59 protein-coding genes are annotated in these 82,159 nt (G+C 40.2%); 27 read left to right on the forward strand and 32 right to left on the reverse strand.

The genetic code is table 11. The features are described 5' to 3' along the window. Nucleotides 1–183 precede the first annotated feature (183 nt). Both IQ264_RS06385 and IQ264_RS06390 read right to left on the reverse strand, forming a co-directional pair. On the reverse strand, nt 184–585 hold the full coding sequence (locus IQ264_RS06385) for an ExbD/TolR family protein (RefSeq protein ID WP_193979712.1): 402 nt from the start codon (nt 583–585) through the stop codon (nt 184–186). Next, entirely contained in the window at nt 572–1,222 is a 651-nt protein-coding gene (locus tag IQ264_RS06390; RefSeq protein ID WP_193979714.1) for a MotA/TolQ/ExbB proton channel family protein, read from the reverse strand. Before IQ264_RS06390 ends, IQ264_RS06385 begins: the two co-directional genes overlap by 14 nt. Nucleotides 1,223–1,574: 352 nt before the next feature. On the opposite strand from IQ264_RS06390, the gene IQ264_RS06395 reads away from it, so the two are divergent. From IQ264_RS06395 to IQ264_RS06410, 4 genes are all read left to right on the forward strand, one after another. Beyond that, on the forward strand, nt 1,575–3,236 hold the full coding sequence (locus IQ264_RS06395) for an energy transducer TonB (protein ID WP_193979716.1): 1,662 nt from the start codon (nt 1,575–1,577) through the stop codon (nt 3,234–3,236). 7 nt (nt 3,237–3,243) lie between these two features. Further along, a complete protein-coding gene (locus tag IQ264_RS06400; protein ID WP_193979718.1) occupies nt 3,244–4,290 on the forward strand; it encodes an MORN repeat-containing protein in 1,047 nt (348 codons plus the stop codon). A gap of 221 nt (nt 4,291–4,511) precedes the next feature. Further along, on the forward strand, nt 4,512–6,275 hold the full coding sequence (locus IQ264_RS06405) for a Rieske (2Fe-2S) protein (protein WP_193979720.1): 1,764 nt from the start codon (nt 4,512–4,514) through the stop codon (nt 6,273–6,275). Next, nucleotides 6,268–6,801, forward strand: a complete 534-nt coding sequence (locus IQ264_RS06410) for a protein-tyrosine phosphatase family protein (RefSeq protein WP_193979722.1) — start codon at nt 6,268–6,270, stop codon at nt 6,799–6,801. The genes IQ264_RS06405 and IQ264_RS06410 overlap by 8 nt, the downstream gene beginning before the upstream one ends. 148 nt (nt 6,802–6,949) lie before the next feature. Here IQ264_RS06410 and IQ264_RS06415 read toward each other — a convergent pair whose 3' ends face one another. Then, nucleotides 6,950–7,609: a helix-turn-helix transcriptional regulator gene (locus tag IQ264_RS06415; protein ID WP_193979723.1), complete on the reverse strand. Its 660-nt coding sequence runs from the start codon at nt 7,607–7,609 to the stop codon at nt 6,950–6,952. A gap of 75 nt (nt 7,610–7,684) precedes the next feature. Here IQ264_RS06415 and IQ264_RS06420 point away from each other — a divergent pair, with 75 nt between their 5' ends. Beyond that, nucleotides 7,685–8,149: a cupin domain-containing protein gene (locus IQ264_RS06420; protein ID WP_193979725.1), complete on the forward strand. Its 465-nt coding sequence runs from the start codon at nt 7,685–7,687 to the stop codon at nt 8,147–8,149. A gap of 241 nt (nt 8,150–8,390) precedes the next feature. Beyond that, the gene (topA, locus tag IQ264_RS06425) at nt 8,391–10,658 is read left to right on the forward strand and encodes a type I DNA topoisomerase (protein WP_193979726.1); all 2,268 of its coding nucleotides are present in this window, start codon (nt 8,391–8,393) and stop codon (nt 10,656–10,658) included. Nucleotides 10,659–10,703: 45 nt separating this feature from the next. On the opposite strand, the gene IQ264_RS06430 is transcribed toward topA, so the two are convergent. The 6 genes from IQ264_RS06430 to IQ264_RS06455 form a co-directional block, all read right to left on the reverse strand. Then, a complete protein-coding gene (locus tag IQ264_RS06430; RefSeq protein ID WP_193979728.1) occupies nt 10,704–15,074 on the reverse strand; it encodes an eIF2A-related protein in 4,371 nt (1,456 codons plus the stop codon). 19 nt (nt 15,075–15,093) lie between these two features. Further along, nucleotides 15,094–18,678 carry a caspase family protein gene (locus IQ264_RS06435; RefSeq protein WP_193979729.1) on the reverse strand — a complete coding sequence of 1,195 codons (3,585 nt, stop codon included), beginning with the start codon at nt 18,676–18,678 and terminating at the stop codon, nt 15,094–15,096. 616 nt (nt 18,679–19,294) lie between these two features. Beyond that, nucleotides 19,295–20,209, reverse strand: coding sequence for a hypothetical protein (locus IQ264_RS06440; protein WP_193979731.1), 915 nt, complete (start codon nt 20,207–20,209; stop codon nt 19,295–19,297). A gap of 80 nt (nt 20,210–20,289) precedes the next feature. Next, nucleotides 20,290–20,892 carry a DUF1517 domain-containing protein gene (locus IQ264_RS06445; protein WP_193979733.1) on the reverse strand — a complete coding sequence of 201 codons (603 nt, stop codon included), beginning with the start codon at nt 20,890–20,892 and terminating at the stop codon, nt 20,290–20,292. A 68-nt stretch (nt 20,893–20,960) separates the two neighbouring features. Continuing rightward, the gene (locus IQ264_RS06450) at nt 20,961–22,517 is read right to left on the reverse strand and encodes a pentapeptide repeat-containing protein (RefSeq protein ID WP_193979735.1); all 1,557 of its coding nucleotides are present in this window, start codon (nt 22,515–22,517) and stop codon (nt 20,961–20,963) included. A gap of 117 nt (nt 22,518–22,634) precedes the next feature. Next, on the reverse strand, nt 22,635–24,185 hold the full coding sequence (locus IQ264_RS06455) for a pentapeptide repeat-containing protein (RefSeq protein ID WP_193979741.1): 1,551 nt from the start codon (nt 24,183–24,185) through the stop codon (nt 22,635–22,637). Between the two features lie 341 nt (nt 24,186–24,526). Here IQ264_RS06455 and IQ264_RS06460 point away from each other — a divergent pair, with 341 nt between their 5' ends. From IQ264_RS06460 to IQ264_RS06475, 4 genes are all read left to right on the forward strand, one after another. Further along, a complete protein-coding gene (locus tag IQ264_RS06460; protein WP_193979743.1) occupies nt 24,527–26,368 on the forward strand; it encodes an APC family permease in 1,842 nt (613 codons plus the stop codon). Nucleotides 26,369–26,378: 10 nt separating this feature from the next. Next, a complete protein-coding gene (locus IQ264_RS06465) occupies nt 26,379–27,230 on the forward strand; it encodes a prephenate/arogenate dehydrogenase (RefSeq protein ID WP_193979745.1) in 852 nt (283 codons plus the stop codon). Between the two features lie 276 nt (nt 27,231–27,506). Continuing rightward, nucleotides 27,507–28,748, forward strand: a complete 1,242-nt coding sequence (locus IQ264_RS06470; RefSeq protein ID WP_193979747.1) for an HhoA/HhoB/HtrA family serine endopeptidase — start codon at nt 27,507–27,509, stop codon at nt 28,746–28,748. A gap of 128 nt (nt 28,749–28,876) precedes the next feature. Next, entirely contained in the window at nt 28,877–29,716 is an 840-nt protein-coding gene (locus tag IQ264_RS06475) for a GGDEF domain-containing protein (RefSeq protein ID WP_193979749.1), read from the forward strand. A gap of 277 nt (nt 29,717–29,993) precedes the next feature. Here the strand turns inward: IQ264_RS06475 and IQ264_RS06480 are convergent, their stop codons facing one another. Together IQ264_RS06480 and IQ264_RS06485 are read right to left on the reverse strand one after the other, a co-directional pair. Continuing rightward, a complete protein-coding gene (locus tag IQ264_RS06480; protein WP_193979751.1) occupies nt 29,994–31,085 on the reverse strand; it encodes a sensor histidine kinase in 1,092 nt (363 codons plus the stop codon). Between the two features lie 46 nt (nt 31,086–31,131). Continuing rightward, complete coding sequence (locus IQ264_RS06485) at nt 31,132–31,836, reverse strand: response regulator transcription factor (RefSeq protein WP_193979753.1); 705 nt, start codon at nt 31,834–31,836, stop codon at nt 31,132–31,134. A gap of 121 nt (nt 31,837–31,957) precedes the next feature. On the opposite strand from IQ264_RS06485, the gene IQ264_RS06490 reads away from it, so the two are divergent. Together IQ264_RS06490 and IQ264_RS06495 are read left to right on the forward strand one after the other, a co-directional pair. Then, complete coding sequence (locus tag IQ264_RS06490) at nt 31,958–32,863, forward strand: alpha/beta hydrolase (RefSeq protein WP_193979755.1); 906 nt, start codon at nt 31,958–31,960, stop codon at nt 32,861–32,863. A 67-nt stretch (nt 32,864–32,930) separates the two neighbouring features. After that, nucleotides 32,931–34,637 (forward strand): phosphatidylglycerol lysyltransferase domain-containing protein, encoded by a 1,707-nt coding sequence (locus IQ264_RS06495; RefSeq protein ID WP_228061327.1) that lies wholly within the window; start codon nt 32,931–32,933, stop codon nt 34,635–34,637. 109 nt (nt 34,638–34,746) lie between these two features. On the opposite strand, the gene IQ264_RS06500 is transcribed toward IQ264_RS06495, so the two are convergent. The 3 genes from IQ264_RS06500 to IQ264_RS06510 all read right to left on the reverse strand — a co-directional run bounded on the left by IQ264_RS06500 (nt 34,747) and on the right by IQ264_RS06510 (nt 37,279). Further along, a complete protein-coding gene (locus tag IQ264_RS06500) occupies nt 34,747–35,304 on the reverse strand; it encodes a peroxiredoxin (RefSeq protein ID WP_193979756.1) in 558 nt (185 codons plus the stop codon). Between the two features lie 153 nt (nt 35,305–35,457). Continuing rightward, the gene (locus IQ264_RS06505) at nt 35,458–36,756 is read right to left on the reverse strand and encodes a recombinase family protein (protein ID WP_193979816.1); all 1,299 of its coding nucleotides are present in this window, start codon (nt 36,754–36,756) and stop codon (nt 35,458–35,460) included. Between the two features lie 160 nt (nt 36,757–36,916). Further along, nucleotides 36,917–37,279, reverse strand: a complete 363-nt coding sequence (locus IQ264_RS06510) for a VOC family protein (protein WP_193979758.1) — start codon at nt 37,277–37,279, stop codon at nt 36,917–36,919. 383 nt (nt 37,280–37,662) lie between these two features. Between IQ264_RS06510 and IQ264_RS06515 the strand changes: the two genes are divergently transcribed. The 5 genes from IQ264_RS06515 to IQ264_RS06535 all read left to right on the forward strand — a co-directional run bounded on the left by IQ264_RS06515 (nt 37,663) and on the right by IQ264_RS06535 (nt 43,611). Further along, the gene (locus IQ264_RS06515; RefSeq protein ID WP_193979760.1) at nt 37,663–38,280 is read left to right on the forward strand and encodes a hypothetical protein; all 618 of its coding nucleotides are present in this window, start codon (nt 37,663–37,665) and stop codon (nt 38,278–38,280) included. Nucleotides 38,281–38,368: 88 nt separating this feature from the next. Beyond that, a complete protein-coding gene (locus IQ264_RS06520) occupies nt 38,369–40,837 on the forward strand; it encodes an OmpA family protein (protein WP_193979762.1) in 2,469 nt (822 codons plus the stop codon). A gap of 2 nt (nt 40,838–40,839) precedes the next feature. After that, nucleotides 40,840–41,373 carry a Rab family GTPase gene (locus tag IQ264_RS06525; RefSeq protein ID WP_193979764.1) on the forward strand — a complete coding sequence of 178 codons (534 nt, stop codon included), beginning with the start codon at nt 40,840–40,842 and terminating at the stop codon, nt 41,371–41,373. A 74-nt stretch (nt 41,374–41,447) separates the two neighbouring features. Further along, nucleotides 41,448–43,412, forward strand: coding sequence for an adenylate/guanylate cyclase domain-containing protein (locus tag IQ264_RS06530; protein WP_193979766.1), 1,965 nt, complete (start codon nt 41,448–41,450; stop codon nt 43,410–43,412). Nucleotide 43,413: 1 nt separating this feature from the next. Then, entirely contained in the window at nt 43,414–43,611 is a 198-nt protein-coding gene (locus tag IQ264_RS06535; RefSeq protein WP_193979768.1) for a hypothetical protein, read from the forward strand. Between the two features lie 221 nt (nt 43,612–43,832). Here IQ264_RS06535 and IQ264_RS06540 read toward each other — a convergent pair whose 3' ends face one another. Together IQ264_RS06540 and IQ264_RS06545 are read right to left on the reverse strand one after the other, a co-directional pair. Continuing rightward, complete coding sequence (locus IQ264_RS06540) at nt 43,833–45,560, reverse strand: succinate dehydrogenase/fumarate reductase flavoprotein subunit (RefSeq protein WP_193979770.1); 1,728 nt, start codon at nt 45,558–45,560, stop codon at nt 43,833–43,835. Between the two features lie 208 nt (nt 45,561–45,768). Next, nucleotides 45,769–46,080 (reverse strand): hypothetical protein, encoded by a 312-nt coding sequence (locus IQ264_RS06545; RefSeq protein WP_193979772.1) that lies wholly within the window; start codon nt 46,078–46,080, stop codon nt 45,769–45,771. Nucleotides 46,081–46,273: 193 nt separating this feature from the next. On the opposite strand from IQ264_RS06545, the gene IQ264_RS06550 reads away from it, so the two are divergent. Then, nucleotides 46,274–46,993, forward strand: coding sequence for a hypothetical protein (locus IQ264_RS06550; RefSeq protein ID WP_193979774.1), 720 nt, complete (start codon nt 46,274–46,276; stop codon nt 46,991–46,993). 135 nt (nt 46,994–47,128) lie between these two features. Next, nucleotides 47,129–47,287, forward strand: coding sequence for a type II toxin-antitoxin system RelE family toxin (locus IQ264_RS06555; RefSeq protein ID WP_228061328.1), 159 nt, complete (start codon nt 47,129–47,131; stop codon nt 47,285–47,287). A gap of 155 nt (nt 47,288–47,442) precedes the next feature. On the opposite strand, the gene IQ264_RS06560 is transcribed toward IQ264_RS06555, so the two are convergent. From IQ264_RS06560 to IQ264_RS32760, 5 genes are all read right to left on the reverse strand, one after another. Beyond that, nucleotides 47,443–48,948 (reverse strand): ATP-binding protein, encoded by a 1,506-nt coding sequence (locus IQ264_RS06560; RefSeq protein WP_193979776.1) that lies wholly within the window; start codon nt 48,946–48,948, stop codon nt 47,443–47,445. 55 nt (nt 48,949–49,003) lie between these two features. Continuing rightward, complete coding sequence (locus tag IQ264_RS06565) at nt 49,004–54,310, reverse strand: trifunctional serine/threonine-protein kinase/ATP-binding protein/sensor histidine kinase (protein WP_193979778.1); 5,307 nt, start codon at nt 54,308–54,310, stop codon at nt 49,004–49,006. 302 nt (nt 54,311–54,612) lie between these two features. Continuing rightward, nucleotides 54,613–56,283, reverse strand: coding sequence for a metallophosphoesterase family protein (locus tag IQ264_RS06570; RefSeq protein ID WP_193979818.1), 1,671 nt, complete (start codon nt 56,281–56,283; stop codon nt 54,613–54,615). 115 nt (nt 56,284–56,398) lie between these two features. Beyond that, a complete protein-coding gene (locus IQ264_RS06575; protein WP_193979780.1) occupies nt 56,399–56,911 on the reverse strand; it encodes a helix-turn-helix domain-containing protein in 513 nt (170 codons plus the stop codon). A gap of 221 nt (nt 56,912–57,132) precedes the next feature. Beyond that, nucleotides 57,133–57,360 carry a DUF6932 family protein gene (locus tag IQ264_RS32760; protein WP_228061329.1) on the reverse strand — a complete coding sequence of 76 codons (228 nt, stop codon included), beginning with the start codon at nt 57,358–57,360 and terminating at the stop codon, nt 57,133–57,135. Nucleotides 57,361–57,448: 88 nt separating this feature from the next. Between IQ264_RS32760 and IQ264_RS06585 the strand changes: the two genes are divergently transcribed. Beyond that, nucleotides 57,449–58,942, forward strand: coding sequence for a CIA30 family protein (locus IQ264_RS06585; protein WP_193979782.1), 1,494 nt, complete (start codon nt 57,449–57,451; stop codon nt 58,940–58,942). A gap of 249 nt (nt 58,943–59,191) precedes the next feature. After that, the gene (locus IQ264_RS06590) at nt 59,192–60,604 is read left to right on the forward strand and encodes an LCP family protein (RefSeq protein WP_193979784.1); all 1,413 of its coding nucleotides are present in this window, start codon (nt 59,192–59,194) and stop codon (nt 60,602–60,604) included. Between the two features lie 233 nt (nt 60,605–60,837). On the opposite strand, the gene IQ264_RS06595 is transcribed toward IQ264_RS06590, so the two are convergent. Then, entirely contained in the window at nt 60,838–61,917 is a 1,080-nt protein-coding gene (locus IQ264_RS06595; RefSeq protein WP_193979786.1) for a peptidoglycan-binding domain-containing protein, read from the reverse strand. Between the two features lie 102 nt (nt 61,918–62,019). Beyond that, a complete protein-coding gene (locus IQ264_RS06600) occupies nt 62,020–63,006 on the reverse strand; it encodes a peptidoglycan-binding domain-containing protein (protein ID WP_193979788.1) in 987 nt (328 codons plus the stop codon). A gap of 574 nt (nt 63,007–63,580) precedes the next feature. Here IQ264_RS06600 and IQ264_RS06605 point away from each other — a divergent pair. Continuing rightward, complete coding sequence (locus tag IQ264_RS06605; protein WP_193979790.1) at nt 63,581–64,465, forward strand: YihY/virulence factor BrkB family protein; 885 nt, start codon at nt 63,581–63,583, stop codon at nt 64,463–64,465. Between the two features lie 191 nt (nt 64,466–64,656). Here the strand turns inward: IQ264_RS06605 and cphA are convergent, their stop codons facing one another. Then, nucleotides 64,657–67,281 carry a cyanophycin synthetase gene (cphA, locus tag IQ264_RS06610; protein WP_193979792.1) on the reverse strand — a complete coding sequence of 875 codons (2,625 nt, stop codon included), beginning with the start codon at nt 67,279–67,281 and terminating at the stop codon, nt 64,657–64,659. 17 nt (nt 67,282–67,298) lie between these two features. Between cphA and IQ264_RS06615 the strand changes: the two genes are divergently transcribed. From IQ264_RS06615 to IQ264_RS06625, 3 genes are all read left to right on the forward strand, one after another. Then, a complete protein-coding gene (locus IQ264_RS06615; protein WP_193979794.1) occupies nt 67,299–67,460 on the forward strand; it encodes a hypothetical protein in 162 nt (53 codons plus the stop codon). 6 nt (nt 67,461–67,466) lie between these two features. Further along, a complete protein-coding gene (locus IQ264_RS06620; RefSeq protein WP_193979796.1) occupies nt 67,467–67,673 on the forward strand; it encodes a hypothetical protein in 207 nt (68 codons plus the stop codon). A 380-nt stretch (nt 67,674–68,053) separates the two neighbouring features. Then, nucleotides 68,054–68,671 (forward strand): TMEM165/GDT1 family protein, encoded by a 618-nt coding sequence (locus IQ264_RS06625; protein ID WP_193979798.1) that lies wholly within the window; start codon nt 68,054–68,056, stop codon nt 68,669–68,671. Nucleotides 68,672–69,014: 343 nt separating this feature from the next. On the opposite strand, the gene IQ264_RS06630 is transcribed toward IQ264_RS06625, so the two are convergent. After that, complete coding sequence (locus IQ264_RS06630; RefSeq protein ID WP_322744617.1) at nt 69,015–69,893, reverse strand: tetratricopeptide repeat protein; 879 nt, start codon at nt 69,891–69,893, stop codon at nt 69,015–69,017. A 467-nt stretch (nt 69,894–70,360) separates the two neighbouring features. Here IQ264_RS06630 and IQ264_RS06635 point away from each other — a divergent pair, with 467 nt between their 5' ends. After that, nucleotides 70,361–71,596 (forward strand): hypothetical protein, encoded by a 1,236-nt coding sequence (locus IQ264_RS06635; protein WP_193979800.1) that lies wholly within the window; start codon nt 70,361–70,363, stop codon nt 71,594–71,596. A gap of 177 nt (nt 71,597–71,773) precedes the next feature. Here IQ264_RS06635 and IQ264_RS06640 read toward each other — a convergent pair whose 3' ends face one another. Beyond that, nucleotides 71,774–72,967, reverse strand: coding sequence for a homocysteine biosynthesis protein (locus IQ264_RS06640; protein ID WP_193979802.1), 1,194 nt, complete (start codon nt 72,965–72,967; stop codon nt 71,774–71,776). A gap of 123 nt (nt 72,968–73,090) precedes the next feature. After that, entirely contained in the window at nt 73,091–73,291 is a 201-nt protein-coding gene (locus IQ264_RS06645; protein WP_193979804.1) for a hypothetical protein, read from the reverse strand. Nucleotides 73,292–73,500: 209 nt separating this feature from the next. Here IQ264_RS06645 and IQ264_RS06650 point away from each other — a divergent pair, with 209 nt between their 5' ends. Then, a complete protein-coding gene (locus tag IQ264_RS06650) occupies nt 73,501–74,898 on the forward strand; it encodes a TldD/PmbA family protein (RefSeq protein WP_193979806.1) in 1,398 nt (465 codons plus the stop codon). Between the two features lie 415 nt (nt 74,899–75,313). Here the strand turns inward: IQ264_RS06650 and coaE are convergent, their stop codons facing one another. From coaE to IQ264_RS06680, 5 genes are all read right to left on the reverse strand, one after another. Continuing rightward, nucleotides 75,314–75,904, reverse strand: a complete 591-nt coding sequence (gene coaE, locus IQ264_RS06660) for a dephospho-CoA kinase (protein ID WP_228061331.1) — start codon at nt 75,902–75,904, stop codon at nt 75,314–75,316. A 182-nt stretch (nt 75,905–76,086) separates the two neighbouring features. Further along, complete coding sequence (locus tag IQ264_RS06665; RefSeq protein ID WP_193979808.1) at nt 76,087–78,897, reverse strand: EAL and GGDEF domain-containing protein; 2,811 nt, start codon at nt 78,895–78,897, stop codon at nt 76,087–76,089. Further along, nucleotides 78,887–79,759, reverse strand: coding sequence for a uroporphyrinogen-III synthase (locus IQ264_RS33825; protein WP_413470335.1), 873 nt, complete (start codon nt 79,757–79,759; stop codon nt 78,887–78,889). Before IQ264_RS33825 ends, IQ264_RS06665 begins: the two co-directional genes overlap by 11 nt. Nucleotides 79,760–79,770: 11 nt before the next feature. Further along, a complete protein-coding gene (gene cobA / locus IQ264_RS33830; RefSeq protein WP_193979810.1) occupies nt 79,771–80,496 on the reverse strand; it encodes a uroporphyrinogen-III C-methyltransferase in 726 nt (241 codons plus the stop codon). Between the two features lie 9 nt (nt 80,497–80,505). Then, nucleotides 80,506–81,969, reverse strand: a complete 1,464-nt coding sequence (locus IQ264_RS06680) for a tetratricopeptide repeat protein (RefSeq protein WP_193979812.1) — start codon at nt 81,967–81,969, stop codon at nt 80,506–80,508. Nucleotides 81,970–82,159 lie beyond the last annotated feature (190 nt).

Genomic DNA, 82,159 nt, shown 5'->3' on the forward strand with positions numbered 1-82,159 from the left:
GAGATGGGGAGATGGGGAGATGGGGACAAGGACACAAGGGGACAAGGACACAAGGGTAATAACCTTTCACTTTTCCCCTTTCTTTGCTTGGAGCCTTTCTTGCCTTTCTTGCCTTTTTTCCTTCTGCCTTTCTTGCCTTTCTTCCCTTGGAGCCTCTCAGGAGTTTCAATTATTTATTTGTAATCATTGTTTTTGAGTAGCGATCGCTAATTTAGCACCTTTAACTCGACGTAATTTATCCATTACTTCTACTACACGACCGTGCTGCACTACTTTATCTGCATTTAAAATTACCAAGGATTCCGTGTTGGGAGGAATTTTGGCTGTTACTTCAGCTTCTAGCTTTTCTAATTGAATTGGTTGGCGATCGAGAGCGATCGCACCATCAGGTAAAATCGATACATTAATTTGTTCTGTCTTTTGTGGTTGTGCTGTGGAAGCTTGGGGTAAATTTACAGGCAAACCTTCAGAACGAATTAAAGACAAAGAAGAAACAACAAAATAAGCCAAAACACAAAATATTACATCAATCATCGACGTAACATTAATTACCACATTTTTTTCCGATTCATCAGGTAGACGCATAAGATTTTTTTCCTTGTTCGTACTGACGACGATATAACAATTCCAATTGACCACCGTATTCTTGAATCATTGCCAATTGTTTTATGTAAAAACTGCGAAATGTATTAGCAAACATTAGTGTAGCAATTGCCACCACTAATCCCATAACAGTAGAAATCAAAGCTTCACTAATACCACCAGTTACACCTTTAGCTTGAGTTCCCCCTACATCACCAAGTCTTAAAGAAGAAAAAGCAGTCATTAAGCCTAAGACAGTTCCCAATAAACCTAATAAAGGAGATAAGGCAATAATGGTTTCAAAACCATTATTAAATCGCTTTAAAGTCGGAATTTCTGCCTGTGCCGCACTTTCTAAAGCTAAGCGAAATTCTTCTGGATTAGGAGAATCTAATTCTAAGGCTTCGAGAAATATTCGCGCCAACGGTAAATCGGCGTTTTGCTTGAGTAAATTGATTGATGTACTCGGCTTTAGTGGATAAAGTTTCAAAAACTCTCGTATTACTCGACTCTGACGACGACGCACCTGGTACCAAAACAAACAGCGTTCTATAACCATTGCGATCCCGAATATCGAAAATGCTAATAATGGCCAAGAGACAATACCGCCAGCCAAGAAATACTCAACTGCTACTTTCATACTCTTTTTTCAACCTTTGCTCAGAAGTATTGTAGCGGAATAAATTAAAAATATTCGCAATAAAGATAATAGCTTAAAACAAAAAAATTGCAATAGGGAACTTCTAACTAAAAATTTTCCAGGGTTTTTTCGGGAAATAATCAGGGTTAAATGCTTCTATTGCGCGAACAGAGGCAGTTTCAAGTTCATTTTTACTGGGATTGACATTTGTACGCGATCGTTCTAAGTTATCCAAATAAGTGAAAATAATTTTCAACTAAGAGCAACAAAGCCGGGACTGCCGAAAGCGATCGCACAAAGCGCCTGTTTGTTGCCAATAACTAATGTGCATTTTGGGGAAGAAGTTTAGGGCATGAGCATTTCCAGCTTTTGTTTAGAACAGCGAGAGAAAGAGAAAGCAGCATTTAAAAGCATTTTGGCTTACAGCATAGCAGGCTCAACAGTATTGCATATTGTTTTAGCTTTCGGCTTTGCCCTATTGTTGCCAAAAGAACCCTCATTGGCAGAAGATCCAATAGAAGTAGTAGTTTTGGATACACCAGAACCCGAAGTTCAAAAGCTGGAAGTAAAAATCCCAAAACCCACCCCGCAACCAGTAGTTACGCCGACACCAGAAAAAATCATTCCCACTCCAACTCCAGAACCAATTCCTACACCAACTCCAGAACCAATTCCCACCCCAAAAGTGGAACTACCAAAACCTTTAGAAAAACCTGTTGAACCAGAGGAAGTAAAGGAAGCAGAACCAATAAAAACTCCCGATATAGCAGAACCAGAAAAAGTTGCAGAAACATTACCACCGCCAAAAATTTCCGAAACAGTGAGAGAAGATTTGCAAAAACCAGATCCACCTCTGACAAAACCGAAAACAGAAACAGCTAATACTCCCCAACCTTTGCAAACCCCTTTAGCAAGGGCGAGGGATTTTAAAGATCGGTTGGCCCAAACGCAACAACCTGTTGAGAAGGAAAGCAGAACTGAGGAAACGCCTCAATTACCAAGAGGATTGAATGCAAATCAACAACCGCTTGTGGATAATTCCAGAGTTACGAGTCAACCACTAGAATCATCGGTAGCAGGGAATCGGGAATTCCGTGATAGGGCTAACGCCACGCTGCGCGATCGCATTGCTGCTAATAACAACTCGACATCTGGAACAACTCCTGGTGATGATAATTCCCTAATGAATCCGGGAATCCCAGGAGAAGTAAGCACAAATCGAGAAAATATTACTAATAAACCAACAGCAACCAGTCAACCTTTACTAACTTCTACAAATGGCGATCGGAAATTTAGAGACAGTATTGCTAATAGTAATAATTCTCCACCAACTACTAATCCGGGGAGTGATATTTCAAATGGAACTCCTGGAATTCCGGGACAAGTAACAGCAAATAATCAACGCCCAAACAATCGACCTGTAGGTGGAAATCAACCACTGCAAACTGCTACTAATAACCGAGGATTTAGAAACAGTTTTAGTAATAACGATTCTAGTAATAACTTTGGATCTCCTTCCGGTACAAGTAATCCTCAAACTTCTCCGACAACACCTGGAACTTCAACAGGGGTAGCAGTCAATCAGCCACCTGCTAGAAGTAATAGACAAGAAGGGGATAATTCAGGCGGAAATCGTAGAACAGCGAGAAGAAGTGGAAGAGGTGGAGGATTGCGCTGTGTTAGTCAATGCAATCCTGATTATCCGCCAGATGTGGAAAATTTGGAAGGTAGACCAGTAGTTCAATTTGTAGTTGAAGCAGATGGTAGCACAGCCGATCCACAAGTTGCTGAATCTAGCGGTAATAGCAGATTAGATCGAGCAGCTGTGGAAGCAGTACAAAAAATGCGATTTGCCCCTCCAGATGAAGGACGGAGAACTGTAAAATTAGCAATTAATTTTGCTACAAGTGGTTCTGATTTTGAACGCCAAGCGCGTCAACGTCGAGAACAAAATGAGCGTCAGCGGCGAGAAAGAGAAAGCCAACGCCAGGAAAATTTAGGTCTAGAAAATTAGTGTTTTTATGCTGAAATTAACATCACAATTTGGAATTGGATTCCTCACAATTTGCGCTGTAATTACTTCTCCTTTTCTTGTAGAAGCTGCTGTCATTAATTTACCTGATGGTGGTCGTTGTGAAGGAGAAGTTAGCAATGGTCAACTGAATGGGAAGAGTGTTTGTCAGTATGCGAATGGCGATCGCTACGAAGGCAATTACACTAACGGTAAAAAAGAAGGCACAGGAGTTTATACTTTTGCGGATAAAAGCCGTTATACCGGGGAATTTAAAGACAATCAAATTAATGGGAAAGGAGTTTGGGAATATCCAGATGGCGATCGCTACGAAGGCCAATTTAGCAATGGACAACCAAATGGTACTGGAGTTTATATTACCGCTAGTGGCGGTCGTTACGAAGGAGAATTTAAAGATGGCACACCTAATGGTAAAGGGACTTACACTTTTGCCAATGGCAATAAATGTTCGGGAAATGTTACTAACGGTCAAATTAGCGGTACTGGTAACTGTGTTTATGCCAATGGCAACCGTTACGAAGGTGAGTTAAGTAATAATCAACCCAGTGGTAAAGGTGTTTATACTTTTGCCGATAGTGGTAGTTATAAAGGCGAATTTAGTAATGGTCAATTTAACGGGGTTGGAGTAAGAGAATATCCGAATGGGAATCGTTACGAAGGCAGTTTTCGCAATGGTAAACCCGAAGGGCAGGGAAGTTTGACTATAGCCAAAGAAGGAACTTATAAAGGAGAATTTAAAGACGGGCAATTTAATGGAAAAGGAGTGTTTACCTTTGCGAATAATAACCGTTATGAAGGTGATTTTCAACAAGGGAAGTTTCAAGGTAGGGGAGTTTATGTGTTTGCGAATGGCGATCGATGTGAGGGAGAATTTAGTGCTGGGAATTTGAATGGTAAAGCTGTTTGTAAATACGCTAATGGCGACAGTTACGATGGAGAATTTCGTAATGGAGATAAGCACGGCAAAGGGATTTATACTTATGCTGATGGTACTAAGTTACAAGGTAGTTGGCAGGAAGGGAAGTTTCAGAATTAAAAGGTTTTTTTGAACCGGAAAAAATCAGCGATTATCCAAATTCTCTATAAAGATGCGCTGTACGGAACCCCACCCCAAACCCCTCCCCGTAGACGGGGAGGGGCAATGACTAAACGCAATTTTACAGAGAATTGGTATTAGCTAATAAACTGGAAAAAGTTTCCTTTACAAACTGGGTCAACTTGCTTAGGATAGTTTCTAAAGGAAGTTCTTTAAAAACTATGACTAACATTTCAGTGCAACCAAAATCCCTGGTGCGTGCTGCTTATGTGGCAGAACTCCAGGAGAAAGGGCAATTACTCGTTCGCTTGAACCAACAGACTATTGCGCTGTTTTACAGTAACGATCGCGTTTATGCGATCGACAACCGTTGTCCGCACATGGGTTTTCCTCTGCATGGCAGCGTGTGTAAAGATGGCATTGTCACCTGTCCTTGGCATTACGCTCGTTTCGACTTGGCAAGCGGGGGTACTTTTGATTCTTGGGCTGATGATGTGCGATCGTTCCCAGTACAAATCGAAAACGGGGAAATTTGGATTGATGTCGCACCGCAAGTCGATCCAGAAATTCATCAGCAACAGCGATTACTTGATGGATTGGAGCAAGGAATCTCGCTGGTGATTGCGAAGTCAGCGATCGCTCTTTTAGACTTGGGTGTAGAACCAACCCAACCGTTTCAGGTCGGTTTAGCCTTTGGTACTCGTTATCACAAAGCTGGATGGGATACCGGATTGACTATGCTTACCTGCATGATGAATATCATGCCCTATTTGGAAGAGAGCGATCGCCCCCGTGCTTTGTATCAAGGATTGTCTGCTGTGGCACGAGACTCTGCCGAAGCACCACCTCATTTTCGCGTACATCCTTTACCTACGGCTAATCTTGACTTTCCTACCTTAAAAGCTTGGTTTCGTCAGTTTATTGAACAACGCGACAATGAAGCCGCAGAACGTTGTTTAATGACAGCTGTGCGATCGGGAATCAGCCGAACTCAGATTGCCTCCATGTTATTTGCGGCTGCAACTGACCATCGTTATCTTGATGTTGGTCACGTTCTCGATTTTATTAATAAGGCTTTGGAAGCATTGGATGCGATCGATTGGCAAGAAGCTGAACCTGTACTAGCAAGCTTGGTGGTTCCTTTGGCAAGTGCTACACGCATGGAAGAATCAAGTTCTTGGCGTTATCCAGTGGATTTGGTTGCCATTCTTTTAGCTGCATTTGAACAATTACCTGCGGCGCTAGAATCTGGGCAATCGCAACGAGGACAATGGGTTCAACCTCCAGAGTTGCTAACCGTTTTGTTGGGTGATGATGCACAAGCGATCGCAGATAGTTTGTTGAATGCGTTGCAGTCAGGTTGCACTGAAGTACAATTAGCCCAAATCGTTGCTTATGCTGCGGCGCTGAGAGTGGCACGATTCAATACCAATAACGATCATGGTGATTGGAACAGCGCCCATCATCCTTTTACATTTGCTAATGCTGTGCAGCAAGGGATTCGACGAGTACCAACTCTTGAGCTTTTGCGGGGTGTATTCGATGCAGCAATGAGCGTATATCTGAATCGTTTTCTCAATGTACCACCTGCTCGATTACCGGAACCGAAGGATAATGTTACCGAAAAAGAATCATTACTCGATCGCTTACCAGAACTGCTCGATCGCCAACAGCAAGTTAACGAAACGGGGCGGTTGGTGGCACAATATCTTTACAGTGGTGGTAATCCAGAACGCTTGATGGCGATGCTGGCAAAACTGATGTTGCGGGAGAATCGAGATTTTCATGTGATTCAATCGATCGAAGCAGCATTTCGTTTGTATAATCAGTTGTCTGAGACATTGGAAGGAGTGCCTGTGTTGGTAGCAACCGCGCGATATTTGGCGGCTCATGCTCCGACGATGCGTTCGCAAGAACAAACCTATCAGATGGCGTATCGACTGCATCGAGGCGATCGATTGTTTGAAGAATCAGAAGATGTATAAATTTGCAGCAGCCTGTAAAAATGAATCAATTGTTTTTGGGGCTTCCAGACCTGGATATTCTGAAAAGCAAATCAAAGCCTGGATTGAGTTTATGAAAAGCCAGGATATTCAACGAGTTTGTTGCTTATTAGCAGAAGAACAATTGATTCGTTATCCCAATTTATTAGATTCTTACAAGTTGGAGTTTGGTACTGAAAATGTTTGTTGGGCAGCGATCGTGGATTTTGAGATTTGCGATCTTGCTACCCTTCACAACCAGATTTTACCGTTTCTGTTCACGTCCGATCGATACCAACAAAAAACCGTTGTTCACTGTTCGGGCGGTATTGGAAGAACGGGACAGATTCTTGCTGCTTGGCTGATCGCTGGGCGGAGTTTATCCCAGAAGGAAGCGATCGCGGCAGTGAGGCGAACGGGCAGAAATCCCTTTGAAGCCGTGATTGTTGCGCCCTTGCGCGGTAAAAATCCTCTTCGTGCATTAGCAAAACTAAATTACCTCTTGAATACTTGCCGCACTCATGAATGAGGTTAGGCAGAAGGCAGAAGGCAGAAGGCAGAAGGGAAAAACCGTAAAAACAAGGTTTCTGGCTTTTCATTTTGCCTTAACCGCCTTGGTGGTTAGCTTAAGATATTGGCTAAACTCGCCCCTAAAAACTCAAAACTTTTCCCAATCCCTAGTCCCCAAAAGAGCGAATTTGATAAGCACAGCGTCGTTCTCCAGCAATGATATGCTCAACACGCTCAATGTTGACTTCATCCCCTAGCACTGATTGAAAGGTTTCTAGTTCTTTGGCACACAGTCCCGTACAAGCGGTTGCAGCGGCGCAAATGGGACAGTGATTTTCTACTAACAAAAACGATCCATCTGGATTACTTTGTAATTGAGCCATGTAGCCTTCATTGCTGCGAATCTGGGCTAAGTTGTTCAATCGTTGCAATAACTTTCGCTTCCCTTTGAGTTGCTGAGTGTAACTTTCAATCTGTTGTCGAGTGCGAATTTCTAGCAAACGGTCTAATCCTGCTTCCCCAAAGGCTTCTTTCACTGAATTAAGTAGACTTAAGGTGAGTTCTGCGTATCCTTCTGGGAAAAAGCGTGAGGCTGATGCTGTCAACTGCCATAATTTCGCAGGCCGCCCCATTTGGCGGGGTTGTTCCTGATAGGTGACTAACTGTTCTTCCTGCAAGGCATAGAGATGCTGTCGCACTGCCATTGCCGTAATACCCAAGCGAGAAGCGAGGGTTTCGGCATCTAGGCTACCCTCTTGCTTTAACAACTGTACGATCGTCCGCCTTGTCCGAACTGCGGTTTCTTGAGGAAGTGTTTTCTTTGTCATATTTACAAACTAAAGAACTCTCTTTACAAAGTCAATGTCATACTTGCCAAACCCTTAAATTATCAGGAGATTTCTATGTCATTACCTTTGATCTTGCAACCTGGAGAAGGGCGCTCGGTGCAAATTCGCACTAGTACCTGCACGTTTAAAGCCACAGGCAAAGATACTCACGGACATTTTGGATTATTTGAGTTTGTCATGGAACCGGGAGCTAATGGAGCCAGTCCTCACATTCACAAAGAACTTACGGAAATGTTTTATGTAGTCGAAGGTGAGATTGAACTAGTTCTGGGCGAACGCCGCGTCGTTGCTCAACCAAAAGCCTTCATGCTGGTACCAGAGAATACGCCTCACGGGTTTTCTAATGTCGGACAAACCCAGGCTACCTTGTTGATTATGTTTTGTCCGGCGGATTCTCGCGAGCAGTATTTTGAGGGGTTGGCACAATTGACGAAAGATGGGCGACAACCTTCTCAGGAGGAACTACTCGATTTGATGCAACGCTTCGATCAATATCCGGTTCCTGAAACGAGTTCTTAGATTTTCCCTAACGTCATGAATTGAGATTGACTCGTTCCCAGGTTCAACCTGGAAACGAAAAACAGAGGCTCTGCCTCTACTTTTGTTAGCGTAGCGGAATGCGATCGCGTTCCTTAAATACAGATAAATTTCAATGTTTTTGTTGATAATTAGAGTATCAATCTGTTAAAATAAATATTGTTAAAATTTTCAAAAGATTACATAAATATTTAAAATTATTTAATAACAAATAGGTGCGGATATGACCAAACTGTTACTCATAGAATCACCAGGAAAAATCAAAAAATTAAGCCAAATTTTAGGTAATGGTTGGCTAGTTAAAGCTAGCATGGGTCATATCCGCGAATTAGCCTTAGATGGAGAAGACGCTTTAGGATTTGATTTAGAAGGCTCCCAAGTTCGTTGTCGCTATGAACCAAAAGCAGGTCGCGGTAGAAAAGTATTGAGCGAACTTCGTCAAGCAATCAAAGAAACCACAGATGTTTATATTGCCACAGATCCCGATCGCGAAGGCGAAACAATTGGCTGGCATTTAGCCCAAGAACTGCGATTAAAACAACCCAAAAGAGTTACTTATACCGAGATTACTAAAGCGGCGGTAATGAGTGCGATCGCCAATCCCAAAACCCTCGACCAAAACCTAATCGCCGCAGGTCGTGCTAGAGATTGTCTCGATAAATTAGTCGGTTACAAAGGTAGCAAACATTTAGTTTGGGCACTCAACAACGGTGCAAAATCAATGGGTCGAGTCCAAAGCGCCACCTTGCATCTTCTCTGTCAACGAGAAAAAGAAATTATCGCCTTTGTTCCTGAAGATTACTGGTCTGTTTGGGTAGAATACAAAGAAGGATTTAAAGCATTTTATCGAGCTAATCCGAACAAAACTAAACAAGAAAACCCTTCCGAAATAGATGATGCAGCAGCTAAAAGCGATTCTAAACCTGAATCCGATCGAGTAAAAACTCAAGCCGAAGCTGACAGATTAGTAGCCATTGCCAAAGCTAATCCCCATCAAGTAATTAATATTGAAAATAAAACCGTAAATCAATCACCTCCAGCTGCTTTTATTACCTCCACACTTCAACAAGCTGCTGGTGCCAAACTGCGGAAAAGTCCAGAGCAAACAATGAAAATTGCCCAGTCGCTTTATGAAGCAGGTTACATAACTTATATGCGAACTGACTCAGTAGCATTGTCCGACCAATTTTGTGCTGCTGTCCGGCAATATTTACAAGAAAATGACCCAGAAAATGTACCAGCATTTACTACAAAACATCGTTCTAAACAAAGCGCACAAGAAGCACATGAAGCCATTCGACCTACAGATGTTAACCGATTACCCGAACAATTACAAACTCAAATAGGTGCTGACGAAGCTGACCTTTACGAGTTAATTTGGAATCGTGCTGTTGCTTCCCAATGTCGTCCCGCACAAATAGCTAAAACGCGAATTATTACCCAGTCTGCTGAGATATTTTGGGAAGCAAGAGGACAAGTATTATTATTTGCTGGTTACACCAGATATTGGAATAATATTAGCGAGGATGTGCAACTACCAAATGTTGTCCAAGGACAAGCAGTTATACTGAAAAAAGCTGATTCAGAAAAGAAACAAACACAGCCACCACCTCGTTTTACCGAACCAAAATTAGTGCAATTAATGGAGCGAAAAGGTATCGGTAGACCTAGCACTTATTCTCCCACAATCAAAACCTTAAAAGAACGTGGATATGTACAATTATCTAAAAGTAAGGTGCAACCGACTCAATTAGGTATGGAGTTGGATGCTTTTTTAGAAACAGTTTTGCCAGATTTGATTACATCTGAATTTACAGCACAGATGGAAAAGCAACTAGATACGATCGCAGAAGGCAAACAAAACTGGGAACAATGGTTAACTACTTGGAATCGAGAATATTTTGAACCTGCATTAAAAAAAGCGATTCAAGCAGTAAAAGCAAATCCTAATAAATCGAATTCGACAGTATCTAAAAAGTCTAATCTTGAAACTGTAGACATTTTATGTCCCAAGTGTAGCAAACAGATGGTAAAAGTTCCATCCAAATCAGCGAAAGTAAAAGCAGGTCATTTTCTCAGTTGCGATAAACGTCAGGATGGATGTGGTGCAGTGATGTTTATGAATGAACGTAGCGGAAAATATGAATTACCTTATTCAGAACGTTCAACTAACACTGAGCCAGCAGAAAATTTAACCCAATTCTTTTGTCCAGTTTGTAATTCACCGTTGGAGAAGTACAACTATTCTGACAAAAAAACTGGTGAATCTAAAACAATGTTGAGATGTTCTAATGTGAAAAATAGGCAAAGTAGCTGTAAAGAAGTTGCTTTTTGGTGGACTTCTCAACAGCATTGGTGGTCAAAAGTACATGGTGAACTTGGAAAACAGAAATCTACAACACCTAGCACTAAAAAGAGTTCTAAAAAGCCTTTTAAACTTGCTGAAAAAGGGCGGAAAAGCCGGAACAGTAGGGACGATCGAGACAGATAAATACGACTTACGGATTGACAAAATAACTATATTGTGAATATATACTTATGGAAGAGCTACGCGATCGCACAGATGACGATCTTCTTCTGTATTCTTCAGATAACCGCGTACCCATTCGCACCCACGCTTCAATGCTATATCTTGATTCAATAACTCTAAGTTCCACAACAACACAGTTTTGTCATTACTAGCCGAAGCCAGCCACTTACCGTCGTGGCTCCAAGCTACACTCCTAACCGCACTGCTATGCCCCGTAAGTCTCATCACTTCCTCACCCTCAAGGTTCCAAACTTTAACAGTGCCACTATCACTACCCGAAGCCAACAGCTTACCGTCTGGCCTCCACGCAACGCTATAAACCCAGCCACCACCTTCATTGTGGAACGAGCTTTCCTCACGGTTCTCCAAATTCCAGAGTTTGATAGTGGTATTATCGTCGTCGTCGGTACTCCCCGAAACCAGGAACTTGCCATTGGGACTCCAAGCCACACTCCTCACCCGCTCTCTATGGTTTCCTAGCGGCTGTACCTTGCCGTTCGTTAAATTCCAGAGTTCGATCTGGTTCCTATTTCCCGACGAAGCCAACATCTTGCTGTCAGGACTGAAGCTGACGCTCCAAATTGGACTGTTGTGGCCTTCGAGTGGCCTGGGTTTGTTACTATCTTTGCTCCAAAGTTTGATGATACCGTCATCACTAGCTGAAGCTAGCAGTTTACCATCAGGGCTAAAGCTGACGCTTCTGACCGAATTACGCTCTGAGTACTTCCTGAGTTCCTTGCCGTTTACTGGATTCCAAAGTTTGACAGTTGTGTACTCCGTGTCCTCACTCCCTGTAGCCAGCATCTTGCCGTCGGGACTCCAAGCTATGCTATAAACCTTACCCGTATACTCTTCAATCGTCCTTAATTCCTTGCCCCCAAGATTCCAAAGTTTAACACTCTTGTCATCACTCCCCGAAGCCAGCATCTTGCTATTAGGGCTGAAGCTGACGCTCCTGACCACATCGCTATGCCCTGTAAGTATCTTGAGTTCCTCGCCTTCAAGCATCCAAAATTTGATCGTACCGTAAAGATTTCCCCAAGCTAGCATCTTGCCGTCGGGACTCCAAGCTATGCTTTCGACCCAGCTACTATTTTTAATCGTCCTGATTCGCGTGCCCTTAAGACTCCAGAGTATGACGGTTTTGTCAATACTCGCTGAAGCCATCATCTTGCCGTCGGGACTCCAAGCTACACCCCTGACCGAATCGCTATGCTGTTTGCGCGTCCAGAGTTCCTTACCATCCACCATACTCCAGAGTATGACGCTCTTGTCATCACTCCCCGAAATCAGCAACTTGCTATCAGGGCTGAAGCTGATGCTCGCGACTGCCTTGTTATGCCCTGTAAGCGTCTTAAGTTCCTTGCCATCTTGGTTCCAGAGTTCGATCGTCCCGTCATCACTTCCCGAAGCTAGCATCTTGCCATCGGGACTCCAAGCGACGCTATAAACGGCAGACCTATGTTCGAGCTTCTTGAGTTCCTTGCCATCTTGGTTCCAGAGTGTGATGGTGCCGTCATCACTTCCCGAAGCTAGCATCTTGCCATCGGGACTCCAAGCGACGCTATAAACGGCAGAGCTATGTTTAAGTGGCTTCTTCAATACCTCACTGCCGTCTTGGTTCCAAAGTTCGATCGTCCCGTCATCACTTCCCGAAGCTAGCATCTTGCCATCGGGACTCCAAGCGACGCTATAAACGGCAGAGCTATGTTTAAGTGGCTTCTTCAATACCTCACTGCCATCTTGGTTCCAAAGTTCGATCGTCCCGTCATAACTTCCCGAAGCCAGCATCTTGCCATCGGGACTCCAAGCGACGCTCCCGACTTTTTGATTATGCCCTTGCCATTGGTTGCGCTCTCTCACCCAGTAAACTGCCTGTTGTAGTGCAGTCAAAGCCTCAAACCTAGTTTTACTGTCTACCCCAATTACCCATTTCAGTTTTATTTCTGCTTTTAAAGCTTCTATCAAGGCATCCAACTTTTGGTCTGAGGCAAAGAGTTCTTTTGAAGTTGCAGTCAGGGTTTTAATTCGATCGACTTGGCTTCGATACCACTGATATCCTGCGAACATCAGGACGAGGGCGAACCCTGCCGTCACCAATCCAATTGTCCAGCGGCGGTTGTTACGTTGGCGCTGGAGGCTGCGCCGGACAAATTCAGTCTCTAATTTGTTGAACCAGTTATCGGTTGAATCTAGTATCTGCTGCAAGAAAGAAAGACGTGGATCGCCATCCCAAAGAAATTTTGCCTTTTGCTGTCTGTCCCAAAACTGCTTCCACCAATCGCGCGGATTTGCACTCCAATGAAACGTTGGCAATTGATGGCTGTTCCATTCCATAGCCGCAGGTGTTAGCCGTCGTTGCAGGATTAAATCTTCATGTTCCTGTTGTTTCCAAACCAGCAGCTTGTGCCATCCCCGTACTAAGGCATCATGGGCAGGCTCAACATAAAGGTTTCCCTCGCTATCTTGACCTTGGACTAGCAGGCGTGCGTCGGTAAATTGCTGAATTACTTTCTGTGCCCGCTGATTTTTGTCTGGAGGATACTTCAGTTCAGACAAAAGTACCTTTCTGCGAGCTAACTCACTGCCATCTACTGTTACCATCCGCAGCATTACATTCTTAACGGTAAGTTCATAAGCTCGATCGCGCTTTTTTAACTTCTCATATTCCAAGTCGGCTCTTTGCGTGAGGCTGCGCGTAACGCCACCCAATTCTTCGTAATCTGTTTTAGTAATGGCGCGATCGCTTCTTGTCCCCTGCTTAACACTGTCAATATACTTGAAGTAAAGTTCGCTCAGGGTGAACGATAGCAGAGGTAACGCCCCCGGCATCTGCATCACCTCATCAATTAACTTGTCTACCAGAGTAGGTGGCTCAAAATACATCACCTTGGCGGCGGCGGGTTCCACAATCACTTCCCGTAATTCTTCCCGCGTCATCGGCTTTACCATAAACCGAGCTGATGTCCAATACGGCTTCAAAGCCGTATCGCTCAATTGCGCTTCAAAGTCATTTCTTAGCGTCAGCACCAGACGAAACTGCTTTGGGCAAGCCGCGATTGCTTCTGCCAATCCACGCAAAAACTCCTCCCGCTCGGTTTGATTTCGGCATAACGTGATTAATTCTTCAAACTGGTCGATAAATAGCAGTAGTTTTGAGTTAGGGTTATTCTGACTCCACTGTGCCAATCTTGCTAGTAAGGTGTTTACTCCAGGTTCGGGAGCTTGGACATTGACAACTGGCAAGTTTTCCTTAACCAGCGTGTTGTTCAAAGCCCTGAAGGGTGATTCTTCAAGCCGGACGGGAGTTAGGATACGCCACTCTTGCGGATTTTTTTTCAATTGAGGAATCAATCCCGCTTTGACCAAACTCGACTTACCGGAACCGGAAGCACCTAGTACCACCGTTAATTGATTTTTCGTGACACATTTTTGCAGCTCGTCGGTCAAAGCTTTTCTGCCAAAAAACTTGTCTTTATCGTCTTCTTCAAATGAAGCTAATCCCTTGTACGGGTTGGTTTTTTCATCTAGCGCGGGGGCTTGTTCTAATTGACTGCGATCGAAACCGGGAAGGAGAAAAATGTACTCCCCTTTGTTATGCCGCTTGAGTTGACAAATTTCGGGGGTTTGTTTAGCGGTTATGTTCTTTCTTATATAGATATAGAGTTCAGTCGCAACGATCGCCCCATCTTTGGTAAAGTCGGGTTCTCCATTTAGTGCCTGAAACAGCAGGGAGGCAAAGGGAGAGTGTCCTTCACAATCTCCTCGCTGTCCAAAAGGATAGATGGAATCTGCGGCTTTCTCATCATAGGCGGCTGAGGTAATCACTTGCTGAGCGCAACCAGAGATGAAGCGATCGTAGCGTTCCCGATAGACTTTTTGCGATCGCACCATCTCTCTGTCTTGTCCTGCCCAACGGAATGTACCAGCAAAGCAGCAGTCAAGGATAATCAACAAATGACGGCACGGCAATTTAACTAGCGCATCGTGCAGTCGCTGCATGGAGAGCCAAGAGTCCCGATCCTGTCGAGCATCTTGGGGGACTATGAAGCCTACTGGTCCATCAGCATTGTCCAGTCCATCTGCGATGCCGTGTCCGGCAAAGTAGAACAACAGTCGCTCATCCGATTCTAAGTTGATTTTACTGCCATCAAGGAAAGCAAGTGTTTGCTCCTCAAAAGCTGCCAACAGAGCACTGAGTTTGTCCTTAGTTGCATCTTCATCTAACAGCCGTAGGACTTGGTATTGATAGTTCTTCTCTAAGATGTCGGCAAGTTTGTTGGCATCATTGACAGCGGTTTCCAGTTTCGGAATATTATTGTCGATATAGCGATCGATACCAATAACCACCGCAAGAGAGCGTTTAAACTCAGGCATAGATACAACTCCCTTCCCATCAACGGTTGGATGCAGGTGAGTTGGACGAGAGTGCTAGAGCCAGGGCTTCCAACCCTGCTTTACTTGTAAAGTAAGTGAGATGGTCGCAGGCCGTATCGGGTACTAAAATTTTGGGTGGAGGTATGCGGTTGTCACTGACCTTTTTGATGCTCTTTAGACTCACCGCAATGTCGTTAGGCTGCTGGAAGAAGGCTAAATCTACCACTTTATCCACTGCTTTATTAAAAAGCTTCTGCATCAGTCGCTGTAGTGGACTAGACTGCAACTGTGACTCGACCTGCATAGCGGCTGGAAGGATTGAGCGATCGCCTGCAATAATCGTATAGAAAACTTGAGGGTCTGGATTTTCGGCAATAGCTCTCAAGAAAGGAGAATTTGGCTGCATTTGTTCGAGCGAATAATCGTTCGCTTCCAGAAATCCCAATAAAAGGGCTACAACTTTCGTAGGCCAAACAGTGAACGAGAGTTGATTGAGTCCGATACCCAAAGCCATAAAAATCCAGTCTTGTACGGTGGGCCAAGGAGAACCCCCATTGGGCGTACCCAACATGACTAAATGTTGAACAACTCGATTTCCGCCTTCTTGTTCAATAAACCAGCGGGAAACCAACCCGCCCATTGAATGAGCGACAACGTGCAACTCTTTGCCGTGATTTGCTCCCAAACCGACTTCAGCGAGTCGTTTCCCCAAAAGTCGAGCATTTTCCTCAATGGTGGTTTTGATATTCTCGTAGTCGAAAGTTAGAACTACGTCATAGAGTTCCTCGATCGAATGCTGTTGCCCATCCACCTCAATTCTTGCTTGTCGGATACTAGGCACCATGCTTTCAGTATCGCCAATAATGCCATGAATGTAGAGGACAATTCGTTGGGATCGAGCAACCAATTCTTTTACCTTCTCCGGATCTTTTTCATAGATAACCGTCCCATCGTCTCTGACCTTGGCGGAGGCTAAAATCGGGTACTCGAACGAACCTCCTAGCGTTTCTTTCACTACTTTTTCCAAGAAAATTCGGATTGAACCTTGCAAGCTGCGGCTGCTAACAGTGGGTCTGGGCAACCGTTCCAGCTTTATCTCGGTTTTGCCGTTCTCTGTCTTTAGCCCTCTACCTAATGGCAAGAAAAACTCACCATCATAACCCAACGGTAAAAGGTACTCATTCTCCTCCAAAGCTGTATCAAATAGCACAGTTAGAGGCGTTTCTGGTGTCACAACCGTATAATCTTCTACATCGAATAACTCCAAGGCACTCAATCCAGGATCGCTGCCTCGACTAGTTGTGAATTGGAACGCTTGGGTTATATGAGGTTCTTGCCGCAGGATCGGAGGCAAAATTAGATTGCCTAAATCTCGACTTGCCTGTGGCTCGGTAGTTAGGCTCACTTTCGCTTGTAAACTTGGATGAGGTTGCACCTCGACTGCACCACCCAATAAACGAGTGCTATCATGCTGCCCAATTGTCCCAGCTGCCTGCGGTCTTAGGGTTTCAATGGTGACTATCTTAGTCATCCAATCATCCGTATTGCCTTTAGAGCTAGCTACCATTTCTCGGCTTTGTACCCGACTCATCAAGCTGTTGAGCGTACCTTGATACTGTAACTCATCAACTTCTAGGGATCGCTGCGGTTGAGTGGATCTAGGCAAGTCTAGTGCATCTTGTTCTAACAAACTGGCATTAAACTCGGTCGTGCTAACAATCAGCTTCAGCCTATCCTTACGCTCAGTGATGCCCTGTTCCCATAACTCATCAGGCACCACTGAATCGATGTAGGCTCCTTCAATAGTTTCTCCCGGTTGCAGCCGCACGCTAGTCGTATCTGGAAAGAAAGGAACAAACACAGCAAAACTCTCGGTTAGGTCTAATATATTGCAATAGAGAGTTTTCTTGCTATTGTTAGTTAGCCTGACATAGAAAGTAGGTGGAGTCCACGTACCATCATGATACTCGTACTCTAGGCGCATATCAGAGGCTTGTGTAGCAGTTGTCTTGGAGTTGTCGCCACTTGATGAAGAGGCAACACTTGTGTAATGGACAATCTCCATTTTGAGATCCTCTGGCTTAATCCGCGTCGTGGCTGGGCTTTCCAATTCCAGGGTGTTAGTCCAACGAGCGATATGTTCCAATCTTTGAATAATCTGCAAAGCGCGTTCTGGTGTGTAGCTGGCTCGATCGGGTTTTTCTGGAAGTGGTGCAACCAAAGGACGATTATCTGTAGGTAATGTGAGCCAGTATTGTCCATCGCGGGCTAGTAATTTGTAATCTGCATCGGCAGATTCATCGACTCGACGCACGTACAACGAAGGTTTTTCATTTTCTTGGGCTGTTAAAAGTGCTTGGTGCGCTAGCTCTACGCCTGTTTGTTCGCCCTGAAAATAAACTTTCAAAGGCTCTATTGGCAAGCTGGTTACAACTGCCCAGTAACTTTCATTTTCAGATAATTTGCGATCGCTACCCTCGATAATTTCCACTTTGCTGCGTTGTGGCAGCACTTGGGTAACTCGCGCTGGCAATACAGCTTCTCCTGGTTCGCGTAACTGTTCTGCGGTACTTTCAAGAGGATAGATTGCCAACAAGATATCTCCACTCGATTTAGGAATACCATGCAACGCCCCGCCATCGATCGCCCAACTCTTGTCTTTGCTGCTATAAGTTAAGGTGAAGTAGAAAGGACGTTCAGTAATTGCACCACCTAAAAAGGGTTGGTTTAATTCCTCCGAGTCAGTTGCTTCAACTTGAGGGGATTGGTCTTGGACTTTACCGCTTACCAACGCATTAATAGTTCTGGCTAAATCTTGATACGTTAAGCTACCATTGGTTCGCTGTAATGTTTCTAGAAGGAAGTAGGAAAAAGCACCTCGCGGTTGACCATCTTGTGCTTTATATTCCTTTGCTAGCTCGTAGTCTCGACAGGCAGAAAGCATAACGTGCCTTCCTTGAGGCAACACTATACCCGTAGTTTTCTTTTCCAGGTTAGAGGAAGACGTTAATAGTTTATCTAATGCTATTTTGTCTTGGGCAAAAATATAGCTGCTCAAAGGTCGTTCTCGCGAGTCTACAGGTGCACGACGTACTGTGACTTCGGTAGACAAATCTCTGGTTCCAGAACCGGAGTGGCAACAGTCCAAAATGATGACGACATGGGGATTGTTCTGTGCCACTTGAGAAATCAGGTAGGCTAATTCCTTATCTGCTAAATCTCGGCCATCTTCTACACGGCTGTCATAACAAACCAATGTTTCATTTAAGCGGTCTGGCTCTAAATGCCAAAATTCTTCTACTGCCTTCTCTTGAGCACCATGACCGGAGTAGTAGAAGAATATGACATCATCGCTATTAGCATTGCACAAATGCTGCTGAAAGCTGTTGATAATAGCTTGACGAGTTGCCTGTTCATTTTTAAGTATCCAGGGTACATTATTAGATTCTGCGAGTTTCCATTCACCCCCTTTAGTCCGCTCTTGGAGATATGCCTCTACCGCTTCAATGTCATTAACGCAACCTTTTAAAGGAGGAATGATGGGAACTGATGCTGGGTGATAGCTATCTATTGCTACCAGGAGTGCGTAGATGTTTTTAGTCATAGGATGTATCCTCAGTTCTTGTAGGAGTATCACCAACAGCGAACAGTGCGATCGCTCTGTGTCATTTAATCGCTATAACAACCTCATTAAGCAAGTCTATTCTTCCAAATGGAGACTGGATGACTCGGCTTAGATTCAAGGCAGAGAAATACTCAGTAGATGGCTTGTAGTTAAACAGCCACTCGTCAAACTCATAATCTCTAAAGTGATATCGCTTAAACTCTCCCGTAATTGTGCTGATAACGCCAGCTTATAATCTGATTACATCAAGCTTTTCTACCTTGTGGTTATATTTACAAATCTTCCCAAGGTTAGATGATTTTTGACTAACTACCGAAGTAAAGGTGAGCCTAGCTCCCTAAAGAGCTAGGCTCACAATAGCGTTTAATCTTTGAATTAGAGCAAGTTTTCTTTTTTCACAATGAAGTAGCTTTGGGGGGAGCAGGGGAGATAATGAAAATTCTACCCTTTAACCTTTCTTTCCTTGTGCCTTCTTATACCAATTCTCTATGAAGATGCGCTGCACGGAACCCCATCCCAAACCCCTCCCCGTAGACGGGAGGGGCAATGATTAAGCGCAATTTTACGGAGAATTGGTATTACTTCAAAAAGCCTTCTATCTTCTTCGGAAACCACCGCTGCGGCTACCGAAGCCGGAGGTACTGCGACTGCGCCCACCGCTGCCGAAGCTGGAGGTGCGATCGGAACTTGGCGCAGATCTACCTGATTGTCTCAGGGTACTCGAACCAAAACCGGAACCTGTGGCTCTTTGTCCGGGTGTGGTGCGGGTGGGGCTGTTGTATCTACTGCTACTCGAACCAGGATAATTTCTCAGGGCACCTGTGGTACGGATATAAGCTGGGCGATTTCTTACCGCCGCAGGTGGTTGGTTATACCGTTGTTGGTAGCTAGTGGCGGCTTGGCTGTAGGTATTACCATATCCACCGTAACCATTCATTACAGATATTCCGGGTTGATAAACTGGCGGTACATAGTATCTTGGCGCAAACAACATATTGCCGACTAAGTTCCCTGCTACTGCACCTGCAAAGGGTGCCCAGAAACCACCGCTTTCTTGACGAACGATTACAGTTTGGGGTTGTCCGGTTTGCGGATCGTTGCGGGTTTCGGTGACTGCGCGGATGTACTCTATTTTGAAGTCTTCTGGGATATGTAAGGATGTTTGACCGTTGTTTTCTACCTTGAGGTAACTCTTTTTGCCTGCGGAAACTTCCTCTGGTGTGAGTTGGGCCATTTGTAAGTCTGTGGTGCGGAAGTTGGCGGGTGTTCCCGGTGGTGTGTTGAGCAACATCAGGCTATATTCGCCGTTGGCATCGTTGTATCTTGCCTGTTGTACGGGGTATTCTCCAGCACTGATTTTAGAGGAAACGGTTCTGGTGGGGGCGCTCTGATTTCCTGTTGGTGTGTTGGAAACTGTGTTTCCACTGCCGCAAGCGACGGTTGTCCAACACAAGGTTAATGAGAGAAAGAGGACAGTGATTTTACGGAGTGTCGATCGATTGATATTCATGCTATTTTCAGGAACTTTGATTTGTGGTTAATCTCTCTCTAGAGCGTGGTAAAAATTTCTTCCGACTTTCAAATATATAACTATAGGGGGATGAGTTCTGGATAATATTCCAGTATTTGATCGTCGGTTAGTTCATCACCTAATTTTGCTGGCGACCAATGAACTTGGATGGCTCTGAGAGTTCTTTGATAATGTAAATTAATCAAGGCTTTTAAACCAGCTTTGAGAGCGTTAATATCGGCAAGATCTGTTTCTAATTGAGGCACTTCGCCTTCAAATGCTACTGTGATCATAACAATTAAGTTATGAGTGATTGGAATTGACAATGGTTCGGTTTCTCCTACCTCTTGACTAGTGTATGATTCACTTTTGTAACGTTGAGCCGAGTCGGTGAATAAAAAATTTACTTCATCGCCTGCTTCACCTTCGTCCCAAAATACGTTTCCTTCATTGGCTGCCGATCGCCAATATACGTCATTTCGTAATAGGCCAAGACAAATTTGTTCTAATCCTTCTCCCAATAGGTCGATCTCACCTTCTGCATCAATGGCTTCTCTACCAACTTGATTGAGTAGGCCAATTAATGGGGCAACTTCGTCTCCTGCTAAATGAATGAAAATTCTACAGACAACAAAGCGGGTGCGCCCTGTCATTTTGCTAAAGCGATCGCGCCAATTGCTCATCACTTCACCTCATCACTCCAGTGTCTTCCCGCTTATTTTAAATTATTTCCTCTCCTATTACTTCACTATTAGTTATGAGGAAAGTTTTTCACAAAATTCGATATTATACTAATTTCTGGTAAAGTGTATGTCACAGATTCGATCGCAGTAATTTCATCTGGATCGACAAAATTAGATGATTTTACCCAATGTTTGCCAAAGTGAGGATGATTATATAGTGGCAAAGTTTGATCGCTAGAATTAGATAAAACTGTTTGGGTAGGAGCTTGAAAAAATTTCAATTTTTTGGGAATATTTAAAGTTGGTTTCATTAATTTAATTTGGAATGTCTGGCTGACTTCTGCTGTCAAAAATTCAGCAATTTTTTGAATTTTTACTTTCTCTTTTGGTTTTAAAATATTAGAGTTGTCAGCTTGTAGTGTTTGCAAAAAGCGCACAATATTTTTCTGAGTTTCTTCACTATCTGCCAAAGGTAATATGGCTGCGAATGCAGCTGAAAATAATTGACTGTCGCTTTGCATTGCAAAGGTCAACATGGTGCGACGATGACTAACTTTAATGGTTGGTGGTTGGGATAATGGTGGATATTTTTGAGCTATTTTATAATAGGCGGTGGCTAAAAGTATGTGAGATTCATGGTCTAGGGGAGCGTCGATGATAATTTGAATTGTGGGTAATGTTTGATGAAAAAACTTTCTCACTTCATCGGGACTGAAGCGACAAATTTGTGTGCGATCGCCATCAGGACTCAAATCTAGCCACTCGCAAATTATCCCCTCAGTTTTTAACCCAAATCGAGAAACTGAATGCAGTTTTGCTCCCGTTAAATTGGCACCTGATAGATTAGCATCAGTCCAATCAGCGTACATTAATTTTGCTTCTCTTAAATCAGCATGAACAAAACTAGCATTATGTAAGTTAGCATTACTTAAATCTGCTCCAGTTAAGTTAGCACCACTTAATTTAGCATCACTTAAATCAGCCCAACGCAAATTTGCTCCGCGCAAATCCACCCAGCGCAAATTTGTGCCACTTAAATTCGCTCCACTCAGGTTACAAAAACTCAAATTTGCTTGTTTAAATTCCGCGTTTGTAGCATTAGCACTACTCAAATCGGCTCTACTTAAATCTGTACCTTGCAGATTTGCTCCTTCTAAATTGGCGGCGATTAAAGAAGCACCCCTCAAGTCAGCAGAACTGAAATTAGCCCGACTCAGGTTAGATTGCCTCAGTTTTGCTTCTCTGAGATTAGCATTGTTCAGGTTAGCGCCTGTCAGATTCGCTCTACTAAGTTCAGCCCGAATTAATTCGGCTCTAATTAAGGCAGCTTCTACTAATTCTGCATCGCCTAAATTAGCCAGAATTAGATTGGTAACGTTGAGAATAGCATGACTCAATTTAGCTTGAGATAAGTCTGCTCCACTGAGTCTGGCGACATTAAGTTTGGCATAGCTCAGGTCTGTTTTACTCAAATTTGCCCGACTGAGATTGGCTAAGCTTAAGTTTGCTCTAGTTAAATTTGCACCACTTAAGTTGACTCCGCTGAGTTGCGCTTCACTTATATTGATAGCCGCAAAGTTACGTTCTCCATTTGCATAGCTGCTAAGTAATTCTTCTATTTCCATCTGGCTACCTTGCCATCACACAGGGGACAACTGAATTAACTGAATCATGGGAGTTATATACTCCTAACTCTCTATTTTAAGTGTGGATTGCAGAAAATTCATAACTTGATTATGAATTTAGAGATAAGAATTTCTGAGGAAATCAAAAATTAAATTCAGCGGTGGCAGCACTAATTTTGTATTCAGTATTTTATCTTGTAAGTTTTCCCACACATGAGTCATAACAAAGCGTTTTCCGAAGTTAAAATCTTGATAAATATTTAAAGCTTGTTCGCTAGAGTTAGTCAGTGTAATTTGTGTGGGAGCTTTAAAAAACGTAATTTTACTGAGATTTTTACTTAAGTATTTTTCAGGCTTGATCTCTTTGATGTTTTTGATCGTTTGATTGATGTGGCGAGTAATTTTTTCTAATTCAGTTTTTTCAGATTCCAGTAACAAATAATTTTCTGCTTGTTCATGAACTAATCGCAAAATTGAAAAAATATTTTCTTGAACATTTTTACCATTTTCAAACGGGTAAATAGCTAAATAAGCACTAATAAATAACTGCCGATCGCTATCAATTCTTAAATTGATTGTAGTTCTGCGTTCCCCAACTTCAATACTAGCTGGACGGTTAAAACTAGCGTAGTCTTGCGAAATTTGATAATAAGTAGCAGCTAAAGCAAAGTTAGCTTCCTGATCTAAAGAAGCATCAACAATAATCCGAATTGTTGGAGATGTTTGATGAAAAAATCTACTGGCTTCTTCAGCAGTTAGACGATAAATTTGCGATCGATCGCCTTCTGGACTTAAATCCACCCACTCACAATTTATCCCTTCGCTTTTAATCCCAAACCGAGACACTGCATATAGTTTAGCCCCAGTTAAATTTGCTCCTGTTAAATCTGCACCAATCCAATCTACCTGAATTAAATTAGCTTGAGATAAATCTGTATGCACCAAACTAGTATTCATTAAATTGGCATTACTTAAATCTGCACCGCTTAAATTTGCACCGCTTAGTTTGGCTTCACTAAGATTCGCCCACCGTAAATTTACCCCACTTAAATCTGCCCATCTTAAATTTGCTCCCCGCAAATCCGCCCCCGTCAAATTTGCCATGCCTAAATTCGCTTGTCTGAGTTCTGCACCACGTAAATCTGTACCGCTTAAATCGGCTCGGCTTAATTCTGCACCATGTAAATTTGCTTGTTGTAAATTAGCTCCTGTTAAACTCGTTCCTCGCAAATTGGCTTCACTTAAATTTGCTCCTCTCAAATTAGCTAATCTTAGCCTAGCTTCTCCTAAATCTGCTCCGGTAAGATTAGCTTCTGTCAAATTAGCACCACTCAGTTCCGCCCGAATTAATTCTGTGCGAATCATTGCAGCTTGAAATAAATCGGCTTCTCGCAAGTCAGCCCTAGCTAAATTAGCTACGTTCAGAATTGCACCAGATAAATTTGCTTGTGTTAGATTCGCGCCACTCAGTCTCGCTACATTAAGTTTTGCTTGGTTAAAGTTAACTTGACTGAGGTTGGCTCCACTGAGATTCGATATACTCAGATTCGCTTCGCTCAAATTTGCTCCACTCAAGTTAATTCCACTTAGGTTCGCTTCCGTTAAGTTAATACCAGTGAAATCCCGGACTCCTTGGGAATATTTATTTAAAAATTCTTCTACTTCCATAAAACTACCTTAGAAACACCCAAAATTAAGCGATAAAAATTTGTGTTGGGTTTTGCCCTTAGCAAAATTACTTGAACTGCTAATGAATATTGGTATTTTAGACCCAGGATTAGACGCTAAACTAATATGTCATTGCATTTTCCACTTATTTCCTGTGATGGGGAATCGATGAAGATCCTTTCTCCTTAAAATATAGAAGTTGTTTATACTTCTAGTTTCCCTACTAAGGGAGAAGCTAGGAAAGCATTTTTTGTGTTTTGATCTCAATTGTTAACCAGGAGTCTATCGTAAGCTAAGATTTGCTGTAAGCTAGAATCATTCATTATATATACGGACTGTATATGTCCTTCTACGCTCAACTAAAAGAAATTGTATTGGGTGAATCTCTACCAACTAGTGCTCACGCGGAAGAACGATTAAGTAAAGCCGCAGCGTTAGCAGTACTTTCCTCGGATGCTCTCTCGTCGGTTGCTTATGCTACTGAGGAGATTTTACTAGTTTTGGTGGCTGCGGGTAGTGGGGCGCTCAGTTGGTCTTTGCCGATCGCCTCGGGAATAGTTATCCTACTGGTGATTGTAGTTATGTCCTATCGCCAGACTATCCGCGCTTACCCTAAAGGTGGTGGCTCTTATATCGTGGCTCGTGAGAATTTGGGCTTGTATCCGGGATTAGTGGCAGCTGCTTCCTTAATGATTGATTATATCCTCACGGTGGCAGTGAGTGTTTCTGCGGGAACGGCGGCTTTAACTTCTGCAATTCCCGCGCTGCAAAATTTCACAGTTGAACTGTGTTTAATTTTTGTATTTTTGATCATGGTAGCGAATTTGCGTGGGGTACGCGAATCAGGTCGCATATTTATGATTCCTACCTATACATTTGTTGTGAGTATTTTTATCCTGTTGCTCATCGGGTTTTATCAAAAGTTGACAGGACATATTCCGCACACTTATCCTCATATTCCCGCAAAAGAATCACTTAGTTTGTTTTTTGTTTTGCGAGCTTTTTCGGCAGGTTGTACAGCTTTAACCGGAGTTGAAGCAATTTCTGATGGGGTTTTAGCTTTTAAACCACCGGAATGGAAAAATGCTCGAACAACATTATTATATATGGGCGAAATCCTGGGAATTATGTTTTTGGGAATTACGCTATTAACTAATACTTATCACATTGCTCCAGAGGAAGGACAAACAATTATCTCTTTATTAGGCAGGGAAATTTTAGGATATCATAATCCATTTTATTACTTTATTCAAATTGCTACTTTATTAATTTTACTTTTAGCGGCTAATACAAGTTTTGCTGATTTTCCTAGACTATGTTACTTTTTGGCAAGGGATGGATTTTTACCTCGTCAGTTGGCTTTGTTGGGCGATCGCTTAGTCTACTCTAACGGGATAATTTTTCTGAGTATCTTTGCAGCAATTGTAATTATTGTTTTTCGGGGACAAGTCAATGCTGTGATTCCTTTATATGCGGTGGGGGTGTTTACTTCTTTTACTCTTTCCCAAGCTGGAATGGTACTCCATTGGTTTAAAGAAAAGACATCGGGATGGAAAGCAAGTGCTTTAATGAATTGTTTAGGAGCATTAGCTACTACATTAGTTTTGGGAGTAATAGTATCAACTAAGTTTTTCCTCGGCGCTTGGTTAGTTGTAGTTGCAATTCCTTTAGTGGTAGCTCTATTTATAAATATTCACACTCACTATCAATTCGTCGCTGAAAGGTTAAGTATTCAAGGATTTGCACCTAGCAATTATTTTATTCGCCGTCCCAAAGGAGAAGCGATCGCTCATCCCACAGTAGTAGTAGTTGGTCAATTGCATCGAGGCACAATAGAGGCGTTAAATTATGCCCGGAGTATAGGAGATGAAATTGTTGCCGTTCATGTGGATATTGGTTCTACCGATCGAGCAAAATTGCAGGAAAGATGGCAAACTTTAGAAGCAGATATTCCCTTGGTAATTCTAAATTCACCTTATCGTTCTGTGATCTCTCCAATTGTTCAGTTTGTCGATGAATTTGAAAACAAACACGAGGGACTTTTATCAACGGTAATTATTCCCGCTTTTGTGACGCGAAATTGGTGGGAAAATTTCTTACATAACCAAACAACTTTATTTTTGAAGTTGGCTTTAAGAGCAAAAAACGGTAGAGTAGTGACTACAGTACGCTATTTCTTGTAATTAGATTGAAATGAATATTGGAATTGTTGGGTTAGGTTTAATAGGTGGTTCTTTGGCGTTAGATTTGCGATCGCTTGGTTATCAAGTTTTGGGTGTCAGTCGGCGCGAATCAACTTGTCAAAGGGCGATCGAACGGCGCATTGTTGATGATGCTAGTGTGAATCTTTCGCTTTTAGCCGCAGCAGATGTAGTATTTATTTGCACACCTTTAGATTTAATTATTCCCACTATTGAACAATTAATTCCCCATCTTTCCCCACAGACAATTATAACTGATGTTGGTTCAGTTAAATCCCCAATTGTGACAGAAGCAGTGAAAATTTGGCCTAATTTTATCGGCGGACATCCAATGGCGGGAACTGCGGAAAGCGGGATAGATGCGGCGCAATCTAATTTGTTTGTGGGTAAACCTTACGTATTAACTCCGGTAGAAAATAGTACACCAGAATTGATAAAAATAGTCGGGGAAATTGTGCGATCGCTCCAAGCTAAATTTTATCTTTGTCGTCCCGAAGAACATGACAAAGCAGTGGCTTGGATTTCCCATTTACCAGTAATGATTAGTGCTAGTTTAATTAGTGCTTGCCTGAGTGAAACTGAGATGAATGTATTAGAATTAGCACAAAACTTAGCTAGTTCGGGATTTCGGGATACCAGTCGGGTAGGTGGTGGAAATCCTGAATTGGGAGTGTTGATGGCAACCTATAATCAAGAACAGTTGTTGCGATCGCTCTTTTCCTATCGCCAAACTCTCGACCAATTAATTACTCACATCCAACAAGAAGATTGGAGTTCTTTAGCAGATATACTCCAAAAAACCCAGCAAGCTAGACCACAATTCTTAGCAGCCAAAGATCTTTGATCTTTATCGCATTTTCTGGCTTTGTCCGAAACTCAAACGGTTATTCCTTCTGCCTTGCAGCCTTCTGAAGAATGCCACTAGATTGACACACAGATGTAATTAAAGTGTCACATATAATATCTACAATCAAAAACGTAAAGCAAACAGTCTACTACTACTAAAGATAAGTCTTATGGAGTGTATCCGGATCGGAAGTCACTACTTACGAGATTAAGAACTATTGGTATCCCACAACAGAAAACACCACAGTTGAAGTTTCAGGAGAATTAGAAAAAAATGGAACTTAAAGATACAAAACCTAACAGTCAAGGAACTAAGAAATTTGCTATGCCCAAGGTATTTACTTATTTGTCACTGCTGTTATTAGGATCGGGAATTAGCTTGGCTGGTAGCAATTTATTATCACAAAGTAATCTGCCTTCCCAAGCAACTGATAAATCAGTTACCTCAAACATCGTAGCCCAATTACCATTTAACTCCGATCAGAATTTTGTCACTAGTGTAGTACAAAACGTCGGGCCAGCAGTAGTGAGAATTGATGCTTCGAGAAGCGTTAGCAGCAGAATGCCAAGAGGTATGGAGGAAGATCCCTTTTTTGGTCAATTTTACGGTGGTCGCGGAATGCCAGAATCCCCACGATCGCGCCAAGTCAGCGAAACTGGTTCCGGGTTTATCATCAACTCTGACGGTCATATTTTGACTAACGCCCACGTTGTTTCCGGTAGTGATACCGTGAGAGTTACCCTGAAAGATGGTCGGGCTTTAACAGGTAAAGTGTTAGGTGCAGACTCTGTGACTGACGTAGCAGTGATTAAAGTTGATACGCAAAATTTGCCGACAGTGAAGCTGGGTAATTCTGATAGTTTAAAACCGGGTGAATGGGCGATCGCGATCGGCAACCCCCTTGGTTTAGATAATACCGTTACCACAGGAATTGTCAGCGCCACAGGTCGCAGCAGTCGTCAAGTTGGCGTTCCCGATCAACGAGTTAAATTTGTGCAAACAGACGCAGCCATTAACCCTGGTAATTCTGGTGGCCCACTGTTAAACGCTTCTGGGGAAGTAATAGGGATCAACACAGCCATTATTCAAGGTGCTCAAGGCATTGGTTTTGCCATCCCAGTCAACACTGCCAAAAACATTGCTGACAAACTGATTTCTCAAGGTAAGGTACAACATCCTTACTTGGGCATTCAGATGGTAGACCTGACTCCTGAGATTAAGCAAAATATCAACAGCGATCCTGAACTAAATTTGAACGTCAATGAAGATGATGGCGTGTTAGTTGTCCGAGTCATGCCAAATTCCCCAGCCGAAAAAGCCGGATTACGTTCTGGTGATATCATCAGCAAAGTCAACAATCAATCAGTAGAAGACTCTAATGCTGTACAACAAGCCGTAGATGCCAGCAGTGTTGGTGCTCGTTTGCCAATGGAAGTGCGTCGCGGTGGTCAGAATGTTGATTTAGTTGTTCAGCCTGGTGCTTTGCCTAACAGACAGCAACAGCAACAAGAATAAGGAAAGCCAAAGAACACAACCGAGTAAACTAAAGTAAATTTGTTTCCTGGGATAGGTGTTTCGCCTATCCCTTTTGTATGATGAAGGAGGAAGCCATACTAACTAATAACGCTTTCAGGGAATTTGTGGTGTACATATACAGATATCTGGAAAATAGATCCAAATCTTTTTTAATCGGGTTAGGTATTTTACTGGTAATTGTAATCGGGTTCATTGATTACCTAATCTCACCTGATATTGCTTCAATATTTTTTCTCCTTCCTGTAGCTTTAGGCAGTTGGTTTGTCAGTGAAAAATTTGGTATATTAATATCTTTAACTTGCGCTATAGCCTGGTTTATAATTTATCAATTAAAAGGTGAAATTCTCTTACCAAATTATCTTCCTTATTGGAATGCTTTCATCCGTTTATCCTTTTATTTGACCGTAAACTATCTGCTTGCAGAATTACATAACGCCCGGAAAAGAGAAAGTAAATTAGCCAGAACTGATGAAATAACTGGTGTGGCTAACCGCAAATTATTTGTTGAGTTTGCTAGTATGGAATTGAAGAAGTCGCGGCGTTATGGTCATCCTTTTACAGTAACTTATATTGATTTAGATAATTTTAAAAATATTAATGATTACGGTGGCTATAAAGTGGGCGATCGGGTTTTACAAGTAGTAGCACAGACTATCAAAAATACAGTCCGAGAGACTGATATTGTGGCTCGAATTGGTGGGGATGAATTTATTATTTTCTTACCTGGATTAGCTTATGAACCTGCTCAAATAGTGATGAATAGAGTCCGTAATATGCTTTTAGAAACTATGGATAAAAATGTTTGGCCTATAACTTTTAGTATTGGCGCTATTACTTATATTAATTGTCCAGAAACAGTTGAAGAAATAATCGAAAAAGCTGATTATTTGATGTATTGTATTAAAAATAAAGGCAAAAATATTATTGAGCATATTACGGAGATTTAAATCAATTATTGCATAAAGAAACGACTGTTAACGCTATTCGTAAATATATATTTAAGGATTGGGAAATAGGAAGGAAATTGCTAACATCCCAAATAAGCTGATAAGAGCAATGGAAATTATTGCTAAAATTGTTGTTAGCATACTGAATACTAAATCAGAATTGGTCGATAAGAAGAAGTAATTAAAACTAAAGCTTCACCTTCTCAAATTATCAAGTAAATATGACAAAGTGATGTTTTTTTTGTGTCAAAGTTATGATATTTATTCAGGGAAATACTTAAGCTAAAGGTAAAAAGAAGCTAAATGTACTACCTTTACTAAGTTGGCTTTCTACTTCAATTCGACCACCTTGTAGTTCTACTAAGCGACGAGAGATAGCTAAACCTATTCCGGTTCCTCCAGAATATCTTGCTCTGGAACGATCGGCCCGCCAAAAACGCTCAAATACATGAGGTAAATCTTCTGGGGAAATTCCTTGTCCGGTGTCAATTACGGCAATCCAAAGTTTACTAGGTTCAGTCCAAACCCGCAAAATAATTGTACCTTGACTAGTGTAGCGAACGGCGTTTCCTAAAAGATTAACTAAAATTTGTTCTATGCGATCGATATCTGCTAATACTAAAGGTAATTGTGCCGGACATTGGAGGCGTAAACTTGGGCCATCTTCTAATAATTGGTCAGCGAATTTTTGCACTAGTGATTCAAATAAAGGTCGCAAATTTACAGGTTGTAAATTAATTGGTAAATATCCAGCTTCAGCTTTGGAAAGTTCCTGCAAATCATTGACTAATCTTTCTAAGCGCCTGGTTTCTCTAGCTAATTGCTGATAAATTTCTGGTGATGGTTCTATTGTGCCATCAGCAAGTTCTTCTAAATAACCGCGAACTACAGTTAATGGTGTGCGTAATTCATGTGATAAATCGCTGACTAATTCTCGACGGCGAACTTCTACACCTTCAAGACTGGAAGCCATGTGATTAAAGCTACTTCCTAGTTGATTAAGTTCAGGAATTTCTAAGGAAGGTACTCGTTCATCTAAGTGTCCAGTGGCAAATTTTTGGGTAATTTCTTCCATTTGATTTAATGGTTGAACTATGCGCCGAGATACCCAATAACTTAATGCTCCAGCAGCGGTTGCGCCAGCTAAAACTGACCAAAAAGTGCTCCGACTCCAAGCAATTTCAAATCCTTGAATTAGCCTAGTTCGCGCATAACGTATTTGGTAGCCATCTCCTTCTAGTTGTTGTAAATGAAGAATAAAGATTCTCGGCGACGAGATTTTGCCAATAATTACTAAGCTGATTACTCCCACCATCATTACGAGGAGGTGGGAGAGGAATAAACGCGATCGCAAACCAACTTTAGTCATTGGATTTTAGATTTTAGATTGATTATCCTGATAAATTTAGCCATATTTAACCTGGGTCTTCAAATTTGTAACCAACACCAATTACAGTTTTGATAAAGGTGGGATTTGCTGGGTCTAGTTCAATTTTTTTTCGCAGTCTGGCAACGTGAGTATCGACTACTCGTTCATCACCAAAAAAGTCATCTCCCCAAAGTTTATCTATTAATTGAGTCCGGTTCCAAGCGCGATTTGGTTGACTAATAAAAGTACTTAATAAGTTAAATTCTAGCGTGGTTAAGTCTAAAGTTTCTGCTTCATGAGGATGAATGTGTCTCTGGGCAGTACGCTGGTCTATATCAACAGTAAAATGAGGTGTACGATATACTAAACTATTGCCTCCTTGTCGTAAACTGCGGCGCAATAATGCTCGAACTCTAGCAACTAATTCTCTGGGGCTAAAAGGTTTAACTAAATAATCATCTGCGCCTGTGGATAAGCCGATTACGCGATCGATCTCTTCTCCTTTAGCAGTTAACATTAAAATATAAGGGTCTTTTGGCCCCGGTTTTTGCCGAATCCGGGCGCAAACTTCCAACCCATCTAAACCAGGTAACATTAAATCTAAAATAATTAAATCTGGTTGCTGTTGTTGAAAAGTTTGCAGGGCACTTAATCCGTCTCGGCTTTGTTGACAGGAAAATCCTTCATTTTCCAAAGTTAGTTGAATTAACTTAGCGATTTCCGGTTCATCTTCGACAATCAAAATTTCCATTGACCAATTTACCTAAATAAATTTGGTGTTTACCTGTAATATAAACGTTATCTTACTGTCATCACAAAGACAAACCTCTATGAAACTATTCAATTAAAGCTATCTTTGGGAGTTTAACCTTATGAAACTAGGGAAAATTTTAACCATATTTTCACTTACTTTAGCTATCTTAGCAGCAAGCGGATACTGGTATGTATTCATTGCTGGTGCGCCGCAGTTAGACCCACCCAAAGCGGAAGCAAATACAGGATTAAAGTTTGAACTAAAGACTTATAAAAGTGCAGCAATGGGTGAAGTGCGAACCTATGGTTTAATACTACCACCAGATTATGCTCAAAATCCTGAAAAACGCTATCCCGTGATTTTTCTCCTACATGGAGGACATGGAGATGCTAGTGCTTGGGAACAGAAGGCGGCTGTTACCACAGTATTGCACGATCTCTATGAAAAACATCAGTTACCACCGTCAATTGTCATTACTCCTGATGGTAACGATCGCCGGGGTACTAGTCCACTATGGGACTCACAATATTACGATGGCCCAAACGGTAAAGTAGGTACAATGATTGGATCGGAATTAGTACAAGTAATTAAGTCACGTTACCGGACTTTGCCAAATCCTCAATATTGGGCAATGGGAGGACAATCTTCTGGTGGTTGGGGGGCATTTAATATTGGTTTACGTCATTTTAATAACTTTAGTATTCTATTTAGTTCCAGTGGTTACTTTACTGATGCTAGTGGTGCCAAAAATAGCCCGCAAAAGTTTATCCAACAGTTACCAGTAAAAGCAAGGCAGAACTTGCGAGTTTATTTGGATGCTGGAGAAGACGATCGCGATTTCTTAGTTGCTACACGCCAGTTTCATCAAACTTTAAATAGTTTAGGTATTGCTAATCAGTTTAATATGTTTCCTGGTGGACATGGTATTGTCGGGCCTGATGCTGGTTGGAACTATTGGCACAAACATTTATATGATGCTTTAATCTACGTAGGGCAGCAGTTCCAAAAGACCAGCAAAGTTTAGGGAAAAAATCACAGTATTTTATCTAAAACATTAATTGCAATCCCAGCCCTAATTTCCTAAACTAAGTTTGACTGGAGAAGAATTTGGGGTTAATACTTTGTTAGCAAAGCAAACGAAAATTGGTTTATGGATAGCGACACTACTTACAGCATTAATGGGAGTAGTTAATTTGTTATCTGCTGTGACACCAAGTTTATCAGACAGAACTCATTGGTTGAGGGAAATTGTTCCCTTTGAAATTCGTGCTAGTGGACATATTTTTGCCGCACTGACTGGCTTTATTTTATTAACATTAGCAGCCAATTTATTGCGGCGCAAACGAGTTGCTTGGTTCCTAACTATTGTAGTATTAGTTATTTCGATTTTCAGTCATTTAATTAAAGGTTGGGATTATGAAGAGTGCATACTAGCTGGAGTATTATTAATTCAATTGCTATTCATGAGGAGAGTTTTTACTGCTCAATCCGATCGCCCTTCTATTGCCCAAGGAATTCTAGTATTAATAGGAGCCTTATTATTTACTACTGCTTATGGAACAGCTGGTTTTTTTATTCTTGATGGTAAATTTGAGGTTGATAAACAGCCAATTAATTTTAATTTGATGCAAGCGTTCTTACAAACATTAGCTGTTTTTTTTACTGAAGATAATGCAGGTTTAGAAGCAAAAACTCGCTTTGGAAGTTTTTTTATAGATTCAATTTATGTGGTAGGAACTGCTACACTTGGCTATGCTTTAATTATGTTATTGCGCCCGGTTTTGTTGAGGAGGTCAGAGACAGAACAAGACCGAGAAAAAGCGGAAACAATAGTGCGAGAATATAGCCTTTCACCGCTTGCTAGATTAAGTTTATTAGATGATAAATTTTATTACTTTAGTCCTTCTGGTAAGACTGTAATTGCTTATGTGCCAAAAGGTAGAGGCGCGATCGCTCTTGGCGATCCCATTGGGCCAAAAGAAGAACTAGCAGAAACAATTTTAGGATTTAATAAGTTTTGCTTTCTTAATGATTGGTATCCAGCATTTTACCAAACTGGCTCAGATAATTTAGAGATTTATCGGCTTTTAGGTTGGCGAATTTTGCAGATTGGTCAAGCTGCTATTGTTGATTTAAAAACTTTTAGTACTAAAGGTAAAGCTAATCAAAATTTAAGGACTGCTGTGAATCGTTTTACTAAATTAGGGTATGAAGTTAAATTTTACGAACCACCAATTAGTAAAGAATTGCTAGATAAATTGAAACCTGTAAGCGATGAATGGTTGCAGATGATGAAAGGTGCAGAGAAGAGATTTTCTGTAGGGTGGTTTAACGATAAGTATTTACGGAATAATGCGATCGCTGTTATCCAGAATTCCTCAAGTGATATTGCAGCTTTTGCTAACTTGATCTCAGCAAATAAATCAACAGAAATTGCGGTTGATTTGATGCGACGACGTGCTGATGTGGAAAATGGAGTGATGGAATTTTTATTTGTCTCCCTACTTCAGCATTATCAACAACTTGGTTATGAAAGATTCGATCTTGGTTTATCGGCTCTTTCAGGTATTGGAGAAAAGCAAGAATCTCCCCGTTTAGAAAAAGCTTTGCGTTACCTTTATCTACATTTGGATCATTTTTATAATTTTCAAGGATTACACAGTTTTAAAGAAAAGTTTCATCCTCATTGGGAACCTCGTTATTTAATATATCCCAGTTTAGCTGCTTTACCAGATGTGATTGTGGGATTGGTGCGGGCGGATTCTGGCGATCGTTTTTTGGATTATCTGCAACCATAAATGTTAGTGCAAGAAGGGAGAATTCAGATTTTACAGTAGGGGAGGTTGAACCTCTCAAATTTCGTTCCCAGATTGAACCTGGGAACGAGACAATGGGAAACAAAACAGTTTAAGAAGATGCTTCTTGCAATTCGGTGAGACGTGCTAAAACTTCTTTGCTATGAACTGATGGGTTGACTCCTGTGAAAATTTCCCGGATTGCTCCATTGGGGTCAATAATAAAAGTGTGACGCATAGAAAGAGCGCCTAACCAAGAACCATAATCTTTACTAACTGTGCCTTTTGTATCGGCAAGTAAGGGAAATTTCAATCCTTCTGAATCACAAAATTCGGCATGGGTATTTACAGAATCAGCACTAACACCAATTATTTGCGTATTTATTTGTTGGTATTTTGGCAAATCTTGTTGAAATCTCCGGGCTTCTAAAGTACAACCAGAAGTAAAGTCTTTGGGATAAAAATAAAGTACTACCCATTTACCACGATAATCAGAGATTGATACTTCACCATCACCTGTGTTTGTGGGTAATGTGAATGTTGGTGCGGGTTGATTTAAAGGAGGAAGTTTACCACCAAGGGCATCTGCACCGGGAATAAAGTTAAACCAAGGAAGTAAGGCTAAACAAAGAACAAGCAAGATGCTAAAAAGGTGACGATGGAGTTTCATTGGCAGAACAAAGGATGCTACTTTACATAATTTTACAATGTGCTAATTTAAATTTGCTATAGCAATCCTATTTAAGTTGTAAACTCCTCCTTTTCTATTCTCTGTGCCCTCTGCGCCTGGAGCGGTTTAAAAATCTAGTGTGGTCAAATAAAGTCATATAAAAAAGATAAATTTGATTTGTAATTGCCAATCTTTGTCTTGTCGCAAAAGTTGAATTTCTCGGATAAATTCTCGGAAATAAAATCTGCGCTCTGATTCAGATAAGTCTTGCCAAAATTGAGGAATAGATACAGCTTGGGCTGTTTCGCGCAAATTTACTGGTGGCAATTCTGCTAATTTTGATTGAAGTTTGGCAATTTCTGTGCGGAGTTTGTAGGCGCGAATTTGGGAGGTTTCTTGGTCTAAAATTCCTTGTTGAATTAAGTTAGGTAGTTGGGTGAGTATTTGCTGCTTTTGCGCGATCGCACCTCCCAAATTTTTCTTCATTTCTCCCATGTCTGGTAGTTGCATTTGAGCCACTGCTTGCGGCAAATTTTGGCAGATAAGTTGAATAGTTTGATCTAATATTTCCTGATACGAAATTGCTCGACATTTAGGGAATTTAGGACAGTTAATTGGGCGTAAATAAAGATATTCTTTGTCTGTTCTGGGTGTGGTAACTCTGGCAATATTCATTGGCGATCGACATTCGCCACAAACAACTAATCCGGCTAAGGAACGAGGTGCACTAGCGGTACGGGGAGACATTCGTTGATTGCGGCGTAAAAGGCGATCAATTTGTGCTGCTTCTTCTCTAGAAATTATCCCAACATGAGTATCAGAAATAATTTGATTATTTTTATAAGCTAAATCGCCCCGATAAACTGGGTTAATTAACCAACGTTTTCCGGTAGATACTGATATTTTTTTCCCATATTTCTTGGCTAAGTAACGAACTGCTCCTCGCAAAGAACCAAAGAGTAAAAATTGGTCAAAAAAGTAGCGAACTACAGGGGAAGAAGCTTTATCTATGATATATTTATCTTTACCTCGGCGATAACCATAAGGTGCTTTTCCGGGGGGAGGTAAGGCTTTTAACCGATTGCGGGCGTGTCCTTGTTTTAAGCGGCGGCTGCGTTGGTTATTTTGAATTTCTTGTAATAGTTTGAGCAAGTCTATTGTGCTGTTTTGCGAAATAGAAGAATCTTTTTCTGCGATAATCAATTTAATGCCTAGAGATTCGATTTCTTGCAGGCGATCGCATACTTCCTGTACAGAATCTCCTAACTCTGCTAAACTGCGAATTAGTAAATTTTCTGGTGGTTCAATTTGGCTGTCGGTTAAAAGTTTTTGGAGTTGTTGTCGTTCTCCTAAATCTTGGTAAATTTGCTCTATTTCCGGGGGAAAAATAGATATTTCCGGTGTTGTTTCCCACAGGGGATCGCTGTAAATGTAAGCAATGCTTTTTACCATTAGCCGATCGGTTTCTAATAGATGAAACAAAGAGTTTATCTGGAAATCAGAATAAAAGTAATCTTTTAAAATGTTAATTTGGCTACCACCACAAGCAAAATTAGGGTAACAAAAATCTTGGTTTTCTGTTCCCTTTCCTCACCGATAGACGTTAATTTATTCAAACCTGACTCAACTCAATAATGTTACCATCAGGGTCTTGAGTAAATAGGGCTGGACGACCGGAAGCACTGACTTGAAAAGGGCAATTATAAGAGATCAATTGCTGTTTAGCAGCGTCTAAGTCAGTAACAGAAAAAGCTAAATGGCGATTGCGTCCCCACTTTTGGGAATCTACCATATCTGGGACTATTTTATCAGTAACAATTAGGTGAATTTGGAAGTTCCCAATTTCATACCATGCACCGGGGAATTTTAGCGATCGCTCTACTTTAGATAATCCCATTATCTTCCCATAGAAATGTTCAGATTGTTCTAGGTTAGCAACGAGAATAGCTGCGTGAAGGCTTTGGGTAATCTGCATGATTGCTCAAATTATACTAAGTAATGGGAAATAATTTATTGTGAAATACAAAATATGGAATAATATTAATTTATCATCATTGGTGCCAGTTGGGGTATCTACAAAAAGAGGTGTTTGAGAACATAGATGATACAAGATAAGCAAGTGTTTGTCGGTTTGAGCCACAGGTGCAGGATATCTGTATTATGAGTATATTCTGAATCAATATATTAAGAAAAATTAGATGCTCCCTTAAAAGGTGAGTTGATGTGAAAGTAATTAGCTACAATATAAAACTGACGATGAATTTATTCTGGAATTGGTGCTACATTACTAAAGAGCGCGTGAACCGATACAATTCTAATGGGTGCGAATGATTAACTTTAATCGAGAAAGGTGTAATTATGTCAGAAATTAGCAAGGAGGAAATGCGGGAAAGACTGGGAAACATTGACCAGATCCGCGACATTATTTTTGGCCCTCAGTTGCGAGAATATGATAATCGCTTTGAGAAGATAGAATCGGACATTTCTCTGTTACAGCAAGAAATGCGCGATCGTATCGATCAGGTAAAGACAGTTGTATCTACAGAACTACGTTCAGCATTTGATTCTTTAGAGAAAAAGCTCAGGTCTATTAGCTTAAGTTATCAAGAGGAAATTAGCGATTTACGACAACAAGTCGATCGGGTAAATAAAAAATTTACTAATGCTGTAGAAGCACTGGATCAAAATGTTGACAACCAGACTAATTCAATTCGCAAAGAACTAACAGAAAGTAGAACGAAACTACAAGAAGATGTTCGGACTTTGAGAATTCAAGTTTTTGAAGAATTAGAGCGGCGTTTATCATCAATGAGAGATACGAAAGTCTCTAAAGATGATGTAGCAGAAATTATGTTTGAATTGGGAATGCGACTGAAAGGAAATGAGTTTGTTCCGCAATTAAAACAAGCTGTAACTGTAGAAGATGATGTTTACACGGATATCCCGATTATAGAAGAAAGCAAAAAATGGGAATAGTCTAAAACTCACGAGTTGAAAGCTTAAAGATAAGTTTTCAACTCCCTACTTCGAGTACTCTAAGAGCTAGAATCAGGGGTTATTACTTATGAGCTTATTTCAAGAAAATCCAGCTGAAATTAATCAGCTGGAATCTTTTAATTCTCAGCCTAATCACCTTAACCAAGAAACAGAAGTTGAGGTAGCAAAGCTAGTCAACTTATTAGTTGACTTACAAATTATTAGACAAGATAAATATAGTAATGAGTTAATTCCTGATAGTAGCGAAACGTTAAATGTAAGCTCAGAAAGTACCCAACAGGATATAGAAGTAGATAATGCAGAGGGAGAAAAAGAAAACCAGGAAGATTTACCAACTGCTACCCCAGCAGCTACCGAAAAACCAACCGAGCAATTAAACTCACCTCCAGAAGTTCAGAATGAATTAGAAGTATCGAAACCTTCTGAATCATTGCTGGAATATTATGATGAAAATGTAGAAGAATTATACGATGCTTATAAACGTTTGCAAGTTCTATTATTAGAACCAGAGTTAGCTGAAATACAAGCTTTAATTAGCAACTTTGCCCAAAAAATTGCTAATTTTGAGCAGCAAATTTATCACCCAGAGCAATTAATTAATTTACTTTTACCGATCGTCGATAAATTAATTCAAGCTAAAACCCAGGAAGATAAAGACAGCATAGCTGCTGCTATTGCAGCAGCAATTCCATCAGCAATCTCTCTCGAAGTTCGCCAAGAACCGCAGAAAATAGCACTAGCAATTGCACCGGAAATAGCAGTAGCGATTAAGGAGCAAATCAAGCTAGATCCAGCAACAATGATTGAGGCTCTTACCCCAATTATCGATCGGGTAATTGAGAATAAAAGAGAAGAAGATAAAGAAGCTTTAATTGCAGCGATCGCACCTTTACTTCCGCCAGCAATTTCGCAACAAATTCGCAAACATCCCCAAGAAATTGCTCAAGCGATCGCACCTGAATTAGCAGAAGCAATTAAAGAACAAAATAAAATAGATGAAAATGCTATTTCCAAAGCATTAGCATCAGAAATGGGAAAAGCGATTAAAGAACAAATAGTAATTGAACGAGATGCGATGGTAGATGCTCTCTACCCTGTGATTGGGAGTACTATTAGCAAATACATGGCGGATGCGATTCGTTCGATTAATGAAAAAATTGAGAACACTTTCAGCTTTGAAGGAATAAATCGCAAAATTCGCGCCAAAATCCAGGGAGTTTCAGAAGCAGAACTAATTCTTAAAGAAGCTATTCCTTTTACGGTTCGTGCCGTATTTTTAATTCACAAAAGTTCAGGTTTGTTAATCGCAGAGGTTCAACCAGAGGACAAAGAAAAACTAGAATCAGATATGGTAGCAGGGATGCTCACAGCTATTCGCAGCTTTGTCAATGATTGTATTGCTCGATCGGGAGATGTTTCCGAAATTGATGCGATCGACTATGGCAATTCTAAAATTGTTTTAGAAGTAGCAGGATATTGTTACTTATCAGTGGTAACTCAAGGGAAAACTCCTCAATGGTACATCCGCCAAATGCAGCAAACTCTCTACAATATTGTGCAAATTGCTGGTAATGAAATCGAAACTTTTGCCGGAGATCCTGATATTATTCCTGAAAAAGTTCACGAGCTTTTAGGAACATTAATTAAAATCGGCAAACCTGCTGCAAAACGTCAAGGTTTTCGACTTCCTGGACTGTTAGTTGTTGCTTCTTTACTGCTGGGTGTAATTATCTTACCTTGGGGATTCTGGCAATATCGTCAAGACATAGATCGCCGTTTAGAAAAAGATGTAACTCAAGCTTTAACATCAACTCCAGAATTAGCTGTTTATCGTTTAGAAGCGCGTGTTAGTGATGGTAAATTGCAGCTTTTGGGAAATTTACCAAATCAATATCTCCGTACAAAAGCTGAAGAAATAGCCAAAAAAATTGCCCCAAATCAGTTGTTAGAAAACAAAATTATAGCAGTGGAAGTACCGCCGAATCCTGTGGATATAGCGTCGGAAATCAAACGAGTAACTTCTACTTTGAATAAAATCAATGGAATTACCGTTTATTCCTTATACTCAAATGGTAAAGTGTTCGTTAAAGGAACGGTATCTCAGATTGAAGATGGGGAAAAAATTACTCAAGCATTTAAGCAAATTCCGGGGGTGAAAACTGTTACTAATACGGTGCAAATTCAACCGCAAGCGATCGCTACCCGGATTTATTTTGACTCAGGCTCAGCAGAGTTAAAAGCAATAAATCAAAACAAAATTTTGCAAATAAAAGCATTTTTAAACGAGTATCCAAACTTGTCTTTGAGAATTATGGGTTATAGCGATCCTATAGGTTCTCTGGATACCAACCTGAAGTTAGCACAATCTCGTGCAGAAACAATTAAAAATGCTTTAATTACTCAAGGAATCGATCCAAAAAGATTGCAAGCTCTAGCAGCACCTACGCCTCCTCTAGGTGTAGATTCTCAAAAACCATTATGGTTAGCTAGATGCGTTGAATTTCAACCTGTGGTGTCGAAGGAAATCAATAAATAAGTATGTCTACAATCTCGAAAAAAATTTGTTTAGTGGGTGATTTTGGGGTAGGGAAAACTAGTCTGATTAGGCGGTTTGTCGAACGTGAATTTAGCGATCAATATCTTTCAACTGTAGGAGTAAAAATTTCGCGAAAAACTATTGAATTACCACAAAAAATAGAGCAGAAATTTGAAAAGTTACAATTGATGATTTGGGATTTAGAAGGTCATACTAAATTTAAGGCGATCGCACCATCCTATCTCCAAGGAGGTAGCGGCGCGATTATAGTTGCAGACGTTACCCGCCAAGAAACGATCGATCGTTTAGAAGAACATTTAAACCTATTTTTATCAATTAATCCTAAAGGATTTATTATCATTGCTTTTAATAAATCAGACTTATTTGATGAGGAAAAAATGGAGAAATTACTTACTACTTATGACTTTAGCCAGCAGGCGCAAGTTTTATCCAGTTATGCCACTTCTGCAAAAACAGGTAAAGATGTCGATATCATCTTTGAACAACTAGCTTACAAAATAGTTTTTCCCGAATAAACTATTTACTAATTTAACAAAGAAAAAATGGTTGCCTTAGCTTTATGAGGGAATAATTATTCAGGAATTTTACTATGAAACGATCAAAAATTGAGCAAATTTTTAAACAAAAGCTGACTTCTATAGAGTATTTAGTGATAAATGATACTTTTAAAGTAGTCGAAATATCATCGGGAGTGCAAAACTTTACTGAATTTTCTTCAGAAGCAATATTGAATAAAGATGTAAATGAAGTTTTTCCCGAATTAGTGGGAGTAGAATACATACTTACGGAAATTTTACAAGGCGATCGCCAATACTTTGATTATAAAGGTATTGCGCGTTTAACTGCTTCTAATTCTACTTTATACCTCGATATTTATATTATTAAAGACGATGAAATTATGAGTAATCAATTACTCATAATCTTAGAAGATGTCACAGAAAAAATGCTCCTAGAGCAAACGTTGATTCAAAGAAACAATGAATTAGAACTGTTATTTAGTAGGCTATCCGCTTCTAATCAATACATCGATAAAATTATCGGTTCAATGGCAGATGCTTTAGTAGTGACTAACCAAGCAGGAAAGATTAAAACTATAAATAAAGCAGCTGAGAAGTTATTTGAATATAGTGAAAACGATTTAATTAACCAACATATATCAACGATAATTAGTGATAATCAAGACCAAGTAAAAATAATTTCCGAAAAACTCATATCTACTGGAGAATCTTTAGCAGATATAGAATTAATTTGTAAAACTAAAACGGGTCAACCAATTAACGTCGCCTTTTCCTGCTCTAATATTCCTACAGAAATCCCTGGAATTAAAGATTATTTATATATTGGTAGAGATATTACCGACAAACAAAAAATTGAACAGGAAAGAAAGCGTGTAGAAAAGCGTTTGTTTGCCCAGTACTTCATCAGTCGTGTTCTGTCAAATTCAGTCACTCTTAAGCAAGCATTACCAAAAATTTTCCTCTCAATATGTGAAAGTTTAAGTTGGGATATAGGCGAATTTTGGATGCCTGAAATAAACAATGAAAATTGTTATTTGAAATGTTTAGATATTTGGTTTAAACCATACTTAAAAATTCCTGAATTTATTGAAGTAAGTAAGCAAACAGTTTTTCAATTAGGTGAGGGTTTACCCGGAAAAGTTTGGCAAACAGGTACTCCTCAATGGAGCAGCGATCTAATTAACGATCGTAACTTTGTGCGATCGCAAGTTGCTGCTAATGCTGGAATAGCCAGTGCTTTTGCATTTCCTATCCAGTATGAAAATGAAATTTTAGGAGTCATGTCTTTTTTTAGCCGCCAGTGGCAAGAATGCGACGAACATTTATTACAAACAATGCTAACTATTGGGAATCAAATAGGACAATTTATCCAACGGGAAAGAGCAGAATTGGCGTTGCGCTTTGAACAGGAACAAACCGAACACTTGTTGCTGAATATCTTACCGTATAAAATTGCTCAAAGATTAAAACGTCACCCCAGCACTATTGCTGATTATTTTAGTCAAGTTAGCGTGATGTTTGCTGATATTGTTGGGTTTACAGAGCTTTCTTCGAGAGTGTCTGCAACGGAACTGGTAGAAATATTAAATGAGATTTTTTCGGAATTCGATCAATTAGCAGAGAAACATAATTTGGAAAAAATTAAAACCATCGGCGATGCTTATATGGTGGTAGCAGGGTTGCCAAAAGCACGACCGGATCACGCGGTCGCGATCGCAGAAATGGCGCTCGATATGCAAGCAACTATTGCACAATATAATGAAGAAACCAACAACTCTTTAAGTATCCGAATTGGCATTAATAGCGGAGATGTAGTTGCTGGTGTAATTGGGACAAAAAAATTCACTTATGATTTGTGGGGTGATACCGTTAATATTGCTAGCCGCATGGAATCTCATGGATTGCCCGGAAAAATTCAAATAACAGAAACAACCTATCAATATTTGCGCGATCGCTACTTATTAGAACCACGCGGCTATATCGAAATCAAAGGTAAAGGAGAAATGCTCACCTATTTCTTAAAAGGGAGAATTTAAAATGCCAGAAAATAATCCCCAATTAACCCCTGATGAACTGCAAGAATGGCAAATGAAAATTACTATTGCCAACCTGCATAATATTCTCTGCCACTGTCGCAATTGTAACCAAGAATGGGTAGCCTCCTCTTACGAAAACTGTAGTTGTGGGAGTACAGATGTTGAACGTATTCTTTGCTGGCAATTTCCTGACGACTAACAATTTAAAATAGTGGCTACCAACTAAGCTTGCATCGCATCTAAATTGTATATTTTTGGTGTTAGGCAAAAATATACAATTTAGATGCGATGCAAGCTTATACACTACCGATGTCACTGGACATAATCTAAGAGTTGAATTGGGGGAACTTAGCAAATTTTTGGTATTTAAAAACCAAATTTATCTCCTAAATTCCCCTGTAAAGAACTGAGGAAAAGAAGTTAATATTTCCTTTCTTGCGGTTCAAACATGGTGATACTTACAGGTTTATATTGGATTTCAACTCCAGCGGGAGAATAGTAAGCTAATGTATGTTTGAGGAAGTTGCTATCATCTCGATCGGGAAAATCCTCTCGGCAATGTGCGCCGCGACTTTCTTGACGGTTTAAGGCAGATGATAAGATTAATTCTCCCACAATCATGAGGCTACGAAGTTCGATCGCTTCAATAATTTCTGTATTCCAAACCGTCCCTTTGTCATCTAGATAAATATTGTCGTATTGTGCTTTTAACTGTTGCAATTGGTTTAAACCTTCTTGCATCAATTCCGAGGTACGAAACACTCCACAATATTGAGTCATGCAATCTTGGAAAGTTTGGCGCAATTTCCCAATTCTGATTTCTCCCTTTTGCTCAAAAAGCGATTGAATTTGGGTTTGTGCTTGGGCTAAATATAGTGTTTCATCAAGTTCGGGAAGTTTCCGATTTTGGACATATTGTGCGATCGCAGCGCCAGTTCTTCTGCCATAAACAACACATTCCAACAACGAGTTGCTTCCTAAACGATTTGCACCGTGAACGGAAACACAAGCAGCTTCCCCCGCAGCAAAGAAACCTTCAATTAAACTATCAGCACTACTTCTAACTTGACCATCAGTATTAACCGGAATTCCGCCCATTGAATAGTGTACAGTGGGACGCACAGGCATGGGTTTTTCTACAGCATCAATTCCTAATAATCGATGTGCTTCTTCCCAAGCAAAGGGAATGCGACTCATGATTTTTTCCCTTCCCATGTGGCGCAAATCTAAGTATACAAAAGGCCCTCCGCAGCTACCATCAGGATGGGCACCTCTAAGGGCGCGGATTTCCAAAGCGATCGCTCTTGAGGTAATATCACGAGGAGCGAGTTCCATTCTGCTGGGGGCGTAAGTTGCCATGAAGCGATCGCCATTACAATTAATTAAATAAGCACCCTCGCCTCTCACTGCTTCCGAAATTAACACACCTACCGGATACAAACCAGTCGGGTGAAACTGGACAAACTCCATATCTTCCAAAGGAACACCCGCCAAAGCGGACATTGCCAAACCATCACCAGTCGAGGCATAGTCATTAGAAGTAGTATTAAAAGCCCGACCATAACCACCAGTAGCAAACATAATAGCTTTAGCCCGGGCAACTTCTATCTCGCCATCGCGAATGTGATACATGACAACGCCTTTCGCTTGTCCTTCCTCCAAAATTAACCGCATCACATACCATTCGTCGTAAATGTGAACGCCGTAGCGACGGAGATTATTAACTAACTCATGTAAAATTGCATGACCTGTTTTATCAGCAGCGTAACAGGTGCGACGATGGGAATGTCCGCCAAAAGCACGTTGGGCGATGCGACCATCAGGCAAACGCGAGAATAACACGCCCATGTGTTCCAAATCAATTAGAACATCTGGCGCTTCACGGGTGAGAAGTTCTACCGCATCTTGGTCTGCTAAATAATCCGAACCTTTGACAGTATCAAAAGCATGAGCTTTCCAAGTATCTTCTAAGTCTACATTATTCAGAGTAGCCGCAATACCTCCTTGAGCAGCGACAGAGTGAGAACGAATTGGGTGAGTTTTAGCAATTACAGCTACATTTAATTTTGGGTCAGTCCGGGCAATTTCCACAGCAGCGCGACACCCAGCTAATCCCCCGCCAATAATAATGACATCGTGTTCTAACATTCTCAGTTTTAGATTCAGATTTCCACTTTATCTATAGTCACTCACAAAAAAAATTCCCTACAAAATGCAGGGAAATTCTTTATATAGGAGAAGGGAACAGGCAACAGGCAACAGGAAAAGGCTGAAGGTAAGATAAGTGTAAAGGTAGAAAATTTCCCTTGTCCCCAGTCGATGGCGGTCCCCAGCCCCTAATCCCCAGTCCCCTCGATCAAGTAGCTTCAGCAGTTTTTGGTTTAGGTACATTTACTGGACTAGTGCGAGTAGTTTCCTTGGCATCAATGGGTTTGAATTCAATGTGGTTTAATAGAGTCGTGACGAAAGCAAAAAGTAAGAAGGGTAGGGAAAGAACTACAATTAATCCAACGGCAGCTAGGGCGTAAATTTGGCGGCTAGTACTCCATAATGCCAAAGCAGAGGCTAAAGAAAGGAAAATTACAATTAACCAAACTACTATTTGACCGTAAATATCGCCAAAGGTAAGAGTGCAGACCATCCGATACTTTTGTATCTCATTAGCCATGATACGATCCTCGTAATATTGCTATAAATTTCTACATTAAAGTTTGAATTAGGGTTTGGTTTAATTTTCAATATTTTTTTAAATATTTGCAATAGAACTTTACAATTTGTTTATGTTTGTCAGGAAATAAAATTAATTTAAGTAAGCAACCGTAGCAATTATTACTGCACATTAGGGAAGTGATTTACTAGACATGATATTATTTCATCCAACTACCATTAAGCACTATAGTAAATTAGGGTTATTAGTGTTAATTGCGATCGACACGCTCCTCGCTCTAATTTATTTTATTAGTGCTTTAACTACAGGCGAACCTTTAACGGCTTTTAATTTCGATCGCAAATGGTCAATCCCTGTAGTATATTCTGCAATTCAACTTCTTGTAATTGGAATTTGCTTAGTAATTGCAGCTTTCCGAAAAAAGCGTTCTGCACCCCTTCCTTCCCGTTGGTTTCTCTTAGCCGTAGGTGTAGGATTTCTCGACTTATTCATCGAAAAACTGTTTAAATTTCACTCCTCAGAATTACCAAAATTCCTCAATTCTTTAGATTGGATGCCTCGATTTCCCGGTGGGGGTGGTTCTTGGATATTTATCTATGTACCAGCAGGAATTATCATCATCTTGCTTGGTTATCGGGACTTAATTGCGCTTTGGAAAGCTTATCCTAAAGGAACATTTATTACAGTATTAGGAGTCGTGCTTTCTTTTGCTGGCGGAGTATTTTTAGATTTTATCTATTACTTGTTTTTGCAAGTTAAATTCGCGCAAATGGCGGAAAGTGGTAACTCGTTAGCGTTGATTTTATCTACTTTAAAAATTACCCTTGAGGAATTCTTGGAAATGTTTGGTGAAAGTATTACCCTCTACGGTTTGAGTTTGTTTTTAGTCAAACGATTGGAACGTAATATTTAACTTAGAAACCCGATTCTGCTATAATAAAAATATTATTTGCTAAAACTCTTGATTTATAATAATAAAATGATTTCACCTAAACTATAGTTGTAGGGACAAAAGGCGCGAATATTAGCCAAGATTTTCTTTACAACTTTGCCAGAAGCAACATCTATTCAAGAGTTACCAAATGTTAAAGCCTTAGCTGGAGCATCGAACCGATATCGTATTCGAGTTGGTGATTATCGGATTGGTTTTGAGGTCAATGAAGACGGGATACAATACTGCTCGGTTAAGCAAATTTTTGGTCTGTAGGGGCACGCTACGCGAACGCCCTTGCCTTTAACCGAGCAGTATTGATCGTGGTTAGTTCATGGTGTGAAGATTTGGCAGAAAATCAGGGTAATTTTCTGCTTAATCGTGATACATATAAGTTGGCTTAGGCAAGAGGCACAAACTTTTAATTTGGATCAAACTTTTTGTGAAATTGGATAACCGATCGGCATCTCAATAATAAATTGCGTTCCTTTTCCTGGTAAAGAAATACATTGCAATTGACCTTTGTGTTTCTCTACCAAAATTTGTTGGCTAATTGATAACCCCATGCCTGTACCTTTTCCGATCGGCTTTGTAGTGAAAAAGGGATGGAAAAGTTTAGAGCGAACTGTCTCTGTCATACCAGAACCATTATCGGTAATTGTAATGCGAATGGCTGAAACAGGGTATTCATCTGGGATGACTTCAGTACGAATTGAAATAATCGGTTTAAAGTCACTATCTTTTTGGCTAACTTGTTCTTCTAAAGCATCGATCGCATTTGCGATCAAGTTCATAAACACCTGATTAAGCTGACCCGCATAACAGTTTACCAGAGGTAGTTCACCATAGTCTTTTATCACTTCAATAGCCGGACGATCTGGTTTAGCTTTTATTCGATGCTGCAATATCATTAAGGTACTATCAATACCTTCATGTATATCTACTGGCTTGAGTTCAGTTTCATCCAAGCGGGAAAAATTTCGCACAGACAGCACAATATTGCGAATACGTTCGACTCCTACTTGCATGGAAAAAAGCAGTTTTGGCAAATCATCTATGATAAATTCTAAGTCAATATCTTCTATTTCATTGACAATTTCCGCTTCTGGTTGCGGGTAATACCTTTGGTATAAATTTAGCAAATTGAGGAGTTTTTTGGTATAGTCATTAGCGTGGGGAAGATTGCCATAAATAAAGTTCACTGGGTTGTTAATTTCATGGGCTACCCCTGCAACTAATTGACCCAAACTAGACATTTTTTCACTTTGGATTAACTGGAGTTGTGTTGCTTGCAACTCTTTTAAAGAATGTTCTAAAGCTAGGGCTTTTTCGCGTTCTTTTTGTTCGCTCAGTCGGAGTGCAATCTCCACTTTCTGGCGCTGCGCTATTTCAGACTGCAATTTATGACTAAGAGAAAAATTTCTCAAAGCTGTTAGTATGGTTGTATATAGCTTTGTTATTGTTAGTTCTGTTTTAGTTTTATAATCATTAATATCATAATTAATAATCACGTTTTTTTCTGGCACTTGTCCAGGTTGACCTGTGCGTAAAATAATTCGCACCAACTGATTGCCAAGCTCTTCCCGAACATATTTAACAAATTCTAGGCCAGCATCATCTGTTTCCATAATTACATCAAGCAGGATGATGGCGACATCAGGATGTTCTTGGATTAATTGTTTAGCTTCTTTGGCGGAGTAAGCACTAATAAAGCTTAAAGCTTTTTCTTCAAAATACAATTTCTTTAAGGCAATATGAGTTGCTGTGTGAACCTGTTCTTCATCATCTACAATTAAAATTTTCCAGCTTTCATTTGGCGGGTCTTCAGATACTTCATCATCAGCAAAAAATAACTCATCATCTGAGTTTAATTTATCAACTAATGCAACTTCTTCAGATGATTCATTTGTTAAAAAAGCATAAGTATCCTCTTTCATAGCCTCTTACCTTCATTATGCAATTTTTGGGTGTTAATTACTGTTTGGCATGAATTCACATGGGTAATTTAATTATAAATTTTGTTCCGGCTCCTGCCTCACTTTGACACAGAATTTCACCTTTAAGCGTTTGCGTCACCAAATTGTAAACAATATGTAATCCTAATCCTGTGCCACCATTACCACGCTTGGTGGTGAAGAATGGCTCAAAAATTTTACTTAAATTTTCTTTAGGAATGCCTTTTCCATCATCGGAGTATTCAAAGATAAAGCGATCGCCTTCTTGCATCCAATCAAACACAATCTCTCCACAAGCGTCCCCATCGTAAGCATGAATTAGAGAGTTCATCAGTAAATTGGTGACAACTTGAGAAAAAGCACCAGGATAAGAATCTATAGTAATGTTGTCGTTTCCTTTAATTTTGATCGAAGGTCGGCAAGTTTTTAATTTAGCTTTCAATTGCAATAAAATTTCATCCAGATAACTTCTGATGCGGAAAGTTCGCCGTTCTTCGCTAGAGCGATCGACTGCTACTTGCTTAAAGCTTTGAATTAATGCTGCTGCCTGATTTAAGTTAATTAAAAGAACGTTGCTGCTTTGAGTTGCTATTTCCAAAAACTCTTCAAAATCGGAGCGTTTCATTTTGCCACTCTTGTAAGTAGTGCCAAATTCTGTAGAATGTTCTGCCAAAGCTGAAGCTACAGTAACACCAACACCGATGGGAGTATTAATTTCATGGGCAACACCCGCAACTAATCCCCCCAGAGATGCCATTTTTTCGGCTTCTACCAACTTACTTTGAGCAGCTTTTAAATGAGCGAGGGCTTCAGATAATTCTTGTGTGCGATCGCTCACTAATTGTTCTAAGTTTTGATTGAACTCCTGCAAATTTTTGTACAGTTGGGCATTTTCAATGGAAATCGCTATTTGAGCAGATAATAATTTTAATAGTTCTAATCTATCTGTAGTAAAAGCTCCTTCTGTTAGGTTATTTTCCAGGTACAGGATGCCTGTTAATTTGCCTTGGTGTAGTAGAGGCGTGCAGAGAACTGATTTAAGTTGAGTAGCAGCAATATAAGGATCGCGGGTAAATTGTCCTTCCTGTGCGGCGTTATTTAAGATGACATTTTCCTGGGTACGGATCGCATAGTTAGCGATCGAACTTGCCAGTTTGGTTGTATCCCCTGAAAGCGGAAGGGATTGCAGCACGCTTACCTCATCTTCCTTAACCGAACCTTCAGCCTCGATGACCCAGTTTCCGGTTTTTTCTAAAATCAAAAAACCTTTTTGGGCACCAGCATTTTCGATCGCAATTTTCATCAACCTTTCCAGTAATTTGCTCAAAACAATTTCTTCCGAAATTGCTTGAGAAGCTTTCATGACGCTCGCTAAATCTAAGGTTTCTCGCAAATTACTGCTGGTGGTAGTAGTACCAATCGTTGTTTGGCGAAGTGTTGTTTGAGTTCCTTTATTTACTGACTTTTTCGCTAGCAATTGCGGGTATTTTTCCTCTAAATCCTTAACTTTAGCCGCTGCTCCCCAAACTTGGTAACTATAATGAGCTTTTTCCATGTATGCTTGGGCGATCGTTTCTTTTCCCCATGATAGATAGAATTTTGCAGCTAATTCGTAAGCGAGTGCTTCTTCATTGATATACTCATTTTCTTGAGCAAGGGTAATGGCTTTATCATACATCTCGATCGCCTCTATTTTTTGGTTCAAAACCCGATGCCGTTCTGCCTCTATTAAATATAATTTGTGCAGGTGATTCATGGGGGCATGATGCGCCCAATTTTGAATTTTTTCCTGATTAGCTTGTACGCGATCGAAAATTTCTTTTTGCTCTGAATGCGGAGTATTGGGATACTCTGCCAGACGCACTAAAGAATCGTAGAAATAGAAGATAGCAACAGTTATCTGCCCTGTTGCTGCATTCAAATAATTTTCTGTTTGAGCGAGATTTTTAAACGCTTCAGGGTAATTTTCAAATAGATAAAAAAGCACAACTTTGTGCAAGTGTAAGTAATGAATCGCCAGGTAGTTATTGTTTTGCTGATACAGTTGCAGCATAGTCTCTTCGTCGTAGACTTCTCCCTTTAACTGGCATGGATTTTGGTTTCTTCCCATCAAGTTTAAGACGGCTTGCCACCAGATATCCTGAAAGTGAAGCGATGTTTCTTGCTTAATTTTAAGAATTGCATCGCGGTAGGTTGCTATCTCTCGTTCAACAAAGGTCAGTGGCTTGCCAAGAAAATACGAGCAATAACTGTACACCATGATGGCATAGCCAGCATATTCTAAATCTCCGGTTTCCAGCCCGCTAGAGAAAGCTGACAGCAATGGTTCTAAAATATTTTTGAGATGTTCTTTCCAATGTTGAACGCCAGCAGGCACCATGTGGAGAGTCTTGGTGGCGATGTCTTGAGCATTCAATTTTGATAGTAGACGTAAAGCTAATTGACCGAACTGATAGCCTGAATCTATATCTCCTATAACCCCACAGAGGAGAAGACTATACACCGCATAAGAAAACGGAGACACAGAAGCATTGCCATATTGAACGGATAAATCGATCTGTTTGCAAACTACTAAAGGCACCAGTGGCGGAACTGCAAAGTAGCAGGGAGAAAATATGCTTGACAGAATTCTGATAGTTGCTAGTTGATGAGGATCGGTCATTTGAGGGAGATTGATTAAGTCCTCTATTCGCGTTCCGCTTAAAATTGATGCGGTTTCTCCCAGAGCCTGCCCAATATCAGATGGGTTTGGCGAGTCGGGAAACTCTACCCCCAACTGCTTTAAGACTTGCAGCCCCGTATTCAGTGCTTCGTGTAACTTGTTCTGCCCCATATAAGCTTGGATCTGGACTTCGTACACCTTCAGTTTGTCCAGTAGGGTTTTGGCGCAGCTTTGCACGATTTGGGCTAATCTCTGCATCCCCTCAAAGTCACCACTCAGATATGCCGACTCTGCTGCTTCCTCATGCAGTGCTAATGTCAGTTCGTACTGACTATCCCAGCTAGAATCTACTAGTAGTCCTAAACCTATTGCCAAGTATTGGCTCGCGGCAGCATAAGCGGTTGCTGTTTTAGCTTTTTGACCTGCAATTAAATTCAGTTTAGCAATTTCAATTCGTTCAAATTCATCGTTAATTAGTTCTATACCCTGATTTAGATGATCGACGATCGCAAAGATTTCTTCTGCTTGTTTCTCTGGCGAGGTATTTTGCCAGAGTAGGCGACCGATTTGTAAGTGAACTGTTTTTTTAGAGCTTTCTTCAATCAGTGCATAAGCGGCTTGTTGCACGCGATCGTGCAAAAATTTGTAATTGGTAATCACTAAATGAGACTTAACAATTTCTGTTTCGGTTACGCCTAGTTCAGAGGTGGCTAAAATTAATCCATCTTGGATGGCTGGCAAGAGTTCTTGGAAGGTTTCTGCGGCTGTTTTTTCGTTGATAATCGCGAGAGTATTTAAGTCAAAACTATTGCCAACGCAGGCAGCTAATTTTAAAACTTTCTGAGTTGAAGTTGGCATTTTTTTCAATTTCCCAACCATCAATTCAACCACGTTATCGGTAATGCCTACTGCTTCTATTTGTGAGATGTTCCACTCCCAGTTTCTTTGCTGGGAATTGAAAGAAAGGAGGTTTTGTTCATAAAGTGTTCTGAGAAACTGGTTGACAAAAAAAGGATTTCCTTGAGTTTTATTGATGATTAAGTCGGCTAATGATATGACTGTGGCTGTATCCTTATAGACAGTATCAGCAATTAACTGAGCGATATGTTTGATATCTAAGGGTGTTAAGGTAATTTGGTTGATTGTCGTGCCCTGGTTTTTCAGCCCATCAAGGGTGATGATTAAGGGATGGGTAGGGTTTATTTCGTTATCTCGATAAGCGCCAATCAGAAATAAATATTTGGTTTCTTTATTGGTCAATATTATTTGCAGTAGTTTCAAAGTAGCTCCGTCCGCCCATTGCAAATCGTCGAGAAAGATGACTAAGGGATGTTCGATCGAGCAAAATACTCTGATGAATTTTTGAAACAGTAAATTAAACCGATTTTGCGCTTCTGTCGCACCTAATTCTTGTACTGGTGGTTGTTTACCAATAATCAGTTCGATTTCAGGAATCACATCTATAATAATCTGACCGTTATCACCAAATGCTTTTAATAGTTTTTCTTTCCAAGCGTTGAGTTGAGTTTCGCTTTCGGTTAAAAGTTGCTTGACTAAAGATTGAAATGCTTTGACGATCGCTGAGTAAGGAATATTGCGTTGAAATTGGTCGAATTTCCCGGCAATAAAATAACCCCTCGCCTTAGTAATCGGTTTATAAACTTCTTGTACTAAGGCAGATTTGCCAATGCCAGAGTAACCTGACACTAACATGATTTCTGTTGTGCCATTGCTAACTCTTTCAAATGCAGCTAATAAAGTTTCAACTTCTCGTTCTCTACCATAAAGTTTTTGCGGAATTTGGAATTTGTCAGTAATATCTTTTTGAGCGATCGCAAAATCTGCAATCTTTCCCTGAGTATTTAATTGGTATAAGCATTCCTCTAAATCAGCGACGATTCCCCAAGCACTTTGATATCTAGCTTCAGCCGTTTTTTCTAACAGCTTCATCACAATGTTAGAAATAGTTTTAGGTATTTTAAGATCGATTTCGCATGGTGGTACTGCTTGTTTAGCAATGTGAGAGTGAACTAATTCGATCGGATCGCTGTAATTGTATGGTAATTGTCCTGTCAGCAGTTCGTAAAAAGTAATTCCTAATGAATAATAGTCAGTACGGTAGTCAACCGAGCGGTTCATTCTGCCTGTTTGTTCTGGTGATATATAAGCTAGAGTACCTTCCAGAACATTAGGATTTTTGATAGTAGGATTTTCGGAAGTTAAGACAGTAGAGATCCCAAAATCTATAATTTGGACTAGTTCATTAGTTGGATTAATAATGATATTACTAGAATTAATATCTTTATGAATAATATTGTATTGATGAATTTCACCTAATGCTTTAGTTATTTTAATCGCTAAAGTCAAAAATTGATTTAAATTCTCTTGCCTAGTAGCTAAAAATGCCTTTAATGATTCTCCACCACAATCCTCAAAAACGATCGCTAAAGTTTTCTGATATTTCTCTAAGCTGTAGGTTTTCGGAACGCATTTTAAATTGAGCTTGCGTGTAATTTCGTACTCTTGCTTGTATCTGACTAATGATACAGATGTAGGACAATTTTCTTTAAGTAACTTAATAATCACAGGTTGTTTATCTTGCTTTCTCAAAGCACGATAAACTATAGAATTGTTACTTTCATAAATTGACTTCAAGAGATTGTAGCCAGCTAAGTTAATCATCGTTAATTCTCTCTTAACTATTAATAAAAATTAAGCTAAAAATAAATTTAAGCTTTTGACTCACTACGGAATATAACTAGCAACTTGAGTTAATCACCAACATTATATTTATAGAGATTACCCTTAAACTTTTATTAAACTTAAGAATTTAATAAGGTTTATTTTTTCTTAACACTACTCATAACTTCCACGGTTTTCAGGAAAATACATAACAACAAATGTTGAGCAACTACCTAAATATATAGATTTTTTGCAATAATGTTTTAGGTAATATTACATATTTTTACTCTTTTTCCCAAGTTTCAACTTTTATTCAAAGAGAATTCATCAAATTGAATAACTGGAGAATTTGGTTCTCGCGTATCAAAGCGGTAACTGCTCACCGTACCAGTTGCAGTATCTAAAATACTAAATACAGTGATATCATTGCTGGCAATATATGGCATTGGTTGATTATTTTCATTAACTAAAGGTACAATTGCTGGGATGATTGGCTCTAATCCGTTGGGATCGCCAGTAGGAGCATAATCTTCTGAGTTACTATCTGGTACAGGTCGTTTGTTATTACCTAAAGCTGCACCGTAAGAGTTACCGACGTTGGAAGTTTCGAGAAAATTAATGCCACTGGAATTCACAAAACGATTCCATAAATGACAATGCCCAAAAAATACCAATTGTACTTTTGCGGCGTTGAGTAATGGTTCAATATCCCGAATCAAGTAATCTTTTTCTTTAGGATATTCATAGCGAACTGATTTAATATTTCCGGTTTCATCTCGATCGATTATTTGTACTGGATCGGTAAATGGAGGAACAATATTATCGCCTAAAGTATGGAGTGGATGATGTAGCATTACTACTTTATATTTAGCTTTTTGAAATTCTGGACTATTTAACTCTTTTTCTAGCCATTGATATTGAATGCTACCTTGGTGTATTGGCTCAAAAATATGTTGTCCGTATCCCCAATTGGCGGGGTTATTTAAATCGCGATCGCTCTCTCGATACTTCCCTCTAATATTACTAGCTAAACTAGGACTGCGCCAGGGACAAGCAGCCAACAGAACTACTAAACGTACATCACCGATCGTAATTGCATAATACTTTTCTCCCCCAGCACTATGATTAGGTAAAGTAAAAATCTCTTCATAAGTATCAGTATTAAACGAATAATCTTTTAACCATAATTCTTCGGGAATACCAGCTTTATTTTGATAAATTTGCTTGGCGCGTTCACGGGGAAAAGAATCATTAAATTGTTCGCTTAAGTTAGTTTCTAAGGAAAATCTACCCATAACTTCGTGATTACCAATAGCGGGAAATAGCGGTGCGTGTTGAATAATTTCTCCGCCTTTGTAAATAGTAGATCTACCATTTTTTTCTAATTTAGAGTGAGCTTTTCCTTGCAAACAAGGGAAGAAAGCATTACCTCGGTTATCATCGAACCATTCGGAAGCGCGATCGGCTACATTCACCAAATCACCTGCAAAGAAAACCGCATCAACTCTGCCAATTATTTCAGTTACTTTTTGTAGATTAGCCGCCGTCATTGGCATTAATTGATGATCGGAAGTCAGCAAGATTTTTAAAGCTGTTCCCGCTAAAGGTTGAGGTGCAAGAGTAAAAATTTTACTACTAACAATTTTCCCATCTTCCCTTTCACTAGTCACTCGATAGGGAACTCGTTTACCTGGAATTAAATTAGTGATTTCTGCTTCATGTCGCCAAATATTCCGCACAACTGGTTGTTGATAAACTTGGTTTTCTTCAGTTTGTTCCCCAAATTTGGACTTTTGATCTTCGCGAGTGCGACTTAGTTTAATTGTGTTGGCGCTAACAATTTTATCTAAGTCATACCCAAAGGTAACGGTGTGGCGAGAACCGGGAAATTCTGTAAACCAAACTACTCGAATCGAGTTTTCTGTGGGAAGTTGCAAAAATGGATCGGTTAAAAGTTGGGGTTGGGAAGACATCATGATAAAGAGTTAGTAAAATTATGTTATTAATTTAGCAGCAAATGGGCGATCGAACATTGTAATAAGGTATGCACCACTTTGATATAAATGTAAATTATCACGTCTAAACATATCAGGTTTTAGTTTTCGTACTTACTTTTTCATTTCGCCATTTTTCTGCACTTTTTTTAACAGCTTCTATTTCCTCAAAGTCTACCTGCACTACAGCTGTTGCAAATTCTATACCCAAAACTGTGCTAACTTCGAGGATTTCCACAAAACTGGCACACTGATAATCTGTGTCTTCGTACTGCTTAACTCGCTGTTCTTCAATTCCTAAGATTTCTGCTAATTCTTGCTGACTCATTTTGGCAGCTATCCTAGCTTTAATTAAAGCATCAGGTAGCTTATTTAGGTTCTCAACTGTAATTTGAATTGGCTGACTTTTGTCACAGTTAATCAATCTTTCATATTCAATAATTTCTGATTTTAATGCGTCAACTTGACTTTGATATGAATCTCGATGAAGTTGCCAACGGGTTTGGTCAGCTTTCAAAGTTTCATTATTATCTAATTCAGCTACAGACTGTTCAAATCGCTGTAACCAATCTAAGGAAATTTTATACTCTTTCTCGTTTTTTATCATGGGTTCCACCTTGGCAAATCTATAGCAATAATTCCTTTGCTCATATTTGTTCTACTATCAAATTGGAAAAAGTCTATTTACGCTGTTCCCGAATCGTTAGCTGGGTAATTAGATGGAAAAATTTCGCCTTTATATTTGCTTTTTTGTTGAGCACGTCGCAGTGCAAAATTAGATAAAGTAGGCGCAATAGATTTTAGGTAAACTATATCAACTCCATTGTCCTACCAACAAGCATCAAAATCACCAGGTTTGTCTTTATTCGTGACAAAACTACCGTCAATATAAATTATTCTACAACCTGCTGCTTTTAATTGGGTCATTGCTAGTTCTAAACCATCTATCATCCGCCGTCTAGTTAAATTAATACCAAATCTCTCTTTAAACTCCTCCCATTCACAAAAATGAATCCCTGGTGGCAAATTACCGTTTTCATCAAATTCTGGAATCACTGCCTCACATCCACGTCATGAATCACTAATTACCTTTTATCATTTTAAAATAAAGTTGGGCAGTTCTACTAAGTAACAAGGACAGACTATGGCGGAGAATAATCGCGCACCTTGGGAATTTGGCAGATTTTTCCAAACTCTGACTTACTTTGAGGTAATTCCCTTTGTCAACTGTATTCAGCGGATATTTTCGGGAAATTTAAATGAAAAACCAACTCAATTTAAGGGAGGAAAAAAAATGGGAGTAGTGCTAGTAGCTGGTGCAACTGGCGGTGTGGGAAAGCGCGTAGTAAAAAGACTTGTAGAACGCGGATATTCAGTACGCGCGTTGGTGCGAAATGTGGAAAAAGCAAAAGAAATGTTGGGTAATAACCTAGAATTAATAGCTGGTGATATTACCAAACCGGAAACTTTAACTGAGGAAGTTTTCCACAATATTACTGCGGTAATTTGTTGTACAGGTGCTCGTGTGCAACCTGTAGAAGGCGACACTCCTAACCGGGAAAAGTACTATCAAGGCGTGAAATTTTATATGCCAGAAGTAGTAGATTCTCCTGAACTTGTAGAATACCAAGGTGTGAGAAATTTGGTGCAAGCAGCAGCGAAGTATTTAGGGAAACCTGACGAAAAAATGATTTTTGATTTTCGTAATGCTAACGATGATATCAAAAATGTTTGGGGTGCGATCGATGATGTGGTTATGGGTGGAGTTAGCGCCAGTAATATCCAATTAGTAGATAACACAGCTTTATTTGCTGGTAATGTTTCTACTGCTAATTCGGGAGGTTTCGCTTCAATTCGCACTCGCAATTTTGATACACCTTTGGATTTATCTGCTTACGAAGGTGTCGAGTTGCGGGTGAAAGGTGATGGCAAACGTTATAAATTTTTCCTGCGTACTGACACCAAATGGGATGGAATTGGTTATAGCTATTCATTCGACACAATAGCAAATACTTGGATGGATATTCGCATTCCTTTTGCTGATTTAATTCCAGTTTTTCGCGCCAAAACTTTACCCGAAACTGAAAAAATCGACCCTAGCAACATTCTTTCTTGCCAATTAATGTTGAGCAAATTTGAATATGATGGCGCACTCAATCCCAACTTTACCCCAGGCGGTTTTGCTTTGCAAATCGAAACAATTAAAGCCTATAATGGTGCGAGTTTACCTCAGTTTATCTTGGTAAGTTCTGCTGGTGTAACTCGTCCAGGTCGTCCAGGAATTAACCTAGAAGAAGAACCCCCAGCAGTGAGGATGAATGATGCGTTAGGGGGAATTTTAACTTGGAAATTGCGGGGAGAAGATAGCGTCAGAGAAAGTGGAATTGCTTACACAATTATTAGACCTACTGCATTAACTGAAGAAGCAGGGGGCAAAACTTTAGTTTTTAAACAAGGCGACAACATTCGAGGTAAAGTCAGTCGGGAAGATATCGCTGAACTTTGCGTACAGGCGTTAGAAGAACCAAAAGCTTGTTACCTCACCTTTGAAGTGAAAGAAACAGAAACCGCCTTTAGTGGAGGAAATTGGCAAAGTTTGTTTAATGGTATACAGCCAGATTTGCGATCGCTCCTCTAAAGTACTCCCAGAAACCGAGTTTTGCCAAATTTGAATTCAAAAACTCGGTTTCTCCCTCTCTTCTCTTCCTCTGCGTCCTCTGTGCCTCTGCGGTTTCATATTATACTCTTACGCAATAGGGTACAATCCCTGTATAATGCTCTGACTTGACAAAAAAGGAAATTAGCCTTTTCATCTGTTCAAGTTAGTAAATTAACTGACTCAATACAAGCAACTCAGATTGCTTTTGGTGTGATAGGAGTGTGAAAAATGTTAGATACCGCAGAACCAATAAAACATGGTTCCGAGTCTCAGTCGGGTAATTTTCCATCAGAAACAGAGAAAACTTCTCCGGTTCAGCAATGGCAAAGTTTAAAAACTAGCGTAGTAAAGCGAATTCAGTCAGCTGCGAAAAACAAAAGTTTATTCTGGGGTTTAGCATTTGGTGTTACAGCTACTGTTGCTACTAGTTTGGGAATCACTTTAGGTATTTTTGCACCTTTACCTTTTGTTGCATCAGAACAACAAACGCAATCTCTAAGTGATATTCTGCAAAAGTTTGCTGTATATAAAATGACGCGACCAGTTAATATTTTAGTCATGGGAGTTGACCGAGTTCCTGATGCACCTAAAGACTCACCTGCTGGTTTAAATGGTCGCAGCGATACATTATTATTATTGCGTTTAGACCCCAGTGATAACTCGGTGAAAATGCTTTCTATTCCCCGCGATACTCATGTAGATAATCCGTTTTTAAGCATTAATAAAATTAACCAAGCAAATGTGGATGGTGGTGCAGCTTTAGCCGCTGATGTTGTTAGCAGCACTTTAGATGGAGTCAAGATCGATCGCTACGTCCGAGTCACAACAGAAGCATTCCGCAAATTAGTTGATTTAGTCGGTGGTGTAGAAGTTTTTGTGCCGAAAAAAATGCACTACAAAGATGAAACTCAACATTTGGAAATTAATTTAGAACCAGGGTTACAAACTCTCAATGGAGAACAAGCAGAACAATTTGCTAGATTCCGTCAAGATGAAAATGGTGATATTGGTAGAGTACAAAGACAACAGTTATTACTACAAGCTGTCAGACAACGTTTAACAAATCCCAATATTTTGCCACGCTTACCCGAAATGATGTCAGTCATGAAAAACTATGTTGATACTAATATAAATTGGGAAGAAATGTTAGCTTTGGCAAATTTTGGGCTGAACTTGCAAAAAACTGATATTAAAATGGTAATGCTACCTGGTCGATTTAGTCACACGGGAGAATTTGATGGGAGGAGTTATTGGGTAGTTGATGAGGAAAAGCGCGATCGCCTTATGCAACAATATTTCGGCGTAGAAGTTAAAGAAATTGCCAAAGAAACTGAAAATGATTCCACAACTTCTGTCCGCATCGCCATTCAAAATGCCTCTGGTCAATCAAACATGAGTAATCGCGCCGCTCAATATTTAAGAAAATTAGGTTTCCGCAATATTTATTTAGTTCGAGATTGGCCTGAAACCCAAACAAAAACCCAAATTATTGTGCAGAAAGGTGATGTTAAAGCCGCAGAAAAATTACAATCAGCTTTAGGAATGGGTACTATTGAACCTGCTTCTGTTGGTGATATTGAATCAGATTTAACATTGCGCGTAGGAGAAGATTGGATACCATCAACAGCAGCAAATTTTTAAGTCCGTTGTGACGACTTCAGTTGTTTCCTTGTCAAATAGGAGGACTAAAGTCCTCACAACGAACCTAGCTTAAATTTTCAGTTTGTTGTAACGACTTCAGTCGTTTCCTTGTCAAATAGGAGGACTAAAGTCCTCACAACGAAACAGCTTAATTTTTAAGTTTGTTGTAACGACTTCAGTCGTTTCCTTGTCAAATAGAAGGACTAAAGTCCTCACAACGAACCTAGCTTAACTCAACCACCATCGATCGACCAATGCGGAGGATCGTAGCGCAAATGAATTACACCATAAGTAGCACCTACTTGCCAAAGAACAGTATTCTGATAACTAGTCCGAGGTGTACCAACACTAACAATTGTCCCTTGAGCATTCTTCACATTTAATGTTCCTTCCCAAGTAATTTCCCAGTCAATTGCATAACCTTGAGTATGGCGAGAAGTTAACGCCACAGGATTAGTACCAATACCATAAGCATTTACCATATCTTGCGCCGCTTGCACAGAAGCAGCATTAGTATAATGCACCCAATCAATAGAAACACCTGAGTAAGATGGCACATTTTGTGGAGCAATTTCTCCACGAGAAATCTGCGCCGAATAGTGCATTAAATAAGCCCTTTGTGGTGGTCGATAAACAGCAGCAATTACCATTTTTGCACCAGCTACCCGTAATGCTTGCTCAAATGCTTCGACTCTTTGGCGAAATGGTGAAGCTAAATCAGCTATGGTATTTCTCCCTGGAAAATAGTTTACCCAATGGGCACCACTTAATTGCTGCCTTAATCTTCTCGCATATTCAGTAATAATATCTAAAGCTGCTGGCAAATCTGTGCCTAATTTCTGTTTAGTTGCTGCAGAAAGAGTTTGTTCTAATCTAGGACGAAAGTTGATATCTATCTTTTTGTAAGTTTCTCCTAATCCTTCTACACTCCTCGCCCCAAAATCACCATCAATTGCTAAAGGTGGAACCAAAGAACCCATCACATTTAAACTGCGCTGCAAATCTCTGATTTCTGTTACCCCAAAATTGAGATAACTTAAAATCATATTCGCAGTACGATTAGGGACAAAAAATAGATATCCCTGTTCTAAAGCTTTCCTATAAGTTGTAGTATCTACCACTCCATTTACAGGTAAACTATTTCTTTGCTGATAATTGCGGGTGGCTGTATCGGTGACAGTACCAAAAACTCCATCAGCTGCCCCAATTGCAAAATTTTTGGACTGCAAAAATTGCTGCCAAGCACTGACATAAAGCCCAGTCGATCCTTTTCTAATTGTTTCTAATTTTAGAACATTAATATTAAAAGCCATAAATCAACCTTACTAGATATTGGGTTTCCTCCCAAATTACCATAAACAGAGGATTTCTTTGCAACTTTCTAACCGAGAAAACTTGGGAGGATAGCTTGATACTTATGCAGGAGGTAAAATCAGTCTCTTGAGGACTAATTCTTGATTATCTAAAAATGGATTCATTTGACTAAAATCATATAATCCATTTTTGATATCTCCGGCATATTGACGCATTAGTACTTTACAAGGAACTGGGGTAGCTACTTTAGCTTTGTCTTTATTCCAAGGTGAAATTAGAGCCTGATTACTTCCATAATTAGCCACCCATAAACCATGACATTGTGCGCCAGATTTCATGGCTGTACTTAAGTTTTTAGTAGTAGTACTATCTGCTGCATTCAGATAAACAGCAGGCAATAATCTTACCTTAGTACTGCTTTTAATTACCGCCGTTGACCATCCTAAATAAAAGCCGACAGATAAAGGATCTGTTGGTTCAACATCTAGGAAAAAATAAAACCCGTCTATTTGTTGGGAAGCTAAATAACTTTCTCCAAAAGTGTTTAAAAAATCTCTAGCATGAAGGGTACCTAATTGTTCTCCTATTTGTTGAGTTTCATCTACTCTGTTAGTTTGGCGAGAGACAGGTAAAACTCTAATTCCAGCATCTCGCAGAGGTTTATTTTCCGTAGCTCGGAAGTATGCCCCAGAATTAAGATTACCTTGGAAATATCTGCCCCAAAAACGCGGAAGAGCACCCATTAATTTTTGCGCTTCTGGAATCATGCTAGCTTGGACTCTTTGCAAGCTATCAGCACCAGCAATTCCTCTTAAAGTTAAGGAACTAGGCCATTCTGGTATCCAACCGACGATCTTTTTGTGTTTATCAAGATTAGTCCAAGTAATTGTGCCAACAATACCATCTACCTTAAGACCGAGATTTTTTTGAAATCGATTAACTTCTGCTAATGTTTGGGGGCCAAAATCTCCATCTAAATTCATTGGCCCATAGCCACATCCGTTTAATTCATCTTGCAGAAATACCACCCAATCTCCTTTCATTCCTTGTTTGAGTACGGGGCGGTTTTTGGGTTCAACTCTCAGCATAAATTTTTACCACTTGAACTAATAACAACGTTTTCACGCTAAGTCCATATATTTTGTTTCTGCACTCATTTGAGTATACAGAAAAATTGCTCGATTTTGTTACAAAATTTAACTGAATAGTTCAGCCAAACTCTTGTTTTGTAAATAATCTAGTCAGGAAGAATTTACAGTTTTTCGGAGTTTTCGGGGTGTGGTATGACACCCTTCACTCTGTTGTATTACGGTAAATTAACGAGATTATTTAGTAAAAATTTTAGCAGGAATCTACTGAAAAACCACAATCAATTGAAGGCAGTTTCTCTTGCTAATGGTCATTGTTAAACGATATATGCCTTAGTATTACTAGTTCTTTTATATCTTAACCTGACTACAAACAGATAATTAAGGCAGGGAAAGTCTCTTCTACAAATGCTTTTATTGAACAGTTTACCTAAATGAGTTAATGTATTTTTAGATACCATATTTTTCTTGATTGGGGAACTGTGGGACTGAGCAAATGTAGTCAGTACAATAAATTAAGCTTTGATTATCTGTCAAGTTCAGTTTAAAGTAAGGTAGAAAATTTGGTAAAAAAATGCTGTTAATTCGATTTTTTCGGTTTTTTAAGTACCTCAATTTTACTATTGTGCAGGAAGTATTAAAGCGTACTTTCAGCCAGAGATTACCAGGTTTAGCGGCTGAAATGACTTATCACCTGATGCTGTCTTTGTTTCCAGCAATTATGGCATTTTTAGCAGCAATTGGTTTATTTAATCCCTTAAAAAGTACTTTTCAAACTCTCTTAACTAGAGTGGCAAAAGTCGTACCAGATGCAGTAGCATCTGTCCTTAATAGCTTTATTCAAGAACTACTGAGAACTGAAAGTCAATCATTATTTTCTCTGAGCTTTTTCTTTTGGATTTGGTCGGCTTCTGCGGGAATGAGTGCGGGAATGTATGCGCTGGATAAAATACAGCAAATTCCTGAAGAAGAGATGCGACCTTTCTGGCAAGCTAGATTAGTTTCTATATTACTAACAATAGGAACTATGTTCTTACTGATTAGTGCTTTAGCGTTAGTATTTATTACTGATGTTTTCGTGAATTATGCTGCTAATCAAAATACCTTGATTAGATTTGATATTTTAAGATTTTGGCAACGCTTAAGTTTACCTCTAGCTTTAGGAATTGCGGCGTTAACGATCGCTTTTATTTACCGTTATGGCCCTAGTCGTTGGATTGCCGGAACTCCGATTTTACCGGGGGCTATTCTCGCCACATTAGCATGGGCAATTTTGTCTCAAGGTTTTAAAGTTTATGTAGCTAGTTTTGGTAATTTTAATCGAGTTTATGGGGCTGTTGGCGGCTTTATTGTTCTGCAATTATGGGTTTATTTAAGTTGTTTAGTGTTGTTAATTGGGAATCAGTTAAATATTGCGGTTGGCGAAGCAATGCAGCGAAGTAAAATGTGGAAAATCTAGATTAGGTTTGTTTTTAGTAACTACTGATTTGTCTGAGCGCAGAATTGATATTAAGCCGCTCGGCTATTAGTAGAGGAAATTCAATAGTCAAATGAAGTTACGCAAAAAGTTAACAATTGGGAAAATGGCAAAAAAATCAAGCTAAAAAATAAACTGTAGAGACGTTTCATGAAACATCTCTACAATTAGTGCTATAGCATAGCGGGTTGTTTGAGTAACTCTAAGGCGCGATCGACTTTATCGGGCAAAATTACTACTAAACTATTTTCGGTAGCTTTGAGTAAAGCAGTTTCGATCGCTGTTTGTTCATCCAAAATAATTTCGTAAGAAAAATCAAGTTTTTCTTGTTTAATTCCTTCAGCAATTAAAGCCGCTACTTCCCCACGTTTACGACCGCGATTATCCTCATCTTCCTTGATAATAACTCGGTCGAAAATTTGGGCAGCTAACATTCCTAGTTTATGCAAATCTTGGTCACGACGATCGCCTGGAGCACCAATTACACCGATGCGTTCTCCTGTTGACCAATTGCTCACAAATTGACCCAAAGCTTGATACCCAGCAGGATTATGAGCATAATCCAATAAAACATGGAAATTTGCCAAGTTTATTAAATTCATGCGTCCAGGAGTTTGTTCCACCGAAGCGCGGAAAGTTCTTAAAGCGGTACTAATATTTTCCAAACTCACACCTTGCACGTAAGCAGCAAGAGAAGCAGCTAAAGCATTCGCAATCATAAAAGGTGCTTTTCCGCCTAAAGTTAAGGGAATATTCACCGCTTGTTCGACTTGAATTACATCCTCGCCGGAAAGGAAACATAAATAACCATTGTCATGAACTGCGGCGACTCCACCATTTTTGATATGTTCCCAAATTATGGGATTCCAACGATCCATTGAAAAGTAAGTTACTTTGGCTTTTACTCGATCGCTTTTTCCCATTGTTGCTACTAATGGATCGTCAGCATTTAATACGACAAAACCATTGGGATTAGTTGCTTCAGCAATCACACTTTTAACCTGAGCCATGTCTTCTAAAGTGTTAATATTGTGCAATCCCAAATGGTCATCAGAAACATTCAAAACTACGCCAACATCGCAGTGAGAAAATGCTAAACCTGACCGGAGAATTCCGCCTCTAGCTGTTTCTAAAACTGCTACTTCTACGGATGGGTCTTGTAATATTAATTGGGCGCTTTGTGGGCCAGTATTATCGCCAGGTTCGGCTAAGAAATCACCGATATAAGTGCCGTCTGTGGTGGTGTAACCTACGGTTTTTTTGGTTTGGCGGAAAATGTGAGCAATTAAGCGAGTTGTGGTGGTTTTGCCGTTAGTTCCTGTGACTGAGACAATGGGAATTTGATGTGGGCGATCGGGCGGATATAACATATCCAAAATCGGTGCAGCAACGTTGCGCGGTGTTCCTTCACTTGGTTGCAAGTGCATTCTTAATCCGGGTGCAGCATTAACTTCCACAATTACCCCATCTACTTCAGTTAAGGGGCGAGAAATTTCCGGGGAGGTAATATCAATTCCGGCAATATCTAAACCAATAATTCTCGCTGCTCTTTGAGCGATCCAAACATTTTGGGGATGAATTTCTTCGGTGCGATCGATCGCAGTTCCCCCAGTACTCAAGTTAGCAGTTGCTTTTAAATAGCAGATTTCTCCCTTGTCCAAAATGCTATTTAAATTTAATCTTTGTTCTGCTAAAAGTTGTTCGCTATGTTCATCAATGGTAATCCGAGTCAGGATATTTTCATGCCCATCACCCCGACGCGGATCTTTGTTTACTTGGGCGATTAATTCCGCAATTGTTGATTTACCATCTCCGATGACATGGGCGGGTACTCTTTCCGCTACAGCGACAACTTTGCCGTTAACTACTAATACGCGGAAATCCCGTCCTTTGTAATATCTTTCTACTAATATTCCGCCGGATTTAGATTCACTTTTTGCCAAATCATAAGCGTCTTCGGCATCACGCCAAGAGTTAATATTTAAAGTGATTCCTCTGCCATGATTCCCATCTAAAGGTTTAATTACAATGGGAAAACCAATTTCTGCAATGGCATTTTCTAATTGGCGAAAACGGTAAATTACTGTGCCTTTGGGAACAGGCAAATTAGCTTCCCGCAACATAGTAATTGTGCCTTCTTTATCGCAAGCAAGTTCAGTTCCTAACAAGCTGGTGTTACTAGTTTGGGCAGCAACAATGCGTCGTTGATGAATGCCGTAGCCTAATTGCACAATACCTCTGGCTGGTAATTCTGTCCAAGTAATTTTCCGGGCTTCGGCTTCTTTGAGAATAGATTCTGTTGTTAAACCAAGGGAAATTTCTGCTTTTAATTTTCTTAAATCTTCTAAATCTAATTTTAGTTCTTTTTCGGGATAGTAACCGCGATCGATAATATTTTCGACTAATCTTAATGCGGCTTTTGCTGCATAACGACCTGCGGCTTCTTGGCGGTATTCAAATATGACGCGATAGATTCCTGGTTTGGATGTAGAACGGGCGCGACCAAATTTAACCCGCATTCCAGCTAAGGTTTGTAATTCTAAGGCAACGTGCTCAATAACGTGCCCCATTAATGTACCTTGTTTAACTCGTTTGAGAAAACCTCCGCGATGTCCCGGTGAGCAAAAGTGATTTTCTAAACTAGGTAAGATTTGAACTAAACCTTCATAAAATTCGGGAATCTCGTTGGAATAAATTTCGTCCATTTCTTCGAGATCTAGCCACATTTCAATTAATTTTTGAAAATGAATGCTCCAGTAATTTGGCCCTCTCAGTGTTTGTAGTTTAATAATTTTCATACTCTGCTCAAACTCGCTTGGTTATTACAAAAAATTTTCGGAGATTTTGTGCCGATCGTCGTCCTACAATAGGATCGCCCGATTGGGTGATTCTAGAACCCCAATTTCTTCAAGAAGTCAGAGATGCTAGAGACTATTTTGGCTACCAACTATCGCCGGGACAGTTGGTGGTAACTTGATTCCAGATGGATGATATCTCTAATAAACTTCCTCAGCTATCTCCAAAAGTTAAAGCGACGCAAGCTCGTGATTTAGCAGCTCGTGCTAAGCGAATTAAAGACGCAATCGCACTGTTACAGTCGGAAATTCAGCAGCTAGAATTACAGGGAAATATTGCCCCGACTGACACTTGGGTAATGCGCTATAAAGCTCGTTTTAAAAAAGGTTATTAATTGAATTATTATCAAGAAAGCTTACAATAATTAAAGCGGTATGCCCAACCCATTCAGAACAAAAAATGAAAGAACAATGATAAAAAAGGGCTTGTGCTACTCTAGAAGATAGATGTATAATTACTTATGTAACGAAGGGGAGTAGCTGCTAGCGAATCTAATCAATAGCAAATGAAGATTTAGCTAGCCCATCTGAATCAACATACTGGCGATGAGCCTGGTTCGGGTGACAAGTTTTCCAAGCTCAAGTAAAGTTTGAGCCTACTAATCTTGCAAGCGAGACCTTCACTAAGTTCACAACTGATGTGAGCTTGGTGAAGTCTATTTGCACTCATCAAGCTCACTCAGGGAAAGCAGAAACAAGAGGAGAGTTTGAGAGAATGCTTACAGCTTTTACTGCTGGATTATTATTAATTACAGTTTCAGAATTAGGCGACAAAACATTTTTCATTGCGGCAATTTTAGCCATGCGTCATTCGCGGAGGCTAATATTTATTGGTGCGCTCGCCGCCTTAGCAGCAATGACAATATTATCAGTTTTAATGGGACAAGTCGTATCACTGTTACCGAAATTATATGTTTATTATGCAGAAATTGTGTTGTTTGTTGCCTTTGGGCTAAAGTTACTTTATGAAGCTAGCCAAATGCCAGCTAAAGGTGAATGTGAGGAAGCAGAAGAAGCCTTAGAAGCGGTGCAGAAAGCCGAAGCAAAAATTCGGCATAAGGAGAGTAATTTAGCAGTGGTAATAAAAGCATTTGTGATGACATTTGTAGCAGAGTGGGGAGATCGAACTCAATTTGCGACAATTAGTTTAGCAGCAGGATACAATGCGTTTGGAGTTACCACAGGAGCCATTTTAGGGCATGGAGTTTGTGCTGCGATCGCAGTTACTTGCGGTAGACTAATCGCCAAAAGAATTTCCGAACGCAAGTTAACTGCTGTGGGAGGATTATTGTTTCTCCTGTTTGCATTAGTTTCCTATTTAGAAGGAGTTTAAAAAATTAATTGGTAACTGCTCAAGGATTGTTAATTGAAATGACCAGCAGGGATAAGAATGTATAGATATTGCAATTACCAATTATATGATGTCCGGTTGCACCGGACTTGTGTAGTTGATGTAATTGTAGGGGCGGGTTTAGACGACAATTTTTGATTCTCATACCAATTCTCTGTAAAATTGCGCTTAAATCATAGCCCCTCCCCGTAGACGGGGAGGGGTTTGGGGTGGGGTAAAGGGAGCGCATCTTCATAGAGAATTGGTATCACAAACCACTTGGCAACAAAACCCGCCCTGATTATGCCATGCCGATACAATCGGACACGATATTACCAATTACAAATTAATTCTTACTTTCCGTTTTTTCCTTAGTTGTAGGTGCAGTTGGCGCAGCAGGAGCAGCGGCAGGAGGCGAAGATGCTAATTTAACGATTTGGTCTTTATATTGAGCAGGAGCTAAATTAGCTGCGGAATTGAACAGAGATTTAGCATCATCTGTTTTGCCTTGTTTTTGTAATACCAAAGCCTTAGCTAAAACCGGACGAAAATCTTCCTTATTAGCTTTAATCGCATTATCGTAGACATTAATCGCATCAGCATAGCGTCCCTGTTCAGCATAAACCTGTCCCAACATCAGCTGCACAGAAATTACATTGACAGTGTTAGGCTTAATTTGGTTCAGGTTGGGGGCGCTTTCCAAAGTATCTTGCAGTAAACCAATAGCAGCTTCAGGACGACCTTCAGCCAGTAGCAAACTAACGAGACCTTGTAAAGCCTTGATATCGCCCGGTTGAGATTCTAGAATGGCGCGATAGGCTTTTGCGGCTCCTTCGCGATCGCCAGTTTGTTGCTTAGCTTGAGCCAGGAGTACAGCATATTCAGTGTTTTCCGGCTTCAGTTTCGCCAACTTTTCCAAGGGTTCGATCGTAGTATTCACATCAGCGACTCCCTGACGTACTAACTCTAGCTGAGTAAAGAGCAATCCCTTAAGAGCCGTCTCATTATCAGGCTCTCGTTGAAGGACTAACTGATAACCCTTCGCCTGAGCTTGTAACTCCTCTTGCTTCCCTGCTGGCGTTTGAACAGATGCAGGTGTTCTAGCAGAAGAGGCTTCTTGACTGGGCCTACCACCCAAAAAAGGCATAATAGTGGGAATCACAAAACCGAGAGTTCCCACCAACAGGAACCCAAAAACCAACCAGCGACGGAGCTTTTCAGACACAAAAATTTTTTGAACTCTGATTAATATTATCAACTATGGATCGCTAATGTAACCAGAAGGCTCCAAGGCTCCAGGGCAGAAGGCTTTTATGTTCAACTTTCTAGCTGTTTTCAGCCGATCGATCATTTCTGCTGGGCTGCACTAGGGACACTAGCTATTGAATAAGTAGCGTAAAAGATGAATATTAACTATGCAAATAATTACTGAAACTTTACGGATGAAACAATGTACATATTGCATTGAGTAAAATAGACAGGCTAAAAAACTTGTCGATCGCAATCAACTGCTTTAGTAGTATCGATTGTAAGCATCCTGTAAATCACGAAATGTTCAGCAAAAGAATAGAGTAGTAAATACAGGTTTTGGCTTTTGACTGGTACAGGCGGATCAATTAATCCTGCTGAATCAAACCAGACATTTTCCATTCCGAGCCAGAATGAAGTGTGTCTCCGCTCCAAGGAGTTTTTATGAGTCCCTCTCCCAATTCTAATCAGTTTCCCCAGTCCTCCAACAATCCCGAACCACCCCAAGCAACCGAGCCGCCTGTGGTACGTCGGCCAAACCCGCCTAAAAACGCCCCGACAGCCAAAAGCGAACCAACAGCAACAGGTGATTCTAAAACCAGTCGTGAATCTACCCCGCCCAAAAGTTCTTCGACTCCCAAGAGCGAACCTAAAGCAACTGATGAGCCTAAAAACACTGGTGAACCTAATCCGCCTAAAAGTCCCGCGACTCCCAAGAGCGAAGCTACTTCTAAAATTGCTGTAGTTAGCAAAAGTGAACCTAAAAAAGGTGAACCAACTCCAACTGTGGAATCTCCCGCTACTCCAACGGCTAACTCAGAGACAATCTTTGATGAAGCCACCACTACAATTGAGCAAGATAATCTATCACGGCTACAACCAATTCCACCTCCGAGCGAACCGCTGCAATATCGAGCCATTGGTTTAGTGCGTGGAAAATATGTTGCCAGCGAAGAACAATTTACTCGTGGTAATGTTTTCACAGCAGATGGGAAACAGATTGATGCTGTCTTGCTAGGTCGGGTAATGAGTTTAGTCAAAAATCACCTGGATTTGGCAAACGAACACCTGTGGGTAGTTTATCCGAGAACCAGACAAGAACAAGGCGACCTTCATTTGCAAATTGTTGGTGTTTGGGAACCAGAAAAATTAGATAAAGAGCGTCTAGCTACTGAATCAGAAGCAGAAGCACAAGCAGAAGCACAAGCAGCGCCAGAATCTGCTCAACCAGCAGAAGATGGTTATTTTTCCATTCGTGGTGAAGTGGTTTTCCAATCTCAAGACGAACAAAAAATCATCGTCAAGATTAAGCAAGCACCCAAGAAGGATATTGATAAACCCAAATTCTTCAAATTGACGCTCAATGGTCTTTTGGACAGGAAAGCTGTGGGTTACTTCTGGGACTTTCAGGTGGTTAGAGAAGCTGATTCTCTGGTAATTCGGCAAGCACAAGAGATTGCATCTGTGCGTCAGAGAAGACCAGGAAAACCACGCCCTGGAGGAAAACGCATCGGCGGCAGTGGTGGTCTGGGTGCGAAAAAACCTTGGAAGAAGGATCGTCCCCAGCGTCCAGGCTCTCCAGAGGGTACTTCAGCACCTCCAGGCGGAGCCAACAAACCACTTCCCAAACCAGTTCCGCGCCCCAAACGTCAGCAACCTAGCGGCGAGGCAGGTAGTTAGTTGACATTCCCCCGATCGAATTCGAGGGGATTCTAACGGTTGTCTAATCGGACGGGTTTACCCTCCGATTACACCCTTCGCTAGTTTCTGGCTCAAACTGGAGTTTAGACTATGGCACTCTTGGTGCGATGTCTAAAGGGAAAATTATATAAAATACTACGACCATCTCCCCAGTCCTTATTCTAGTGCGATCGTTGCGCCCCAACGGTCTTGGGGTAGAAATGCCCGATCGATCGGAATAGGGGCAACTCTTTCGGTTAAGGTGAATTTTCCGGCACCGATCCACTGTTTGAGTTCTAGGGCAACTTGGCGTGATAGATAAATGCTGGCGAGGGGAGCAGTTCTTACTTGTTTGCCTTCAATGGTGATGCGACCGGATTTTAGTTGGGCGTAGGTGACTAGTCCAAAGGTGGGACGCACGCGCCGAGGGATGGAAAAATCGACTACTGGTGCGACTAGTTCTTTGTCTTGGACGGCACATTTTTGGATGACTTCTTCGTGTAAGACTGGGATGGGTATGCCGACTCCGAGCATTAGGGAAGGGCCGTAGTTTTTAAAGTAGCAACCGCGCACCCAACGTCTGTCCATTTGTTTGGCATCTCCGATTAAGGCGAGGGTGGCAGCAGGACCGATCGGGGTTTGATTAGGTAAGCGTTTTTGTAGGGTAAAGTTTTGTGTGCCTTCCCAGGCTATGTATCCAATGCCACCACCAAGGAAAATGCGGGTGCCGATGCCGATGATTTCTAGGTTGGGGTCGTTGAATAGGGGGGATATGGCTCCGGGGTTGGAATAAACGGCGTTGCTCAGTCGGGGTTGTAGTGGGCCAAGGTAGGTGTAGAGTGGTCGATCGCCTCCGTTAACTCCGACAATAAAATTTTGATAGATATTTCGCGGATTATATAGATAAAATTGGTTGATGGTATCGCGGGTAATTGTGGTTTCAAAGGAAGCGCGGGGATAGCAATCGGTGACTTGTCCGATCGCTCTTAAATGCACAGCTTTTCCGGCAATTAAATCTTCAATTACATGACCACCACCGCGTTCTTTTGATTCTTCTTCTAAACCATCACCACGTTCGTAATCTACGCTTTGAGTGGCTCCTAAATATAAATCTACTGCCCCAAAACCAGAGTAAGCCAAAATTCCATCTAACCAACAAGAGCGAATTTTAATCGGGGGATCGGTATGGCCTAAATTGATAATCGCTCCTGAAGATTCCATTGGTTCAAAAGTTCCAGTGGTAATTACATCCACTTCTTTTGCTGCTTGGGTGACACCAACTTCTGCAACTCGGACTTTTAATTCTTCTACTGTCCACACTACTACAGTTTGATTGCTTATTTTTTCATTAATCTCAGCAATAGTTCTCATAAAATACCAATTATTTTAATTCTGACTATAGATTTTACAGTTAGTTTTTGTCCAGTCTGTATGGTGTAGCGACCTTACAATTTTAGGATTGTAGAGACGTTGTATACAACGTCTCTACAAGCGTTAATATCTAACCGGAATGCGGAGGATTTTCGGGCTGTAGCAAGCTGTACTTTGGCAGGTATTTGATGAACTAAAGTAAACTAACATCATAAAGACAAACACGATCAACACAAAAATATGAGCCATGAAATCAACTGATGTAAAACCTTTACTTTTGTTTTTATTTCGATGTAGTTCTGCTCGCAAGAAATGAATATTCATAAACTTTTTTTCCTCCAAATGGTAGATGCCGATCGACTCTATATCTTTAACTTTCCCCAATTAACTGTAAAAAATAATACTTACAGTACAGCGTTTTTTAGGAGTTAAGTAATAGGTGTAACTAGTTAACTGTACCGATTCAATTGCACAATAGATCGAATGAGCTCATTTTTCGGTTAACTTAAACTTTTATTCAAGAGTTGCCTGTCATGCAAACTTTACTGATCGATGCGAAAAACTTGCTTTCTGATTTAATGGCTCGTTATCGTTCGCAAGTTGACTATTTGGCGATTCGGCTGGAAGAATCGGAAGGGACTGATATTTTACTGCGAGCAGATAAGATTGAAACCCTTTCCCAAGGCATCTCTCTTGGTGGACAGGTGAGGGCTTGTTATAAGGGGGGTTGGGGTTTTGCTAGCTTTAATCAACTTTCGACACTGAAGGAACGGGTGGAGGAAGCGATCGCAGCTGCCAGAATGGTAGGGGAAGAAGAGACGATTCTCGCACCAATTACACCAGTGCAAGATGTTTGCAGTTTACCTTTAACTGGCACCGATCCGCGACATATTTCTTTGGCGCAAAAGAAAGAGTTGTGCGATCGCTACACGGAAATTCTTCGTAGTCTAGATAAGCGGATTACTACTACTTCAGTCCGTTATGGTGACAGTGCTCAGCGCGTGATTCTCGCCACTTCCGAAGGCACAATATTAGAACAATCTTGGGTGGATATGGAAATGCGCTTCGCTGCTACCGCCAGAGATGGAGAAACTGTACAAACTGGTAGGGAAACTACTGGATCGCGCAAAGCTTATGAGGATTTAATTAGTTTAGATCTCCAAGTTAAAAGTGCTGCACAACGCGCTGTTGATGCTTTAGCTTTACCTCCAGTTAAAGGTAACTCTTACACGGTTGTGATTGACCCAATTTTAAGTGGGTTGTTTGTTCACGAAGCTTTTGGTCATCTTTCAGAAGCAGATATGGCTTATGAAAATCCCGATCTGTTGGAAGTAATGACGATCGGACGGAGATTTGGGCCAAAAGAATTGCAAATTTTTGATGGTGCAGCCCCAGAAGGACATCGAGGTAGCTATTATTACGATGACGAAGGTACGCCAGCAACTACAACCCAATTAATTAAAGATGGCGTTTTAGTCGGAAGATTACATTCTCGTGAAACCGCAGGCAAACTAAACGAAGCTGCTACGGGAAATGCTCGGTGTTTAAATTATCATTATCCCCCATTAGTGCGGATGACTAATACTTGGATTGAACGCGGAAATACACCTGTTAAGGATTTATTTACTGATATCAAAGAAGGGGTTTATGCGCGTAATTGGTTGGGGGGAATGACGAATGGAGAAATGTTTACTTTTAGTGCTGGGGAAGCTTGGATGATCCGCAATGGAGAAATTGCTGAAGCTGTGCGCGATGTAACTCTTTCGGGAAATGTGTTTACTACTTTGGCGGATATTGAAGCGATCGGCGATGATTTTTACTGGGATGAATCCGGTGGTTGTGGTAAAGGTAGACAAAGTGGTTTACCTGTGGGTTGTGGTGGCCCTTCTTTGCGAATTACAAATGTAATTGTAGGTGGAGAAGCTGCTTAACTTCCTGTTTGTAGTAGCGACTTTAGTCGTTGTCGTTTGTAGTAGCGACTTTAGTCGTTGTCGTTTGTAGTAGCGACTTTAGTCGTTGTCGTTTGTAGTAGCGACTTTAGTCGTTGTCGTTTGTAGTAGCGACTTTAGTCGTTGTCGTTTGTAGTAGCGACTTTAGTCGTTGTCGTTTGTAGTAGCGACTTTAGTCGTTGTCGTTTGTAGTAGCGACTTTAGTCGTTGTCGTTTGTAGTAGCGACTTTAGTCGTTTCCTCGTCAGATGGAAGGACTAAAGTCCTCACAACGAACTTTTAATTGGAGGGTTGAATTATGACGGAAACTATAGGAAAAATTTTGCCTTTGGAAAATGGCGATCGTCTAACTCGTGCTGAATTTGAACGTCGCTACAAAACCAGATTTTATTGAAAGCTTAAGAGGCTAATGCAGCATCTATTTGTTGATAAAGGTACTCTAAGCTGCCAGAATTATCTAAAATTATATCGGCTTTTTGACATTTTTCTGCTAGTGGCATTTGGCTGTTAATTCTAGCTTTTGCTTGTTCTAAGGTTAAATTATTCCGTTGCATTAGTCTTTCGATTTGTTGTTGTTCCTCAACAAATACTACCCAGATTTCTGTAACTAAATTAGTTAATTTTGCTTCAAATAGTAGAGGAATGACTAAAATAACTGTGCTGTTTGACGGTAATTGATTCATTGCTTCCGCAAATCTTTCTCTGACATAAGGATGTATTTGTTGTTCTAACCAGATGCGTTCTTCATTGTTGGGAAAAATTATTTCTCCTAATTTTTGCCTATTTAATGTACCATCAGGTAAAAGTATTTCAGTTCCGTAACGTTGAGCAATTTTATCGAGAATTGGAGAACCAATTTGTACGGCTTCACGAGCATAAATATCTGCATCTAAAATTGGTAAATGATAAGTGTTTACTAAATAGTTCGAGACTGTTGTTTTACCAGTACTAATACCACCTGTTAAACCAATTTTGCGCTGAGTCATCATAATCATCCAGGTTCGTTGTAAGGACTTTAGTCCTTTTGTTTAGGAATGTACGACTAAAGTCGCTACAACAGACTTTATTATAATTATTTTGTTATCAATATAAAAATAAGTTGTAGTTTGTTGTGAGCACTTTAGTGCTTTTATTTAGAAATGTACGACTAAAGTCGCTACAACAGACTTTATTATTGTTGATTATTTATATTTTCTGAAATAAAGAGATTATTATCAGAAATTAATGTTTCGGCAGTTTGGCGATCGACAGGTCGAGAAAACAAAAAGCCTTGACTATATTCACATTCTAAAGATTGCAATTGTAACAGTTGTTCGGTGGTTTCTACTCCTTCAGCAATCACATCCATTTGTAAAATGTGAGCTAAAGAAATTATGGTGCGGACAATTTCTAAGCTTTCGTTATCACAAACCATTTGATTGATAAAAGAGCGATCGATTTTTAAAGTATCAATTGGTAGTTGATGCAACCGGGCTAAAGAAGAGTAACCAGTACCAAAGTCATCTATTGAAAGTTGAATTCCCAAAGTTTTTAATTGTTGGAGCATAACTATTTCGGAAGCACAGTTTTCTGTCAAGTTACTTTCTGTAATTTCTATTTTCAAACTTTCTCGGTTAATTCCAGTTTCCTGTAAAATTTGGTCAATGCGTTCTATTAATCCCAATTGTGCTAATTGAGCAGCCGAGAGATTGACGCTAATTGTTAAGGGGAATTTTTCGGGAAATTTATGTTTCCAAATCACCATTTGCTGACAAGCTTCTCTTAATACATACCTATCGATTAAACTAATTAATCCGGTTTCTTCTGCTATGGGAATAAATTCTCCTGGGGAAACCCAACCTCTGGTGGAGTGATGCCAACGAACTAAGGCTTCAAAACCAATTAATTTGCCATTTTTAATGGAAACTATTGGTTGATAGTAAACTTGGAATTCTTTACGTTCGATCGCTCGTCTTAAATCTGTTTCTAACTGCAAACGTTCTATTGCTTGCGTTTGCCATCCTGGTTCAAAAACTGCATAACGAGTTTTACTTAATTGTTTAGTTTGGTGCATGGCTGTATCAGCAGCACGCAGGTAATCTTCTGGTTGTTGATAACCGACAGAACTGAATGCAATGCCAATACTAGTACTAATAAAAACTTCTTGTTCGTCAAGATCGAAAGGATAGCTGAGTGTTTGGTAAATTTGATCGGCAATCTGAGTAGCGTTGCTAGTTTCTCGCAAGTTTGTTAACAAGATAGCAAACTCATCTAATCCTACTTGTGCTACCAATGATTTTTTAGGGTTACTGGAATTTTTGACAATATTATTTATGCCAATAATGGGGTTCGGAAAATTTTGATTTTCCTGGGTTAAATTTGATTCTAAATCAACATCAAAAAATGAGAAATTTCTATTTTGTAAACAATTTTTAATTCGTTGAGCAGCATTGACCAGCAAGCGATCGGCTAAATGATGACCTAAGCTAAATTTAACCATTTGAAAACGGTCTAAGTTCAAAAATAATACAGCAAATAAATTGTCTTGGTTATGTTTTGCTAAGTTAATAGTTTCTTCAAGCCGTTTCAGAAATAAAGTGCGGTTTGGCAATCCCGTAATTGGATCGTAATAGGCATAATGTTGTAATTTTTTTTCTGCTTGTTTGCGATCGGTGACATCTTGTACCATTGATAAATAGTTAATTATTTGATTTTTGGCATCTTTTAACGGTGTATTATGCCACTCGCAAATAATCACCCGACCATCTTTAGTAATGTTTTCCATTAAATTATGATCTATCATTTTTCCTGCTTCTAGTTGTTGGCGAATTTGTTGAATAACTGGTCTAGCGCCGGGGAAATTAATTAATTGTTCGGGGTATTTACCCAATGCTTCTTGTTTGGTATAACCAAAAATTTTTTCTGCTGTTGGATTCCAATCAATAATCCGAAAGTTTTCATCTTTAAGAATACAGCCAATCGGCATTCGCTCGATTTGTAGTTGCAAACTTTCTTGTAGTTGTTTAGTTTGCTCATAAAGTTGAGCATTAATAATTGCCATTGCACAGCGTTCGGCGGTAATTTCTAATAGATGAAGTTCCCGATCGCTAAAAGGATGAATCTTAAACCAATCTACGTGCAACACTCCCACTAAATTCCCATTTCGTTTTAAAGGTACACCCATCATTGTGCGAATATTCAGCTGTTTTAAAATCGGGCTAATTATCAGCGGATTTGCTTGAACATCTTCTATATACAATGGTTGGTGAGAAGCTGCAATAGTACCAGCGAAACCTTGACCGATCGCTACACTAAATCCCGATCGCACTTCTGCTTCAATCCCAATGGTAGCTCGCACGGATATGCGATCGCCTTCTTTTAACAAAATTACGCCTGCATCTGCTTTAATTACCTCCACAATTCGTTGCAGCAATATATTTAGTAAATCAGCTAAGTTTAAGGTACTAACTGCATTAGCTGTCACTTTACTTAAAGCAGTTAAATCTTCTCTTTCTTGGCTTAATTTTTTGACTAATTCTAAACGTTCTTCTTCTGCTTGTTTGCGGTCTGTAATTTCTCGTGCTATTCCAATTAAACCAATAATTTCTCCTTGAGAATTTCGATACACATTTTTTGTGGAAAGATAGACTTGTGTATTGTTGTTAATAAAAACAATCTCCTCCACACTTTCTGACTGACCGCTGCTAATAATTCGGCGGTCATTTTCCATGATTTTTCTCGCTGTTTCTAAGGCAAAAAATTCTGTATCATCCTTGCCAACAATTTCTCCGGCTGGCTTACCAAAAATTTTAGCAATTGCAGCGTTAACAAATAAGTATCTTCCCTGAAGATCTTTGATAAAAATAGCATCAGTAGTATCTTCTATTACTGCCCTAAGAATATTATTACTCTGTGACAAGCTAAATTCCATTGCTTTGCGATCGGTAATATCTTTCGGATTTCTCCTTAAATCAATAATAATTGGCTTTGCTTTAGTCAGCAATAATCTGCCTATTCTCCACCCATTCAACAATGGCTTCAGTTAATCCCCCCAGGGTGTATTCTGTGGCTTCTACATCAAATTTTCCTAATAACTGTTGGCAGGTTTTCGAGGTTTGTGGGCCAATAGAAGCAATAGTAATTTTTTGTAACTTATCTAAGGATAATTTATCTTTTACTAATTGATAAAAATACTGCACGGTTTTAGAGCTAGCAAAAGTAATGATATCTATAGATTCCTGCTGTAATGCTTGTAAAATTTCCGGCGCAATTGAACTAGGACAACCCGACTGATAAGCGGGAACTTCCACCACTTTTGCACCTTTGGCGGTTAATTCTTGGACTAAAACTTCTCTACCGCCTGTTTCCACTCTGGGAAAAAGAATCTTTTGGTTTGGTAATTGTTCAGGAAAATGTTCTACTAAAGAATCTGCCACAAAATCTGGTGGAATAAAGTTAGGAGATAAGCCATATTGTGTTAGAGATGCCGCAGTTTTCTTACCTACCACAGCAATTTTTACTTTCTCTAAAATTTGCGAATTGTACCCTTTGTCTTGCAGTCGGTTAAAAAAGTAATCTACACCATTAGTAGAAGTGAGAATTAACCAGTTAAAAGTATGTAAATTAGCGATCGCTTCATCCAAAGCAAACCAACTGGAAGGAGGAGTAATTTCTAAAGCTGGCATTTCTAGTACTACCGCACCTTGCTGTTGCAACAATTGGCAAAACTCGCTAGATTGTCCAGCAGCACGGGTTACTAATATAGTTGTCCCTGTTAAAGGAAGTTCTGGGTTAATTCGATTCACGTTGTTACTAATTGTAGATTCTGCTTGATAATAAAGTAGTTTAACTGAATCTGCTATCAAAATATATAATTTTAATCGTTAGGCTGCATATAGGGGTGTAACCCTACAACCTCACCAACTACTATTACTGCTGGAGAAAGAGAAACATTAGCTGTTACCTGAACCACATTTTTCAGTTCTGCTGTCCAAACTTCTTGTTCGGGATGTCCCGCCCAACGAATAACTGCGATCGGGGTTTTTGGCGATCGACCAAACCTAACCAACCGACTTACAATTTCCTCAAGATTTCTTCCCCCCATCAAAATCACCAAAGTTTCCATCTGGGAGATAGCCTCCCAGTCTAGTTCATCTGGTTCATGGGCACTAAAAACAGCAAAACAGCGACTTAATACAGGATCGGTTAAAGGAATTCCGGCTAATAAAGGCGCTGCTAAAGCTGAAGAAATTCCTGGTATTACTTCAAAACTACAACCAGCTGTCTTTAATGCTTGAATTTCTGAAGTACTGCGACCAAAAATAAACGGATCGCCACTTTTTAGCCGGACAACTTGTTTTCCTTGCTGACATTGTTCAACTAGCAAGGTATTAATTTCTGCTTGTTTTGTGCTGGGTTTACCACCACGTTTTCCCACATCAAACAGGCAACAATTTGCTGGTACTAACTGCAAAAGTTGGGCATCCACTAACGCATCATAAACCAATACTTCCGCTTGCATTAACACTTTTTGTGCCTGCACCGTCAGGTAATTTATATCACCTGGGCCAGCACCAACAATATAAACTTTGCCTGCTTGCATAGACCTAATTTACTGCTTCGCGCTCAGTTTTTGGATCATCGTATCAATTTTTTGTGCTTCCTCATTTTTACCCTGAGTTGTAAATAACTCCTTAGCTTTTTGCAAACTAGCTAGAGCTTCATTTTTTTGACCTTTTTCAGCCAATCCAATCGCTAAAACATAATGGGCGGGAGCAAAATCAGGCTTCAGGGTAATTGCGTCTTTCGATAAAGCGATCGCCTCATCAACCTTCTTCTCCTTCCCTAAAGCGAAAGCCAACTTCAACTGTGTCTCTAATTGAGCATCAGTTTGTCCCTTAGCTTTAAAAATATCTCTAGCTTTCTGTAAATTAGCGATCGCCACACTATTATTTCCCTGCTGTGTCGCCACCTCCGCCAATATCAAATAAGCTGGAGCAAAATCAGGCTTTAACTGCAACACCTCTTTAGCTTGTGTACTAGCTTCGGCGTATTTTTTTTGTTGTCCAAAAACCACTGCCAACTGCATTTGAGTAGCTGCTAATTGGTCATTTTGTTTTTGCTTTTTAAACAAACTCTTAGCCTTTTGCAAACTACTGATAGCTTCCTCCGGTTTATTTTGTCGCATAGCAATTTCCGCAGACAAAATATAAGCTGGAGCAAAATCAGGTTTCAGCGCAATAGCTTGCTTAATTTGAGTACTAGCCTCATCAAACTTACCTTGTTTTCCTAACAAAGTAGCCAACTGAGCTTGCACACCCGCAGCTTGTTCTTTTTGCCCTTGTTTCTTCCATAAATCCTGAGCTTTTTTCAAACTTTCTATAGCTTCATCATTCTTCCCTTGCTGAGAAAAAGCCGCCGCTAAAAGAATATGAGCAGGTGCCAAATCCGGCTTCAGACGAACAGCTGTTTGTGATTGTGCGATCGACTCATCATACTTCTTCTGTTGCCCCAAAGCCATAGCCAACTTCATCACCGTATCCACATCATCAGGCTTCAGACGCAAAGCTTCTTGATATTGAGAAACCGCTTCATCCAACTTACCCTGACGCTGCAACAACACCCCCAAATTAGAATGAACTTCAAAATTTTTCGGATCTAACTCAATAGATTTACGCCAAAACTCTTCTGCACTTTTTAAATCCTCCTGTTTCGCACTAGCAATTCCCTTTTGATAAAAATCAGCAGCACTACCAGGCGCAGGTGCAGCAGCTAATGTATTAGGTATAGCAGCTGTTGTAGTTGATTGGTCAATATTACTTGGTTGGCTAATATTAGGAAGACTTTCTAAAGTTGAAGTACTCGCACTCGTACCTGGACTAGATTGTGCAATGCTTGTACTCTCCGCAGCCGGAACCGTACTAGGAACAGGTGTCGTAGCCGCAGAAGTAGTAGGTTGCTGAGTCGGTGTAACATTCGTTGACTTCGACGGCGAAGAAGAACAACCAAAAGCCGCAAAGCCAAAGCAAAGTACCGTAATCAGCAGCAGGTGAATAGACTTGTATTTTTCAGACATTCTTAAACAAAGGTATTAACACTAACTCTTAGCCTAGTTTAAGCGTTCAAGTCAAATTAAGACACAAGAAAGGCAGAAGGCAGAAGGCAGAAGGCAGAAGGCAGAAGAAAGGCAGAAGGCAGAAGGCAGAAGGCAGAAGGCAAGAAAGGATAAAGGTTATATTTTCTCCCCATCTCCCCATCTCCCCATC

Origin of the sequence: [Phormidium] sp. LEGE 05292 (assembly GCF_015207735.1) — a bacterium.
Taxonomy (GTDB): domain Bacteria; phylum Cyanobacteriota; class Cyanobacteriia; order Cyanobacteriales; family Aerosakkonemataceae; genus Floridanema.

What these genes read in the sequence shown, in the direction of transcription:
- IQ264_RS06385 (WP_193979712.1), bottom strand. Translation starts at nt 585, where the DNA reads ATGCGTCTACCTGATGAATCGGAAAAAAATGTGGTAATTAATGTTACG.
- IQ264_RS06390 (WP_193979714.1), bottom strand. Translation starts at nt 1,222, where the DNA reads ATGAAAGTAGCAGTTGAGTATTTCTTGGCTGGCGGTATTGTCTCTTGG.
- IQ264_RS06395 (WP_193979716.1), top strand. Translation starts at nt 1,575, where the DNA reads ATGAGCATTTCCAGCTTTTGTTTAGAACAGCGAGAGAAAGAGAAAGCA.
- IQ264_RS06400 (WP_193979718.1), top strand. Translation starts at nt 3,244, where the DNA reads ATGCTGAAATTAACATCACAATTTGGAATTGGATTCCTCACAATTTGC.
- IQ264_RS06405 (WP_193979720.1), top strand. Translation starts at nt 4,512, where the DNA reads ATGACTAACATTTCAGTGCAACCAAAATCCCTGGTGCGTGCTGCTTAT.
- IQ264_RS06410 (WP_193979722.1), top strand. Translation starts at nt 6,268, where the DNA reads ATGTATAAATTTGCAGCAGCCTGTAAAAATGAATCAATTGTTTTTGGG.
- IQ264_RS06415 (WP_193979723.1), bottom strand. Translation starts at nt 7,609, where the DNA reads ATGACAAAGAAAACACTTCCTCAAGAAACCGCAGTTCGGACAAGGCGG.
- IQ264_RS06420 (WP_193979725.1), top strand. Translation starts at nt 7,685, where the DNA reads ATGTCATTACCTTTGATCTTGCAACCTGGAGAAGGGCGCTCGGTGCAA.
- topA (WP_193979726.1), top strand. Translation starts at nt 8,391, where the DNA reads ATGACCAAACTGTTACTCATAGAATCACCAGGAAAAATCAAAAAATTA.
- IQ264_RS06430 (WP_193979728.1), bottom strand. Translation starts at nt 15,074, where the DNA reads ATGCCTGAGTTTAAACGCTCTCTTGCGGTGGTTATTGGTATCGATCGC.
- IQ264_RS06435 (WP_193979729.1), bottom strand. Translation starts at nt 18,678, where the DNA reads ATGACTAAAAACATCTACGCACTCCTGGTAGCAATAGATAGCTATCAC.
- IQ264_RS06440 (WP_193979731.1), bottom strand. Translation starts at nt 20,209, where the DNA reads ATGAATATCAATCGATCGACACTCCGTAAAATCACTGTCCTCTTTCTC.
- IQ264_RS06445 (WP_193979733.1), bottom strand. Translation starts at nt 20,892, where the DNA reads ATGAGCAATTGGCGCGATCGCTTTAGCAAAATGACAGGGCGCACCCGC.
- IQ264_RS06450 (WP_193979735.1), bottom strand. Translation starts at nt 22,517, where the DNA reads ATGGAAATAGAAGAATTACTTAGCAGCTATGCAAATGGAGAACGTAAC.
- IQ264_RS06455 (WP_193979741.1), bottom strand. Translation starts at nt 24,185, where the DNA reads ATGGAAGTAGAAGAATTTTTAAATAAATATTCCCAAGGAGTCCGGGAT.
- IQ264_RS06460 (WP_193979743.1), top strand. Translation starts at nt 24,527, where the DNA reads ATGTCCTTCTACGCTCAACTAAAAGAAATTGTATTGGGTGAATCTCTA.
- IQ264_RS06465 (WP_193979745.1), top strand. Translation starts at nt 26,379, where the DNA reads ATGAATATTGGAATTGTTGGGTTAGGTTTAATAGGTGGTTCTTTGGCG.
- IQ264_RS06470 (WP_193979747.1), top strand. Translation starts at nt 27,507, where the DNA reads ATGGAACTTAAAGATACAAAACCTAACAGTCAAGGAACTAAGAAATTT.
- IQ264_RS06480 (WP_193979751.1), bottom strand. Translation starts at nt 31,085, where the DNA reads ATGACTAAAGTTGGTTTGCGATCGCGTTTATTCCTCTCCCACCTCCTC.
- IQ264_RS06485 (WP_193979753.1), bottom strand. Translation starts at nt 31,836, where the DNA reads ATGGAAATTTTGATTGTCGAAGATGAACCGGAAATCGCTAAGTTAATT.
- IQ264_RS06490 (WP_193979755.1), top strand. Translation starts at nt 31,958, where the DNA reads ATGAAACTAGGGAAAATTTTAACCATATTTTCACTTACTTTAGCTATC.
- IQ264_RS06500 (WP_193979756.1), bottom strand. Translation starts at nt 35,304, where the DNA reads ATGAAACTCCATCGTCACCTTTTTAGCATCTTGCTTGTTCTTTGTTTA.
- IQ264_RS06505 (WP_193979816.1), bottom strand. Translation starts at nt 36,756, where the DNA reads ATGGTAAAAAGCATTGCTTACATTTACAGCGATCCCCTGTGGGAAACA.
- IQ264_RS06510 (WP_193979758.1), bottom strand. Translation starts at nt 37,279, where the DNA reads ATGCAGATTACCCAAAGCCTTCACGCAGCTATTCTCGTTGCTAACCTA.
- IQ264_RS06515 (WP_193979760.1), top strand. Translation starts at nt 37,663, where the DNA reads ATGTCAGAAATTAGCAAGGAGGAAATGCGGGAAAGACTGGGAAACATT.
- IQ264_RS06520 (WP_193979762.1), top strand. Translation starts at nt 38,369, where the DNA reads ATGAGCTTATTTCAAGAAAATCCAGCTGAAATTAATCAGCTGGAATCT.
- IQ264_RS06525 (WP_193979764.1), top strand. Translation starts at nt 40,840, where the DNA reads ATGTCTACAATCTCGAAAAAAATTTGTTTAGTGGGTGATTTTGGGGTA.
- IQ264_RS06530 (WP_193979766.1), top strand. Translation starts at nt 41,448, where the DNA reads ATGAAACGATCAAAAATTGAGCAAATTTTTAAACAAAAGCTGACTTCT.
- IQ264_RS06535 (WP_193979768.1), top strand. Translation starts at nt 43,414, where the DNA reads ATGCCAGAAAATAATCCCCAATTAACCCCTGATGAACTGCAAGAATGG.
- IQ264_RS06540 (WP_193979770.1), bottom strand. Translation starts at nt 45,560, where the DNA reads ATGTTAGAACACGATGTCATTATTATTGGCGGGGGATTAGCTGGGTGT.
- IQ264_RS06545 (WP_193979772.1), bottom strand. Translation starts at nt 46,080, where the DNA reads ATGGCTAATGAGATACAAAAGTATCGGATGGTCTGCACTCTTACCTTT.
- IQ264_RS06550 (WP_193979774.1), top strand. Translation starts at nt 46,274, where the DNA reads ATGATATTATTTCATCCAACTACCATTAAGCACTATAGTAAATTAGGG.
- IQ264_RS06560 (WP_193979776.1), bottom strand. Translation starts at nt 48,948, where the DNA reads ATGAAAGAGGATACTTATGCTTTTTTAACAAATGAATCATCTGAAGAA.
- IQ264_RS06565 (WP_193979778.1), bottom strand. Translation starts at nt 54,310, where the DNA reads ATGATTAACTTAGCTGGCTACAATCTCTTGAAGTCAATTTATGAAAGT.
- IQ264_RS06570 (WP_193979818.1), bottom strand. Translation starts at nt 56,283, where the DNA reads ATGTCTTCCCAACCCCAACTTTTAACCGATCCATTTTTGCAACTTCCC.
- IQ264_RS06575 (WP_193979780.1), bottom strand. Translation starts at nt 56,911, where the DNA reads ATGATAAAAAACGAGAAAGAGTATAAAATTTCCTTAGATTGGTTACAG.
- IQ264_RS06585 (WP_193979782.1), top strand. Translation starts at nt 57,449, where the DNA reads ATGGCGGAGAATAATCGCGCACCTTGGGAATTTGGCAGATTTTTCCAA.
- IQ264_RS06590 (WP_193979784.1), top strand. Translation starts at nt 59,192, where the DNA reads ATGTTAGATACCGCAGAACCAATAAAACATGGTTCCGAGTCTCAGTCG.
- IQ264_RS06595 (WP_193979786.1), bottom strand. Translation starts at nt 61,917, where the DNA reads ATGGCTTTTAATATTAATGTTCTAAAATTAGAAACAATTAGAAAAGGA.
- IQ264_RS06600 (WP_193979788.1), bottom strand. Translation starts at nt 63,006, where the DNA reads ATGCTGAGAGTTGAACCCAAAAACCGCCCCGTACTCAAACAAGGAATG.
- IQ264_RS06605 (WP_193979790.1), top strand. Translation starts at nt 63,581, where the DNA reads ATGCTGTTAATTCGATTTTTTCGGTTTTTTAAGTACCTCAATTTTACT.
- cphA (WP_193979792.1), bottom strand. Translation starts at nt 67,281, where the DNA reads ATGAAAATTATTAAACTACAAACACTGAGAGGGCCAAATTACTGGAGC.
- IQ264_RS06620 (WP_193979796.1), top strand. Translation starts at nt 67,467, where the DNA reads ATGGATGATATCTCTAATAAACTTCCTCAGCTATCTCCAAAAGTTAAA.
- IQ264_RS06625 (WP_193979798.1), top strand. Translation starts at nt 68,054, where the DNA reads ATGCTTACAGCTTTTACTGCTGGATTATTATTAATTACAGTTTCAGAA.
- IQ264_RS06635 (WP_193979800.1), top strand. Translation starts at nt 70,361, where the DNA reads ATGAGTCCCTCTCCCAATTCTAATCAGTTTCCCCAGTCCTCCAACAAT.
- IQ264_RS06640 (WP_193979802.1), bottom strand. Translation starts at nt 72,967, where the DNA reads ATGAGAACTATTGCTGAGATTAATGAAAAAATAAGCAATCAAACTGTA.
- IQ264_RS06645 (WP_193979804.1), bottom strand. Translation starts at nt 73,291, where the DNA reads ATGAATATTCATTTCTTGCGAGCAGAACTACATCGAAATAAAAACAAA.
- IQ264_RS06650 (WP_193979806.1), top strand. Translation starts at nt 73,501, where the DNA reads ATGCAAACTTTACTGATCGATGCGAAAAACTTGCTTTCTGATTTAATG.
- coaE (WP_228061331.1), bottom strand. Translation starts at nt 75,904, where the DNA reads ATGATGACTCAGCGCAAAATTGGTTTAACAGGTGGTATTAGTACTGGT.
- cobA (WP_193979810.1), bottom strand. Translation starts at nt 80,496, where the DNA reads ATGCAAGCAGGCAAAGTTTATATTGTTGGTGCTGGCCCAGGTGATATA.
- IQ264_RS06680 (WP_193979812.1), bottom strand. Translation starts at nt 81,969, where the DNA reads ATGTCTGAAAAATACAAGTCTATTCACCTGCTGCTGATTACGGTACTT.